Here is a 112,737-nt window from a genome sequence, read left to right on the forward strand (position 1 = left end):
GGGGAGGGGACCGGGGCGGTCGAGGCGAGGCGGTCGTAGATCGCCTGCGCCTGCGCCATCCGCTCGTCGTAGCGGTCCGGAAACGCGGATCGCTGGACCTGCTGGGCGTACCAGCCGGGCGTGTGGGTGGGCGAGTCGTAGGGCAGGGACTTCAGGGCGGTGTAGAACAGGCGCGAACTCAGCACCGGGTCCATGCGCTCGCGGGCGCTGGAGCCCCACCACGGCGCCCGTTGCTGGAGCGGACCGACGCTGTTGGCGTCCGAACCGACGGCGTCGTGCGGCTCCTTCAGCGAGTCGCGGTCGGCGGCGTTGGCGTAGACGGTGAGGTTCGATTCGACGAGGCCGGTCGCCAGGCAGATCACGATCCCGCGCTCGGAGACGCCGGACCGGCGACCCTCGGCGATGAACGCTGCCGCGACCCCGTCGCGGGTGTACGCGCTCATACCGGCACCACCGACTTCTTCCAGCTGCACACGCGGGCCAGCAGGTCGATCCCCGAGACCGGCCGGTTGGCGCTGTCGCGCCACATGGGCAGCCCGTAGGCGGTGGTGTGCTGCCCGCTCGCGAAGCCCGCGAGGTCGGCCGGCCAGGACCACCATCCCGGGTCGAACCAGTGCCCGACGTTGGCGAGGTCGGAGACCACGTCCTCGATCCCATCGGCGACCAACTGCGCGATGAGCGCGTTCGGGTCCGTGAGGGTGAAGGCCATCACGGGCCCGGCGAAGGCGTGCAGCGGCGAGACGGCGGGACAGGAGGTCATCACGTCGCCGGGGCTGGCGATCTCGAACAGCGGCACCGGCGATCGCTGGTCGTTCGGCACGGTCCCGGTGCCGGCCGTCGCGTAGATGCCGAAGCGGTTCGGCGTGATCGGCAGCCCGTAGGAGACGCCGGAGCGCCGGCTGGGATCCGCGACGGTGCCCACCATGAGGCAGCCGGCGGTGTCGGGACTGGTTCTGAGCCAGCGGATCACGCCGACGGCGCCGAGCGAGTAGCCCAGCACGATGTAGTGGTCGCCGGGGTGCAGTGCGGCGACCCGGGTGCGGAGCCAGTCCACCACCTGGGTCGCGCTGTTGTCGCCCGACGGTGCCAGGGGGTCGCGGGCGGCGTTGTCGAGGCTGATCGAGGCGCTGTACACCACCTGCTCGACGCTGACGTCGCGCAATCGCCGGGTGACGTTGTCCAGCATGTTGCCCGAGACGGGTTCGCCGGTGCCCCGGGCGCAGAAGACGAAAACGGACATTCGCTCGCTCCTTCGATGCGGAGATCGCCGGGGTGGGGGAGGAGTTCCGCTGGTGGGGACGGCGATCTAAGAAAAGTCTGCGCAGCGTCGCCCCCCGAGCACACGAGTAGCGCGCTACTCGATTCCGCGGGAGGGGCGGCCATGATGCTGCGCACCGAACGGCGGCAGATCGCGAAGACCGGATTTTCGACCGTTAGTACCCGAATGAACCTGTCGGGCAGCGAAATCCGGGCCACCGGACCGGCGCCGAGGGGCCGCGTCGGTACTAGAATAGCTGTTCATGCGACAGCAGTTGCGGATCGTCGAGCGGGGACGCGAGTACGACGACGTCCGCGCCGCGCTCGACACGGCATCCACCGGCTGCGGCGTGATCGTGACGGGGGACGCGGGGGTCGGCAAGACCACGCTCGCTCGCTCCGTCGCGGCGGACTCGAACCTCCACGTGCAGTGGGTCGCGGGAACCGAATCCGCGCGCGGCATACCGCTCGGCGTGTTCGCGCACCTCGTCGGCCCGGCCACATCGACCGACCCGGTCACCTATTTGTCGGCGGCCCGGGAGTCGCTGCTGGCGGACGGGCACCTGGTCGTCGGCGTGGACGATGCGCACCTGCTCGACGAGTTGTCCGCGACGCTGCTGCACCAACTCGCCATCGACCGTGCCGTGCACCTCATCGCCACGGTGCGCAGCGGCGAGGCGGTGCCCGACGCCATCACCAGCCTGTGGAAGGACGGGCACGTCGTCCGGATCGCGCTGGAGCCCTTCACTCTGGAGCAGAGCGTCGAGCTGGTCGAGGCGGCGGTCGGGGGACGCCTCGAGGGGCTGTCGGCCCGCCTGATGTGGGAGGCGTCCGGGGGGAACGCGCTCTACCTCAAGCACCTCGTGCAGGGCGCGCTCGAATCGGGGGCGCTGCGTGAGGTCGGCGGCGTGTGGCAGATGCGCGGGCGCGCGGCCGTGACCTCGGAGCTGGCGTCCCTCCTCGACGGGCGCGTCGATCATCTCGACGACGCCGTCCTGCACGTGTTGAAACTGCTGACGCTCTGCGAGCCGATCGATCTCGACGTGTTGGCCGACCTCGGCGGCGACGACGCGGTGGAGAAGGCCGAGGCCGAGGGGCTGATCCGGATAGCCCGCGAGGGCCGCGCCCTCTCCGTCCGTTACGCGCATCCGCTCTTCGGCGAGGTGATCCGGGGCCGGCTGGGGTTCGCCTCCTCCCGGCGGCTGCGCGGGCACCTCGTCGAGGCGCTGGGCCGGCGGGAGGTCACCTCGGCGTCGGACCGGATCCGGCTCGCGGGACTCGCCCTCGACAGCGACGCCGACCTCGAGCCGGGCCTCCTGCGCGACGCCGCCCGGGACGCCCTCATGCTCGCGAACGTGCCCATGGGGGAGCGCTTCGCCCGTGCCGCACTGGACGGCGGGGCGGGCCTGCCGGCAGCGTGCCTCCTGGCGCGGGCTCTCATGTGGCAGGGCGAGGCGGCCGAGTCCGATCGCGTGCTGCGCGCCTTCGACCCCGCGGATCTCGACGAGGTGGAGCTCGTGCTGTGGGGCGCGCAGCGGATCGGCAACCTGTTCTGGGCGGTCGGGGACGTCGCCGCCGCGAACGAGGTGCTCGCGCTGCTCACCGAGCGCGTCGAGACGCCGGTCCTCGCACTGATCGTGCAGGGCATCGGGTCGGCGTGCGCCGCGTTCACCGATGACCTGGCCCGCGCGCTGGAACTCGCGGACGGGGTCATCGGGTCGCCGGCGGCGACGCCCTGGGCCGTCGAATGGGCCGTGTTCGCGGGCGGTTTCGCACGGGCGCTCTCCGGCCGGGGAGACGAGGTAGCGGCTCTCGCGGCCCGCGGGCGCGAGGCGGAGCAGCACACCGACGGCGTGCTGCGCTTTCCCGCGGGCTACGGGGAGATCCTCGCTCTGACGCTGACAGGCGCGTTCGGGAGCGCCCGCGCCGCAGCGCAGCGCTACGTCGAATTCCGCTCAGCGGGGCAGTTCCTCGCGTGGGCGCTCTCCGGGATCCACGTGAGCGCCGTCGATCTCGCGGAGGCCGCTATGCGCGGGTCATCCAGCAGGCCGAACAGACGCTGGCGACGGTGCGGGACCGCCCCGACGTCTCGTGGGTCTTTCCCGCGCGCTTCCAGCTGGCACAGGCGTACGCCGCGCTCGGCGACACGGCCGCGGCGGCCGCGGCGATGGCGGACGCGCGCCGCCACTTCGGCGACAACGTCGCGGTCTTCGGCCACCAGTTGATGCTCGCGCAGGCGTGGCAGGAGGCGTCCGCGGGCACGACGTCCGCGGCGATCGCGACTGCCCGGGCGGCGGCCGACGCCGCGGGGACGAGCGGACAGCACGCGCTCGAGGCGGAGGCGCTGCACACCGCCGCGCGGCTCGGTGACGCGGAGCCCGAGATCGCCGATCGCCTCGATGCGCTCGCGGGACGGCTGGACGGCGTACTGGTCCCGCTGTACGCGCGGCACGCCCGCGCGCTGGCCGGCCGGGACGGCGCGGGCCTCGACGCCTGCGCGGCGGAGTTCGAGCGGATCGGCGCGCTGCCCTCGGCGGCGGACGCCGCCGCGGCGGCGGCGAGCGTGCACGCCGCGGCGGACCGTCGGAGCGCGATGCACAATTCCGCGGCCACCGCGGACCGTCTGGCCGCGGCGTGCGGCGGGCTGCGGACGCCGGCGCTCGCGGAGTCCGCCCACCCGCTCCCGCTCACGACCCGGGAACGCGAGATCGCGAACCTCATCGCCGCCGGGCTCACGAACAAGGAGATCGCCGACCGGCTCTTCCTCTCGGTGCGGACCGTCGAGGGGCACATCTACCGCGCCTGCGCCAAGGTGGACGCGACCGATCGCGCGGGCCTCGCGTCCGCGCTCGTGCGGGGGCGCCGCGATGCGGCCCGAATCGAGTAGCCCGCTACTCGTGACCGGTGTCCGCCCGCTTCGTACGGTCGGGCCATGAACGCCATCCGGAAGCCGAAGACCCTGGTGATCTGCTGCGACGGCACGTGGCAGAAGCCCGACAACAAGCACGTCTCGAACGTGGAGAAGATCGCCCGCGGCGTGGCCCCCGTCGGGCACGACGGCGAGCCCCAGATCGTCTACTACCAGCGCGGCGTGGGCTCCGCCGGCAGCCGGATCGAGCGCGTCCTCGCCGGTGCCTTCGGGTTCGGGCTCGACGCGAACATCCTGGACTGCTACTGCTTCCTGGCGCTCAACTACGAACCCGGCGACCGGATCTCGGTGTTCGGCTTCAGCCGCGGCGCCTACACGGCCCGAAGCCTCATCGGGATGATCTCCCACGTCGGGCTGCTGACGCCCGACGGCGTCGCGCAGGACAAGCTGCCCGAGGCGATGTCGGTGTACCGGTCGCGGCCGCCGGGCGAGAAGAAGGACCCGAAGCACGACGCGGACCTCGCGAAACTCGCTCCGTACTGCTACGACGAGGGCGTCGTCACCATCGACAACCTGGGCGTCTTCGACACCGTCGGCGCCCTGGGCCTCCCCGGCATCGCCCGCGAGAAGTACCGGTTCCACGACGTCGAGCTCAGCCCGAAGGTGAATCGCGCCCGCCAGGCCCTCGCGCTCGCCGAACGTCGTCGGCCCTTCGCGCCCTGCCTGTGGGGCGGCGCGCACCGGGACATCCGGCAGGTGTGGTTCGACGGCGTCCACCTCGACGTGGGCGGCGGCTACGAGAACTCCTACTACTCGGACCGGTCCCTGCTCTGGATGGTCGGCGAGGTGTCGCAGCGGGGGCGGCTGCGGGAGTCGGTGCGGCCCGAGCTCGACGTGCGGCCGGAGGACTACGACGACTACCCGGGACTGCGCTTCGACTGGTCCATGCTCGGGCCGGGCCTGTGCCCCACGGGTCCCGTCGAGAACGATTCGCTGGGCTTCGGATACCGGATCGCCAACGCCCTCGCGGAGATCCGCGACCTGTGGCGCCGGCCCGGGCCCGGCGTCGTGCCGGTCTTCGCCGGCGGGTGGCGCACCATGGCGCCGACCGCGCCGAGCGTCAACGATCCGCACGGCCGCGCCTACGACGTCCACCTCGAACGCAGCGCGGCCCAGCGCGGGATCAACCCGAACACGGCCACGTGGGTGGCCGAGGTGCGCGGCGCGCTCAGCCTGAAGCCCGACGGCTCGACCGGGCCGGCCGACGTGCACGCGCTGGACAACCTCTACACCGAGGTCCCCACCTTCGCGGCCCTCAGCGCGCCGCCCGCGAGCGGGACACTCAGAGCTGGCTGATCACGTCGAAGTCGCAGCCCTCCGCGCGCGCCAGGTACATCCGCTGATGCGCGTGGCCGTCGCGGAGCGCCATGTTGCCGCGGGCCCCTTCGTAGTGCACGCCGCCGACCCCCGCCATGATGTCCCGGACGTCCGTGCTGCGCACCGTCGACAACAGGGACTCGAGCAGGAGCATGCCCTCGAAGCACGACTCGCCCATCGAGGTGGGCGTGCAGGCGTCGGGGCCGAAGCGGCCGAAGTAGCGGGCGCCGAACTCCATCGACTCCGACGTCACGACGGAGTCGAAGTAGCCCGCCGAGGCGAACAGGTCGCGCGTGGCGTCCGGGCCCGAGGCCATGAGCATGTGTTCGTCCATGAGCGGCGAGTAGCGGACGAAGGCGCCGTCGAGGCCGGCCGCCGCGAAGGCCCGGTTGAACTCGACCGCGTCCTGCCCGAGGAGCAGCATCAGGACGCCGTCCGCGTCGGAGCGCGCGATGTCGGTGACGACGGACGAGAAGTCCTCCGTGCCGACGGGGACGAAGCGTGCGCCCACGAGATCGTCGCCGAGGCGGCGCGCGAACCGCACGCATGCCTTCGCGCTGTCGCGGGCCCACAGGTAGTCGCTGCCGACGATCCACCACCGGCGCAGTCCGCGTTCCCTGCGTAGCCATTCGAGGGCGGGGAGGATCTGCTCCTCGGGCGTCTCGCCCGTGAGGAAGACGCCGGCCGTCGACTCGCCGCCCTCGTAGAGCGCGGTGTAGACGTAGGGCACCCGCAGGTCGAGCCGCGCGGAGAGCGCGCGCCGCACGTCGGAGGTGTGCCAGCCGACGATGGCGTCGATCTCGCCCGCCGCCAGCAGGGACTCGACCTCGCGCGTCACGTTCGCCACGCCGGTGGCGGAGTCGATGGGGCGCACACCCAGTTCGCGCCCGAGGATCCCGCCCCGGGCGTTGATGTCGTCGGCGGCCAGCGTCGTGCAACTGAGGCACGACGGACCGAACAGCCCCGCGGGGCCACGTCGGGGGTACAACAGCCCAACGGTGTACTCGCTCATGGACGTCCGCTCGTCTGAAGTCCTGCACTACGGACCGGTGTCCTGTCGAGCGTACGCGGAGGACGCCCACGTCGGGGTTCGAACGCGATACAGTGGTCGCGGATTGCGATGACACAGTCGAGGATCGGGGCGGTTATGGACGCGAGCGCGGACCTGCGGGAGGCGCCGTCGCGCACCGTTTTCGCGGCCGTGTGCGAGGCCGACGACCTCGTCATGAACGTCCTCACGCCGGCCCTCGCGGAGCACGACCTCACCGTCGAGCACTTCCGGGCGCTGCGGCTGTTGGCCGCGGTCGAGGGCGCCACCGTCGGCGAGCTCGCCGCCCGGACGGGCACCACGCCGTCGTCGACCACCCGCCTGGTCGACCGGCTCGTCGAGCGCAACCTCGCGTACCGCCGGCCCGCCCCGGGCGACCGGCGCAGCGTTCTGCTGGCGCTCTCCGACACCGGCCGCGAGGTGTGGAAGTCGCTCGTCCTGCGACTCTCGTAGCCGCTCTCACCTGCATTTTCACCGATTCCGCTGCGCGCACCGGGCTGTCCGCGAATACTACCGATCAGAGATAGTGCCGAATCGGTAATAAATCGGGAGTCGCGATGACCACACTCGGATTGCTCTTCGTCGGAGCCGTTCTGTTCGTCAACGGGGCCTGGTTCCTCGGGGCGATCTCCGCCCGCGAGGCGGGCGTCTTCAACCTCTTCGTCGGGGTGATGCAGGTCGTCCTGCCGACGCTCGCCGTCGTCGCCGCCGACGGTGACCTCGGCGGGGTCTTCGGGGCGGGGTCGAGCTACCTGTTCGGCCTCACCTACCTCTACGTCGGCGTCAACAACCTCATGGGCAACGACGGCCGCGGCCTCGGCTGGTACTCGCTCTTCGTGTCCGCCATGGCGATCGTCTTCGGTGCCTTCTCCCTCTCGAGCGACCCGGTCTTCGGCGTCATCTGGTTCGTCTGGGCCGTCATGTGGCTGCTGTTCTTCCTCATCCTGGCCGTCGGGAAGACCTCGCTCATGCCCTTCACCGGCTGGCTGATCCTCGTCGGCGCGCACCTGACCGCGACGATCCCCGCGCTGCTGATCTGGCGGGGGAACTGGCCCACCAGTACATCGGCGGCCCTGTGGGCGGTCGTGATCGCCGTCGCGCTCCTGGTGCTCAGCGCCGTGGCGGCGCGGGTGCTGCCGTCGCTGCCGGCTCCGGCGTCCGCGCTCCAGTCCGTGCCGGCGGCCGCCGCGCCCGAGGCCGCCTGATCCTGCAATCCCTGCCCTGCAACGACATCAACGAAATCAACGAAAGGTCCCACCATGCGTCACGGAGACATCTCCTCCAGCCCGGACACCGTCGGCGTCGCCGTCGTCAACTACAAGATGCCGCGCCTGCACGACCGTGCCGGGGTGATCGAGAACTGCCACAAGATCGCCGAGATGATCGTCGGCATGAAGGCCGGCCTGCCGGGCATGGACCTCGTCGTCTTCCCCGAGTACTCCACGCAGGGCATCATGTACGACCCCGACGAGATGTACGCCACCGCCGCCGCGATCCCCGGCGAGGAGACGAAGATCTTCTCCGACGCCTGCCGCAAGGCCGGCACCTGGGGCGTCTTCTCCATCACCGGCGAGCAGCACGAGGACCACCCGAACAAGCCGCCCTACAACACCCTGATCCTCATCAACGACCAGGGCGAGATCGTCCAGAAGTACCGCAAGATCATCCCGTGGGCCCCGATCGAGGGCTGGTACCCCGGCAGCTCGACCTACGTCGTCGACGGCCCCAAGGGGCTCAAGGTCTCGCTCATCGTCTGCGACGACGGCAACTACCCGGAGATCTGGCGCGACTGCGCCATGAAGGGCGCGGAGCTCGTGGTGCGGTGCCAGGGCTACATGTACCCGTCGAAGGATCAGCAGGTGCTCATGGCGAAGGCCATGGCATGGGCGAACAACGTCTACGTCGCGGTCGCGAACGCCGCCGGGTTCGACGGCGTCTACTCCTACTTCGGCCACTCGGCGATCATCGGCTTCGACGGCCGCACGCTCGGCGAGACCGGCGAGGAGGAGTACGGCATCCAGTACGCGCAGCTCTCCGTCTCGACGATCCGCGACGCCCGCAAGCACGACCAGTCACAGAACCACCTGTTCAAGATCCTCCACCGCGGCTACACGGGCATCCACGCCGCGGGCGAGGGCGACAAGGGCGTCGCCGAGTGCCCCTTCGACTTCTACAAGCTGTGGGTCACCGACGCCGAGGCCGCGCGGGAGCAGGTCGAATCCTTCACGCGCGACACGATCGGCGTCGCCGACTGCCCCGTCGGGACCCTGCCCACCGAGAAGACCCGCGAGGCGTAGACCGTGCCCTTCATCACCGATCGCCTGGCCGCCGAGGGCGTCGCCGTCGGCGGCCGGGCGTCCGGCCACTCCGAGTCCCGCCCCACCGACGCCGAGTTCGCCAAGGCGGCGGTCGGGCGGGTCGACGCGGCGCGGATCCTGGCGCAGCTGCGCGCCAACGTCTTCGGACAGGACCACGCGATCGAGTCGATCTTCAAGACCCTCTCGGTGGTGCAGGCGGGCCTCACGGACAAGACCCGTCCGCTCGCCAGTCACCTGCTGGTCGGCCCCACCGGGACCGGCAAGACCGAGATCGTCCGCCAGCTGGCCTCCGCGCTGCGGACGGGGCCGGACGACTTCTGCCAGGTGGACATGTCGGCCATGGCGCAGGAGCACTACGCCGCATCCTTCGCCGGCGCGCCGCCCGGATACTCGGGCTCCAAGGAGGGGCTCAGCGTCTTCGACCGCGATCGCGTCGAGGGCACCGTCTCCATGCCGGGAATCGTGCTTTTCGACGAGGTGGAGAAGGCGCACACCACGGTCCTGCGGGCACTGCTGCACGTGCTCGACCGCGGGCAGCTGACCCTCGCGAACGGCCAGCAGCGGTACGACTTCCGCAACTGCCTGGTGTTCATGACCTCCAACCTCGGCAGCCGCGAGCTGCGCGCCGAGCAGGAGCGCGTGTGGCACCGGGCCGGGCGCTCGGTCTCCCGGCTGCTGCCCGCGCCGGCGGGGGAGCGGGTGGACCGCGTCCTGGAGGGGCGCCTCGACCGGATCTCCGAGCAGTCGATCGCGCGGTTCTTCGATCCCGAGTTCCTCAACCGGATCGACGAGGTGACGCTCTTCGAGGAGCTCTCACAGGACACCGCGGTGGAGGTGGCCCGGCACGAGCTGGAGATGTTCGCGGACCGGGCCCGCAAGCGCGGCGTGGACCTGACGATCGACGACGCGGTTGCGGCCCACCTGGTGGAGACCGGCTTCGACCCGGTGTACGGGGCGCGCTCTGTGCGGCGCGCCATCCGGCACGACGTCTGGCCCATGGTGGCCGAGGCGGTGATCGCGCACCGCGCGGCACGCATGGCGGACACCGCGAGCCGCGTCTCCGCGGTCCTCGTGGTCGACGGTGCCGCGGTGCGCTGCCGGGTGGGCGGGCCGGCCGAGTAGCGGCTCAGATCCGGCGCTGCAGTGCCTCCGCGGCCTGGAGCAGGTCCGCCGCCCAGCGGGCGCCGGGTCGCCGGCCCATACGGTCGATGGGGCCCGACACCGAGATCGCCGCGATCACCTCGCCACGGGGATTGCGGACCGGCGCCGAGACGCTGGCGACGCCGGATTCGCGTTCGCCGGCGCTCTGCGCCCAGCCGCGCTTGCGCACATCGGCGAGTGCGCGGTCGCTGAAGAAGGAGTCGGCGCGCGGGTCCGCCCACGCGGCGAGCACCTTCGCGCCGGAGCCCGCGGTCATCGGGAGGCGGGATCCCACCGGAACGGTGTCGCGCAGGCCCGAGGGCGGCTCGGCGGCGGCCACGCACACCCGGTGATCGCCCTCGCGGCGGTAGAGCTGGACCGATTCCCCGGTGATCTCGCGGAGCCGGGGGAGCACCATCGCCGCGGTGTCGACGAGCGCGTCGGCGGTGCTGGCCGCGAGCTCGCGCAGCGCGGAGCCGGGCCGCCACAGCCCGTCACCGTCGCGGGTGAGCAGCCCGTGCAGCTCCAGTCCCACGGCCAGACGGTGCGCCGTGGCCCGCGGCAGGCCGGTCCGGCCGCACAGGTCGGCGAGGCTCGCCGGTTCCTCCGCGGCCGCGCGCAGCACGGCCACCGACTTGTCGAGCACACCGATGCCGCTCACCGGGACGAGGCTTTCGGGGGTGTCCGGCAGTGCGGTATCATTTCCCATAGTTCGATACTAGGCTCTCGCATGGTGGGATTCAACGCGCAGCCCGCGTCCACCGGCGGAGCGAAGATCATGGAGCAGGTGGGAAGCATGCAGCCGCGCACAATGGCCGAGAAGGTCTGGGATCAGCACGTCGTCGTCAAGGGGGAGGGTGAGGGCGCCTCGCGCGAGCCCGATCTCATCTACATCGACCTGCACCTCGTGCACGAGGTGACGAGCCCGCAGGCCTTCGACGGCCTGCGCCTGGCCGGCCGGCCGGTGCGGCGCCCCGACCTCACCATCGCCACCGAGGACCACAACGTACCCACGGACACGCTGGTGCAGCCCATCGCCGACGAGGTCTCCCGCACGCAGGTGGAGACGCTGCGCCGCAACTGTGCCGAGTTCGGCGTCCGCCTGCACTCCATGGGCGACGGCGAGCAGGGCATCGTGCACGTGATGGGGCCGCAGCTCGGGCTCACCCAGCCGGGCATGACCGTGGTCTGCGGCGACAGCCACACCTCCACGCACGGCGCGTTCGGCGCCATCGCCATGGGGATCGGCACCTCGGAGGTCGAGCACGTGCTGGCCACCCAGACCCTGCCGCTCAAGCCGTTCAAGACCATGGCCATCAACGTCTCCGGAGAGCTGCAGCCGGGCGTCACGTCGAAGGACCTGATCCTGGCGATCATCGCCAAGATCGGCACCGGCGGCGGCCAGGGCTACGTCCTCGAGTACCGGGGCAGCGCCATCGAGAAGCTCTCGATGGAGGCCCGGATGACCATCTGCAACATGTCGATCGAGGCCGGCGCGCGCGCAGGCCTGATCGCGCCCGACCAGATCACCTACGACTACATCGAGGGCCGCGACCACGCGCCGAAGGGCGCGGACTGGGACGCTGCGATCGAGGCCTGGGACGCCCTCCGCACCGATGAGGGCGCGGTCTTCGACGCCGAGGTCGACATCGACGGCAGCGCGCTCACCCCCTTCGTCACCTGGGGCACCAACCCGGGCCAGGGTGCGCCGCTGAGCGCGTCGGTGCCCGACCCGGAGTCCTTCGGATCGGACGGCGAGAAGGAGACCGCCGCGAAGGCCCTGCAGTACATGGGACTCGAGGCCGGCACGCCGCTGCGCGACATCTCGGTCGACGCCGTCTTCGTCGGCTCCTGCACCAACGGCCGGATCGAGGACCTGCGTGCCGTCGCCGAGATCCTCCGTGGCCGCAAGGTGGCCGACGGTGTCCGGATGCTCGTCGTCCCCGGGTCGATGCGCGTGCGCGCCCAGGCGGAGGAGGAGGGATTGGGACAGGTCTTCCTCGACGCCGGAGCCGAATGGCGCCAGGCGGGGTGCTCGATGTGCCTGGGCATGAACCCCGATCAGCTCGCCGCCGGCGAGCGCTCCGCGTCCACGTCGAACCGCAACTTCGAGGGGCGCCAGGGCAAGGGGAGTCGCACGCACCTGGTCTCGCCCGCGGTCGCCGCGGCGACCGCCGTGCGTGGCACCCTCTCCGCCCCGGCCGATCTGGCCCCCGTCGCCGGCGCCTAGCGCCACCCGCAGTCGAAGGAGAACGACCATGGAAGCCATCGTCACCCACACCGGCATCGGCGTGCCCCTGCGCCGCACCAACGTCGACACCGACCAGATCATCCCCGCCGTCTACCTCAAGCGCGTGACCCGCACCGGGTTCGAGGACGGATTGTTCTCGGCCTGGCGCGCCGATCCGGACTTCATCCTCAACACCCCGCCGTACGACCGCGGCTCGGTGCTCGTCGCCGGACCGGACTTCGGCACGGGCAGCTCCCGCGAGCACGCCGTCTGGGCCCTCATGGACTACGGCTTCCGGGTGGTCATCTCGTCGCGGTTCGCGGACATCTTCCGCGGCAATTCGGGCAAGGCGGGCCTCGTTGCCGCTCTGGTCGAGCAGGAGAACGTCGAACTGCTGTGGAAGGCCCTGGAGAACGACCCGGGGTTGGAGATCACCGTCGACCTCGAGGACAAGACGGTCACCGCGGGGGACCTGGTAGTCCCCTTCACGATCGATGACCCGGTCCGACACCGCCTGATGGCCGGTCTGGACGACATCGGCATCACCCTGCAGCAGGACCAGGCCATTGCCGAGTACGAAAGCCGCAGGCCCGCATACAAACCCGTCACCCTGTAGCGCGACGAACCATCAGTGGCGGCACCGAATCGAACCGGTGCCGCCACTTGTCATTCCGACACACCTTCGATCAAATCTGGCGTGGCTCTTGGATTGAATGCAATTCTGCGTTTACGGTGTCCCTAGTTGGCTCAGCGGTGAGCCTCCGACCACAGAGGGAAGATCGTCCATGAACAAGGCAGAACTGATCGAGGCGCTCACCGAGAAGCTGGGCACCGACCGCCGCACCGCCGGCGCCGCCGTCGAGGCGATCGTGGACACGATCGTCCGTGCCGTCCACTCCGGTGAGTCCGTCACCATCACGGGCTTCGGCGTCTTCGAGCAGCGCAAGCGCGCCGCCCGCGTCGCCCGCAACCCCCGCACCGGCGAGACCGTGAAGGTCAAGCCCACCTCCGTTCCCGCGTTCCGCCCCGGTGCGCAGTTCAAGGCCGTGATCTCCGGCTCGGCCAAGCTCCCGGCCTCGGGCCCGGCCGTCCGCCGCAGCTCGGCCACCGCGGCCGCGCCCGCCAAGAAGGCGGCGGCGAAGAAGGCTCCGGCGAAGGCCGCCAAGGCGACCGCCACCAAGGCGGCCGCGAAGAAGGCCCCGGCGAAGGCGACGAAGGCCGCCCCCGCGAAGAAGGCCGCGACCAAGGCACCCGCCAAGAAGGCGGCGACCAAGGCGCCCGCGAAGAAGGCCGCGACCAAGGCCCCCGCCAAGAAGGCCCCGGCGAAGACCACGCCGGCCAAGAAGGCGGCGACCAAGGCGCCCGCCAAGAAGGCCGCGACCAAGGCCCCCGCCAAGAAGGCCCCGGCCAAGGCCACGCCGGCCAAGAAGGCGGCCACCAAGGCCCCCGCCAAGAAGGCGCCGGCCAAGAAGGCTCCCGCCAAGAAGGCCGCCAAGAAGTAGAACGACGCCCGTCGAGCCCGCTGCCCCTGGACGCCTCAGTGCTCCAGGGGCAGCGGGCTGTCGATGTGGTCCATGGTCAGCAGGCGCCCGCCCTCGGTGGTGAGCACCCACACGCTGGCCTTGCGGTTACGGGCCGCGGGCAGGCGCACGTCGTCCGCCCCCGCCCACCACGCCGTGAGATCCGGGATCACGCCGCCCTGGCTGCAGACCACGGGGACGGTGCCCGATTCCTCGCCCGTTCGCGCGATCTCGCGGATCCGGCGGTGCGCGGCCGCCGGATCGCGGGCGTACGCGGTCTCCGACACCGTCGGCTCCTCGACCAGCGGCAGGCCCGTCTCGGCCGCCAGCGGCTCCAGGGTCTGCGTGCACCGGACGGGCGGCGCCGAGAGCAGGCGGCCGGGCCCGAAGGCGCTCAGGAGGTCCACCAGGGCCTCCGCCTGGGCCCGCCCGTTGCGGTCCAGGGGCCGCGCGAGGTCGTCGCCCTGATAGCCCTGCTTCCGGCCGGCCTTGGCGTGCCGGACGATCAGCATCGTCGCCGTCGACCGCGGTTGCCTGCCGAAGGTGCGCAGGATCCGGCGGTCGATCGGGTAGCTCAGCAGCGCCGTCGCCGCCTTCACCGACATCCAGCGCAGCTCGTCGGTCTCCTCGTTCGGCACGAAGACGCCGGAACCCGCCAGCGCCGACCAGTATCCGACGCGCTTGCGCACCGTCGCCCCACCCGGGCCGTGCCGCTTGCGCCGCGGCACGTCGTACGCCACCTGCCCGACCGCGCGCACGAACCGGGCCGAGTAGCCCGTCTCCTCGACCACCTCGCGCAGGCCCGCCACGACGGGATTCTCGTCGGGCTCCACGTGCCCCTTGGGCAGCGACCAGTCGTCGTAGCGGGGGCGGTGCACCACAGCCACTTCCGGGCCGTCCGGGGCGGGGCGCCAGAGCACGCCGCCGGAGGCGCGGACGACCGCGCCCTCGCCTCCGCCGCTCACCGCTGGCTCGCGCGGTGCGCGCGCATCAGTTCCCGCTGGTGATCCCGCACGGTCTCACCCGGCACGGGGGAGGCGTTCCAGTTGCCGTCACCGTCGAGCACCCAGCAGCGGGTCGCGGGATCGAGGGCCGAGTCGAACATCTCACCCAGCTGCCGCGCGAGGCGTGGGTCCTTGACCTGCGCCATCACCTCGACGCGGCGGTCGAGGTTGCGGTGCATCATGTCGGCACTGCCGATCCAGAACTCGTCCGCGCCGCGGAAGTGCAGGATCCGGGAGTGCTCGAGGAACTGCCCGAGAATCGATCGGACGGTGATGTTCTCGCTCACCCCCGGGACGCCCGGCCGCAGGGCGCAGATGCCGCGGACGACGACCTCGACGGGCACGCCCGCCTGACTCGCGCGGTACAGCGCGTCGATGATCTGCTCGTCCACCACGGCGTTCGCCTTGAGCTGCACCCCGGCGGGCTTGCCCGCGCGCTGCAACTCGATCTCGCGATCGATCCGCTCCACGATGCCCGACCGGATGCCGTGCGGTGCCACCATCAGGTTGCGGTACTCCTCCTTGCGGGAGTAGCCCGTGAGCCGGTTGAACAGATCCGTCAGGTCCGCGCCCAGATCGGGATCGGCGGTGAACAGGCCGACGTCCTCGTACAGGCGCGCGGTCTTGGGGTTGTAGTTGCCCGTGCCGATGTGGCAGTACCGGCGGATCGTCGAGCCCTCGCGGCGGACCACCAGGCAGGTCTTGCAGTGCGTCTTCAGGCCCACCAGGCCGTAGACCACGTGCACCCCGGCCTGCTCCAGCTTCCTGGCCCACTTGATGTTCGCCTGCTCGTCGAAGCGGGCCTTGATCTCGACCAGGGCGACGACCTGCTTGCCGGCCTCCGCGGCATCGATCAGCGCGTCGACGATCGGCGAATCGCCGGACGTGCGGTACAGGGTCTGCTTGATCGCCAGCACATGGGGATCCGCGGCCGCCTGCTCGATGAACCGCTGCACGCTGGTGGAGAACGAGTCGTACGGGTGGTGCACGAGCACGTCGCCCTCGCGGAGCGTGGAGAAGACGCTCTTCGGGGTCTCCCGCTCGCCGAACGCCGGATGGGTCACCGGGACGAAGGGCTTCTCCTTGAGATCCGGCCGGTCCACGCCGTACAGCTCGAACATGCAGTTCAGGTCCAGCAGGCCGGGGACCGTGATGACATCGGCCGGGTCGACGTCCATCTCGCGCAGCAGCAGCTCGAGCATGTGCTCGGACATGTCCTCCGCCACTTCGAGTCGCACCGGTGAGCCGAACCGGCGCCGCGCGAGCTCCCGCTCGAGGGCCTGCAGCAGATCCTCGTCGCGGTCCTCCTCGACCTCGAAGTCCGCGTTGCGCGTGATGCGGAAGACGTGGTGCTCGGAGACCGTCATGCCCGGGAACAGGACGTCGAGGTGCGCCGAGATCAGGTCCTCGAGCGGGAGCACCGCGTGGTCCATCCGCTCGGTGCGCACCGAGACCATCCGCGCGACGTTGTCCGGCACCTTGACGCGAGCGAAATGCTCGCCGCCCGTGCTGGTGTCGACGACCGCCACGGCCAGGTTCAGGGAGAGCCCCGAGATGTACGGGAACGGATGCGCGGGGTCGACGGCGAGCGGCGTGAGCACCGGGAAGACCTGCGTGTGGAAGTACGCGGTCAGGTCCTGCTGCTCGGCCGGCGTCAGGTCCGCCCAGCTGACCACCGAGATGCCCTGCGCCGCCAACTCCGGGCGCACGGCGTCGCTGAACACGAGGGCGTGCTTGTGCGAGAGCTCCTGGGTCCGCTGGGAGATCAGGCGCAACTGCTCGCGGGGCGACAGGCCGTCCGCCGAGCGGACGGACAGCCCCATCTGGTCGCGCCGCTTGAGCCCGGCCACCCGGACCATGAAGAACTCGTCCAGGTTCGAGGCGAAGATCGCCAGGAACTTGGCCCGTTCGAGCAACGGCAGCGAGGCGTCCTCCGCCATCGCCAGCACCCGGGCGTTGAAGTCGAGCCAGCTCAGCTCCCGGTTCAGGTAGCGATCCGCGGGCAGATCGCTGGGCACCTCCGCCGGCGCGGCGGGCGGAGCCGTCGGGATGGCCGTCGGCCGGCCCGACGGCGGGAGTGCGGTCTCGGCGACCGCGGTGCTCGGGGCTGCGGGCGTCGGTTCGGCGGAGGGGGCGGGAGGCTCGGTCGTCACCGTTCCATTCTGGCGTATCGGGCGCGTGCATTCGACGCGAAGCCCCGATCGGTCGCCGCGAGCACCGCCGCGGTGTGCTCGCCCAGGGGCCCGGCGTCGGCGAGGTCCTGCGGAAGGTCGACGTCCGTGCGCAGCCCCGGCCACGGGCCCGCGTGCCGTTCGGCGCCGCCGGCCCCGTGCGCCGCCGCGGAATCCGGCCCGAACGCGGCGCGCAGCTCGGTTCCCGGGGGAGCGTAGAGCGCCGCGGTCCCCGTTCCGGCGTCGTCGGGGGCGAACCCCCGGCGGCCGGCGGTCGCCGCGAGGAAGGCCGCGAGCTCCGCGGGAGTGACCCCCGGCAGGTCCGCCTGCAGGGCCAGCACCGCGACCTCGGGCCCGTGCTCGGCGCGGGCGGCGCGGGCCCCGGCCTCGAGCGCGACGTTGAGGCCGCCGGGATCCGGTTCGTCGACGGTCCGCGCGCCGGCCGCCTCGGCCGCGGCGCGGACCGCGGGATCGGGGGAGACCACGTGCACGCCGAGGACGCCGGGCGTCGCCGCGGCCGCGGCAAGGGTGTCCAGCAGCATCGCCAGGACGAGGCCCGGGACGGCCTCGCGGCGGCCGTCGCCGGGCGCGGCGAAGCGGGACTTGGCGGCGTCGAGCGACTTCACGGCGGTGACCACCACGACGGCGGGGCGCGCGACGGCCCCGTGCGGTGAGCTCATGACCACCAATGTAGGCGCGCCGAACCGACCCTGCCGTCTCCGGGCGGGCGATAGGCTCATCCGGGCGCCCACGGATCCGGTGGGCGGGTGCGATGCGAGGAGGGGCCCGGATGGTCGACGTTGCGGTGATGGGGGCGGGTTCGTTCGGGACCGCGATGGCCAAGGTCTTCGCGGAAGCCACCCGCCCGGAGCCGCACCGGGTGCGGATGTGGTGCCGCCGCCAGGAGGTCGCCGACCAGATCAACGAGACCCGGATCAACGCGCAGTACCTGCCCGAGGGCGTACTTCCCGAGAACCTCTCCGCGACACACGATCCGGAGGAGGCGATGCGCGGTGCAGGGCTCGTGGTGCTCGCGGTCCCCTCGCAGTCGCTGCGCGCCAACCTGCGCGACTGGGGCCACCTGATCCCGCCCGACGTCACCGTCGTGAACCTCGCCAAGGGCATCGAGATCGGCACGCTCGACCGGATGAGCGAGGTCGTCGTCGACGCCGCCGGCATCGACCGCGACCGCCTCGCGGTGCTCACCGGGCCCAACTTCGCCAAGGAGATCGCCAAGGGGCAGCCCACCCTCGCCGTCGTCGCCTCCGACAACGCCGACCGCGCCTCCCGCGCCCAGTACCTGGTGCGCACCGACTACTTCCGGCCCTACACCAGCGACGACGTCGTGGGCTGCGAGATCGGCGGTGCCACCAAGAACGTCATCGCGCTCGTCTGCGGCATCGCCTCCGGCATCAACCTGGGCGAGAACTCGCGGGCCGCGATCATCACCCGCGGCCTCGCCGAGACGCTGCGCCTCGGCACGGCCCTCGGCGCGCAGCCGCTCACCCTGGCCGGGCTCGCCGGCGTCGGCGACCTCGTCGCGACCTGCAGCTCGCCCCAGTCCCGCAACTTCAGCTTCGGTGCGCGCCTCGGCCAGGGCATGACCGTCGAGCAGGCGCAGGCAGCCGCCCACGGCCAGGTCGCGGAGGGCGCCAAGTCGTGCATCTCCATCGCCGATCTGGCGCGACGCGTGGGCGTCGAGATGCCGCTCACCGAGGCCGTGCGCGCGGTCTGCTACGACGGGGTGCCCGTCTCCCGCGCCATGGACGACCTGCTCAATCGCGACGTCGGTGGCGAGTGGCGGCCCAAGGACGCCGACTAGCCCCACGGGTCGGGCGCGCGGGTAACCGCGTGGCCCTCCGTTCGGGCGACACGTAAGGTGGGCGACCGTGACGGAGCGAATCAGGGTGGCAGTGGTCTTCGGCGGGCGCAGCAGCGAGCACGCGGTCTCGTGCGTGTCGGCGGGCAGCATCCTCGCCCACCTCGATCCCGAGCGCTACCAGGTGGTCCCCGTCGGAATCACCCAGGCGGGCGCGTGGGTGCTGTCCGACGGTGACTCCAAGGCACTGAAGTTCGCCGATCGGGCTCTCCCGAGTGTGGCCGATGGCCCGACGGATCTGGCGCTGCTGCCCGGCGCGGAACTCGTCTCGGTGCACGCCGACAGCGCGGGGGAGCTCCTCGGCGCCGTCGACGTCGTGTTCCCCGTCCTGCACGGCCCGTACGGCGAGGACGGCACCCTGCAGGGTCTGTTGGAGATGGTCGGTGTGCCGTACGTGGGCGCCGGCGTGCTCGCCTCCGCCGCGGGCATGGACAAGGAGTTCGCGAAGAAGCTGCTCGCCGCCGACGGCCTACCCGTGGGCGACTTCCACGTTCTCCGCCAGCGCGACGCCGAGGTCCCGTCGGACGTGCTGCACCGCCTGGGGCTGCCGCTGTTCGTCAAGCCCGCCCGCGGCGGCTCGTCGATCGGCATCACCCGGGTCACCGACCTGACCGAGCTGCCCGCGGCGATCGCCGAGGCCCGGAAGTGGGACCCGAAGGTCATCATCGAAGCGGCCGTGATCGGCCGCGAGGTGGAGATCGGTGTCCTCGAGCGGCCCGACGGCACCGTCGCCGCGTCCGCGATCGCCGAGATCGAGATGGCGGCCGACGCCGAGCACTCCTTCTACGACTTCGAGACCAAGTACCTCGACGACCGCGCGCAGTACACCGTGCCCGCGAACCTCACCGAGGAGCAGTCGGCCGCGATCCGCGACCTCGCGGTGCGCGCCTTCCACGCGTTCGACTGCCAGGGCCTCTCGCGCGTCGACTTCTTCCAGACCCCCGACGGCCCGGTCATCAACGAGGTCAACACGATGCCCGGGTTCACGTCGACGTCGATGTACCCGCGGATGTGGGCCGAGTCCGGCGTCGACTACGCCGAGCTGCTCACGATCCTCATCGAGACCGCGCTCGCGCGGGGCACCGGCCTCCGGTAGCCCCGCCTACCGACCCAGGTCGAGGGAGGCCGCCTGCAGGTGCTCCCGGATCGCGTCCGAGGTGGCCTGCACGGCCGAGGTGCCGGCACCGTCGGGCACCCAGAGGGTGACGTAGGGGCGGTGGTCGACGGCCGTCCAGTAACTGCCGCCGTCGGGGGCGGGTGCGCCGGCCGGGACCGCCTGCAACCACTGCACCCCGTTGATGATCTGCAGCTTGGCCGTGGCGGTCAGGTCGGCGGGGCGGTCGGTGCCGCAGCGCACCTCCACGGCGCCGGCCTTCTCGCTGGTCCACCGGGCGAAGCCGCCGGGCTCGGTGTCGCCCGTGCGCCGATAGCCGTCCAGGTCCGCGGGGATCGCGCCGAGGAGCTTCGTGCACGCCGCGTCGCCGGACGACGGTGCCGCGACCGACTTCAGGTGCCCGGCCTCCGCGGCGTCGCGCGCGTCGCCCTGCTTCTGCTGCGCGAGCACGAGGAAGGCGATGAAACAGGCGACCACCGCGACCGGCAGGGCCACCGCCGTCGCGAGGAAGGCGGGGCTGCGGCGCTTCCCGGTGTCCGGGGCCGCGGTGGTCTGGTCGTCTGCATCGCTCACGTCCGATACGGTAGCCGCGATGACATCTGAGGAGCCGGAGAGCCCTGCGCAGTCGCCCGTGCGCACCGCGGCGGAGCTGGGGGAGGACGGCGTGATCGCGCTGGCCACAGGCGGTGTGCAGCCGGATCCGCGGATCCCGGTCGGCCCGGGCGACGACGCGGCCGTCGTCGCGGCACCCGACGGCCGCACGGTCGTCTCGTCCGACGCGATCGTCGAGGGACGGCACTTCCGGTTCGCGCTGACCACCCCGGAGCACGTGGGCCGGCGCGCGATCGCGCAGAACGCGGCGGACATCGCGGCCATGGGCGCGGTGTGCACGGCGTTCACCGTCACCCTGGGCTGCCCGCCCGAGACCCGCGAGGACGTCATCGCGGGCATCGCCCGGGGCACCACCCGCGGCGCCGCGGACGCGGGCGGCGCGATCGCCGGGGGAGACGTGGTGCGCACGGAGCAGGTGCTGCTCGCGGTGACCGTGCTGGGAGACCTGCAGGGCCGGGAGCCGGTGCTGCTCTCCGGCGCGCGACCGGGCGACGTGGTCGCGGTGTGCGGCACGCTCGGTCACTCCGCGGCGGGCCTGGACGTCCTGCTGGCGGGGCACGACGGCTTCGACGGCCTCGTCGAGACCTACCGCTGCCCGGCACCGCCGCTCGCCGCCGGGCCGCAGGCGGCCGCCGCCGGCGCGACGGCTCTCACGGACGTCTCCGACGGCCTCCTGCGCGACGCCCGCTCCCTCGCCCGGGCCTCCGGCGTGGCCATCGCGCTCGACGGTGCCCTGCTCGCCCCCGACGACGAGTTGATCGCCTGCGCCGCGGCGCTCGGCACCGACGCCGAGCACTGGGTGCGGACGGGCGGCGAGGACCACGCCCTCCTGGCGACCTTCCCCGCAGGAGTTGCGCTCCCCGCGGGCTGGCGGGCGATCGGGACCGCCGCCGCGCCCGGCGGGGCGCCGGCGGGCACCGTCACCGTCGACGGGGACACCGGTCCGGCGGCGGGCGGCTGGAACACCTTCACCGAGACCGAGGAGGACGGCCGATGACGGCGAAACCCTTGACCGACAGCGTCGAGGCGGGGTGGGCCGAGGCGCTCGCGCCGGTGGCCGGCGACATCGCCGCGATGGGCGACTTCCTCCGCGCCGAGATCGCGGAGGACCGCGGGTACCTGCCCGCCGGCAGCAACGTGCTCCGCGCGTTCCGGCAGCCCTTCGCCGACGTGCGGGTGCTCATCGTCGGTCAGGACCCGTACCCGACGCCGGGGCACGCAGTGGGCCTGTCCTTCTCCGTCGACCCGGCCGTGCGGCCGATCCCGCGGAGCCTGCAGAACATCTACAAGGAGTACTGCGACGACCTCGACCTGCCGATGCCCGCGAACGGTGACCTCTCGCCGTGGTCCACGCAGGGCGTACTCCTGCTGAACCGCGTCCTGACGGTGCGCCCGGGCACGCCCGCCTCGCACCGCGGGAAGGGCTGGGAGAAGGTCACCGAATGCGCCATCGACGCACTCGTCGCACGGGACGCGCCGCTGGTCGCGATCCTCTGGGGCCGCGACGCCGCCTCGCTCGGCCCGCGGCTCGGCGACGTCCCCCGGATCGAGTCGGTGCATCCGTCGCCGCTGTCCGCGTCGCGGGGCTTCTTCGGCTCCAAGCCCTTCTCCAAAGCCAACGAGGCGCTCGCCGGGCTGGGAGCCGAGCCCGTCGACTGGCGCCTGCCGCACCTCGCCCAGGTGCGCTGACGAGCGTCCCAGCGCGACCGCGCGGCGGCGGGAACGCCGAAGGCCCGCGACCTCGGAGAGGTCACGGGCCTTCGGAAAGCTCGTGCGTACTAGCCGCGAACGACCTTGCCGGCCTTGATGCACGAGGTGCACACGTTCAGGCGGCGGGTCTGACCGGGCGCGACCTGGGCGCGGACGGTCTGGATGTTCGGGTTCCACCGGCGGTTGGTACGCCGGTGCGAGTGCGAGACCGACTTACCGAAGCCGGGGCCCTTGTCGCAGACGTCGCAGACGGCAGCCATAGTCGTGTACTCCTCGTATCGTTGAAAATCTGTGCTTCGCCCCGCAGGTCACACGCGTGAAGGATCACGCTCGGACGCGAGGCAACCCTGCAAGCATAGCCGAGCCCGGCGACGGAGCCAAACCGCTCCGGCGCCCGTACCGCGCGAGCGCGACCACTAGGCTGACAGCTGTGACGGGACCGAATGCGGAGGACGGCCGCGTGGTGGTGGCGTGGCTGCGGCGCGCAGTCCTCGGACTCGAGCGCTCCGTGGATGAGATCAACACCCTCAACGTCTTCCCGGTGGCCGACGCCGATACGGGTACGAACATGCTGGTCACGCTCCGGGCCGCGGCGCGATCCGCCGAGGTCGCGGACCGCACCGAGGGGCCGCACGCCGTCGCGCGCGCGACCGTCGCGGGTGCCGTCGCCGGCGCGCGCGGCAACTCGGGCGTCATCGTCTCCCAGATCATGCGGGGCGTCGCCGGGCAGCTCGGCCCTGACGCGGACCTCACGGCCGAGGGGCTCGCGACCGGCCTGCGGAACGCCACGGGCCTGGTCACCAGCGCCGTCGCCGACCCGATCGAGGGCACCATCCTCTCCGTCCTGCGCGCCGCCGCCGACGGCGCCGGGGCCGCGCTGGCCGGCGGCGGAACCCTCCCGGCCTGCGCCCGCGGCGCAGCCGACGCGGCGTTCGACGCCCTCCTGCGCACCCGGGACCAGCTCGCCGACAACGCCGCCGCCGGCGTGGTCGACGCGGGCGGCCGCGGCCTCCTCGTCCTGCTCGACGCGCTTGTCGAGGTCACCTCCGGCACGCTGCCGGAGCGCCCGCGGTTCGGGCGGCAGATCGCGCCGCACGTGCAGGTGCACGTCGACGAGGCGCACGGCCACCCCCACGACCACGGCGCACACGGCGATCCGCCCCGAGGCCCGCACGCCGAGTACGAGGTGATGTACCTGCTGCCCGCCGCCACCGAGGCCACGGCGAACCGGTTGCGGGCGGAGCTGCAGGCCTTCGGCGATTCGGTGGTGGTGGTCGCCGCCGCCGATCCCGATCCGGTGGCGACGTGGTCGGTCCACACGCATACGACCGAGCCCGGCGCGGCGATCCAGGCCGGTCTGCGGCACGGCAAGCTGCGCAGCATCGCCGTCAACGTGCTGCAGGAGGCGGGGCACGCCGAGACGCCGCTGCAGGCCCTGCTCGACGCGCCGCGCGCCATCGTCGCGTTGGTCTCCGGCGACGGCGCCGCGGAGCTGTTCACGGAAGCGGGCGCGGAGGTGATCCGCTGCGACACGGGGATGACCCACGCCGAACTGCTCGCCGCGCTGCACCGGTTCGAGGGCCGCGAGGTGCTGCTCATGCCCAACGGCGCGTTGCCCACCCCGGAGCTGCTGGCCGTGGCGGCGCGGTCCCGCGAATCCGGCGTGCTGGTGACGCTGCTGCCGACGTCGTCGATGGTCCAGGCGATCGCCGCGCTCGCGGTGCACGAGCCGGGCGGTCACGCCGCGGACGACACCTACTCGATGGCGGAGGCCGCCGCCGGCGCGCGCTGCGGATCCGTCGTCGCCGTCACGGAGGACGCGCTGACGATCCTCGGCCCCTGCGGCCCCGGCGATTACCTGGGCATGGTCGGCGGTGAGGTGGTGGTCCTCGAGGAGGACCAGTACTCCGCGGGCGAGGCCCTCGCCGAGCTGCTGCTCGCGACGGGCGGCGACATGGTCACGGTGCTCCTCGGCGAGGCGGGCGACGGCGACTTCCCCGACCGGGTCAGCGCCGCCCTGCGCCCGGACCGCCCCGAGGTCGAGGTGGTCGGCTACGTCGGCGGGCAGACCGCGAGTGTCATGGAGATCGGCGTCGAATGACCGCTGCGCGCACCCTCACGCTGCAGACGCCGCTCGCCGAGGCCGTCGATCCCGAGATCGCCGAGGCCGCGACCGCCGAGCTCGGGCTCGTCACCGTCGGCGACCTGCTGCGGCACTTCCCGTTCCGGTACGAGGGCGGGGCCGTCGAGGACGACGGGACCCGGCGCTCCGAGCCCCGCATCGGCGACGACATCGTCGTGATCGGCACCGTCACGGCGATCACGCCGCCGAAGCCGCATCACCGCGGCAAGAAGATGTTCCGGGTCCAGGTGGTCAACAAGGTCCGCGCCTACGAGGTGACCTTCTTCAACTACCTGCCCAAGCCGATCCAGCCCGACCGGCAGCTGCTGCTCATCGGCCGGCTCGGCGAGTTCAACGGGAAGCTGCAGCTCACCCACCCCGAGTGGCTGGTCCTGCCGGACACCACGATCACCTCGGCGGAGGCGCTCGCCGCCAACGAGGCCGGGTCGACCAAGGCCGGGTCGAAGCGGCTCAAGTTCGCCGACCTGAGCCTGCTGATGCAGCCCACCGTGCCGATCTACCACGGCACCAAGAACATGCCCACGTGGCTGATCCTCTCGCTGGTGGACAGCGTGCTGAAAAGGCTCGCGCCGGTGCCCGAATCGCTGCCGCCCGCGTTCCTCGCGCAGCACGCGCTCATGAGCCTCGACGACGCGGTGCGCGCCGCGCACAAGCCGGACGGTCGCGCCCAGGCCGACCGGGCGCGTCGTCGCCTCGCCTTCGACGAGGCCGTCGCCATCGAGACGGCCCTGGCCCGCCGCGCGCATGACGTCGGCATCGTCGGCGCCCCGCCGTTGCACGCGCCCGACGGTCCGCTGCAGGCCGGCCTCCGGGAGCGGCTCCCGTTCTCGCTCACCGCGGGTCAGGAGGGCGTGCTGGCCGAGATCCTCGGCGACATGGCGCGCGACCACCCGATGACCCGCCTGCTGCAGGGTGAGGTCGGCTCGGGCAAGACCCTCGTCGCGCTGCTGGCCATGCTCGCCGCGGTGGACGCGGGGCACCAGGCGGTGCTGCTGGCGCCGACGGAAGTCCTGGCGACGCAGCACCTGCTGTCGATCACCGCGATGCTCGGCGACCTGGCCGAGGCGGGGCAGCTGGGTGCTGCCGAGGCGGCCACGACGGTGACCCTGCTGACGGGCTCGATGACCGTCAAGCAGCGCCGGGCGGCGCTGCTGCGCATCGTGACCGGCGAGGCCGGCATCGTGATCGGAACACACGCGCTGCTCGAGGACACCGTCGAGTTCTTCCGGCTGGGCCTGGTGGTGGTCGACGAGCAGCACCGGTTCGGCGTGGAGCAGCGCGACCGGCTGCGGCGCAAGGGCACCGGCGAGAGCGCCGACGACGATTCCATGCCGCACCTGCTCGTGATGACGGCGACGCCGATACCGCGCACCGTCGCGCTGGCGCAGTTCGGCGACATGGCGACGTCCGTGCTGCGGGAGCTGCCGCGCGGGCGGCAGCCGATCCAGACCTCGGTCGTCCCCGAGGAACGCGAGGCGTGGGTCGCGCGGGCCTGGGCGCGCGTCGACGAGGAGGTCCGCGCGGGGCGGCAGGTGTACGTCGTGTGCCCGCGGATCGGCGACGACGCGACGGGCGAGCAGGCCAAGGCCGGGTTCACGGACGAGGACTACGACTTCGACAAGCCGGCGGCGGCGCCGAAGACGCAGGCGCGGAGTTCGTCCCGCGACGAGCCCGACGAGGAGGTGAAGCCGAAGACCGTCTCGGCGATCGAGATGTACGACCAGTTGTCGGCGGGACCGCTGGGCGAGCACCGGATCGCGCTGCTGCACGGCCGCCTGCCCGCCGAGGAGAAGTCCGAGATCATGGCGTCCTTCGCGGCCGGCGAGATCGACGTGCTGGTGGCGACCACCGTGATCGAGGTCGGCGTCGACGTCGCGAACGCCACCACCATGGTCGTGCGGGACGCGGATCGGTTCGGCATCAGCCAGCTGCACCAGCTGCGCGGCCGCGTCGGCCGAGGCGGGCTGCCCGGGCTGTGCCTGCTCATCACCGGCACCGGCTCCGAGCGCACGCTGGAGCGGCTGCACAAGGTCGCGGAGACCGTCGACGGCTTCGCGCTGGCCCAGCTCGACCTCGAGTACCGCGGCTTCGGCGACATCCTCGGCGTCGACCAGTCGGGCCTCGCGCGGCGCCTGAGCTTCTTGGACCTCGCGCAGGACGGCGACGTGCTCGCCGCGGCCCGGGACCTCGCCTACGAGATCGTCGGCGAGGACCCGGATCTCGAGCGTCACGCGGCCCTGCGAGCCATGAACGAGGTCATCCTCGGCGGCGATCGCGGCGACTACCTCGACAAGGCGTAGCCGCCCGCTGCGGGCTCACAGCTCGACATGGCCCGCCGCGCCCGTGCCGGTGAGGGACTCCGGGATCGGCGAGGTGGCACCGTCGACGACGGTGACCGCCACGGTCCGGCCGGAGAAGCAGAGGGTGTCGCCGCGGGTTCCGTTCCACGCGAACGCGACTGACGTGGTGCCGGTCGATTCCACGGTGACCCGGACGTCGATCTCGTCGTCGAAGAACGTCGGCGCGAGGTACTCGACCTCGACGCGCCGCCGCGGGAAGACGGGCCGCAGACCCAACGAGCGGAGCAGGCCGTGTTCGGCCCGCTCCGCCCAGAGGAGCGCGCAGGCCGCGTGCGCGGCCCCGCCCATATCGGTCTCCGCGTACTGCACGCGGATCCGCTCCGCGTGCGCCGGTGGGGTGCCACCGCGAGCTTCCGGAGAGTCGGTGTCGGCGGGACGGGTCACGCCGCGAGCGCGGATTCGGTCCGCCCGGTCGAGGAGGACGAGGCGGCGAGGCCCATCACGACCGCGGCTCCGAGCAGGGCGGGGATCGCGAACGCAGTGATCTGCCAGGCGTAGCCGGCGCCGAGTCCGATGATCCAGGCGCCGTAGGTCGGACCGGCGATGGCGCCGAGCCGGCCGACGCCGAGCGCGAGCCCGACTCCCGCCGAACGACACGCCGCGGGGTAGTAGGCCGCGACGTACGCGTTGAGCAGGATCTGCGTGCCCGTCGTACCCGCCCCGGCGATCAGGACGAGCACGTAGGCGACCGCGGTCGGTGGCCGGGCGGTCAGCACGAGGAGGGCGACGCCGGCGGCGAGGAAGAACGCCGCCGTGACCACCCGGATACCGAACCGATCTGCGAGCGCGCCGCCGGCGAGGGTGCCGGCGAGGGCGCCGACGTTGAGAATCAGCAGGAAGGATAGTGCTGCAGCCAGGCCGTATCCGGCGTTCTGCATCAGCTTCGGCAGCCAGGCGGCGACGCCGAAGACGAGAAGCAGGCACAGCGCCATCGCGATCCAGAAGCCGATCGTCGTGCGTACTCCGGCCGCGCGGAAGACCGCTGAAACCCGCGCTGCGGGGCCGGTCTCCCGGGCCTCCGCGGGGGCGTCCGTGTCGCGCGGGAAGTACCGCCAGAGAAGCGGGAGCAGCAGGACCGCGGGGACCGCTCCGGCCCAGAACATCGCGCGGAATCCGAACGACGGCACGAGCAGCAGGGAGAGCACTCCGGCCAGGATCCCGCCGACGCACGTCCCGGCGAAGCCGACGGTGACCATGCGGTTGCGCAGGGTAGGCGGGGAGGCCTCGACGATCGCCGCTGCGGCGGTGGGCATGAGCATCCCGGCGCCCAGACCGATCCCGAACCGACCGGTGGCGAACAGTTCGTATGCGGGGGCCACCGCGCACAGCAGCATGGCGGCGGAGAACACCGCGACGGAGCCGATCAGAGTAGTGCGCCGCCCGAACCGGTCGCCCAGAGCGGCGGCGGCGAACGCACCGATCAACATGCCCAGGGGCGCGATGGACCCGAGCCAACCGACCTGTGCCGTGTCGAGTCCCCACGGCGCGTACTTCAGGAGCGAGGGCACGACGAGGCCGTACATCAGGATGTCGTAGCCCTCGAGGACCAGCGCGAACAGGCACAGCGCGGTGACGGTGCGGGTCATCCGAACCGCTCCGCCAGCCAGCCGCCGATCTCCGCCGCTGCGAGGCTCACGCCGGTGGGTGCGCCTTCCCGGATCGGGCCGCCGAAGTGGGTGCCCGCCACGCGGCGGTGCTCCTTGTCCGTCGAGCCGAGCGCCGCGACCATCGCGGTCGCGTCGGCCGGGAAGCATGCGGCGTCGCCGGTCAGCTCGACGAACAGCGTCGGGGCGTGGACCCCCGGCGCGCAGCGCAGGAAGTCGGCGTTGGTGGTGTTCGCCGACCACGTGGACATCCACGCCTCGGGGGTGACCAGGCGAGCGAAGCCGACGAGTCCGTAGTTGGTCAGGTCAGGCCGGCGGCCGAACAGGGAGCCGTACGGCCGCTCGTTCGGGTCGAGGGCGAGGTCGACGAATCGGAGGTCGGCGTCGGTGCGGTACACGGTGAGTACGCGGGGGACGACTGAGGCACGGCGGTCCGCGGGGTCCTGCGAGGCCTTGAATCGGGTACGGGCCTCGTCGGCCGAGGCCACGCGGGACGCGGCTTCGGCGTCGATCCGGGCGATCCTCTCCGCCTGTGCGGCGCGATAGCGGGCCACGAAGTCAGGGGAGTAGCTCGACGAGGTGCCCGGCGCCGCGAAGCCGTTGGTGGGGGAGTACGGATCGAGTTCCGGTACCGCCGACAGGGGGTCGGATTCGTCGGCGACGGACGGGTCGATGAGTCGCTGCAGCAGTGCGCCTTGGCCCGGGTGCGGCGCCATGAAGATCGCCGCGTCGGGCACCGGCATGTCCGCGGCGGACAGGTCCACGGGACGGCCCGACGGTGCCCTCCGCAACCGCTCCTCGGGCGCCAGTCCCGCCTGCTGGTGGTAGAACGCGTACAGCGTGCCGCCGCCCGAGTGACCGAGTGTCACCAGGTTCTCGAAACCGTTCTCCCGGAGGCGGACCTGACCCGCCGCGGCGTCGAGGAGCGCCTGCTCGTGGACGAGGTTCAGGTCGTTGTTGGTCGAACGGGTGCCCTGCGTCCAGACCGCGAAGCCGCGGGCCAGCAGCTCGGGGACCAGGACGTGGTGGCTCAGGTCCTGGCGCGGGTGCATCAACGAGACGACGGTGCGCGCGCCCGGCAGCGTGCGCAGGATCCCGTACACCTTCGCGCCGTCGGCGGTGGCGAGCTCGTGCGCCGTGGTGATCGTGCCGGCGGGGATCTCCGCGGATTCGATGTACCGGCCGGCGCCGAGGCGAGCATCCGCGGCGGCGGTGCTCACCTGGCCTCCAGACGCATCGCGTCCTTGTCCCACTGGGTGATCTTCGCGTCGAGCAGCCCCGCGACACTGCTGTACCAGACGGCGTGCCGGCACCCGGTGGCCCTGCGGTCGATGACGATCGCGCCGGGGGCGCTGACCTTGAAGTACGGGCCGATCCGTTCGACGGTGACGGTCTCCGCCGTGGCGGCGACGTCGACGACGGGGCGGTTCTCGGGGACGTCGAGGACGAGGACGGAGATCATCGCGCCGTCACCTCCGCGGCGTCGTTCGCGTCCGCGGCGCCCACGGAGCCCTGCTCGGACTGCCAGGTCTCCGCGCGCTCGACGATGAGCTCGGCCTTGCGGACGAGCAGTGCGTCCATGGACGGGTTCGGGCCCGACACCACGTCGACGAGCGCGTCGATCGTGATGTTCGCGTCCAGGTCCTCCTGCGGCGTGACCGGGCGCATCGCGCGGGTGATCTCGATCATGTAGCCGTTCGGGTCGTGGGTGTAGATCGACTCGATCGTCTCGTGCTGGATCTGCATCTCGACGGGCCACTCGCTCGCGTCGAGGCGGCGGCGGTACTCCATCAGGTGCTCCTCGCTCTCCACATGGATGGCGAGGTGACGCGAACGGATGAAGAAGATGGGCACGTCGGCGGCGAACTTCGAGTACGCGTCGCCCTGCGGCCCACCGTCGAACTCCTCGAGTCCGAAGTAGTAGAAGAAGGCGAGGCGGTCCTCGTTGCCGATGTCGAAGAAGAAGTGGATGAAGTCCGGATGCTGGTCCGGGCCCCAGCCTGCGGCGCAGATGGAGTGCACCACAGGGAAACCCAGGGTGTCGCGGTAGAACCGCACGGTCCCCGCGGGGTCGAAGGTCGGGTAGGCGACGTGGTCGACGCCCTGGACCAGGTGCTGATCGGTCATGGTGGTCTCCTTTGAGGTGAGCGGTCAGACGGTGGCGACGGGCAGGTCGGCGCGCAACAGGCTGCCGGCGCCCTCGATCGCGACGGGCAGGTCGAGGCCGCGCAGGATGCTGTACGCACCGGCGGTCGCCGCGGAGAGTACGGGGACGCCGAGCTCGTCCTCGGCGGCCTGCACCAGACTCAGCGACGGCATCTGGACGCAGCAGCTGATCACGAGCGCGTCGAGGCCCGTGACGTCGATCGAGCGGGCGGCCTCCATCACCCGGTCGCCCGGGATGCAGCCGACCTCGTTGTTGTCGGCGACCTCGAGGGCCCGCCAGTCGGCGATCTCGAAGCCCTCGGCCTCGAGGTACTCGACGACCTGCTGCGCGAGCGGCTTCATGTACGGCATGACGAGCGCGATGCGCTGGGCACCCAGCGCCTGGAGCCCCTCGACGAGCGCGCCGGCACTCGAGCGGATCCGGGCCTCGGAACCCCCGGTGGCGAGTTGCTCGGCGACGGCGCCCTCGACGCGCCGGTGCTCGTCGGGCCCGCCGACCATGATCGCGACCAGGCACGCGTACAGGATCACCTCGGGTGAGGCGTCGCCGATCTCGAGGATGCACCGCTCGCGCTGCGCGTTCATCGCCTTCAGCCCCTCGGGTGAGACGGTGTGCATCCGCATCCGGGTGGAGTGGAAGGAGAACTCCGCGTCGGGGTGGCGCCGCAGGATCGCCGGCATCTCGGTCTCGACGGTGACGTTGCTGCTCGGTACGACGAGGCCGATCCGGTGGCTGGTCATGGGGGTCCTTTCGGGTCGAGGAATTAACTTGCGACTACGACGAGTATTCGACGGTCGTGTCTGTTCGTCAAGGGGCCGCGGCGTTTCGTGGTGATTCCCGACACCCTCTTGACTTTCTTTGCGCACTCGTCGAATAATCGTCGCAACAGTCAGAGAAGTGATCCCGGTCACCCCGGGGCGCCATCCGAAGGAGAGTTGGATTCCATGGCATACGTAATCGGTGTGGACGTCGGTGGAACGTTCACGGACGCGGTCCTCGATGACGGCAAGGGCATGGTGGTCGCTGGCAAGGCCCCATCGACCCCTCCGGACTACTCCGGCGGTGTGATGGACGTCCTCGAGGTGCTCGCGGATCAACTCGGCGTCCCGCTCGACGAGATGTTGGCGAACACCCACCACATCGCACACGGGACTACCTCGTCGCTGAACGCCCTGGTGATGAACAAGGTTCCGGACATCGGCTTCATCACCACGAAGGGTCACCGCGACTCGATCTACATCATGAACGTGGAGGGTCGCTACCTCGGGCGCGCGCCCGAGGAACTCCAGAATCCGATCGCGCAGACCAAGTCGCACGGACTTGTCCGCAAGCGTCATGCGCTCGAGGTCACCGAGCGGGTCGATCGCGACGGTCGTGTCATCGTGCCCCTGGATGAGGACGAGGTCCGCGCAGCGGTCAGGGCGCTGATCGACGACGGCATCACCGCTATCGCAGTTTCCCTGCTCTGGTCCTTCCGCAACGACGCGCACGAGAAGCGCATCCGGGAGATCGCCCACGAGATCGACCCGACCCTGTTCGTCGCGATCTCCAGTGAGGTCTCGCCCCGCATCCGTGAGTTCGCGCGCAACGCGACGACCATCATGAGCACCCAGATCGGCCCTGGTCTGCGCGATTACCTCGGCGAGCTCGAGAGCAAATTGCGAGAGCGCAGCCTCACCGGTCCGCTGCTGGTCATGCAGAGCAACGGCGGCGCCGTCGCTGCCGCGGAGGCGCCCGGCAACGCGATCTCCACGGTGGGATCGGTTCTCACCGGCGGCGTCGTCGGGGCCGTCTCGCTCGGCGAGCAGCTCGGCCACAAGAACATCATCGCGACGGACGCCGGCGGGACGACCTTCCTCGCGGGCCTGATCGTCGACGGGGAGCCGGTTCGGTCGTCGACCACCATCATCAATCACCATCCGATCAACGTGCCCACCCTCGAGGTGCACGCGATCGGCTCGGGCGGCGGCGCGATCGCCTGGCTCGACGCCGGCGGGAACCTCCAGATCGGCCCGCACAGCGCACAGGCCGTCCCCGGCCCCGCCTGCTACGGCGCCGGCGGCACGGAGCCGACCAACACGGATGCCAATCTCGTACTCGGCATCATCCCCGAGCGCGGCCTGCTCGGAGGGCGCCGAGCGCTGGACGTGAGCCTCGCCCGCGAGGCCATCCGCACCCGCATCGCCGAGCCTCTGGGGCTGTCGATCGAGGACGCGGCCGCGGCCATCTACGAGGTGCAGAACGCGCAGACCGGCGACCTGCTGCGCAAGACCGTCGTCGAGGCCGGCCACGACCCGCGTGACTTCATCGTCTACGCCTTCGGCGGCTCCGGGCCCGCGCACTGCGGCCTCTACGCACAGGAGATCGGTGCCACCGACGTGGTGGTCCCGCTCGGCCAGGTGGCGTCGGCGTTCTCGGCGTACGGACTCGCCTCGTCGGACATCGTGCTCGCGAAGGAGATGTCGGACCCGGCGGCGCTGCCGCTCGACCCGCACCGCGTGCAGCGCAACTTCGAGCAGCTCGAGTCGCACGTGCGGGAGATGCTCGCCCGCCAGGGCCTGAGCTTCGCCTCGGTCGAGATCGAGCGCGAGATCGACATGCGCTACTCGATGCAGCTCGCGGAGGTCGCCACGCCGATCCTCGCCGGCGACCTCACCGCGCAGGACCTCGCGGCGGCGTCGGACAGGTTCGAGGCCAAGTACGCCGACCTGTACGGGGCCGGCTCGGGCTTCCGCGAGGCCGGCATTCAGGCCATCACGTACCGAGTCCGTGGTACCGGAGTGCTGCCCTTCTACCCGACGCTCCCGCCGATGCCGACAGCCTCGTCCGCCGACGCCTCCGAGGCGCTCACCGGCACCCGCAAGGTCTGTCTCGGCGCGAGTCGCGGCTACGTGGACACCGACATCTATGACTACACCAAGCTCCGCGCGGGCCACGTGCTTCGCGGGCCAGCGGTGATCGAGGTACCCACGACCACCGTCGTCGTCCCGCACGACACCACCGGAACCATCGACGAGCTCGGGAATCTGCACATCGCGGTCGACCAGGTCGCCGCCACGAATCCGACCGCCGCCCTCGCCTCCGCGCAGGCTTGAACCAAGGAGACCCTCCATGACCGCACCGATCCCCGGCTCGGAGATCTTCTCCAGCCGCCCCCTCGATCCCGAGGCACTCGGCCGCGCCGTCGGCGCGACGGTCGAGCTGCACACCGTCACCCAAGAGCAGATCGACGCCGTCGACCCGCTCACCTACGAGGTGATCCGCCACCGTCTGTGGTCCGTCACCGACGAGATGGGCGAGGCGCTCAAGCGCATGTCTGGCTCGCCGATCGTCACGGATGCCAACGACTTCGATTTCGCGGTGAGCGACGAGGTCGGGCAGGAAGTCCAGGTGGGCCTCTACAACACCATGCTGGTGGGCGCTGTCGACCTGGCGATCTACTGGACCCTGCAGAATCGCTCCGACAATCCCGGCATCGCCGACGGTGACATGTTCCTGTGCAACGACCCCTGGGTGGGCGGCGGACTGCATCAGAGCGACGTGATCGTCTATCAACCGGTCTTCCACGAGGGCAAGCTGTTCGCGTGGACGAGCGCGATCTGCCACGAGCCCGACCTGGGCGGCTCCGGCCTCGGCTCGTTCGACCCGTCGGCCAAGGACGTCTTCTCCGAGTCGCTGCCGACCCCACCGATCAAGGTCGTGCGCGATCACGTGCTTCAGCGGGACGTGGCAGACGCGTGGACGCGGCGTTCGCGCGTCCCGATGCTCGTGGGCCTGGACCTGCGCGCCAAGATCGGCGCGAACACCGTCGGTCGCAATCGGTTGCTGGCGGTCATCGAGCAGTACGGCGCCGACACGGTCAAGGCCGTGATGAAGCGGATGATGAACGACGCCGAGTCGCGCCTGCGCACGAAGCTGCAATCCCTGCCGGACGGCACGTGGAAGGCGACCGGCTACCAGGATCAGGACTCGGTGGGGGATCGGAGCCTGCACAAGATCACCGTCGCCATGACCAAGGACGACGACAAGCTGGTCTTCGATTTCACCGGCACGGACAAACAGAGCGGCGTCATCAACTGCACGTATGCCGGGATGCGCGGCGGCGTGATGTTGGCGCTGCTGCCCATCTTGGCGGGCGACATCCCCTGGTCCGCCGGCGGGCTCATGCGCTGCTTCGACCTGATCTCGGAGGAGGGCACGATCAACAACGCGACCTTCCCCGCCGCCGTGAGCCGTGGCCCGATCGGCCCCGCATGGCTCACGGGCAACCTGATCGCCGAGTGCCTCGCCCAGATGCTCGACCAGAACATCGAACTCGGTGAGAACGTGCAGGCGAGTTGCTGCGGGACCTGGGACACCACGGTGGTGGCGGGCCTCGATGAGCGCGGTGAGCAGCCGGTGCCCTTCCTCAACATCCTGATGGAGCCGATGGCCGGCGGCTACGGCGCGCGCCCGGTCGCAGACGGGATGGACACCGGAGGGCTGTTCTGCATCCCGATGGGCCGCATCCCCGACACCGAGATGACCGAGTTCCTGTATCCGTTGCTCACCCTGTGGCGACGCGAGGAGCCCGACTCGGGCGGCCCCGGGCGCATGCGCGGCGGCGTGAGTGCTTCGCTGGCCGTGACTCCCTACGGCTCGAGCGTGCCGATGGGCCTCGTCTTCGCCTCCGCGGGCAAGGCGGTCGCCCAGAACGGCGGCCTCGCAGGAGGTATGCCGGGCAACACGGGCTTGGAGATCCTGGCCCGCGACTCCGGCGTCCAGGATCTGCTCGCGGCCGGGAAGCTCCCGGCGGACATGGCGGAGCTGGGCGGGCGGCATGAGATCGGAGCCTGCTACGCGGAGAGCTATCTCGCCCCGGGGGAGGTGCTGTTCATGCACTGGCAGGGCGGCGGCGGCTACGGTGACCCGTTGCGGCGAGAGCCCGCCTCGGTGGCGCAGGACGTGATCAACGGCAAGGTCACCGTGGACGGTGCCCGGGTCAACTACGGCGTCGTCATCGACGGTGAGCAGGTCGATGAGGCCGGCACCGCTGATCTCCGGGACCGCTTGCGCGCCGAGCGTCGCGAGCGCTCGGAGGTGCCCGAATCGCAAGATGCCACGGTCGATCTGAGCCGCGCCCGCCGCATCGACGACAACCTTGCCGAGGTGACCATCGGCGAGGCCCGCGTCATCGCCTGCGCGCATTGCGGCCGCCTGCTCGGCGATACCAAGTCCGGCAAGCTCGCGCTCGCCCGGTACGAGGGACCGTCGAAGGACGCGGGCCCGCAGGTCACCTCCGACCCGGCGGACTACGTCGACGAAAAGATCGTCTTCCGGCAGCAGTGCTGCCCCGGCTGCTGGTCGGCTCTGTACTCCGGCATCGTGCCCGCCGATCACCCCGACCATGTCGGCGAGCTGACGGCGCTGTTGCCCGCCGCGCCCACCCGGTGAGCCGGACACGATGGCACTGAGAAAGGTAACGACGTGACTGCATTCGATTGGGACGGCCGGCTGGTCGGGTATCCCACTGATCGCGCCGCCGCGTACCGCGCGAGTGGTGAATGGAGCGATCAGCCCACCACGGCAAGGCTGCACGAATCCGCCGAGCGCTTCGCCGACCGTACGGCACTGATCACCGCGGAGGCCACCTACACCTTCGGTGAACTGGACGAGCGGACTGATCGCATCGCCGCCGGCCTGGTCGGGCTGGGGCTGCGGCGCTTCGACCCGGTGATCTTCCAGGTGACCAACCGGGCGTCGACCGTGCTCGCCTGGTACGGCGCCCTCAAGGCGGGACTGATCCCCGTCGCGACGTTGGCGCAGCACCGGATGCACGAGATCGGTCACATCAGCGACAGGGTGGGCGCGGTCGCTCATCTTGTGGAATCGGGCCTGACCTTCGATCTCGTCGAGTTCGCCCGCGATGTCGCCGAAGGGCACCGTACGCTTCGCCACATTCTCACCACCGAGTCGTCCGCGGCCGAGCCGGGAACGGTGCGTATCGAGGATCTGGGCGCCGACATCGACCCCGCCGAGGCTCGCGCTCTGTTGGAGGCGATCGAGGCCGAGGCGGATCCGGAGGACGTCGCCGTGTTCCAGCTCTCGGGCGGCACGACCGGCGTTCCCAAGGTGATCCCCCGGATCCACGCCGAGTATTGGAACAATGCGCTGTTCTACGCTCGCACGCTCGGCTGGACCGAGGAATCCCGAGTGGCACACCTGATTCCGGTGATCCACAACGCCGGCATCACCTGTGCGCTGCACGGGGCGCATTCGGTGGGGGCGGCGCTGGTGCTCTGCACGCCCGACGCGACGGCCGCCTTCGAGCTGTGCGGCCGGAGCGGCGTCACCGACGCGTTGATCGGGCATGGACACTTCCAGGCCGCGGGTTCGCCCGCGTTCGACCAAGTGGCGCCCACGATCCGGCACGTGATCCTGTCCGGAACCAAGGTCCCTCCGGAACTGTTCGCCGCGCTGGACGACGGGGCGGATCACTGGGCCGGGCAGCTGTTCGGCATGGCCGAGGGGATGTTCCTCGTCACGCCCTTGGACGCGCCGGCCGCCGCTCGCGCGGCCACCGTCGGCGTGCCCGTCGCCCCGTCGGATGAGATCCGCATCCTGGATCCCGGCTCCGAGGAGCAGGTCCCGGTGGGTGAGATCGGCGAGCTCTGCTGCCGCGGGCCATACACGATCCCGGGGTATTTCGGTGCGGCGGAGCACAACGCGACCGCGTTCACCTCCGACGGCTTCTACCGCACCGGCGACCTGGCCGCGCTGCACGAGTTCGAGGACGGGAAGCGGTACATCGCGATCGAGGGGCGGATTAAGGACCTCATCAACCGCGGCGGCGAGAAGGTCAACGCGGAGGAGGTCGAACTGCTCCTGCTGCAGCACGACGCCATCGAGGCGGCCGCCGTAGTGGCGATGCCCGACGAGCGACTGGGTGAGCGGGCATGTGCCTTCGTGGTGTCGACGTCCGGTGTGGAGCTGTCGATGACCGATGTTCAGGCGCACATGGAGTCACTCGGGGTGGCCAAGTTCAAGTGGCCCGAGCGCCTGGTGTGGGTGGCCGAGCTGCCGCGGACCAACGTGGGCAAGGTCAACAAGAAGCGACTGCGCGCCGACATCGCCGAGCGTATGCAGAACGAGGCCTTCGAAGGAGCACCGTCATGAGACTGAAGACGATCGCGGTCCTCGGTGGGGGGCCTGGCGGTCTCTATGCGGCGAGGTTGCTCAAGCTGAGCCACCCGGACGCCGAAGTGACCGTCTACGAGCAGGGTGTACCGGACCAGACCTTCGGCTTCGGCGTGGGCTTGGCGTCGAGGACACAACGGAACCTGCGAGACGCCGATGCGCCGTCACTCGACGCCATCGTGGCGGCCGCGCATCCGCACGAGATGTCCATGCGCGTCGGTGACGACCAGGTGCGACTGGCGCACGGCGAGCTCCTCGCCATCGGCCGCGCCACGCTCCTGTCAGTGCTGCAGGAGTACGCCCGACAAGCCGGCGTCCTCCTCAAGTTCGGCGAGCGCCGCAGCGTGGACGATCTCGACGCCGACCTGATTGTGGCTGCGGACGGCGTATCCAGCGCCACGCGCACGGCGCGGGCGGCCGAATTCGGGCCGTCGACCGTCGAGGGGGAGGGGCTCTACCTGTGGTGCGGCACCGACTACTGCCTGCCGAGCGCGGTGTTCACGCCGGCGACTACCGAGCACGGCACCTTCGTGGCGCACGCCTATCCCTACGCGGACGATCGCAGCACGTTCCTCATCGAGACCGATGAGGCGACATGGAAGCGAGCGGGATTCGATGTCACGACCCGGGAGACGCCGCAGGGGGAGACCGATCAGGCCTCGCTCGACTACCTGCAGGAAGCGTTCCGGGTGCCCCTGGACGGACACGCGCTGATCGGTAACCGTACACAGTGGCTCCGATTCCGCACTGTGCGCTGCCGGACGTGGCATTCGGGCAACGTCGTGCTGCTGGGTGACGCCGCACACACCGCGCACTACTCGATCGGCTCCGGCACTAAGCTGGCCATGGAGGACGCGATCGCGCTCGACCGGGCCCTGAGTGCGGCGGACGATCTGGAGTCCGCCTTCGCCGCCTACGAGGCTGCGCGGATGCCGGCGGTGGATCACCTGCAGACGATCTCCGAACGATCCATGGCCTGGTGGGACGACTTCCCCCTCCGCACATCGATTCCGGTGGCGCAGTTGTTGATCGCCTACATGACTCGCGCGGGAAAGGTGGGCTTGGAACGGTTCGCCGAGACCGCCCCGCACGTGGTGCCCGCCGGATTGGCGACGTACGCGGGCGTCTCCGCCGATGAGGTCCCGGAACCCGCGAAGGTGGTCGACTGGGTCTACGGACGCCCCCTCCCGTCCCGCTCGCTCGGCGACCGGTACGCCCCGGTGGAGCTGCGGACGGCCGAGGGAACCGCCGTGGTCGGAATCGATGCGCGCCCCTGGAGCGCCGAAGCACGCCGCGCGGTCGCACACCTGCCGGAAGCGGACACGTACTGGCTCATTGGACCGAATGGGCGCGAAGCCGTTCTCGACAGGCTCGACCTGGGCGAGCAGATTCGCCGGGCGACCGGCGCGGTCGTGGTCGCAGAAGTTCCGGCCGAGCTGCGCGACCTCGGTGCATCGGCGCTGGCGAGCGAGCGTGTCGACCTCGTTGCGATCACGGCCTGAGGTCTAGGGTTGGGTGCCATGGCCACGGAGAAGACCGAGGCGTCCGCGCCTGAGCTGGACTCGGCGCCCGCGCCGGCGAAGCGCCGCGGGCGCCCCAGCGTGCGGCGGGAACTCGTCGAGCGGGAGATCAAGGAGAACGCCGCCCGCCTCTTCGCCGAGCGCGGCGTGGCCGGCACCACCCTGCAGGACATCGCCGACGCGACCGGCCTCACCCGCCAGGCCGTGTACCACTACGTCGCCAACAAGGACGAGCTCTTCAGTCAGCTGGTCAGCGAGGTCGCGGCCGAGCCCGCGCAGTTGCTTCACGAGATCAACGCGATCGAAGGCCTCGACCCGGCAACGAAGCTGTACCGGATGGCGGAGTCCATCGCACTGAACCAAATGGCCTCACCGGACCGGTTTCGGCTACTCATCCGGTCCGAAGCGGACCTCCCCGAGAGCCTGGCCGCCGGCTATCGCGCTAGTCGGCGCCAGGTGCTCGGCGAGCTCACAGCTGTGATCGAGACCGGTATGAGAGAGGGGCAGTTCCGCGATGTGGATCCTCGCACGGCGGCGCTCGGTGTCATCGGCATGCTGAACTGGATCGCCTGGTGGTACCGCGACGGCGACGATCGCGCCGCGATCGCGGAGCAGCTCTCAGACATGGCAGTGCAGGCGCTGCGGGCCGAGGGCGCCGCCCCTCAAGCGGAACCGGGGCCGCTCGGGGCGATCTCGGATCTTCGGCGCGACCTCGATCGGCTGGAGCGATTGGTCCGGTCCGACCGGACCTGACGACGTCCGCCGGGGTCAGCGTGCGGCGAACACGGACGCGAGCTGTCGGCCCCAGAAGTCGACGACCTGCTCGCGGCGCGCCTCGTCGTCGGACAGCAGGTCCGCGAGGCCGAGACCGCGGGCGAGGTCCAACGTCGCCTGCACGGCCCGACGGGCCTCCTCGTCGTCCCGGTCCACGCCGAGCAGGCGCATCGCGAGGGCGAAGACCTCGCGCGAGTGCTTGTTCTCGAAGGGCAGCATGCGCTCGCGGAGCGCGTCGTCGCTCGCGGCGGCGGTCCACACGTGCAGCGCGGCCTTGAACAGGTCGTCCGTGTAGTACTCGACGATGAGCCGCGCCACCGCGTACGGGCGGTCGGGGCCCTCGGGCACCGCCGCGCCCGCCTGCGCCACCTGCGCGAGCCGTTGCTCGCCCATGTACTCGAGCGCGGCGCTGATCAGGTCCTCCCGCGTGGGGAAGTGGTGCTGCGCGGCGCCGCGCGAGACCCCCGCCTGCCGCGCCACGCTGCCCACCGTGGTGGCCGTCCACCCGCGGGCGGCGAGCGACGCGATGGTGGTCTCCAGCAGGCGCTGCCGGGTCTCCCGGCTGCGGGACTGCTGGGGTGCGCGAATGGGCGGGCGGAGGGGAGTCATCGCGAACAGCCTATTCCGCCGGTACCGGTTCGGCCCAGCTCGGCGCGCGCTTCTGCAGGAACGCCGTGATCCCCTCGACGGATTCGGCGGAGCCGAACAGTCGCGCCGACTGCTCGCCCAGGGCGTCGGCCCGCTCGTCGAAGGAACGCAGCACGTCGTGCCACAGGATCTGCTTGGTCTCGCGCAGGCCCTGCGGGCTGCACAGCTGCAGCTCGGCGAGCTGCTCCGCGACCGCGGCCGCCGGATCCCCGACCGCTGCCGTGATCAGGCCGTAGCCGGCGGCCTCGGCACCGTCGAACTTCCGGCCCGTGAGCAACAGCGTGGAGGCGACCCGCGAGGGCAGGTGCGGCAGCAGGACCAGCGAGACCATCGCCGGTGCGACGCCGATCCGCGTCTCCGTCACGGCGAACGACGCCGCGGGACCGGCGAAGACGAAGTCGCACGAGCCGATGAGCCCGAAGCCCCCGGCCCGGACGTGCCCGTCGACCTGCGCGATCACCGGCTTCGGGCACTCGATGATCCCGCGCATGGCGCCGATCATCGCCAGGGTGCGCGACTTCGGATCGCTCCCTGCCCCGTTGGCCGCGGCCTCCTTGAGATCCGCACCCGCGCAGAACGTCGTGCCGGTGTGGGTGAGCACCACGGCGCGGGCGGCGTCGTCCGCGGCGGCGCGCTCCAGGCCGGCGCTCAGGTCGGCGAGCAGCCGCTGCGAGATGGCGTTGCGGTTGTGCGGGCTGTCGATCGTGAGATACGCGGCGCCGCCGCGCGTCTCGTACCGGACCAGGGACTCGGTCATCCGGACTCCTAGTAGCTCTTGGGCAGGCCGAGGCTGTGCTCGGAGATGAAGTTGAGCACCATCTCGCGGCTGACCGGGGCGATGCGGAACAGGCGCGAGGCCACCAGCATCTGCGCCAGGCCGTACTCGGTGGTGAGGCCGTTGCCGCCGAGCGAGTGGATCGCGCGGTCCACGGCCTTCGCGCCCGCCTCGCCGCCGGCGAACTTCGCCATGTTCGCGGCCTCGGCGGCGGCGAACTCCTCGCCGGCGTCGTACAGCGTGGCGGCCTTCTGCAGCATCAGCTTCGCCAGCTCGGTCTCCACCTTGAGCTCGGCGAGCGGGTGGGCGATGGCCTGGTGCGCGCCGATCGGAACCTTGAAGACGGTGCGCTGCTTGGCGTAGTCCACCGCACGGTCGATCGCGTAGCGGGCCGAGCCCACGGAACCGGCCGCGGCCATGATGCGCTCGGGGTTGAGACCCGCGAAGAGCTGCGCGATGGCGGCGTCGGGCTCGCCGACGAGCGCCTCGGCGGGCAGCCGGACGTCGTCGAAGAACAGCGTCCACTGCGACTCCGGCAGGCCGACCTCCATGGGGATCTTGGTCTTCTGCAGGCCGGGGGAGTCGGTGGGCATGAGGAACAGCGCGGGCCGCAGCTTGCCGGTCTTGGCGTCCTCGGAGCGGGAGACCACGAGGATCACGTCGGCGAGCTCGATGCCGGAGATGAACGTCTTCTGGCCGGAGATGATCCAGTCGGAACCGTCGCGGCGGGCGGTGGTGGTGATCCGGTGGCTGTTGCTGCCTGCGTCGGGCTCGGTGATCGCGAACGCGGCGATGGTCTCGCCGGACGCGATCCCGGGCAGCCAGCGCTGCTTCTGCTCCTCCGTGCCGAACTTGGAGATGATGGTGCCGTTGATGGCGGGGGAGACCACCAGCATGAGCAGCGACGAGCCGACCGCGGCGAGCTCCTCGCCGACGATGCCCAGCTCGTACATGCCTGCGCCGCCGCCGCCGTACTGCTCGGCGATGTTCACGCCGATCAGGCCGAGATCGCCTGCGGCCTTCCACAGCTCGGTGGGGCCCTCGCCCGCGGCGATCTTCTCGCGCATGTACTCGGGGCCGAACTTCCGGCCCAGCTCGGAAACGGTCGCGCGGAGCGCCTGGCGCTCCTCGGACTCGATGACGTCCATGGAAATGCTCATGTGGGTTCCTACTCCGTATCTTCCAGCACGGCGACGACGGCGCCGGCATCGATGTTCTGGCCCACCTCGACGGCGATGGTCGTGATGACGCCGTCGGCGGGGGCGGAGATGGCGTGCTCCATCTTCATCGCCTCCATCCACAGCACGGGCTGCCCGACGGTGACCGCATCGCCCTCCTGGGCGCCGATCCGGGTGATCACGCCGGGCATCGGCGCGAGCAGCGAGCCCGCCGCCGCGGCGGCGTCCGCCGACGGGAGGGGGTCGACGAGGATCAGCGTCGCCGCGCCGCGCGCGGTCTCCACCTCCACGACGGTGCGATCCCCGGGGTACGCCGTCACGGCGACGGTGCGCCGGATCCCGTCGCGCTCGACCGCGACCGTCGCGCGGTCACCGTCGTCGGTGACGGTCGCGACCTGTCCGCCGTCGGCGCGGAACTCCCGCTCGTCGGTGGTGCGGAACTCCGGCACCAGGGTGCGGGAGCCGAGGTTGCGCCAGCCCGGCGCGACGTGCGGCAGCGGGCTCGCCGCGGCGCCCCGTCGGTCCAGCACGGCGCCGGCCGCGGACGCGGCCTCCGCGATCTCGGCCTCGTCCAGCAGGGGCGCGGCGAGGCGCTCGAGCCGCTCGCCGGTGAGGAAGTCGGTCGCGAAGTCGCCGGCCTTGAAGTCGGCGTCGGCGAGGATCCGCACCAGCAGGTCGCGGTTGGTGGTGATGCCGTGGATGACGGCCTTGCGCAGCGCGGCCTCGGTGATCGCGAGGGCCTGGGCGCGGGTCGGCGCGAAGCCGATCACCTTGGCGAGCATCGGATCGTAGAAGACCTCGACCACGCTGTCGCGCGGAGCGAGCGCGCTGTCGAGCCGGATGCCGGGGCGGTCCGGCCCGGAGAACTCGCTGACCACGCCGGGCACCTCGAAGCGGTGCACGGTGCCGGCGGCGGGCCGCCAGTCGTTCGCGGGGTCCTCGGCGTAGAGGCGGGCCTCGATGGCCCAGCCGCGGGTGGCGGGCGGCTCGGCCGACGGGAGGGGGAGCCCCGCGGCCACGTCGAACTGCAGGCCGACCAGGTCGAGCCCGGTGGTGGCCTCGGTGACCGGGTGCTCCACCTGGAGGCGCGTGTTCACCTCGAGGAAGAAGAACTCGCCGGCGTCGGTCGCGAGGAACTCCACGGTGCCCGCGCCGGTGTAGCCGATGGCCTTGGCGGCGTTGGCGGCCGCCTCGTACAGGGCGGTGCGCATCGCCGGGTGTCGCTCGACGAGGGGCGACGGGGCCTCCTCGAGGACCTTCTGGTGGCGGCGCTGGATCGAGCACTCGCGCTCGCCCACGGCCCAGACGGTGCCCTGGGAGTCGGCCATCACCTGGACCTCGATGTGGCGGCCGCGCTCGAGGTAGCGCTCGCAGAAGACGGTGCCGTCGCCGAAGGCCGACTTGGCCTCGCGCTCGGCGGTCTCCAGGTTCTCCTGCAGTTCGGCGCGGGTGCGGACGACGCGCATGCCGCGGCCGCCGCCGCCGGCGGAGGCTTTCACCAGGACGGGGAAGTCGCTGTCGGAGACCTGGTCCGGGGTGAGGTTGGTGAGCATCGGGACACCGGCCTCGGCGAGGCGGGCCTTGGCCGCGACCTTGGAGCCCATCGCGGTGATGGCCTCGGGCGAGGGACCGATCCAGACGATGCCCGCGGCCTGGACCGCGGCGGCGAAGTCGGCGTTCTCGGAGAGGAAGCCGTAGCCGGGGTGGATCGCCTGTGCGCCGGTGGCCTTCGCCGCGGCGATGATCTTCTCGCCCTGCAGGTACGTGTCCGCCGGGGATTCGCCGGGCAGGCGCACGGCCTCGTCGGCCTCGGCGACGTGCGGCGCGCTCGCATCGGGGTCGGAGTAGACGGCCACGGCGCGCAGGCCGCGGGCGTGGGCCGCGGCGATGACGCGGCGGGCGATCTCGCCGCGGTTGGCGACGAGGACGGAGTCGAAAGTCGTCATGGAGTTCCTCACATCCGGAAGACGCCGAAGGCGTCGGTGCCGTGGACGGGGCCGTTGTGGATGGCGGAGAGGGCCATGCCGAGCGCCGTGCGGGTGTCGCGGGGGTCGATGATGCCGTCGTCGTAGAGCATCCCGGACATGAAGGCCGGCAGGGACTCCTTGTCGATCTGGGTCTCGATGGCGGTGCGCATGCCGTCGACGAAGGCGGGGTCCATGGCCTGGCCCCGGGAGGCGGCAGAGGCCGCGGCCACCTCGGTGACGACGTCGGCGAGCTGCTTGGCGCCCATGACGGCCGAGCGTGCGCTGGGCCAGGAGAACAGGAACCGCGGGTTGAAGGCGCGGCCCGCCATGCCGTAGTGGCCGGCGCCGTAGGAGGCACCCGCGATGAGCGAGAGGTGCGGCACCTCCGAGTTGGAGACGGCGTTGATCATCATCGAGCCGTGCTTGATCATGCCGCCGCGCTCGTACTCCGCGCCCACCATGTAGCCGGTGGTGTTGTGGATGAACAGCAGGGGCGTGTCGTAGCGGTTCGCCAGCTGGATGAACTGCGTGGCCTTCTGCGCCTCCTCAGAGAACAGGACGCCGCGGGCGTTGGCGAGGATGCCGATGGGGTAGCCGTGCAGGTTCGCCCAGCCGGTGGTGAGCGAGCCGCCGTAGAGCGGCTTGAACTCGTCGTAGTCGGAGTCGTCGACGATGTGGGCGATGATCTCCCGCGGGTCGAAGGGGATCTTGAGATCGTCCGGGACGATGTCGAGCAGGCCCTCGGCGTCGTAGCGCGGGGGCTTGACCACGGCCGACGGGGCCGTGCCCTGCTTGCGCCAGTTGAGGCGCTTGACGATCGATCGGGCGATGCGCGCCGCGTCCAGCTCGTCGCTGGCCATGTAGTCGCCGAGGCCCGAGGTGCGCGAGTGCATCTCGGCGCCGCCGAGGGTCTCGTCGTCGGAGATCTCGCCGGTCGCGGCCTTCACCAGCGGCGGCCCGGCGAGGAAGACCTTGGACCGCTCCTTGATCATGACGACGTGGTCGCTCATGCCGGGGATGTACGCGCCGCCGGCGGTGGAGTTGCCGTAGACCACCGAGATGGTCGGGATGCCCGCCTTCGACAGCTGTGTGAGGTTGCGGAACATCGCGCCGCCGGGGACGAAGACCTCCTTCTGCGTGGGGAGGTCGGCGCCGCCGGACTCGACGAGCGAGAGCACGGGGAGGCGGTTCTCGCGGGCGATGTCGTTGAGGCGCAGCGACTTGCGCAGGGTCCACGGGTTGGAGGTGCCGCCCTTGACGGTCGGGTCGTTGGCGACCACCATCACCTCGACGCCCTCGACCACGCCGATGCCGCCCACGAGGGAGGCGCCGACCTGGAAGTCGCTGCCCCACGCGGCCAATGGCATCAGCTCGAGGAACGGCGAGGCGGGATCGAGAACGCTGTCGATGCGCTCGCGGGCGGTGAGCTTGCCGCGCCCCCGGTGCCGCTCGACGTACTTCTCACCGCCGCCCGCGAGGGCCTTGTCGAACTCGGCGGAGAGGTCGGCCAGCTTGTCGAGCATCGTCTTGCGGTACGCGGCCGCGTCGGGGGCCGGGGTGCTGCGGAGCACCGTCATGAGTGGAGTCCTTTGCCCTTGTAGGTGTCGGAGTGGGTGCCTGGGTGGGGGATCACTTGTAGCCGAGGCGGTTGGCCGCGAGCGTGGTGAGGATCTGGGTGGTGCCGCCGCCGATCCCGAGGATGCGGACGTCGCGGTAGTGCCGCGACACCTCGTACTCGGACATGTAGCCGTGGCCGCCGAAGAGCTGCACCGCCTCGTTCGCGACCCACTCGCCGCACTCGACGGCGGTGTTCTTCGCGAAGCAGGCCTGGGGCACCAGTTCGGCGGCCGCTGCGGCACCGCCGGACTCCATCGCCTCCGCGTACTGGTCGGCGACGTGACGGCTGTACACGCGGGCCACCTCGATGCGGCGCCGCATCTCGGTCACGGTGTTCTGCACGGCCTGGCGCTTGATCAGCGGCTGGCCGAAGGTCTCCCGGGTGCGGACCCAGTCGAGTGTGAGGTCGAGGCAGCGCTGCGCGTGCGAGTAGGCCTGCACCGCGAGGGCGAGGCGCTCGGTGACGAAGGCGGCGCCGATCAGCAGGAAGCCGCTGCCCTCGGGGCCGATGAGGTTCTCGGCGGGGACGCGGACGTCGGTGAAGGACAGCTCGGCCGTGTCGGACGCGTGCCAGCCCATCTTCTTCAGCGGGGCGCTCACCTCGAAGCCGTCCAGACCCTTGGGGATCACCAGCAGGCTGATGCCGCTCGCGCCCTCGCCACCGGTGCGGACGGCGGTCACCACCCAGTCGGCGCGGATGCCCGACGTGATGAAGGTCTTGGCGCCGTTGACGATGTAGTGATCGCCGTCCTTGCGGGCCGTCGTCGTGAGGTGGCTGAGATCCGAGCCGCCGCCGGGCTCGGTGAGTCCGAGGGAGCTGATCTTCTCGCCGGCGAGGACGGGCGCGACCCATCGCGCCTTCTGCTCGTCGGTGCCCGCGAGGATGATGTGCGGCACCGAGATCCCGCAGGTGAACAGCGAGGCGAACAGGCCGCCGGAGCCGCCGGCCTCGTGCATGGCCTCGCACACGATGAGGGCGTCGCGGGGGTCGCCGTCGCCGCCGCCGACCGACCCGGGGAAGGAGACGCCGAGCAGGCCGAGGTCGCCCGCCTTCTTGTGCAGCTCGCGGGGGAGCAGGCCGCCCGCCTCCCAGTCGTCGAGGTTCGGCAGGATCTCGCGCTCGGTGAACGCGGTCACCGTCTTGCGCAGCGCGATCCGCTCCTCGGACTCCCACAGGCTGGTCATGCGATCTCCTTCGTGGTGTGGCCCGCGGGGAGCAGGCCTGCGGGCAGGTCGATGTAGCGGCCGCGGAGCCATTCGCCGACGCCCTTGGCCTGCGGGTCGAACCGGTAGCCGTGCGCGACGCCCTTGCCCAGCAGGTCCTCGACGACGAAGTTGAGGGCCTTGAGGTTGGGCAGCTCGTACCGGCGGACCGGAAGGTCCGCGGCCTCCGGAAGGAGTTCGCGCAGAGCCTGTTCGGTCAGGTTACTGCGCAGCCATTCGAAGGCCGCGTCGGACTCCGCCCAGACGCCGACGTTGGCGCTGCCGCCCTTGTCGCCGCTGCGCGCGCCGAAGACGGTGCCGAGCGGGACGCGGACCGTCGGGCCCGCCGGGAGCGTGGCGTCGCTGCCGGGCTGCGAGGGGTCGGCGACGAGTTCCTGGACGACCTCGGGCGGGGCGATGTCGACGACGGTGCCGTCGGGCCGGTGGGCGCGGTGCGGGACGTCGCCGTTGGGCACGTACACCGCCTCGTACACGCCGTAGGGCCCGCCGCTCGACGGCGGGGCCATCGGGGAGGCGCCGGGGTAGGTGGCGAGCGCGAGTTCGACGGCGGCGGAGCTGAAGGCGCGGCCGACGCGGTTCGGGTCGGCGTCCCACGCCACCGCGGTGAGGGTGGCCGAGGCGGCGGCCTCGGTGGGGGCGTCGGGATGGTCGGTGCGGGCGAGCCGGAACTGCAGGTCCGACGGTGCGCCGCCGCTCCGCTCGAGCGAATCCCGCAGCTGCGCCTCCAGCAGCGCGGCCTTGCGCTCGACGTCGATGCCCGTGAGCAGGAAGGAGATCTCGTTGCGGAAGCCGCCGAGCGTCGTGGTCGCGACCTTGGTGGTGGTCGGCGGGGCCTCGCCGCGCACGCCGCTGACGGCGACGCGGTCCGGGCCGTCCTGAGTGAGCGTCATGGAGTCGAGTCGCAGCGTGACGTCGGGGTTCGCGTAGCGCTGTCCGGTGACCTCGTAGAGCAGCTGCGCGGTGACAGTGCCCACCTCGACGACGCCGCCGGTGCCGGGCTGCTTGGTGATGGCGAAGGAGCCGTCGGCGGCGATCTCGGCGATGGGGAATCCGGGGTGGAGGAGCTGCTCGATCGGGTGGCGGTCGAAGAAGGCGTAGTTGCCGCCCGTGGCCTGGGTGCCACACTCGATGATGTGGCCCGCGGCGACCGCGCCGGCGAGGGCGTCGAAGTCGGTGCGCTGCCAGCCGAACTCGGCGATGGCGGGCCCGAGGATCACGGAGGCGTCGGTGACCCGGCCGGTGATGACGATGTCGGCGCCGGCGGCCAGGCAATCGGCGATGCCGAAGGCGCCGAGGTAGGCGTTGGCGGTCACGGCGTTCGGCACTCCGAGGTCGGCGGACCGGGCGAGGAGGTCGTCACCGTCGACCCAGCCGACCTTGAGATCGGTGCCGGACTCGGCGACCGCTTTCTCGACGGCGGCGGCGAGGGCGCCCGGGTTGAGGCCGCCGGCATTGACGACGACCTTGGTGCCGCGCTCGGCGAGGAGGCCGAGGTGCGGGGTGAGGTGCCGCAGAAAGGTCTTGGCGTAGCCGAGATCCGCGTCCTTGAGCCGGTCGCGGCCGAGGATGAGCATGGTGAGCTCGGCGAGGTAATCGCCCGTGATGTAGTCGACGCGGGGGCCGGCGAGCATCTCGCCGATGGCCGCGGCGCGGTCGCCGTAGAAGCCGGAGACGTTGGCGATGCTGACGGTGCGGGTCATGGACGTTCCTCCTGCGGGGCGCGGCCCGTGCCGGGAGCCCCGGCGAAGCACTGCGCGATGGTGAGCCAGTGGGCGGCGTCCTCGCCCGTGGCGACGAGATCGGTGTCGACGAGGTTGACGCGCTGGGTCGCGAGGCGGCAGAAGTCCTCGAGCGAGCCGGTCACGCGCTGTGCGGCGTCGCCGGGGCCGAACGTGATCTCGGCGCCGTCGGCGGCGACGAGGAAGATGTCGAAGGGCTCGGCGGGCGGGGTCTCGCCGTTGACGGTGTAGGCGAAGTCGCGGGTCTTGTAGGCGATCTTGGCGACGTGGGGGAGTGCCTCGGGGGCGTCCAGCTCGCTGCCCGCCGCGTCGGCGATGTCGAGGCCGTGTGCCCAGGTCTCCATGAGGCGGGCGTTGGCCATGGTGGCGGGCCGCATGGGCGGGCCGAACCAGGGGAGCGGCGTGCCGGGATCCGCCTCGCGGAGCGCGACGGCGAGGGCGGCGCGGGCGCGGTCCCAGCGGGCCCGCAGGTCCGGGTCCACGGCGAGCTCGGCGGCTCCGGCGTCGACGAAGCCCATCGGGTCCTGCATCGCGTCCTGGAGGATCGCGGCGAAGCCGTCGGGGTCGGTGGCGGCGACGAGGGAGACCTCGTCGGTCCAGGCCAGGTGGGCGACCTGGTGGGCGACGGTCCAGCCCTCGGCGGGCGTGGAGATCGACCAGTCGGGGAGCGAATCCGCGATGGCGGCGACGGCGGCCGAGGTGGATTCGAGCGCGTCGAACACGGGGGCTGAAGTGGGCACGCCCACACTCTGTCAGTCGGTGGCGAAAAAAACAAGCAGCAATGCTTGTTTGCGGCGTCGGTTGCCCGATGGGAATACCACCGCGCATCGGGCGTCCCGATCGCCGTCCGGTCAGCCGAGTCGGGGGAAGACCTGGCGCGCGTTTCCGGTGTAGATCGCCGCCTTCTGCTCGGCCGTGAGGCCGGTGTCGGAGTCGAGGATCCGGTTGAAGCGTCGGGCGACGGGCTCGGGGGCGTACGGGAAATCGCTACCGAACAGGATCCGGCTCGGGTCGGCGAACTCCTGGAAGCTCGCGAAGGCGAACCTCCCGGAGGAGAGCGCCGTGTCCCAGTAGAACTTCCGGAACGTTCCGAGGAGCTCCTCGGTCGCGGGGCCGCTCGGGTCGAGCGCCGGCTGCAGCTCGCAGAAGCGCAGGACCGAGTACGGGACGAAGCCTCCGGCGTGCGACAGGATGATCGTGACGTCCGGATAGCGGTCGAGTACGCCGTTGAATACCATGTGGACCGCGTTGCGCGTCGTGTCGAACGGGTAGTCCACCAGCGGGCCGGGCACCCCGCGCAGGAGCGGGAGGTTCGGGTGAGCCGGGTGGATGAAGACGACCGCACGATGGGCGTTCAGGGCTTCCCACACCGGGGCGAAGCGGGCGTCGCCCAGGTAGGCGCCGTCGTAGTTGGAGAGCAGTACCACTCCGTCGGCTCCGAGCTCGCCGAGCGCGTACTCGATCTCGGCGACGGCGCCGTCGACGTCCGGGAGGGGAACGGTGGCGAAGTTGCCGAATCGGGTGTCGTTCCTCGATACGAGGTCGGCGACGTAGCCGTTCACCCGTCGCGCGATCTCCCGCCGCGCGGCGCCCTCCCAGCCGACGACGCTCGGCGCGGTCAGGGACAGCACGCTCGTCGCGATGCCGTTCTCGTCCATGTAGCGCAGGTGATCGCCCGCGCTCCAGGCGGGCAGTGCCCAGCCGGACGGATCGCCGCCGTGCGTTGCGAGCTGCTCGCCCCAGAACGGAGGAACGACGTGGGTATGGACATCAATCTTGTTGGTATCGATCATGTATTCAAGCTATTTCGGGCGGCGAAAGTTCGGCAGGGGAGAGATCTCTACCCCCTCTCCGAAGTGAATGCTGCATGAATCGCGATCCCCGGCTACGAGAGCTGGGCGCCTTCCTGCGTGCACGGCGAGGAGAGGTGGCGCCCGCGGCCGAACCCGGTGGACCGGGCGAAGGTCGCAGGCAGGTCGCGGGCCTCCGGCGCGAGGAGGTCGCGGCCCTCGTCCACGTCACGCCGGAGTACTACACCCGGATCGAGCAGGGGCGGATGGCGCCCGCCCGGGACCTCGTGCGACGGCTGGCCGTGGCGTTCGGTCTCGACGACGGGCAGCTCCGATATGCGCTCGCGCTGCTCGACGAGGCGGACGGCGTCTCGCCACCGGAGAGTCCTGCGGTGGAGGGCGCGCTGTGGCGGCTTCTGTCCCGGCTCATCGATGTTCCCGCGATCGTGATCGGACCGGGCACGTCGATGGTGTGGTGGAACTCCGCCGCCGCCGAGTGGTTCCTCGACTTCGCGCGGATCCCCGAGGCGGAGCGGACCTTCGTCCGAATGATGTTCGCCGAGCCTGAGTTCGAAGACAGGTTCTGCGACCCCGCGAGCATGCGGGAGACGGTCGTGGGGATCCTCCGTTCGGGTGCCCCGTCTGTTCTCAGCGCCGGCGGGGAGATGGCGCTGCCGCCGGACCTCCTCGGAATCCCGGACTTCCGCGCCATCTGGGAGCGACACGATGTGACTCAACCACGCGGGTCGATCGAGGTGGGCATCCGGCATCCCGCTCGCGGCGACCTGTGCGTGGACCTGATCGCGCTGAGTGTCGCTGACGATCCGACCCATCGGGTGCTCTTCTTCTGCGACCGATGATCGACTTTCGGTGGCGCAGTCTCCGCGACGACTGACGATAGTGGCGATAATTCAACGTTGATGTTGACAGTGGTCTGAATCACTGTGATGCTCTGACGTGCATGTCGAAGGTTCGACGTGTGTGCCAGATGCATCCTGTCTCGAGGAGACCCATGTCCAGTCCGCTTCCCGCCAATGGTCGACGCCGATACGCGGTCGTCGCTGTCTGTTTCGCCGCGATCGTGTTCGACGGCTACGACCTGATCGTGTACGGATCGACCATCCCCGCGCTGTTGGCGTACGAGCCCTGGGGCCTCAGCCGCGCGGAGGCGGGCGCCATCGGGAGTTACGCGCTGATGGGCATGTTCTTCGGCGCGATCCTCGCCGGCACCCTGACCGATCGGTTCGGGAGGCGGAAGCTCTTCATCGGATGCCTGGTCTGGTACTCGGCGGCGATGATCGCGGTGGCGCTGGCTCCGACGCCGCTGCTCCTGGGGGTGTTCCGGTTCGTCGCGGGGCTCGGCTTCGGCGGCGTGGCACCGGTCGCGATCGCGCTCGTCGTCGAGGTGGCGCGGCCGCGGGAGAAGAACCTGCTCAACGCGTTGATGCTCGCGGGCCTGCCGGTGGGCGGGATCATCGCCGCCCTGTGCGCGCTGTGGTTCGGGGACGCGCTCGGGTTCCGCGGACTGTGGGCGATCGGTGCCTCGGCACTGGTGCTCGTCGTGCCGGTGGCCTGGAAGGTGATCCCGGAGACCACTCCTGCGACTGCCCACTCGGGGGCCTCGGGCGATGGATCGGCGGGAGAATCCGGCGTGCTGCGGCGGCTCACGGCCGGGCCTGCGGTCGTTGCCCTGATCCTGTTCGCGGCCGCCAACTTCGCGGGTTTCCTGCTGGTGTTCGGGCTCAACACGTGGTTGCCCGAGATGATGCGCAAGGCGGGTTACAGCCTCGGCTCCGCCCTGACCTTCCAGGTGCTGCTCAACGTCGGGGCGGTCGTCGGCGGCGTCATCGGGGCCGTGCTGGCGGACCGGTACGGGAACCGGATCGTGGGCGCCGGGTACTTCGTCGTGGCCGCGTGTGCGATCGGCGGGATGGCGATGATGCCGAGCACCGCCGTGATGTACCTCGTCGTGCTGTTCGCGGGTGCCGGCTCGATCGGCACGCAGATCGTGCTCTTCGGCTATGTCGCCACTTACTACCCCGCGGAGGTGCGCGCTTCCGCGCTCGGGATCAGCACGGGGATCGGCCGGCTCGGCGCGGTGACGGGGCCGCTGGTGGGCGGTGTGCTGCTCACCGCCGGCGTCTCGTTCGCGGGGATCGCGGTCATGTTCGGAGCGGTCGCCGCCGCGGGCGGCGCCGCGTGCCTCCTGGTTCCCCGTCGCGCCGAGGAGGTCGGTGCGCAGGTCGTCCCCGCGCGCGCCGTCGGTGCGTAGGCAGGCGATCTGCCGTACGCGTCAGGAGCAGGTCTTCACGGACTGGTCGACGACGGCGGCGGAGGAGCGGTCGACGGACAGGCCGTATTCGCGGGCGACGAACGAGAACTGGCGGGCGTACTGGCAGTGGAAGCGTTCGTTCGACGGCATCCACCGACCCGGGGGAGAGTCGCTCTTGTTCTCGTTCGCCGGCCCGTCGACGGCCACGAGGTTGCGCGGATCGTTCGCGAAGGCGGCGCGCTTCGCGTCGTCCCACGACCACGCGCCCATGTCCCAGGCGTAGGCCAGCGCGACCACGTGGTCGATCTGCACCTTGGCGGAGGTCTTCGCGCCGCGCTCGAAGCGGATGGTCGCGCCGCCGTACGGATCGGTCAACACGCCCGTCGCGACGGCACGGGGGCAGGCGGAGGTGCGGACGTAGGTCTTGTCCTTCAGGTCGCGGTCCAGCACGTCGTTGCGGGTGTCGCAGCCGTTGTGGCCGAGCGGCGCCGACTGGTCATCGGTCCACGCCTTGCCGAAGGCGGCGCGGCGGTAGGGCTGCGGGGCGCGTTCGCGCGCGGCGACGATCCGGACCCCGGCGAGCGGCGCACCGTCGGGCGCAGTGGCGGAGGGGGCGGACGAACCGGTGGTGGGCTCCGCCCCGGACCGGTCCCGGTAGGCCCCGATCGCGACGAAGACGGCGGTCGCCGTGACCAGGACGAGCGCGAGCCACGACCGCCGGGACAGGCTACGGGCGGTTCTCCGGCGGGACACGTCGGCAACCTAACACCGCGGACCGACAAGTCCGGCTCGCCACGTATTCTCGGACCATGAGCACGCCCACCGCCCAGGACGCCGAACTGCAGGCCGCCACCGCCGCGGTCGAGGAGGCGGCCCGCGCCGCCCGCGCCGCCTCGAAGCAGCTGATCACGCTGACCACCGAGCAGAAGAACGCCGCGCTGCACGCCGCCGCCGACGCGCTGCTGGCGAACAAGGACCGGATCCTCGCGGCCAACGCCGAGGACGTCGAGCGGGCCCGCGCCGCTGGCACCGAGGAGTCGCTCATCGACCGGCTCGCGCTCAACGAGGCCCGGGTCGACGGCATCGCCTCCGGCCTGCGGCAGGTCGCCGGCCTGCCGGACCCCGTCGGGAACGTCCTGCGCGGATCGACCCTGCCCAACGGCCTCGAGCTGCGCCAGGTCGCCGTGCCGCTCGGCGTGGTCGGGATCGTCTACGAGGCCCGGCCGAACGTCACCGTCGACGCCTTCGGGCTCACCCTCAAGTCGGGCAACGCCGTGCTGCTGCGCGGCTCCAGCTCGGCCGCCTCGTCGAACGCCGCCCTCGTGACCGTGCTGCGCGAGTCCCTGGAGGCGAGCGGCATCACGGCCGACGCGGTCTCGCTCCTCTCCGCGGACTCGCGCGCCAGCGTGACCGCGCTGATCCGCGCCCGCGGCCTCGTCGACGTGGTCATCCCGCGCGGTGGCGCCGGGCTCATCGCGGCCGTCGTGCGCGATGCGACCGTGCCCACGATCGAGACCGGTACGGGCAACTGCCACATCTACGTCCACCCCGCGGCCGACCTCGACATGGCCGAGGAGATCGTGCTCAACGCGAAGACGCGACGGCCCAGCGTGTGCAACACCGTCGAGACCGTGCTCGTGGACCGCGCGCTGGCCGACACCTTCCTGCCCCGCCTGCTCGGCACCTTCCAGGCCGAGGGCGTGATCGTGCACGGCGACGAGACCGGCATGGTGCCCGCCACCGAGACGGACTGGGCCGACGAGTACCTCAGCCTCGACGTCGCGGTGAAGATCGTCGACGGGCTGGATCAGGCGATCGAGCACATCGACCGCTACGGCACGGGCCACACCGAGGCGATCGTCACCGGCGACCTCGCCGCCGCCCGCGCCTTCACCACGCGCGTCGACGCGGCCGCGGTGATGGTCAACGCGTCCACCGCCTTCACCGACGGCGAGCAGTTCGGCTTCGGCGCCGAGATCGGCATCTCCACCCAGAAACTGCACGCCCGCGGCCCGATGGGACTGCCCGAGCTCACGTCCACCAAGTGGATCGCGTGGGGCGACGGACATGTCCGCCCCCGGTAATCCCGACCCCGCTCACGCGCGGCGCTCTGCCCGGTAGGTTGTCGCCATGGCAATCAACGAGTCCCTCGAATTCGACATCGACGCCCCGGTCACGCTGGTCCTCGACACGCTCGCCGACGTCGAGGCCCTGCCGGACTGGTCGTCCGCGCACAGCAACGTCAAGGTCGTCGAGCGCGACGCAAACGGCCGCCCCAGCGTGGTCGACGCCTCCGTCGGCCTCATGATGTTCAGCGACAACCTCACCTTCGACTACGTCTTCACCGACGTGAGCTGCAAGTGGGACACCCGCAACGAGGGCACCGCCGTGCGCAGCCAGGGCGGCATCTACGAGCTCTCGCCCAAGGGCGACGACCAGACCCACGTCAAGGTCACGATGTACCTCGACCCCAAGGTCAAGGCGCCCGGCTTCGTGGTCAAGAAGGGCATCAAGCTCGCCATGGACATCATCAAGAACGGCCTCACCAAAGAGGTCATGAAGCGCAAGGCCGCGGCCTGACGGTCCGCCGCCGGGCTCCGTTCGGCCAGGCCCGGCGGCACCGCTAGATTGTTGCGATGGCAATCAACGAGAAGGTCGAGTTCGAGATCGACGCCCCCGCGGCGCTCGCCTACGCGACGCTGCTGGACGTCGAATCGCTCCCCGCGTGGTCGTCCTCGCACAAGAGCGTGACCGTCGCCGAGCGCGATGCGGCGGGCAACCCCCGCGTCGTCGAGGTCGAGGCAGGGCTGGTCGGCATCAGCGACACCATGCGCTTCCGCTACGAGTTCACCCCCGAGACCAGGGTCGCCTGGCAGTCCGAGGGCGAGGGCATGGCCGTGCGCTCCCAGGGCGGGTACTACCAGCTCACGCCCGTCGGCGACGACAAGGTGCACGTGCTCTGCGACATGAACATCGACCTCAAGATCACGCTGCCCGGCTTCGTCGTGCGCAAGGGTGTGAAGATGAGTGCAGAGATCGCGTCGAAGGGCTTCTCGAAGGAGGTCCTCAAACGGAAGGCTGCACGCTGAGCACCGACATCACGACCCCCGCGCCCACCGCGTTGTTCACGAGCGTCGACGACGTCGCCGCTGCACTGCGCGAGACCGGCTACATTCCGTCGGTCGCCACCGCCACGGCCGTCTTCCTCGCCGACAAACTGGGCAAGCCGCTCCTCGTGGAGGGCCCCGCCGGCGTCGGCAAGACCGAGCTGGCCCGCGCCTGCTCGCAGGCCCGCGCCGCCCGCTTCGTCCGCCTGCAGTGTTACGAGGGCATCGACGAGGCCCGCGCCCTGTACGAGTGGAACCACGCCAAGCAGATCCTGCGGATCCAGTCCTCCGGCACCGACGGCGACTGGGACGACACCAAGCAGGACGTCTTCTCCGAGGAGTTCCTCCTCCCGCGGCCCCTCCTGCAGGCCGTGCGGGAGGGCGGACCGTCGGTCCTGCTGATCGACGAGGCCGACAAGGCCGACCTCGAGTTCGAGGGGCTGCTGCTCGAGGTCCTCTCCGACTACGCGGTGACGGTGCCGGAGCTGGGCACGATCACGGCCGTCCGCAAGCCGCTGGTCTTCCTCACCTCGAACGCCACCCGCGAGCTGTCGGAGGCGCTCAAGCGTCGCTGCCTCTACCTGCACATCGACTTCCCCGACGCCGAGCTGGAACTGTCGATCATCCGCAGCCGCGTCCCCGACCTGCCCACCGAGGTCGCGCAGCAGCTGCTCCGCGTTATCTCCACTCTGCGCGGCCTTGACCTGAAGAAGAAGCCCTCGGTCTCGGAGACGCTGGATTGGTGCCGCACCCTGCTCGCGCTCGGCATCACCGGCAGCGCCAGCGGCTCCATCGACAAGTCGGCGCTCCGCTCGACGCTCGGCGTGGTGCTCAAGCACCAGGTCGACATCGAGACCGCCGCCGCGGCGTTGGGCCTGTAATGACGTCCGCGCCGGCCGGGACCCCGCTCGATCAGCACCTGCACGCCTTCGTGCGGACGCTCCGCGAGCGCGGCATGGCGATCGGCCCCGGCGAGGCGATCACGGCCGCCGAGGTGCTGACGGTGCTCGACCTCACCGACCGCGGCCAGCTCCGCGAGGGCCTCGCCGCCGTGCTGCTGCGCGAGCAGATGCACCGCAAGACCTTCGACGTCATCTTCGACCTGTACTTCCCGGTCCGCGGGGGCTTCGGCGCCGTGTCCGACGGTGCCGCGGGCGCGTCCGGCACGGGCGGGCAGGGCTGTTCGGGCGTGCGGGGGGAGCCCGACCCGCTGAAGATGCCCGCCTCCGACACCCCGCCCGATCCCGACGCGGTGCGCGAGGCGCTGCGTCAGGAGGCGATCGCCGCGCTCGTCGCCGGCGGCGACCACGACGGCATCGCCAGCCAGATCGTCGAGCAGCTGGGCGAGTACAACTCCGCCACCGGCACCGCCTTCTCCTCCTACCAGGCGCTCAAGGCGCTCAACCCGCAGACGCTCATCGCCGCCATCGCCAACGGACTCCTCGCCGCGGCCGGCGAGGACGGCGCCGCGCCCGGCAGCTTCGAGTACGAGTCCGCCCGCCGGGTCGCGCGCTCACGGGTCGCCGGGTTGACCGAGCGGGTGCAGGAGCTCACGTCCGTCGCCATGGCCGCCCGACGGGGCCCCGAGGCCGTTGCGCAGTACGCCGCGCCGCAGCTGCCGGAGAACGTCGCCTTCTTCGCCGCCACCCGGACCGAGCTGCACCGCATGGAGCAGACCGTCCGGCCCCTGGCCCGGCAGTTGTCCACGCGTCTGCTGGTGCGGCGGCGCCGCGCCCGCCGCGGCCCCATCGACCTGCGGCGCACGCTCCGCAGGTCCATGTCGACCGGCGGCGTGCCGATCGATCTGGCGCACCGTCGGCCCCGCCCCACCAAGCCCGAGCTCGTGCTGCTGTGCGACCTCTCCGGCTCGGTCGCGGGCTTCTCCAACTTCACGCTGCTGCTCACGCACGCGCTCAGCGCCGAGTTCTCCAAGATCCGGGTGTTCGGATTCGTCGACTCCGTGGACGAGATCACCGACTACATCGACCCGTCGCGCACGCTCACCGTCGACACCGTGGTGGACATGTTCGACCGCGTGATCCGGGAGACCAACGTCGCGCGGTTCGGCGGCTCCGACTACGGCAACGTGCTGCGCACCTTCGTCCGCGACTTCCCCGACGCCGTGACCCACCGGGGCACGCTGCTCATCCTCGGCGACGCCCGGTCCAACCACACCGATCCCGCGCTCGCGGAACTCGACGAGCTCGTCGAGAAGGCGCGCCACGCGTTCTGGCTCAACCCCGAGCGGAAGGCCGCGTGGGGGAGCGGCGACTCGGTCGCCGACAAGTACGGGCGGCTGATCGACATGTACGAGTGCCGCACCGCGGGGCAGCTGGCCGAGGTCATCGGGCGCCTGCTGCCCGTCTGACGCGGCGGCGGCATGCATAGGATGGTCCGTTATGCGTGAGTCCAGCACCGCCGGGCGCCGTCGCGTCGGCGTCATGGGTGGGACCTTCGACCCGATCCACCACGGCCACCTCGTGGCCGCGAGCGAGGTGGCGGACCGGTTCGATCTCGACGAGGTGATCTTCGTCCCCACCGGCCGGCCGTGGCAGAAGAGCGAGGTCACGCCCGCCGAGGACCGGTACCTGATGACGGTGATCGCGACCGCCTCGAATCCGCGTTTTTCCGTCAGCCGCGTCGACATCGACCGCGGCGGCGACACCTACACCGTGGACACCCTGCGCGATCTGCACCGGCAGAATCCCGACACCGACCTGTTCTTCATCACGGGCGCCGACGCCCTCGCGTCGATCCTCAGCTGGCAGGACTGGGAGGAACTGTTCGGCCTCGCGACCTTCGTGGGTGTTTCGCGTCCCGGCTACCAGCTGGCCGCGGATCACCTGTCGGACGTGCCGAAGGATAGATTGTTCCTCGTGGAGGTGCCCGCGCTGGCCATCTCGTCGACCGAATGTCGCGCGCGCGCCGACGCCGGACGGCCCGTCTGGTACCTCGTGCCCGACGGCGTGGTGCAGTACATCGCCAAGCGCGCTCTCTATCAGAGCCGCCCGGCACCGGACAAGACCGTGAACCCAGGAGGATCATGACCGCATCCGATCAGGCCCGTACCCTCGCCGCCATCGCGGCGCGTGCGGCCGACGACAAGCTCGCCACGAACGTCGTGGTGCTCGACGTCTCGGAGCAGCTCGTGCTGACCGAGGCCTTCGTCATCGCGTCGGCGGGCAACGAGCGCCAGGTGAACGCCATCGTCGAGGAGGTCGAGGACCAGCTCCGCGAGGCCGGCGTCAAGCCCACCCGCCGCGAGGGCGCCCGCGAGGGCCGCTGGGCGCTGCTGGACTTCCTCGACATCGTCGTGCACGTGTTCCACGAGGAGGAGCGGGAGTACTACGCGCTCGAGAAGCTGTGGAAGGACTGCCCGCGCATCGAGGTGGAGGGCCTGGGCGAGCACGGCACCGAGGGCGCGGAGAGCGCCGACGGGGACCGCGAGGGCGCCTGATGCACGTGGAGGACGGGCTCGACTCGTCGGTCGAGCGCCTGACCCCGACGGTGCGCCGACTCATCCTGCTCCGGCACGGCCAGACCGCGTCGAACGCCGAGGGCCGCATGCAGGGCCAGCTCGACACCGACCTCACCGACCTGGGGCGGCGGCAGGCCGCCGCGGCCGCCGACGCGCTCGGCGATCGTGATCCCATCGCCATTCTCAGCTCCGATCTGCGCCGCGCCCGCGACACCGCTGACGCGCTCGCGGCCGTGACGGGCGGCACCGTCGAGACCGACGTGCGGCTCCGGGAGACCATGCTGGGCGACTGGCAGGGGATGACCCACCACGAGGTCGACGCGTACATGCCCGGCGCACGCCGACGGTGGCGCGACGCCCCCGAGTGGGCTCCACCCGGCGGCGAGGCCCGGGTGGATGTGGCCGCGCGGTCGTATCCGCTGGTGACGGAGCTCACCGAGCGGCTCACCGAGTGGGGCTCGAGCGAGCGGCCCGTGATCCTGGTCGCGCACGGCGGCCTGATCGCCGCCCTGACCGCCCGGCTGCTGGACCTGCCCGTCGACCACTGGCCGGTCCTCGGCGGCCTCGGCAACTGCAGCTGGGTGCAGCTCTCCGCGCACGGAGACGCGACGCGCTGGCGGCTCGACGTGTGGAACGCCTCGTCGGACGTGGCGCCCGAGGTCCAGTGAGCGATTCTCCGACCGGCACGCTGCTCGTCCTGAGTGACTCCCTGGGCTTCTACGGGCCCGAGGGCGCGCTGCCGACCTCCGACCCGCGGATCTGGCCCAACCTCGTGGCCGCCGAGCTGGGGCTGCGCTGCGAGCTCTTCGCCCGCGTCGGGTGGACCACCCGCGACGGCTGGTGGTGCGTGACGCAGGACCCCCGCGTCTGGGCGGCCGTCCCCAGCGTCGAGGCCGCCGTGCTGGCCCTCGGCGGTATGGACTCGCTGCCCTCGCCGCTGCCGACCGCGGTGCGCGAGCAGATCCGCTACCTGCGGCCCGCCTCGCTGCGCGCCCGTGCCCGCGACGGCTACGCGATGATCCAGAAGGTCTTCTCGCCGGTCGGCTGGCCGATGGCGCTCCCGCCGAAGGTCACCGTCGACTACCTCGGCAAGACCTACGACTCGATCCACTCCCTGCGCCCCGACGCCCCCGTCGCGGTGCTCGAGCCGCCGACGCACCGGGCGCTCGCCTACTCCTTCGCCCACCCGGGGTGGGCGCGGACGCGACGGGCGATCCGCGCCTGGTCCGACGATGCCGGCGTGCCCGCCGTCCCCCTGCGTGACCTGTGCGAGTGGTCGTTCGACCTGGGGATCAATAACATCGACGGGATCCACTGGTCGTTCGAGATGCACGAGCAGGTGGCGCAGCGGGTGCTGCGCGCCCTGCGCGGTGAAGGAGGTGCGCGATGACCGTCGTCGTGGTGACCGACGCATCGGCCGCGATCGCGCCCGAGCGGGCCGCCGAGATGGGCATCCGCATCCTGCCGCTGCACGTGCTGGCGGGCGAGAGCGAGTACATCGACTACGGCACCGGCTACCAGGCGGAGCGTTTCGTCAAGGAGGGCGTGACGACGTCCGGCCCGTCCGTCGGCGAGGTCCGCGAGGTACTCGCCGCCGCGGTCGCTGAAGCCGAGGGCGACGGGGTCGTCGTCATCACGATGAGCTCGCACCTGAGCTCCACCTACTCCACGTCGGTGGCGCAGGCGGGGCTCATCGACGCCGGGATCACGGTGATCGACTCGCGCAGCATCGACATGGCAATGGGCTTCGGCGTGCTGGAGGCGGCCCGTCTGGCCCAAGCCGGGGCGTCCGCCGACGAGGTCGCCGAGGCCGCGCGCCAGGTGCTCGACGGTGCCGAGGGCTTCTTCTGCGTCGCGACGCTCGACCACCTGCGGGCCGGCGGGCGGGTGAGCGCACTCGCGAAGCTACTCGGGGGCGCGCTGCAGATCGTGCCCGTGCTGCGGCTGCAGGACGGCCGGATCGTCTCCGAGCGCAAGACCCGCACCGTGTCCCGGGCGCGCGACCAGCTCGCGGCGCTCGCCTCCCAGCACCTCGGGAACCGGCCCGCGCGGGTCGCCGTGCACCACGTCGAGGCGCCCGACGCCGCGGAGCACGTGGCCGCGCTGGTCAAGGAGGAGTTCCCGCAGCTCCAGGAGCTGGTGATCGGCCGGTTCGGCGGCACCATCGCGGCTCACCTCGGGCCCGGCGCGGTGGGCGTCGCGGTCGCCCCGGCGCTGGTCGACGAGGCGGATTCGGCCTAGCACACTCCTCCGACCGATTCGGTGCGGCAGGACCCTTCCTCCACAGGTTCGGGGTTATCCACAGGCGCTCTGTTTCTCGGTTCTCTGCGAACTTTCCGACGATGCCCGCGACCTAGGTTCGTCGCATGAACGGCGAACGAGAAGCGGTGGCCGGGACCGGCGTCGCGGACGAGCAGATCTTCGCGCGGCCGGCGTGGCTGGAGGAGTTCGCGACGGATCGGCGTGATCGTCCGGATCCGCGCGGCGAAGAGTGGGACGACCTCGGGCCCGAAGGCGGGGTCGCTCCGTCGCGCAGGGTGCGCATGGAGGACGACGACTTCTGGGACGAGCAGGAACCCACCGGGTGGCGCTCCACCGTCGAGAGGGTGCGGACGACGCCCCGGGCCGCGGTGGCCCTCGTCGTGGTGGGGGTGATCGCTGCCGTCGTAGCGGCAGTAGCGGTGCTCGGACCGTCGCGCGAGAGCGGCGGAGGCCAGTACCCGGTGGTCGACTTCGCGGGCGCGTCGACGTCGGTCGAACCGTCCGCGTCGGCGGGCGCGCCGTCGGCTGCGGCTGGGCCCGGTGCGGCGTCGAGTTCTGCGCCGGGCGCGGCGCCGTCGGAGCTGGTGGTCGCAGTCGTCGGCCTGGTCCGCGCGCCGGGGCTGCATCGCCTGCGGCCCGGCGCGCGGGTGGCGGACGCGCTGACCGCCGCCCGCGGAGCGCTCGGCGGCGCTGACACCGCGAGCCTGAACCTTGCCCAGCCGCTGCGCGACGGCGATCAGGTGGTCGTCGGGGTCGTCGATCCCAAGGCCGGCGTGACGCTGCGCAGCTCCGTGCGCTCGGGATCCGCTGTGGCCGCGGTGCCGTCGGGGACGCCGGGAGGGGCGGCGAGCGGCACCGGGACCGCCGCGGCAGGTGCGGTGAACATCAACACCGCGAATGCCACCGAACTCGACCGGCTGCCCGGAGTGGGCGCGGCGACCGCCGCCGCGATCATCGCCTACCGCGACAAGAACGGGCCCTTCCGCACTGTCGACGACCTCGGGAAGGTCAGCGGAATCGGCGACGCGAAGCTCGCCAAGATCAAGCCGATGGCCACGGTGTGACGTGCGTGAGCGGCTGGACCTGCGCCTGCTCCCGGCGGCGATCGTCTGCTGGGCGGCGGCCGCGGTCGCCCTGATCTCGGCCGCGGCGGCGTGGTGGACGACTGCGGGCCTGGCGGTGGCGGCGGCGGGAGCGGTGGGGCTCCGACGGCGGGATCCGCGGCCCGTGGCGCAGATGATCTGCCTCGTGGTGGCCGCGGCGGCCGGCCTGGGCGCGGGCGTCGCTGCCTCGGTCGCCGTGCGCGTGCACGACCGGGAGCGCGCGGCGATCGCGGGGTTCGACGGCGCCGGGGCGGTCGAGGTCGTGCTCGAGATCGACGAGTGGCCGCGGCAGCGGTCCGGCGATCCCGGCGGGCACCTCGACGCGTCACGGGTCCTGGTGCCGGCGACGGCCTTGGCGGTCCGTACCGATACCGTCGTGCCCGCGCGCGGGGGAGTGCTCCTGCTGGGTGCGACGCACGACCTCGGCGCGCTGGTCCCCGGTGAGCGCGTCGCGATCCGCGTGACAGTGCTGCGAAGCACGCGGCCGGGCCTGGTGGCCGCGGTCCTCGTCGGTTCAGGGGATCCGACGGTGCTCGGGCGCGCGCCGCCGTACTTCCGTGCCGCCGCGGCGGTTCGCCGTGCGCTGGCGGCGGTGGCCGCCGAAGCACTACCCGTGGACGCCGCCGGGCTGCTGCCGGCACTCGTACTGGGCGACGAGTCCGCCACGCTGCCGACGGTGCGCGGCGACTTCCAGGACTCCGGCCTCACCCACCTGACGGCCGTCAGCGGCGCCAACTTCGCGATCATCGCGCTGTGCGTCCTCGGACTGTGCGCGGCGGCGGGCCTGCCGCTCGCTGCGCGGGCCGCGGTCACGACGGTGGCGATCGTCGCCTTCGTCGGGCTGGTGGGGCCCACCGGCTCCGTGGTGCGGGCCGCGGTGATGGGCCTGGTCGGGGTGGCGGCGCTGGCGCTGCGCCGCGGACGACAGCCGCTCGTCGCGCTGTTCGCGGCGGTCATCGTGCTCATGCTGGTGCGGCCGGCGCTGGCCCGCGACATCGGCTTCGCGCTCTCGGTGGCGGCGACCGCCGGGCTGGTGCTGTGGTCGCCCGTCGTGCGCGACCGACTCGTGACCGCGCGGGTGCCGGATACCCTCGCCGGGCTGCTCGCCGTGACGCTCGTGGCGCAGGTCGTCACGCTGCCGCTCGTCGTGGCCTTCTCGGGGCGCGTGCCACTGGGCGGGGTGGTCGCGAATCTGCTGGCGGGTCCGGTGATCTCGGTCATCACCGTGGTCGGAACCCTCGCGGCCGTCGCGGCACCGATCGCGGCACCCGTCGCCGCGCTGGCGGTGCGCGCGACGGGGCCGGAGCTCTGGTGGGTGATCGCGGTGGCGCGGTGGTGCGCGCGGATCGGCGTCGTCGACGTGCCGGGAGGGGCGGGCACGGGCGTCGCGCTCGTCGTGGCGTGCGTCGTCGTCGGTGGGGTCTGGAAGTATGGGAGTCGTGGTGGACAGCGCGCGCGTACACGTGGTGGTGGGGACCGAGGGCCTCCTGGTGGAGCGGGCGGTCTCGGCGATCGTCGAGTCGGCGCGCGCGGCGGCGGGCGACGGCGGGATGGGCCTCCCGGGCGGGGCGGGTGACGCCGTGCCGGTCACCCGGATCCGCGCCGGTGACGTGGACCAGTCCGAGCTGGTGGAGCTGCTGAGCCCGTCGCTGTTCGCCGAGGAGCGCATCGTGGTCCTCGAGTCCGCGGGTGAGGCCGGCAAGGCCCCGGTCGACCTCATCGTCGAGGCGGCGAAGAACCCGCCGGACGGCATCACCCTGGTGATCGAGCACAGCGGCGGCGGCCGGGCGAAGTCGATGGTGGCCGCGCTGAAGAAGGCGGGCGCGGAGCTGGTCGAGGTGCCTACGATCACCTCCGCCCGCGACCGGGCGGACTTCGCCAAGTCGGAGTTCCGGGCGCAGAAGGTGCGCGTCTCCGACGAGCTGGTGGACCTGCTGGTGGATTCCGTCGGCAAGGACCTGCGGGAGCTCGCGGCCGCGATCGCGCAGCTCGTCGCCGACACGGCCGGCCGGGTGGACCTGGCCGCGGTGCACCGCTACTACGCGGGCCGCGCCGAGGTCACCGGCTTCGAGATCGCCGACAAGGCCGTCGCCGGGCAGGTCGCGGCCGCGCTGGAGGCCCTGCGCTGGGCGCAGCACCGCGGCACGCCGCACGTGCTCATCGCCGATGCGCTCGCGGACGCGGTGCACTCCGTCGCGCGCATCCGGGGCCTGGGCCGCACCCCGGACCAGTACCGGGACGCGGGGGAGCTGGGCATGGCGCCGTGGAAGGTGAAGAAGATGACGCAGGTCGCGCGACGGTGGCGGGCCGAGAACGTGGCGGGCGCGCTGCAGGCCGTCGCCGCCGCGAACGCGGATGTGAAGGGCCAGGCCGCGGATCCGGATTACGCGCTGGAGATCGCGGTGCGCAAGGTCGCCACCCTCGCGGGCTGAGCCCCGGCGGCCGAGCAGCGGGGCCGGAGGGCGGCACCGTCGAACGCCGCCGCCTGCACCCGGATACGCGAAAACCGCGCCGTACCAGGCCGGCCCGCGTGGTGCCGGTGGGTGGTGCGGCGCGGTGATACGCGCGTCTAGCGGAAGATCAGAGCTTGTTGAGAGCCAGCGAGAGCGCCGACTTCTTGTTGGCGGCCTGGTTGGCGTGGATGACGCCGGCGCTGGCGGCCTTGTCGAGCTGGCGGCTGGTGCTCACGAGGAGCTCGCCGGCCTTGGCCTTGTCCCCGGCCTCGACGGCCTCGCGGAAGTGGCGGATGGCGGTACGCAGCGACGACTTCGCCGACTGGTTGCGCAGACGGTTGCGCTCGTTGGTCTTGATCCGCTTGATCTGGGACTTGATGTTGGCCACGCGTTCAAACTCTCTTGTCTCGAAAGGGGCAGCCGGTACTGACTGCCGACGTACCAGGTTACCAGCGGCCCGGACACAACCCAAATCGTGGCACCGCCTGCGGGAACGGCGCCCGACACCCACATTGCCACGCCGTGAACGAGAGCGCTGCCGAAACCGCGCCGGTGCGGCACGATGGCCGGGTGACCCCGCAGAAACAGGCCAAGTCCGCGAACCGGAAGCAGGCCGCCCCCCGATTGTCCGACGAGGCGCCCCTCTTCGGGGGCTACGACGACGCACCGTCGTTCGGGCGGGCGTTCGACGAGATGTTCGCCGACGACGGCACCGTCCGCACCCCGTACAAGCGGATCTTCGGCGCCCTCTCCTCGGCCGACGAGTCGGACCTGGCGGCGCGCGTCGATGCGCTCGGCGCGGCCTTCATCGACCAGGGCATCACCTTCTCGCTGGAGGGGCGCGAGCGCCCCTTCCCGCTGGACCTGGTGCCCCGGGTCATCGCCGCCGCGGAGTGGAACCGCCTCGAGAAGGGCATCAAGCAGCGCGTGCAGGCGCTGGAGATGTTCCTCGACGACATCTACTCCGAGCAGGAGATCCTGCGCGACGGCGTCGTGCCCAAGCGGCTGGTCACCTCCTGCGCCCACTTCCACCGGCAGGCCGCCGGCATCCGCCCGCCCAACGGTGTGCGCATCCACGTCGCCGGCATCGACCTCATCCGCGACGCCGAGGGCACCTTCCGCGTGCTCGAGGACAACCTGCGCTCGCCGTCGGGCGTGAGCTACGTGATGGAGAACCGCCGGACGATGGCGCAGGTCTTCCCCGACCTGTTCCAGCGGCACCGCGTGCGCGCCGTCGCCGACTACAGCTCCCACCTTCTGCGTGCCCTGCGCCGCTCGGCAGCCTCCAACGAGGCCGACCCGACGGTGGTCGTGCTCACCCCGGGCATGGCGAACTCGGCCTACTTCGAGCACTCGCTCCTCGCCCGGCAGATGGGCGTCGAGCTGGTCGAGGGGCGCGACCTCTTCTGCCGCGACAACGTGGTCTACATGCGCACCACGAGCGGCGAGCAGCAGGTCGACGTGATCTACCGCCGCATCGACGACGAGTTCCTCGACCCGATGCAGTTCCTCCCGAACTCGGTGCTCGGCGTCGCGGGCCTGCTCAACGCCGCCCGCGCGGGCAACGTGGTGATCAGCTCCGCGGTCGGCAACGGTGTCGCCGACGACAAGCTGACCTACACCTACGTGCCCGACATCATCGACTACTACCTCGGCGAGAAGCCGCTGCTGCAGAACGTCGACACCCTGCGCTGCTGGCTCGACGACGAGCGCGAGGAGGTCCTGGACCGCATCGACGAGCTGGTGATCAAGCCCGTCGAGGGCTCCGGCGGCTACGGCATCGTCTTCGGCCCCGACGCGAGCGAGAAGGAGCTCGCGACGATGCGCCGCAAGGTCACCACCGATCCGCGCGGCTGGATCGCGCAGCCGGTCATGCAACTGTCGACGGTGCCCACCAAGATCGGCGAGCAGGCCCGCCCGCGGCACGTCGATCTGCGGCCCTTCGCGGTCAACGACGGCGACGACGTCTGGGTGCTGCCCGGCGGACTCACCCGTGTCGCGCTGCCCGAGGGGTCCCTCGTCGTGAACTCCAGCCAGGGCGGCGGCTCCAAGGACACCTGGGTCCTCGCGGCCCGGTCCTCCGCCGCCGAGGCGGAACTCGAAGGCGTGGAGGTGGTCCCGAGCCGGGACCTCGCCGAACAGCAGCAGGTGGAACTCGGCCCCGAGCTCAGCTCGCAGGACCAACAACAGCAGCAGGCGCGAGAGGAGGTCCGTGATGCTCGCCCGTAACGCGGAGGCGCTGTACTGGATCGGCCGGTACGCCGAGCGCGCCGACGACACCGCCCGCATGCTCGACGTGACCGTGCACCAGTTCCTCGAGGACGCCACCGTCGACGAGGACCGGGTCTCCCGCCAACTCGTCCGCGTCCTCGGCATCCCCGAGCCGCCGGCCGACCAGCCGCTCGACCTTCGCTCCGTCACCGAGGTCGTCGCCTACAACCGCGACCCGGGCAGCGGTTCGATCGCCGCCACCGTCGCCTCCGCCCGCGAGAACGCCCGCGGCGCACGGGAGGTCACCAGCTCCGAGATGTGGGAGTGCCTCAACGCGACCTACAACGGCCTCGCCGAGCGCGAGCGTGCCGCCCGTCGGCTCGGCCCGCACGAGTTCCTCAACTACATCAAGAACCGCGCGGCGATGTTCTCCGGCCTCACCGACTCGACCCTCTCGCGCGACGAGGGCTACCGCTTCCTGCTCCTGGGCCGCTCCATCGAGCGGATGGACATGGCGGTGCGCCTGCTCCTCTCGCGCGCCGGTGACCGGGCGAACGCCCCCACCTGGGTCACCGTGCTCCGCGCGACGGGCGCGCACGACACGTACCTGCGCACTCACCGCGGCGTGCTCGACGCGACCCGCGTCGTCGAGTTCATCCTCGTAGACCGGCTCTTCCCGCGGTCGGTGATCCACGCGCTCACCACGGCGGAGGACTGCCTGAACGCCATCGAGGGCGGGCGCGAGGGGCGCCTCGGCACCCGCACCGAGGCGCAGCGGCTCCTCGGCCGCGCCCGCGGCGAGCTCGAGTTCCTCGCCCCCGGCGAACTGCTCGAGGACCTGCAGCGCCGGCTCCTCGCGCTGCAGGAGCTCGGGCAGGCCGCCGGCGAGGCGGTCACCGCCCGCTACTTCCACGTGACGCCCTACGTCGCCTGGACCGACGCCCGCGCCCGGGGCGACATCGACACCATCCTGGAGGGGGAGCTGTGAGCTGGCGTCTTCGAGTCGTGCACTCCACCGGTTTCGGCTACAACGCGCCGGTCACCTCGTCGTACAACGAGGCCCGCCTGACGCCGCGCAGCGACCAGCGGCAGAACGTCATCCTCAACCGCGTGGAGACGGTGCCCGCCACCCGCGCCTACCGGTACACGGACTACTGGGGCACCGCGGTCACCGCCTTCGACCTGCACGCCCCGCACACCGCGCTCGAGGTCACCGGCGCCTCCGTCGTCGAGACCGAGGCCGCCGACGACACGGGCGAGGTGGTCGGCTGGGACGAGCTGGAGACCGATCGCGTGCGCGACCGGTTCGACGAGCTGCTCAGCTACACCGACTACGTGCCGAAGCACCGCAAGCTCACGGCGCAGGCCAAGAAGCTGGTCAAGGACCGCGAGCTCGACGAGGCCGTGCTCGCGGTGTGCCGCTGGGTGCACGAGGAGCTGGACTACGTGCCCGGCACCACGGGCGTGCACTCGTCGGCGATCGACGCGTGGGACGAGCGCAAGGGCGTCTGCCAGGACTACGCGCACCTCACGCTGCTCCTGCTGCGCAGCGTCGGCATCCCCGCCCGGTACGTCTCCGGGTACCTGCACCCGCAGCGCGACGCGGAGGTCGGGTCGACGGTGGCGGGTGAGTCGCACGCGTGGATCGAGGCGTGGACGGGGCAGTGGCGAGGCTACGACCCCACCAACGACGTCCCGATCGGCGAGCGGCATGTCTCGGTGGGCGTGGGCCGCGACTACGCCGACGTCCCGCCCCTGCGCGGAGTGATCGCGGGCGGTGGCGCGTCGGACCTCGACGTGGTCGTGGAGATCACCCGCCTCGCATGATGATTCACTGCGCATGACCGACGACTCCCCGCTGTGGATCGCGGTCCGCGGGGCGCGGGTGCACAACCTGCGCTCCCTCGACGTCGACGTGCCGCTGCGCCGCCTCGTCGCCATCGCCGGCGTCTCCGGCAGCGGCAAGTCCTCGCTGGCCATGGGCGTGCTCTACGCGGAGGGCTCGCGCCGCTACCTGGAGGCGCTGTCGACGTACACGCGCCGCCGCATGGCGCAGGCGCCCCGCGCCGCCGTCGACTCCGTGGAGCACGTCCCCGCGGCGCTCGCGCTGCGGCAGCGGCCCGGCGTCCCCGGCGTGCGCAGCACCTTCGGCACCAGCACCGAGCTGCTGAACGTGCTGCGGCTCATGTTCTCCCGCCTCGCCTCCCACCGCTGCCCGAACGGCCACTACCTCGACCCGACCATCGACGTCGCCGCCGGGCTCGACCTCACGTGCCCGGTGTGCGGCGCCGCTTTCTCCCCGCCCGGCGCGGAGGCGCTGGCCTTCAACTCCGACGGCGCCTGCCCAACGTGCTCGGGCACGGGCGTCGTCCGCGCGATCGACGGGGCCGCGCTGGTGCCGGACCCGTCGAAGGCGATCGCCGACGGTGCCGTCGCGCCCTGGTCGACGTTCGGCTTCTCGTTCATGCCGCAGGTCGTCGCCGACCTCGGCGTCCGCATCGACGTGCCGTACACCGAGCTGAGCGACGCCGAGCGCGAGATCGTGCTGCACGGCCCCGCCGAGAAGCGCAAGGTCGCGGTGTCCAGCAAGAACGGCAAGCTCTTCGAGGTCAACTTCACCTACCGCAGCGCGAACGCCGCGGTGCAGGAGGCGCTCGACAAGGCGACCACCGAGGCGGGCCTGGGGCGGGTCGGCCGGTTCGTGCACGCCGGTCCGTGCGGCGACTGCGACGGCACCCGGCTGAGCCCCGAGGCGCGGGCGCCGCGGATCGGCGATGTCGGACTCGCCGACGTCACCGCCCTGACGCTCGACGAGGTGCTCGCCTGGGCGCCGCGCACCGTCGGGCCGCTGCCGGCGGACATGCGATCGATGGCGACGATCCTCGTCGACACCCTGGAGTCGATCGCGCAGCGGCTCGTGGAGCTCGGTCTCGGCTACCTCGGCCTGGACCGCGCCGCGGCGACGCTGTCCACGGGCGAGCGGCAGCGGGTGCAGCTCGCGCGGGCGGTCCGCAACCGCACGACCGGTGTGCTCTACGTGCTCGACGAGCCGTCGGTCGGGCTGCACCCCGCCAACGTGGAGGGCCTGCTCGGCGTGGTCCGGGACCTGTTGCGGGACGGGAACTCCGTGGTCGTCGTCGACCACGACCTCGACGTGCTGCGCGAGGCCGAGCACCTCATCGAGATCGGCCCCGGCTCGGGCGCCGAGGGCGGACGCCTCCTCGCGCAGGGCACCGTCGCCGAGATCGAGGCCGACGGCGCGTCCGTCCTCGGCCCGTTCCTCGCCCGCCGCGAAGCCGTCCGCACGAGGCCGCGCACGCCCGACGACGAGGTCTTCGCGCGCGGCCGGATCCGTCTCGAGACCGCGCCGATCCACACCGTGCACGCCCTCGCCGTCGACGTCCCCGTCGGCCGGGTCACCGCCGTCACCGGGGTCTCCGGCTCCGGCAAATCGACGCTGGTGCTGGAGGGCCTGGTCCCGGCACTCACCGCGGCCGCCGCGGGGGAGCCCCTCCCCGCACACGTCACGGTGCTCGACGCACCGGGGCTCGGGCGCGTCAACCTGGTCGACGCGACGCCGATCGGCGTCAACGTGCGCTCGACCGTCGCGACCTACAGCGGGGTGCTCGACGACCTCCGCCGCGAGTACGCGAAGACCGCGGCAGCGAAGGCGGCGGACCTGAGGGCGGGCGCGTTCTCCTACAACACGGGCGCGCTGCGTTGCCCGCGGTGCGACGGCACCGGGCAGGTCTCGCTGGACGTGCAGTTCCTGCCGGACGTCGACATCGAATGCCCGGCCTGCCTCGGCCGACGGTACGCCCCCGAGGCCTCCGCGGTGCGGTGGCCGGAGCCCGACGGGCTGTCGCTGCCGGACCTGCTCGCGCTCAGCGTCCGGGAGGCCGCCGAGGTCGTCCCGGTGCCGCGGATCGCGAAGAAGCTGCGCACTTTGGCCGACCTCGGCCTCGGCTACCTCACGCTCGGCGAGGCGACCCCCGCCCTCTCCGGCGGCGAGGCGCAGCGCCTCAAGCTTGCGGGGGAGTTGGGCCGGGACCAGTCGGACGCGGTCTTCGTGCTCGACGAGCCCTCGGTGGGCCTGCACCCGAAGGACGTGCGCGTGCTGCTCGACGTGCTGCAGCGCCTCGTGGACCGGGGAGCGACGGTGATCGTCGTCGAGCACGATCTCGACATGATCGCCAACGCCGACCACGTGATCGACCTCGGCCCGGGCGGCGGGGCGGCGGGCGGCACCGTGGTCGCGGAGGGCACGCCGGAGCTCGTCGCCGCGACGCCGGAGAGCGTGACCGGGCGGTTCCTGCGGGAACACCTGACCACGTGATTGATGTATGCGTTGCTTACATGGCCCGGTCGCGCTAATGTAAGCAGTGTCAACTGCAGCCGTTCGCCGGGAGTCCCACCATGCCGAAGCGCATTCTGAACGTCGTCACCAACGTCGGCCACTACGACGACCCGTCGCACAAGACGGGTCTGTGGCTCTCCGAGCTCACGCACGCGTGGCACGTCTTCGAGGAGGCGGGGTTCGAGCAGGCGCTGGTGAGCCCGCGGGGCGGTGCGGTGCCGCTCGAGCCGCGGTCCCTGAAGTTCCCGAACTACGACAGGACGGCCAAGGAATGGCGCGCCGATCCCGCGCGGATGGCGCTGCTGGAGAACACGCTCAGTCCCGACGAGATCGACTCCGCCGATTTCGATGCGATCTTCTTCACCGGCGGCCACGCCGTGATGTACGACTTCCCGGACAGCGAGGGGCTGCAGCGGATCAGCCGCGAGATCTTCGAGCGCGGCGGCGTCGTCTCCTCGGTGTGCCACGGCTACTGCGGGCTGCTCAACACCAGGCTCTCGAACGGCGAGTACCTCGTCGCCGGCCGGAAGGTGACTGGCTTCGCGTGGCAGGAGGAGGTGCTCGCCCGCGTCGACAAGCTGGTCCCGTACAACGCCGAGGACGAGATGAAGAAGCGGGGCGCGCTCTACGAGAAGGCGAGGCTCCCGTTCGTCTCCTACGCGATCTCCGACGGCAACCTCGTCACCGGCCAGAACCCCGGCTCCGCGAAGGCGACCGCGCGCAAGGTCGTCGAGGTGCTGGGCTGACTCAGGTCCAGCCGTAGTCGTCGCGCAGGCGCTGCGCGACGGACTCGAAGCGACGGCGGTCCAGAACGGCGCCCTCGCGACGGATGCCGTCCTCCGGCACGTCGAGGACGCGATCGAGCCGCACCCAGGAGGGGCGCTGGTCACTGTCCCAGGGGCCGGAGCCGATGCCGACCCAATCCGGATCGCCCATGTGCCGCTCCTGGCTGGAGAGCATCAGCCCGAGCAGGCTGTTCACCGACCGCCCGACCACGAGCACGGGCCGGTCCTTGCCCTGGCCCGCGTTCGGCCCCGTCGTCTCCTCGAACTCCACCCACGTCCACACGATCTCGCCCGGGTCGGCCTGCCCGTCGAGCTGCGGCGCGTAGAAGACGCCCCGCGCCAGCAGCGCGGTCGGGGTGGACGTGCGGGTCACGGGCCGGCCCGGCGTGAACTCCTTGGGCTCCGCGGGTGCCTCCAGGCCGAGCGCCTGGTTCACCGTCTGGGTGACCGCCTGCGTGATCGCCTCGCGGCCCGCGCGGACGGGCGGGCTGTTGACGACCTGCGCGGCGAGGCGGGGGCCGTGCTCGCGTGCGAGCTTGGCCGCCACGGCCGCGAAGCGGGTGAAGTCGTTCGCCATGCCCCCAGGATAGGCCCGCACCCTCGACGGCCGCGCGCGACGAATTCCGGCGACCCCGCTCGTATGTACCTGTGTCGACCGATCCCGAGCACAGGAGACCGCCATGACCACTCTCACCGACACCGATCTGTACGACGCCACCGTCGCCGAGCGCACCCGCATGGCCGCGCTGCTCGAGGGCCTCACCCCGGCGCAGTGGTCCGCCGACTCGCTCTGCGCGGGCTGGCGCGTCCGCGAGGTGGTGGCGCACCTGAACATGACCGACACCCAGACCCAGGAGGAGTTCGGGGCCGCCCTCGCCGAGGCGGGCGGTGACATCAACGCCGCGGTCGACCGCACCGCCCGGGCGGACGTCGCCCGCTTCTCCGACACCGAGCTCCTGGCGATCCAGCAGGCGCGCGTCGCGAGCCGGTGGACGCCGGGGCCCGGCGCGACGCAGGGCGCGCTCGCCCACGAGGTGATCCACGGCCTCGACATCACCGTCCCGCTGGGCCTGCCCGGCCCGGCGCCCGAGGTGCTCGCGGCGACGGTCGCCGGCTCGACCGCGGAGGGCCTCGCCTTCTTCGGCGTCGACCTCGCGGGCCTGCGTCTGACCGCGGTCGACTCGGATCTCATGCTCGGCGACGGCCCCCAGGACGTCCCGCTGCCGACGGCCACGATCGTCCTGATCGCGACGGGCCGACGCCCGGTCCCGGACCCCGCAGCCGTGGGATGATCGCGACTGTGGCAGTGGTCGACGGGGCGGTGATCGACGAGGGACTCCTCGGCGACCTGCGCCCCGAGCTGGTCCGCTACTGCTATCGGATGATCGGCGACGGTGCGGGCGCCGAGGACGCCGCGCAGGAGGTGCTCCTGCGGCTGTGGCGTACGCGGGAGACCTACGATCCGGCGCGTGCGAGCGTGCGGACCTGGGCGTACGCCATCGCGTCCCGGTACTGCATCGACCTCCTCCGCGCCGCCCCGCGCAAGGCGCTCCCGACCGACCTGTCGGAGCGGAACGGCGCGGGGGACCAGGTCTTCGCAGAGCTGCGGCCCGGCAGCTGGGTGACGCCCCTGCCCGACGCCGGCGGCGATCCGGCCGCCGCCGCCGAGCGGCACGAGACCATCCGGATGGCCTTCGTCGCGGCGCTGCAGCACCTCACGCCGTCGCAGCGCGCGGTCCTCGTCCTGCGCGACGTCTACCGGCACAGCGCCGCCGAGACCGCGTCGATGCTGGGGATCAGCGCGGCGGCCGCGCACTCCTCGCTGCAACGCGCCCGGAAGGTGCTCGCGGGGGCGGCGCCGGCATCGTCGGACGTCCCGGCTCCCGATGTCGATCAGCGGCTGCTCGACGGCTTCGTCCGCGCCTTCGAGCGGCACGACGTGGCCGGACTCGCCGCTCTGCTCGCCGAGGACGTCGTGTTCTCCATGCCGCCCGTCGCCTTCTGGCTCCGCGGCGCCGCCGACTACGCGGTGCTGTTCGGCTCGGGGGACGCCTGCGTCGGGCATCGCCTCGTCGCGACGACCGCGAACGGCTGCCCGGCGTTCGGGCAGTACGCGCCGGGCGACGAGGACGGGGTGCGCCCGTTCGCCCTCGTCGTCGTCGAGTCCGACGGTGCCCGCATCACCCGGGTGACCACGTGCCTGGACCAGGCGGACCGGTTCGAGGCCTTCGGCCTCCCGGCCCGCCTGTAGCGGCCGAAGGTCAGCTGCCCGAGACGAGCTCCGCACACCGCTCGCCCACCAGCATCACGGTGATGTTGGGGTTGACGGTGGTGTGCTCGGGGAACACCGACGCGTCCGCCACCCGCAGGCCCGCGACGCCCTTGACCCGCAGTTCGGGGTCCAGGGGCGACATCGGGTCGTCGGCGGCACCCATCCGCACCGAGCCGGCGGGGTGGTAGACGGTGTTGTGCGTGCGCCGGATGTAGTCGGCGAGCTCGGCGTCGGTCTGCGCGCCCGGGCCGGGGTAGAGCTCCCGCTCGATCCAGTCCTTGAGCGGTCCCGCCTCGGCGATCTCCCGCGCCTTCCGGATGCCCGCGATCATCACCTTCATGTCGTGCCCCTCGGGGTCGGTGAAGTACCGCGGGTCCACCTTGGGCTTGTCCCGGAAGTCCCGCGACCGCAGCCGGACGGTGCCGCGCGAGCGCGCGTGCGTGACGTTCGGCGTGAGGCAGAAGGTGTTCTCGGCCGTGGGGTAGCCCTGGCGCAGCGTGTGCATGTCGAAGGGCACGCTGCCGTAGTGCATCATCAGGTCGGGCCGGTCGAGGCCGTACTCCGTGGGAGTGAAGATCCCGATCTCCCACCACTGCGTCGACTCGCGCACCATGGGCCGCGTGGTCTCGAAGCCGATCACGCCCTCCGGGTGGTCCTGCAGGTGCGCGCCGACGCCGGGGGAGTCGACGAACACGTCGACGCCCGTCTCGCGCAGGTGATCCGCGGGGCCGATCCCCGAGAGCATGAGCAGCTTCGGCGAATCGATCGCGCCCGCGCTGACGATCACCTCGCGGCGCGCTCCCACCCGGGTGGTCCGGCCGAAGGCGTTGTCGGTGATGTCCACCGCCACGGCGCGCGGCACCTCACCGCTCGTGTCGAAGACCACCTTCTTCGCCCACGCGCCGGTGCGGATCGTGAGGTTCTCCCGGTCCAGGATCGGATGCAGGTAGCTCACCGACGAGGACGACCGCGTCCCGTCGGCCCGGCGGTTGATCTGGAAGAAGCCGGCGCCGTTGGTCACCGTCGTCCCGGTGTTGAACTCGGCCCGCGGGATGCCCACCTCCGCACAGGAATCCAGCAGGGCGACGCCACACGGATCCTTCGGCGGCACGGACATGATGTGCACGGGCCCGGACCGGCCGTGGTGCTCGCCGGGGGCGTCGTTGGTCTCGATCTTCGGGTACAGCCGGTACACCGCGTCCGCGCTCCAGCCGGTGGCGCCGTGGTCGCGCTCCCAGGAGTCCAGGTCCTCGCGCGGCGCCCAGAAGGCGATGCAGCTGTTGTGGGAACTGCAGCCGCCCAGCACCTTCGCGCGCGCGTGCCGCATGAAGGAGTTCCCGTTCTCCTGCGGCTCGATGGGGTAGTCCCAGTCGTAGCCGGACTCCAGCAGCTCCATCCACCGGTCCAGTTGCAGGATCGCCTCGTCGCCCACGTCCGACGGTCCCGCCTCCAGCAGGCAGACCGTCACCGTCGGGTCCTCGGACAGGCGTGCGGCAACGGCGGCCCCGGCCGATCCCGCGCCCACCACTACGTAGTCGAAGACGTCCTCGTCCCGTGCGTCCTCAGAGCTCACTTACGCGTCCTTCCGCTCGGCGAACCATCCGGTCACGGACGGCCGCAGGTTCTCGTACACGTGCTTGGCCTCGAGGTACTCGCCGAGGCCGGTGGGGCCGAGCTCGCGCCCGATGCCCGAGGCGCCGAAGCCGCCCCACTCGGCTTGAGGGAGGTAGGGGCCGAAATCGTTGATCCAGACGGTGCCGTGCCGCAGCCGGCGCGCCACCCGCTTGGCCCGGCCGCCGTCCGCCGACCACACGGCGCCCGCGAGGCCGTACTCGGTGTCGTTGGCGATCGCCACGGCCTCGTCCTCGGTCGTGAAGGTCTCGACGGTGACGGTGGGCCCGAAGGCCTCGTCGTGCACGCAGGCCATCGACGGATCGCACTGATCCAGCACGGTCGGGAGGTAGAAGAAGCCCCCGTCCAGGGAACCCGAGCCCTGGTCGCCCGCGGCGAAGGCGCCGCCCGTGCGGACCACCGCCCCGTCCTCGCGGGCCTTCTCGACGTAGGCGTGCACCTTGTCACGGTGCGCGGCGGAGATCAGCGGCCCGGTCTCCGTGCCCTCGGCGTAGGGCAGGCCCTGCCGGATGCCCTCGGCGCGGCGGACGAGCTCGTCGACGAAGGCGTCGTGCACGGACTCCTCGACCACGAGGCGCGCGCCCGCGGAGCACACCTGGCCCGAGTGCAGGAAGGCGGCGTTGAGGGCGTTGTCGACCGCGGCCGCAAGGCCTTCCGGCGTGGCGCAGGCGTCGGCGAAGATCACGTTGGGGTTCTTGCCGCCCAGCTCGAGCGCCACCTTCTTCACGGTCCCGGCGGCGTTCGCCGCGATGAGCCGGCCCGTCACGAGGCCGCCCGTGAAGGAGACGAGGTCGACGTCGGGATGGGTGGACAGTGGCGCGCCGGCTTGCGCCCCGGCGCCGAGGACGAGGTTGGCGACGCCGTCGGGCAGGCCCACCTCCTGCAGCACCTTCATCAGCAGGATGGAGGTGTGCGGGGTGAGCTCGGAGGGCTTGAGCACGAACGTGTCCCCGGCCGCCAGCGCCGGCGCGACCTTCCACGCCGCCTGCAGCAGCGGGTAGTTCCAGGGCGTGATCATCGCGCAGACGCCGACGGGCTCGTAGACGATCTGCGAGGCCACGTCGGCGGAGCCTGCGTCCACGATGCGCCCGCTGTCCTGCCCCGCGAGCTTGCCGAAATAGCGGAAGCAGGCGGCGATGTCGGCCATGTCCAACTCGGATTCGTACAGCCGCTTGCCGGTGTCGGCGGTCTCGGCGCGCGCGAACTCGTCGCGGCGGCGGTCGAGTGCGTCGGCGACGCGCAGCAGCAGATCACCCCGCTCCGCGGCGGAGGTGTGCGGCCAGGGACCGGTGTCGAACGCCCGACGGGCCGCCGCGATCGCGGCCTCGGTGTCGGCGGCGGTCGCCTCGTCGACGACGCCGGCCTCGGTGCCGTCGGCGGGGCAGACGATGGTGCGGGTGCCGCCGCTCTCGCTGTGGCGCCAGGCGCCGTCGATGAACAGGGTGGGCTCGGTCATGCGGGTGTCCCTTCGGGTTCCGTGGACGCCTCGGCGTCGGGATCGGTGCGGGTGTCGGCGGATTCGTCGTGGCCGTCGTGGTGGTCGGTCGCGGCGCGGCGCAGATGCAGGTAGCCCAGGTGCCGCTCGTACTGGTCGAGGATGTCGCCGATGATCTGTTCGCGGGTGTAGCCGCCCAGCGTGTACCCCTGCGACCCCTCGGCGAGGTAGACCTCGCAGCGGAAGTAGCGGTCGTCGGAGCGCTGCGCGAGGATCGCGTAGCTCGGCGCAGGCGCCGAGACGGGCCACACGCAGTACTCGAAGTGCGGCTCGCCGGCCAGGTCCACCTTGAGGGTCGGGGACGGTAGCGATTCGCTGCGGCCCGATTCGTCGACGGTGGCGACGATGCCCTCGGCGGCGAATTCCGCTGCCACGTCCCGCATCGCGGGCGCCACCGAGTTCTCCAGGAAGCGCAGCGTCGCGGCCCGCCCGGGGTACTGGACCGTCGCGAGGAGCCGGCGTCGCCAGCTTCCGGGCTCGCCGCCGCCGCGCCCGGCCGCGAGCGATTTCGGCAGGGCGGTGCGGTAGCTGTCGTGCTTGTAGGACTCGGTGTGCAGCGCCCGCAGCAGCGCGATGCCCACCAGGGCGAGCACGAAGGAGAAGGGCAGGCCCATGATGATGGTCGCCTTCTGCAGGGTGACGATCGAGCCGTCGTTGCCCGCGAACAGCATCGCGAGCGTGAGCAGGCCGATCGCGAAGGACCAGAAGATCCGGGTGCTCCGCGCGCAGTCCGCCATCGGGTCGTCGAGCTTCGACGTGAAGTTGCCCATCACGAGCGATCCGGAGTCGGCGCTCGTGACGTAGAACAGCAGGCCGGTGATGGTGGCGATCGCCAGGAGCAGCGGAGCGCCGGGATACTGCTCGAGCAGCGAGTAGAAGCCCACCTCGGGCATCGAGGCGGTGGCCTCCGCGAAATCCTTGTCGCCGCGGGCCACCTCGAGCGCGCTGTTCCCGAACACCGAGATCCACACCAGGATGAAGCTGAACGGCACCACCAGCACGCCGAAGACGAACTGGCGCAGCGTCCGCCCGCGCGAGATCCGCGCGAGGAACAGGCCGACGAAGGGAGCCCACGCCACCCACCAGGCCCAGAAGAACAGCGTCCACGCGTCGAGCCAGCCCGACGGGTCGTTGCCGGCGGTCTCCGGGTTGATCTGGCCCCACGCGAACGTGTCCATGGTGCGATCGAGGAACGTCGAGAGGTAGTCACCGGTGTTCTGCACCAGGCCGTTGAGCAGGAAGTCGGAGCGGCCGGCGACCAGGATGTAGACGAGCAGCAGGATCGCCAGGATCACGTTGAGCTCGCTCAGGCGCCGGATGCCCTTGTCGACGCCGGAGGTCGCGGAGATCGTCGCAACGATCACGGACAGCACGATGAGGCCGATCTGTGCCGCCTTGCCCTGCGGGATGCCGAACAGCTCGTGCAGGCCGTAGTTGAGCTGGACGATGCCGATGCCCAGCGAGGTGGCGATGCCGAAGATCGTGCCGAGCACGGCGGCCACGTCGACCGCGTCGCCGAGCCGGCCGTGCACGCGCTTGCCGAGGATGGGGTAGAGCGCCGCACGAATGGTGAGCGGGAGGTTGTGCCGGAACGCGAAGTAGGCCAGTGCCCCGCCCATGAGGGCGTACATCGCCCAGCCGGTGACGCCGTAGTGGAAGACGGTCCAGGTCACCGCCTCGCGCGCGGCGTGGTTGGTCTCGCCGGCGCCGACCGGCGGGTTGATGTAGTGGCTCACGGGTTCGGCGACGGAGAAGAACATCAGGTCGATGCCGATGCCTGCCGCGAAGAGCATCGAGGTCCAGGTGAACAGGCTGTACTCGGGCCGCGACTCCTCGGGGCCGAGGCGGTACGTGCCGTAGCGGCTGAGGCCGATGAAGACGACCACGCCGACGATGCCCGTCGCCAGGAGGAAGTACCACCACCCGAACCAGGTGGTGATGAAGTCGACCACGCCGCTGATCACGCTCTCCGCGGTCTCGGGAGAGGCGAGTGCCCAGAGGGCGAGTGCGAGGACCGAGCCTGCGGCGGCGATGAAGACTCGGCGGTTCAAGGAGCTCGTCGGTGTCGGTGTGGTCTCTACTGGTTTCGATGTTCGTGAGGATTCAGAATCACTCATGTCGTTCGACGTTACCGTGGTGGTCGTGAAACCGGACCAGGTCGGTCATTACCCGGGGGTTGCGCGATGCCGGTGATCCGCCGCTATCGCGGCGGGGACGCGGGCGCCCTGCGCGCCCTGTTCGTGCGGGCGGGGGAGGGCTCGCCGTCGGGCGACCTGTGGCGGCACCCGCCGTCGGAACGGGCCGTCTACCTGGACCCCTACATCGAGCACTGCCCGGAAACACTGTTCGTGGCGGAGGCCGACGGTGCGCTCGTCGGCTACCTCACGGGGTGCCCTCCGGGGGCGTCGCTGCCGTCGGAGGACGACCGGCTGGTCGCCGCGCTGCGGAGCCCGGCCGTGCTGCTGCGCCCGGCGACGGCCCGGTTCCTCGGGCGCGCCGCGCTGGACCTCGCGACGGTGTGCCGCCGGGAACCGTCGGCCTCCGGAGAGCTGCACGACGAACGCTGGCCGGCCCACCTGCACATCGACGTCGCGCCGGAGGCGCGCGGGACCGGCGCGGCGTACGGATTGATGGACGCCTGGACGACGGCGCTGGGCGAAGCCGGGTGCCACCTGCAGACGCTGGTCGAGAACGTGCGCGCGGTGCGGTTCTTCGAGCGCTGCGGGTTCGTCCCGTACGGCCCGAGCCCGACTGTGCCGGGCGTCCGGTACCGCGGCGCGCGGGTCCACCAGCTCACCATGGTGCGACCTTGTCCGGCGGCATGAGAAACTGGAGGGTGACGTGTGCCGGGAACCCGGCCAGCCGCCCGAGGAGTGAGACCGATTCCCAGCTTCGCCGATACCACCTTCACGGATCCCGCCCGGATCCGTAACTTCTGCATCATCGCGCACATCGACCACGGCAAGTCGACCCTGGCCGACCGGATGCTGCAGCTCACGGGTGTGGTCGAGGAGCGCGCCATGCGGGCCCAGTACCTCGACCGCATGGACATCGAGCGCGAGCGCGGCATCACGATCAAGGCGCAGAACGTGCGCCTGCCGTGGACGATCAAGGGCGCGGACGGCTCCGACGAGGAGTACGTCCTGCACATGATCGACACGCCGGGCCACGTGGACTTCACGTACGAGGTCTCCCGCGCCCTGGAGGCCTGCGAGGGCGCGATCCTCCTGGTCGACGCCGCGCAGGGCATCGAGGCGCAGACACTCGCGAACCTGTACCTCGCGATGGACAAGGATCTGGAGATCATCCCGGTCCTCAACAAGATCGACCTGCCCGCCGCCGATCCCGATCGCTACGCCGAGGAGATCGCGCACATCACCGGCTGCGAGCCGGAGGACGTGCTGCGGGTCTCGGGCAAGACCGGCGTGGGCGTGGACGCGCTGCTCGACCGCGTGATCGAGAAGGTCCCGCCGCCCGTCGGCGAGGCCGACGCTCCCGCCCGCGCGATGATCTTCGACTCCGTCTACGACACCTACCGCGGCGTCGTCACGTACATCCGCGTGGTCGACGGGAAGATCGTCCCGCGCGAGAAGATCCAGATGATGTCGACCGGCGCCACCCACGAGTTGCTCGAGGTCGGCATCGTCTCGCCCGAGCCGAAGGCCTCGAAGGGCCTGGGCGTGGGCGAGGTGGGTTACCTCATCACCGGTGTGAAGGACGTGCGCCAGTCGAAGGTCGGCGACACCGTGACGACCGCGCGCAAGGGGGCCGAGGAGCCGCTCACGGGCTACGAGGAGCCCCGGCCGATGGTCTACTCGGGCCTGTATCCCGTGGACGGGTCGGACTATCCCGCGCTCCGCGAGGCGCTGGACAAGCTGCAGCTCAACGACGCGGCGCTGACCTACGAGCCGGAGACGTCGGTGGCGCTCGGCTTCGGCTTCCGCTGCGGCTTCCTCGGGCTGCTGCACATGGAGATCACCCGCGAGCGGCTGCAGCGCGAGTTCGGCCTCGACCTGATCTCCACCGCGCCCAACGTGGTCTACCGCGTGGTCGGCGAGGACGGCAAGGAGCTGATCGTCACCAACCCGTCGGACTGGCCGGACGGCAAGTTGCGCGAGACCTACGAACCGATCACCAAGACCACGATCATCGCGCCGAGCGAGTTCGTCGGCACGATCATGGAGCTGTGCCAGTCGCGGCGCGGCGAGCTCGGCGGCATGGACTACCTGTCGGAGAGCCGCGTCGAGCTGCGCTACACGCTGCCGATGGCCGAGATCATCTTCGACTTCTTCGACTCGCTGAAGTCGCGCACCCGCGGCTACGCCTCGCTGGACTACGAGGAGGCCGGCGAGCAGCAGTCCGATCTGGTGAAGGTCGACATCCTGCTGCAGGGCGAGGCCGTCGACGCGTTCAGCGCGATCGTGCACCGCGACGGTGCGCAGGCGTACGGCAACAAGATGACGGTCAAGCTCAAGGAGCTCATCCCGCGCCAGCAGTTCGAGGTGCCGGTGCAGGCCGCGATCGGCTCGAAGATCATCGCCCGCGAGAACATCCGCGCGATCCGCAAGGACGTGCTCGCCAAGTGCTACGGCGGCGACATCAGCCGTAAGCGCAAGCTGCTCGAGAAGCAGAAGGAGGGCAAGAAGCGCATGAAGACGATCGGTCGGGTCGACGTGCCGCAGGAGGCCTTCGTGGCGGCGCTGTCGTCGGAGTCCTCGGCCGACAAGCCGAAGGGCAAGTAGTGTTCCGACGGTGACCGCACCGTCGGAATCGGCATCCTCGGGGTCCGCTTCGCGGAACCGGGAGGACCTCTCCCGCTTCGCGCTGCTGTCGATCGCCACCTCGTTGGTGGTGATCGGGCTCAAGATCCTGGCCTGGCGACTCACCGGCTCCGTCGGCCTGTTGTCCGACGCCGCCGAATCGTCGGTGAACGTCGTGGCGGCGGTTGCGGCCTACGTCGCCCTCAAGGTGGTGGCCAAGCCCGCCGATCATGACCACAACTTCGGCCATACGAAGGCCGAGTACTTCTCGGCCGTGCTCGAGGGCGTGATGATCGTCGTCGCCGCCGTGGTCATCCTCGTCTCGGCGGTGGATCGGCTGCTCAACCCGCAGGCGTTGGAGCAGGTGGGGCTGGGCCTGGCGATTTCGGTGGCGGCGACGGTGCTCAACGGACTCGTCGGGTACTACCTCATCCGGGTCGGCCGCCGGCATCGCTCGTTGGCACTGCAGGCCGACGGTAAGCACCTGCTCACGGACGTGTGGACCACGGTCGGCGTGATCGTGGGCGTGCTCCTGGTCGCCCTCACCGGCTGGCTGCCGCTGGACCCGCTCATCGCGATCGCGGTGGCGGTGAACATCCTGGTCGTCGGGGCGCGCCTCGTGTGGCAGTCGGGCGCCGGGCTCATGGATGCGGCGCTGCCGGCGGACGAGCGGGCGCAGATCGATGAGGTGCTCGATCGCCACCGGACCGACGGGATCGACTTCCACGACGTCCGGACCCGCGAGTCCGGGCACGAGCGATTCCTTCAGCTGCACATGCTCGTGCCCGGCGACTGGACCGTCCAACACGCCCACGACGTGACCGAGGAGGTCGAGGCCGACCTCGCCGCCCTGTTCGACGACATGCGGATCACGATCCACATCGAGCCGATCGACGACCCCCGGGCCTACGAGGACTGGCGCCTCGACTGACCGGTCAGCGCCCGTCGACGGTGCCGCTCAACGCTGCCAGCCCGTCGCGGTAGATGTCCGCGAACAGGGTCTCGAGCTCGGCCTCGGTCCCCGTGCCGGGGAAGAACCTGCCCGACCATTGGACTTCGGCCTCGTCGGGACGGCCCGGGATCGGATGCACCCGAATCGTCGACTCGTACGCGCTCACCGGGAAGGGGGATTCGACGGTCGTGTAGCTGTAGGACCGCCGGGCCCTTCGAGGGATCAGTGTCCGCCGGGGAGCGGCGCCGCGGCGTCCACGAGTCCCGAGGCCCGCAGGTCCGCCCAGAAGCCGTCGGGAATCGTCGTGGCGAGCGCGGCGACATCCTCGGTGATCCGTGAGGGGCGGCTCGCCCCGGGGATGACGGCGGCCGAGACCGGATGTGCGAGGGAGAACTGGAGTGCGGCGGCCTTGATCGGGATGCCGTGGCGGTCGGTCAGCGCGCGGAGGCGGGTGACGCGCTCGAGGACGTGGTCGGGTGCCTGCTGGTACTCGAAGGTGGTGCCGCCCGCGAGGACCCCGGAGCTGTAGGGGCCACCGACCACCATGCTCACGCCCAGTTCCTCCGCCAGTGGCAGCAGGCGAGAGAGCGCGGCGCGGTGGTCGAGCAGCGTGTACCGACCCGCGAGGAGGAAGGCGTCCGGGCGCGGCTCGTCCAGAGCCAGGGTGAGCTCGATCGGCTCGACCTTGTTGACGCCCAAGCCCCACGTGGTGATGACGCCCTGCTCCCGCAGGTCCTGCAGGACGCGGAACGCCCCGGTGCGCGCGATCTCGAAGTGGTGCAGCCAGTCGTCGCCGTGGAAGTCCTGCGCGATGTCGTGCACCCAGACGGCGTCGATCCGGTCCACGCCCATGCGGGTGAGGCTGTCCTCGATCGATCGCTTGGTGGCGTCGGCGCTGTAGTCGTCGACCATCCGGTTCGGGAGGCCGTACTCGAAGAGGCCGCCCTTCTCGCCCAGGTCGCGCGCGGAGGTGTCCTCGACGTCGTCGAGGATCACGCGCCCCACCTTGGTGGAGAGGACGTACTCGTCCCGGTCGTGCTGCGAGAGCATCTCGCCGAGCCGGATCTCGGCGAGCCCCGCCCCGTAGAAGGGCGCGGTGTCGTAGTAGCGGACGCCCTGGTCCCAGGCCGAATCGAGAGTGGCGCGCGCCTCCTCGTCGGGGATGGCGCGGAACATGTTGCCCATCGGGGCGGTGCCGAAGCCGAGCGGGCTCCGGAGTAGATCGTGGAAGCGCATGGTGCCTTTCGGGGTGTTCGGGTGGTGAGGGGGCCGTGTAGGGGGAATCAGCCGTTGAAGGCGGCCGGGTGCGGGCCGGTGCGGCCGTCGGCCTCCAGCGCGTCGATGGCGGCGACCTCGCTGTCGTCGAGCGAGAAGCCGAACAGGTCGAGGTTCGCCGCGATGCGGCTGGGCGTCACCGACTTCGGGATGACGACGGTGCCGTGCTGCAGGTGCCAGCGCAGCACCACCTGCGCCGGCGTCACGCCGTGGCGCGCCGCGGCGGCGGTGACCGCGGGCGAGTCCAGGGCAGCGCCCTGGGCGAGCGGGCTCCAGGCCTCGGTCGCGATGCCGAGGCGGCGGTTCGCCGCCGTCGTCGCGCGGTTCTGCAGGGCCGGATGCAGCTCGATCTGGTTGACGGCGGGCAGGATCCCGCCGAGCCCGGCGATCCGGTCGAGGTGCTCGGGCAGGAAGTTGGAGACGCCGATGGACCGGGTGCCCGCGCCGCGGAGCTCCTGCAGCTCGCGCCAGGTGTCGAGGTACGCGTCGGTCGCCGGCGCCGGCCAGTGGATGAGGTACAGGTCGACCTGGTCGAGCCCGAGCCGCTCGAGGCTCGCCTCGAGTGCGGGGCGCGCCCGGTCCGCGCCGAGGTCCGCGACCCACAGCTTGGTCGTGACGAAGAGCTCTTCGCGGGGGATCGCAGCGGCGGCGAGGGCGCGACCGACGCCGGCCTCGTTGCCGTAGATCATGGCGGTGTCGATGCTGCGGTAGCCGGCCTCGAGAGCCGCCTCGACGGCGCGCTGCGCCTCGTCGTCCGGTACCTGGAAGACGCCGAAGCCGACCTGGGGCATGAGGGCGCCGTCGTTGAGCGTGACGGTCGGGATGGTGGTCATGGGTCTTCTCCTCAGTGTGCGAAGGGGGTGAACGCGAGTCACGCGGCGACGGGGACCGGTGCGGGTGCTGCGGCGGCGGCGTGCTCGCCGCCCGCGACACGGGTGGCGACGACGTAGGCGACGAGGCCCGCGAGGGTGATGCCGGCGCCCACCCAGAGCGGCGAGACGTAGCCGAGGCCGGCCGCGAGGGTGAGGCCGCCCGCCCAGGCGCCGAAGGCGTTGCCCAGGTTGAACGCGGCGATGTTGGCGCCGGAGGCGAGCGTGGGGGCGTCGGCGGCGTAGTTCATGATGCGCATCTGCAGGCCCGGCACCGTCGCGAAACCGAAGGCGCCCATCAGGACCAGGGCGACGACGGTCGCGACCTGAGACGTGGCGGTGAGGGCGAAGACGCCGAGCACGACGGTCAGGGCGCCGAGCAGGACGATCAGCGTGAGCGGCAGGTTCCGGTCGGCGGCGCGGCCGCCGAGCAGGTTGCCGACGAACAGGCCTACGCCGAACAGGACGAGGAGCCACGGCACGGAGGACGAAGCGAAGCCGCCGACCTCGGTCAGAGTGAAGGCGATGTAGGTGAAGGCGCCGAACATGCCGCCGTAGCCGAGCACGGTGACCAGCATCGACAGCCACACCTGGCGGCTGCGGAAGATGCGGAACTCGGCGAAGGGATGGGCGCCGGTCGTCTGAGCCGGGGTCGTGCGCACCAGGGCGGCGATGCCGGCGAGGGCGACGACGCCGATGGCGGTGATGGCCCAGAAGGTCGAGCGCCAGCCCGCGGCCTGGCCGAGGAACGTGCCGAGGGGGACGCCGAGGACGTTCGACACGGTCAGGCCCGCGAACATGATGGAAATAGCGGCGGCGCGCTTGTTCTCGGGCACGAGATCGGCGGCGACGACCGCGCCGATGCCGAAGAAGGCGCCGTGGCACAGGGCGGCGACGATGCGCCCGGCGAGCATCAGCTCGTAGTCGCCGGCGAGGGCCGACATCATGTTGCCGACGATGAACAGGACCAGGAGGCCGAGGAGGGCGTGCTTGCGGTTCACCCGCCCGAGCGCCGCGGTGAGGATGATGCCGCCGATGGCCACGGAGAGCGCGTATCCGGAGATGAGGTAGCCGGCGACGGTCTCGGTGACACCGAAGTCGGCGGCGACCTCGGGGAGGAGGCCCATGATGACGAACTCGGTCAGTCCGATGCCGAAGCCGCCGAGGGCGAGCGCGAGGAGCGCGAGAGGCATGAGTGTTCCTTCGATGAGATGAAGTCGATGTGCGCGTCTGCAATCACCGGCGTCTGCAGTAGTTGCACGCACAACGACTAGATAGTTGCACACGCGGGTAATCCTCGCAAGGTGGTATGCTCGTCGTCACGAAGGAAGGGGTGCCGACCATGGGGATCGCCGACGATGCGGTGGAGATCCGCGCGCAGGGCTGGCGCACTCTCGTGGCGCTGCATGCGCTCATCGAGAACGAGCTCGAGCGTTCGCTGCAGTCGGGTCACGACCTCTCCGTCGTCGAGTACACCGTGCTCGACGCCCTGAGTCGCCAGGACGGCTGGCACATGCGGATGCGTCAGCTCGCCCGTGCCGCCGCACTCTCCAGCAGTGCGACGACGCGCCTCGTCACGCGCCTCGAGGATCGGGGACTGCTCACCCGGATCCTGTGCGCCGACGATCGTCGCGGGATCTACACCGAACTCACTCCGGCCGGTTGGGAACTGCTCACCGCGGCGCGGCCGACGCACGAGCGGGTGCTGCGGGACGCCCTCGCCGAGGCCGCGGAGCAGCCCGAGCTGAGGCTCCTCGTCGACGCGGTTCATGTGAAGGCCCCTGAGGCGACGCCTGCTTCTTGACCGGCATCGCCCATGAGTCACGGGAAACGTCAGTCACTTCCGTCCGTCCCGTCGCCTCTCGGCGCAGTTGCGCGGAAGTGACGGAAAGATAACGGGATTCGCGAAGATCGAGCCCGGATCGTGATGTGATACCCGTAACGCCGCAGGCGACGTCCCCGACAAGACAGACAGCGCCACCAACGGCGCTCGCGGTCGGAAAATGCGCCGCGTCCGAAGAAGTTCGATCGGGGAACAGGGGAATCGAATCATGAGGAAGATTGCATTGGCGGCCGCATCGGTCGCGATCGCCGGGGCCGCCGCGCTGGTCACCGCACCGTCCGCGAGCGCCTTCGTGCCCATCGTGGATCTCCAGGTCACAGGCGGGATCTCGTGCGGAGGCCCCCTGCCGGGGCGGGCGGAGACGAACTCGCAGACCGACCACGGCTACGTCCGCAACAACGGCAACGTGCCCGCGGTCAACGTCTGGCTCGGCTTCGGCGGCGGCGGGGGACAGGGCCGCGCGTCGCTCGCACCCGGCCAGGGGTTCGCGGTCACGAGGACGGTGCCGACGTGGGGGTGTCCGTTCCGGTCGACCTGGGTGCACACCGCGACCAGCAGCTTCGACATCAACTACAGCAACAACTACTTCGTCGCGCGCAACTGAGCGGCGCGCCGCTGCACGCTCAGGCGAGCGTCGCCTCGAGGCCGAGGAACTGCCCGTAGTCACGGACGGCGCCCGCGAGGCGGCGCTTCGCCGCCGTGGTGATCTTCGTGAAGGGCTCGACGGTGACGGTCACCGCCTTCGCGGTGGCCTTCTTCGCCCAGACCCCCACGATCTCGCCGTCGACGACCACCATGGGCTTGAACACGCCGTTGCGCCCGGGCACGATCCGGCTCAGGTACGCCTCATCGAGCTGAGCTGCGCGGGAACCGTATCCGATGATGTACTCGTCGAACCCGGGGAGGAGTAGGGGCCGCGCGAGGGCCTCGTCGACCTGCTCGTCCGTCAGGTCGACGGTGCCGGGCGCCACCAGATACCGCCCGCCGGCGATGCCCACCCGTTCGACGGTGCCGCCCGCGGCCTCGATGCCCTCGTCGACGGCGCCCATGGGAAGGTACGCCCACTTCCCGATGTCCTGCCGGGTCACGGGGCCGCGGCCGGCGACGAACCGAGACACCGCCTCGCCGAGAGCGTGTTCCGGATCCCGGCGCTCCGTTACCCAGTCGTCGGCCAGGGCGAAGACGTCCGTCTTCGGCGCGGGGTCGGCGAAGACGATCGCCATGAGCTCGGTGAGGTCCCGCAGGATGTGGCCGGTCTGCGAGTTGTCCAGCGGCAGGCCCGCATCCGCGCACGCGGCGACCAGCTCGGGCCGGGTGCGGGAGGCGCCGCCGGCGAGTTCCGCGCGGATGATCCGTTCGGCGTCCGCCATCATCGTCTCCGTGATCCCCAATTGGGGTCGGCGCTTCGCGGCCTCCGCGCGCGAGCGGACCGTGAGCGCCGCGCTGAGCCAGTGCAGGTCCTCCGGCGCAGTGATCTGCAGGGTGCCGCGCGCGGGACGGTTCCGGGTGATCCGCCCCGCGGCGAGGTCGCCCAGCACCGTCGCGTCGTCGGGGTGCTCGGACGCGCGCAGCGAGAGCGCGAACCGCGCCGCGGCACCGTCCTGCGCCTGGATCGCGAGCATGCCGCGCGCAGCGTCCGGGGCGGTGCGCCAGTCCCGCACGCCGGGCACGAGTCCCTGGGCACGAAGGCGGAGCGCACGGATGCGACGGATCTCGGGATCGACGGCGGCCATGGGCGGAATCCTGCCACGGGCGTAGCCTCGTCGGTGTGTGGAACACCTGGCTGACGCGCACTCTGGACATCGACCTGCCGATCCTCGGCGCCCCGATGGGTGGCCGCGCCGGGGGTGAGCTCGCGGGACAGGTGACGGCCGCCGGCGCGCTGGGCATGATCGGCGCCGCGCGCTACGCCACGCCGGAGTGGATCGACGAGCAGGTGCGGGTCATCCGGGCCGCCGCGGGCGCAAACGCGCCGCTCGCCTTCGGCCTGCAGACCTGGTCGCTCGCCGAGAGCCCGGAACTGCTCGATACGGTGCTCGCCGCGCGGCCGAAGCTGGTGTCGCTGTCGTTCGGCGACCCTGCGCCGTTCGTGCAGCGGGTCAAGGACGCCGGGGCAGTGGTGATCTCGCAGATCAACTCCGTGGAGGACCTGCGCGAGGTCGAGGCCGCGGGGGTCGACGCCGTGGTCGCGCAGGGCGGTGAGGCGGGCGGCCATACCGGTCGCATCGCGACCCTGCCGCTCCTGCAGGAGGTTCTGCGCGCGACGGAACTTCCCGTGCTCGCGGCGGGCGGCATCGGGACGGGCGCCGGTCTCGCGGCCGTCCTCGCCGCCGGAGCGCAGGGGGCGCTCATCGGCACCGCCCTGCTCGCGTCGCCGGAGACCGTCGGGCCCGACTACGCGATCCCCGCGCTGCTCAAGGCCCGGAGCGCCGACACCGTCTACACCGATGTTTTCGATAAGGCGCGGCACCAGCCCTGGCCCACGCGGTGGTTCGGGCGCGCGCTCACCAACGCTTTCACCGACCGGTGGCATGACGGCGACGGTGCCGAGGCGTCCTCCGGCACGGAGGAGGCGGTGAGCGCCGCCTACGACGGCGAGATCCCCGAGGTCGGCGTCGTCTACGCGGGGCAGGCCGCGGGGCTCGTCGATGAGGTGCGCCCGGCCCGCGACGTAGTCACGTCCATCGCCGCCGAGGCCGAGGCCCGGCTGCGGGCGGCCGCCGGCCTGCTCGGCTGACTTCGGCCCTCGGCCGGTCAGAAGGCCGTCCCGAGCACCAGTGCGAGACCGGCGACGATCGCCATCGAGACGGCCGCCCGTTTCGCCCATGCCAGGAATCCCGGGCCCGCGCCTCGGTGCGCGCAGACCGAGGCGCCGATGAGGCAGATCAGGCAGGCCGCCGGCACGCCGATCCCGAGCAGGACCGCTGCGCCTTCGATGAAGAGCGGGTCGCCCGACGGGTTCCCGTACAGACTGGAGAGGATCAGCACGTAGCCGGCCGCCCACAGGACGGGCATCTCGATCAGGATCACGGCCAGCCAGGCGGCGGTGATCGCCGCCGTGCTGTGCGAGCCGTCCGGTGCGGAGACACCCTGCTCGGCGCGCGGCCTGTCGTCGTGACGAGATGCGGGGTGCGCCATGACTCCAGTGTCGCCCGCGCGCCACGCCGATGGCATCGGTGGAACTACTCAGATCCGACGGCGTCCGCCGGCGCGCACGTCGCGTGGTCCCGTTCCGGACGCGGGATCCGGGCCCGGTGTCGGTGGTGGCGGGTAGTTTCGTCTGCGTGAACGTCGACGCCGCCATCGCAGCCAGGTCCGCTCCGCCCGCCGGACGGGTGATCGGCTGATGGCGGGCCTCGTCGCTCCGAAGATCTCGCCCCTGCGGCTCGGCGACCTCGAGGAGGGGAACAGTGACGAGCTGATGCCGGGCGATACCGAGGACCGCCGCCGTTTCGCCGGCCCCACCGTGAAGGGGCGCGACCTCAGCGGAATCACGTTCAGCGAGTGCGAGCTGGCGGGCTGGGAGGTCCGCGATGCGATCTTCACCGAGTCGGCATTCCTCGAGACGCGGATCAGCGCGCTGTTCGCCACGGGCTTCCGGGCCACGCGCTCGACCTTCCGGCAGGTCGAGGTCGACGATGCCCGGATCGGCGCCGTGGAGCTCATGGACGCCAAGCTGCGGTCCGTGGTGTTCACCGACGTCCGCCTCGGTTTCGTGAACCTGCGCGGCGCCGGGCTCACCGACGTGATCTTCCGGGGATGCATGCTCGACGGCATCGACGCCGGCGACGCGACGCTCAACCGGGTCTCGTTCGAGGACTGCACCGCGGGCGAGATCGACGTGACACGGGCGAAGCTGCAGCACGTCGACCTGCGCGGCCTGCGGGTCGAGCGGATCCGCGGGCTCGAGGGCATCGCGGGCGCCACCATGTCGCACCTCCAGGTACTCGGCCTCGCCGACGTCTTCGCCGCCCACCTGGGCATCCACGTCACGGACTGACGGGCGCGCGCGAGCTACATTGCCATTGCCGCGTTCGCCATTCCGCCGGTGACGACGGTGCAGAGCACGACCAGGCCGATGCCCACCAGGGGCCAGTAGCACCAGTACCGCTGTCGGCGCGCCTGGACTACGCTGCCGATGAAGGCTCCGACCACGATGGCGGCGATACCCGCCCACTGCAGGAGGATGGCGGCGCCGGCAGCGTCCGAGGCGGCGCAGGGGCCGGGCGGGCACCCGTCCGCCGCCATCGCGTAGAACCCGGCGAACATCGCCGCGATGTACGCGATGCCGAGCAACAGGACCCACAGCACGGCGCCCGCGGCGTTGTCGGCCTTCGCGGACCGCCGCGTGCGTGGCGCGGGTTCGGTGGTGAACAGGGTGGGGAGTGCTATCGGATCGCTCATGGGAATCAGCATCGCCGGGCCACCGCTGCGTGGAATCCGTGGAACTACTCATCTCTCGCCCGCAGTCTCCCCGCTTCCGCCCTGAGACCGAGGCGGAGGGACGGTAGGTTCGAGACGTGACCGTCGACGCCGTGCTCGCCCCCAGTACCTTGCCCTTCGCCCTGCCGGACTTCGCCGCGTTCGCGGACGTGGACTACGAGGCGGCATTCGCCGAGGGCTTCGCCCGGCACCGTCGGGACATCGCGGCGATCGCGGAGAATCCCGAGCCCGCCACGTTCGGCAACACCGTGGAGGCGATGGAGCGCGCGGGGCAGGACCTCGGGCGCGTCGCGGCGGTCTTCTTCTCGCTGACCTCCACCGATCGCACCGACGCGCTGGAGGCGGCGCAGGCCGCGATCTCGCCGCGGTGGTCGGCCCACTTCGACGCGATCCTCATGGACGCCGCGCTGTTCGCGCGCATCGATGATCTCCACGCCCGGCGCGGCGATCTCGGGCTCGACGCCGAGCAGCTACGGCTCCTCGAGCGGTACCACCTGCGTTTCACCCGCGCCGGCGCCGCGCTGGACGCCGCCGCGCAGGATCGGCTCCGGGCGATCAACACCGAGCTGGCCGAGCTCACCACGGAGTTCTCCCGCCGTACGCTCGCCGAGACCAACGCCTCCGCGGTGCATTTCGCGACGGAGGCCGAGCTCGACGGCCTGGACGCGGACACCGTGGACGCCGCCCGCGCCGCAGCTGAAGCCGCCGGCCGTGCGGGATTCCTGCTCGCACTGGGGTACCCGCTGAACCAGCCGAACGTCGCGCGACTGACCGACCGGGAGTCCAGGCGGAAGGTCTTCGAGGCATCGTCGGAGCGGAACACGCGCGGCGGCCCGAACGACACCCGCGAGCTGATCGCCCGCGTCGCGGCCCTGCGCGCCGAGCGGGCCGCGCTCTTCGGGTACCCGCACCACGCGGCGTACCAGATCGCGGATCAGACCGCGGGTACCGCCGAGGCGGCCCTCGGGATGTTGCGCGACCTCGCCGTCCCGGCGGCCCGGAACGCCGCCGCAGAGCGCGCCGAGCTGGAAGAGCTCGCAGGGCACCCGATCGAGGCGTGGGACTGGCCCTTCTACGCCCGCCTCGCGGAGCAGCGCGCACAGGCGGGGGAGGGCGCCGCCGAAGGGCCGCAGCTGAGCGACTTCTTCGCGTTGGACGCGGTCATCGAGAAGGGCGTCTTCGAGGCGGCGTCGCGCATGTACGGGCTCGGCTTCACCGAGCGCACCGACCTCGCCCTGCACCACCCGGACGCCCGGGCGTGGCAGGTCACGGGGCCCGACGGTGCGCCCCTCGGCCTGTTCATCGGGGACTACTTCGCGCGGCCGAGCAAGCGCGGCGGGGCGTGGATGACGAGCTTCGTCGACCAGTCCGGTCTGCTCGACGCGCAGCCCGTGATCATTAACGTGTGCAACTTTGTCCGGCCGCCCGCGGGTCGTCCCGCGTTGCTCTCGCGCGACGAGGTGACCACCGTCTTCCACGAGTTCGGGCACGCACTGCACGGCCTGCTCTCGGACGTCACCTACCCGTACTTCTCCGGCACCAGCGTTCCGCGTGACTTCGTCGAGTTCCCCTCGCAGTTCAACGAGATGTTCGCCGCCTGGCCGACGATCCTCGACGGCTACGCCCGCCATCACGAGACGGGCGAGGCCCTGCCGGAGGGGCTGCGCCGCTCCGTGCTCGAGCCCGGCACGCGCGGTGAGGGTTTCGGCACCGTCGAGTATCTCGCGGCCGCGGTTATCGACCTAGCCTGGCACACGATAGCGCCGCGCGCCGTCGTCGCCGACGCACGGGCCTTCGAGGCGGCGGCCCTCGCCGACGCGGGCCTGGCCGTGCCCGGCGTGCCGCCCCGCTACCGCGGGCCGTTCTTCAACCACATCTTCTCGGGCGGGTACAGCGCCGGGTACTACAGCTACATCTGGTCGGAGGTGCTCGACGCCGACGCCTCGGCCTGGTTCGCCGAGCACGACGGCCCCACGCGCGAGAACGGTGAGAAACTGCGTGCGGCCGTGCTGTCTCGCGGCGGAAGCGTCGATGCGTCGCAGGCCTACCGCGACTTCCGGGGTGCCGACCCCGACATCGCTCCGCTCCTGGAGCGCCGCGGCCTGAGTGCCTGACTGCTGTCGAAACGCGGCTCGGCGCGGTCGTCTCCCGGCACCCGGCCAAGCGCTGACGCCGATCGTCGGCGGAGCGCCGCGTGGAAGTAATGTTCGAATCATCTAGTGCTATAGCAAGCATGAGCGTATGATGGCATCATGACGCTTCCGTCGGCATTGCGAGATCTCCCTGGTAAAGTCGTTCCCCAGGGGCTCGGTCGTGCTGCCGATGAGCGCGGAGTCGCGCAGGTTCTGTTCGAACAACGGCGGTCCGAGAACATCGCCTTCTGCCGCACCATGACGAGTGTGTACGCGTTGCATCGGGTGATGTACGCGGACGGCGAGGCGGAGTATCTGGCGCGACCGGGCGACTACGCGGAGGCGGTGCACGCCCGGCGTCGGCTCTCCGCTGCGGCAGAGGCTCTGGAGGCGCAGGTCTCCACGTTGCTGCGCATCGGATCGGCTGCGGCGTCACGCGCGATCGAGACCGCCGTGGGCTTCGTCGAGCGCATCCCGAAGGTGTTCGCGCTCATCAGTGAGGGCGTCATCGCGCCGAAGGCCGGCGAGGTCGCGCTGACCCGCTCGCGGGTGCTCACCGGCGACCAGGTGGTCGTCTTCGACCGCCTCCTCGCGGACCGCCTCACCGAGCAATACGAAGTGCTCTCGCTCCCCGCGCTGCGTGAAGCGGCGGATCTTCTGGTGGAGCAGATCGATCCGGACGGCGTGGAGCGGCGTCGCCGGGCGGCCGAACAGGACCGCCGGGTGACGTTCCGTCCGGAGGAGGACGGGATGGCCGCGGCGTTCGCGTTGCTGCCGGCGCACGACGTGCAGGAGCTGTCGACGCGGGTCGACCACATCGCCGGGACCGTGTGTGCCGAGGACCCGCGCACGCAGCCCCAGCGGTACGCCGACGGGCTGATGCAATTGACGCGGGGCTATTCCACTCTCGGGTGTCAGTGTGAGGCAACGGAATGCCGGTACCGCGAGGCGCGGTTCCAGGGCGAGCCCGATGCCGATGGCGTGATCACCCGATTCATCACGATGATCAACGTGGTGATGAACGAGCGGGACCTCGCCGAGCCGGCGGGGGAGGCGAAGCGGTTGGCGGAGCCCGAACCAGTCGGCGAAGCGCCACCGGCACCCGCGGGGCTCGGCTATCTGGTGGGCCACGGGCCCATCACGGGCGCGCACGCACGCGATCTCGCCGTTCGCGACGACGCGAAGCTCCGACCGTTCGGGCAGCGGATCTCCGATGCCGAGGCTGACGACGCCACGCCGGAGGTGGCCGGAGCGGCGCGGTGTTCGCCGGGGGCGCAGGAAAAGATGTCGCGCGGATCGAGGGACTTCGTGTTCGCGTGCGCGTTCGCCGAGATCATCGCCCATCTGGAGGGGCACTCCGGTCCGGGCGAAGGGTTCGGCGGCACAAGTCCCGACGACCCGGGCCCTGACGATTCCGGCCCTGATGATTCCGGTCCCGGCCATGGTGATTCGCCGCCCGCTGGCGGAGCTCCGCCCGGTGCGCTGGTCACAGCGCGCGGTAGCGTCGGATACCGGCCCTCCGCGGATCTGAAGCGGTATCTGCGGTTGGTGTTCCCGCGCTGCGTGTTCCCGTTCTGCAACCGCCCGGCGTCGAGGGCGCAGATCGATCATCGCCGCGAGTACGACCATCGCGCGCCCGAGCTGGGTGGTGGGACGACGGCGGAGCAGATTCAGCCGCTATGCGTTGCCCACCATCAGGTGAAGACCGCCGGCGACTGGATCGACGCGCGCCTGCCGGACGGGCGGATCCTGTGGACGTCTCCGGACGGCCGGCGCTACATCGTCGACCCCAACGGGATCGTGCTGCAGCTCTTTCCGGACCTCGCGCGGGTCCGCTGGCTCGTGCCCGAGCCTTCCGCGGCGTCGGAATCCGGAGCATCGGCACCGGGTGGGCGCACCCGGCTGCAACGCGAGCACGCGCGGCGGGAGCGACTGCGGCGCCGCAATGTCGCGGCGCTGGAGGCGGAACGGGCCCTGGAGGATCGCCCACGCAGCGACGTGGAAGATGCGATCGCCGTCGCGCTCGGCGCGCCGCGTCCGCGATTCCAGGCACCGTCGTTCGACGGTCCGCCGCCCTACTGACGTTGCGGGAAGATCGCGCGTAGAGGTGAGGCGTCACCCTGGAGTCGTAGCCGTGCTCGATGAGCCACCGCGCGACGAGCAGGCAGCGCATCGACCACCATCCCCGCACGATGTCGCGGTCGACGTCACCGCCGTAGCCGGCGAGGACGTCCTCCAGGCGATCGGGATGGCCGAGAGTCAGTGTGGCGAGGTCGTACAGAGGATCGCCCCGGCCGGCCTCGGACCAGTCGATGATGCCGGTCACCGCGCCGTCGGCGACGAAGACGTGCTCCACCTGGAGGTCACCGTGGATGAACGCCGGCTTCCAGGGGCGGAGCACCGAACCCGCGTTCTCGCGGTTCTGTGCGATGACCCGGTGGGGGAGCCCGGTGTGACGGAGGAACCATGCGTACTCCGCGTCGAGCTCCTGTCGCAGCAGGTCCACCGAACGTCCTTGCCACGGTGGAAGCGGCGCGTCGTGGAGGGTTCGGATCGCGGCTCCAGCAGCGACCCACGCCGAGCGGGGAGCGGAATCCGGGCTGTCGAGCGCGCCGAGCGCGGTCCCGCGGACGGCTTTCACCGCCAGAACCGATGGCTCGTGCCAGAGCACGTCCGGGGTGGGGACGGGCGCGAGCCGCATGGCTGCGATCTCCCGGCGCGCCTGCGCCGGGTCTCCATCGATCTTCAGGAAGGTGTCACCGACGCGCAGAGTCGCGCGCGAGCGGTGAGCGACGATCACGTCGACGGTGTCCACCCGACGATCGTCGCGCACATCCAGGGGCCCGCGCCACGAGTTTCCGGAGCGTCAGGAGACGATCACGCCGCGCGGGTCGGTGCGGCTCTCCCGGTCGGCGACGGCGCGATGAACGTCGCGAGCACGGAAGTCCAGGCCGTTCCGGTCGCTCGTCAGCCAGACGAGGAAGACGACGAATGCGATCAATGCCAGCACGCTGAGCATCTCGACCTCCTTGGTTCGAAGGGTCACGGTTGATAGTGGCGAACCTTCAAACTATCACCGTCTTCGAGGCGGATCGAGGTGATGCTGAGCACGTCAGCGGTGGAAGCGCAGCGTGACGAGCTGGAAGGGGCGCAGCGTGATTCGCGTCTCATCGGCGGGCTCCGGCTCGGCGACGGGGCGTTCCAGCAGGTCGGTGCGGACCACCGACCGGTGCTCGAACTCCGCGCGCACGCTCGCGCTCGCGCGGGTGCCGCGCGACTCGTAGAGGCGCACGACCACGTCGCCGCTGCCGTCCTCCGCGAGCTTGACCGCCTCGACGATCACGCCCGGGTGGTCGACTGCGATCAGCGGAGTGACCGCCGCCGAGCCGGGGACGCTGCGCGGAGCGAGGTTCCGGCGGTAGCCCTCCTCGACGGCGTCGCCGATCGTCGCTCCCGGCCGCACGGAGACCGCGAGGCGGTGCCGGCCCTGATCGGTCTCGGGGTCGGGGTAGCGGGGCGCGCGGAGCAGCGAGAGCCGCACGACGGTGCCGGGCGTCGCGCCCTCGGCATCGGAGGGGCGCCGGGTGATGTCGTGGCCGTAGGTGGAGTCGTTCGCGACGGCGACGCCGTAGTCCGGCTCGCCCACGTGCACCCAGCGGTGTGCGCAGATCTCGAACTTCGCGGCGTCCCAGGAGGTGTTGGCGTGCGTCGGCCGGAAGACGTGGCCGAACTGGGTCTCCGCGGCGCTGCGATCGGCGTGGACGTCGAACGGGAAGGCCAGCTTGAGCAGTTTCTGCCGCTCGTGCCAGTCGATGTCGTTCTCGATGTCCAGGGCCGGGGAGCCCGCGCGGAGGGAGATCCGCTGCATGATCGTCGAGTCCCCGAAGGCGCGGCGTACCACGACGGCCTCGCCGTCGATCGTCACCGCCACCGCGTCGACAAGGTCGGTGACGTCGCGGCGGTAGAAGGAGTCGATGTCCCACGCCTCCCAGTGGTTCGGGACGTCGCGGTGCAGCTGGAGCAGGTTCCCGGGCGCCGCCATCGCCTCCCGTCCGGTTGCGGCGTCGACCAGCGAGACGAGCAGACCGCGGGCGTCGATCAGGGCGGAGACCACGCCGTTGTCCAGCCGGAAGCCCGAGCCCTCGGGGGTCGGTTGGGCGGACTCGGGCGCTTCGATCACCGCCGCGCCCAAGGCGGGTACCCCGTCGCGGGCGTGCGGCGCGGCGTTGAACACCAGTCGGCGCTCGCCGGCATCCGCGACCCGCTGCGTCCGGTAGTCGCTGCCCGCCAGCGCCTCCAGGGCCGCCGCGATGATCCGTTCGAGCCGCCGCGCGACCGCGGCGTAGTTCCGTTCCGCGTCCTTGTGCACCCAGGCGATGGAGCTGCCGGGCAGGATGTCGTGGAACTGCTGGAGCAGCACCAGGTGCCAGACCTCCTCGAACTCCTCCAGCGGGTAGGCGAATCCGGTCCGGACGGCAGCGGTTGCCGCCCACAGCTCGGCCTCGCGCAGGAGGTGCTCGCTGCGGCGATTGCCCTGCTTGGTGTTCGCCTGCGAGGTGTAGGTGCCGCGGTGGAACTCGAGGTACAGCTCGCCCACCCAGCGCGGCGGGTGCGGCAGCTCCGCGGCGGCGGCGTCGAAGAATTCCGCGGGCGAGGCGATCTCGACCGTCGGGGAGCCCTCCAACGATGCCGTGCGGGACGCCGCGGCGAGCATCTCCCGGGTGGGGCCGCCGCCGCCGTCGCCCCAGCCGAACGGGACGAGCGAGCGGGTACCCGCACCCTGCTCGCGGTAGTTCTTCTGCGCCCGCGCGAGATCCGCCCCGGACAGGTCCGAATTGTACTTGTCGACGGGCGGGAAGTGCGTGAACAGAGCGGTGCCGTCGATGCCCTCCCACAGGAACGTCGAGTGCGGCATCCGGTTGGTCTGGTTCCACGAGAGCTTCTGCGTGAGGAAGTACTGCGAGCCCGCGGCGGCGACGATCTGCGGCATCGCCGCGGAGTAGCCGAAGGAGTCGGGCAGCCACGCCTCCGGGGTGTCGATCCCGAACTCGTGCAGGAAGAACCGCTTGCCCATCACGAACTGCCGGGCCATCGCCTCGCCGCCGGGCATGTTGGTGTCGGCCTCGACCCACATGCCGCCCACCGGGATGAACTGCCCGGCCGCCACCTTGTCCTTGATCCGCCCGAAGAGCTCGGGGTAGCGGTCGCGCACCCACGCGAACTGCTGCGCGGAGGAGCAGGCGAAGCGGAACGAGGGGTCGCGGTCCATGAGGTCCACGACGTTCGCGAACGTCCGCGCGCACTTGCGGGCCGTCTCGCGGACCGGCCACAGCCAGGCGGAGTCGATGTGCGCGTGGCCCACCGCCGTGATCCGGTGCGCCGACCCGTAGGCGGGCGAGGCGAGCGCGGGCGCCAGCACCGCCCGGCCCGCGGCCGCGGTGCCGGCCACGTCGTGCGGGTCCACCACGTCCAGCATCCGCTCCAGGGCGCGCAGCACCTCGTGCCGCCGGGGCAGGTCGAAGGGCAGCTCGTGCATGAGGCCGTTCAGCGTCCACACGTCCTGCTGCAGTTCCCACACCGTCCGATCCCGCACAGCGAGGTCGATCGTGCCGAGCCGGTACAGCGGACCGTCGCCCGCGGTCTCCCGGTCGCCCAGGTGCGTGGGGGAGACGAAATCGCCGCCCAGGTCGGGATTGGCGGCCGCCTCGATGTAGAGGTCCACGGGCTCGCCGGGCGCCAGCGGGACGTAGGCGTTGAAGGGCGAGATACCCTTCACGACGGTGCCGTCCGCGCGGTACACGAGGCCCTCGGCGTTGAAGCCGGGGCCGCCGGTGAAGCCGAGCTCGACGCGGAGCTCGAGCGCGCCGTCGACGTCCGACCACTCCGACGGCGGCGCCCCGGTCACGTGCAGCCAGAGCGTGGACCAGGGGGCGCCCCACGGGGTGCCGGGCGTGATCGCCGCGTACTCCTGGGCCACCGCCTCCGCGAAGGGCACCGGCTCGCCCGGCGCCGCCCACGCGGTCACCGTGACCTGAGCCGAGTGCGAGTACACCGCCCCGTTCAGGAACTCCCGCGTGAACCTGTCGAGCCGCTCTTCGGTCAGCCGCCGGTCGTCGTGCATGACTGCACGCTACTTCCGTCAGGGCGTGTGATGTGCGGGAAGGAACGCGGACGCGTCGTGCCCCGACTCCTCGGCCCGGATCACGTGCACCACCGCGTTGATCAGCGCCAGGTGGGTGAACGCCTGCGGGAAGTTCCCGAGGTGCTTGCCCGACTTCGGGTCGATCTCCTCCGCGTACAGCTTCAGCGGCGACGAGTACGCCAGCAGCCGCTCGCACAGCGCCCGCGCGCGGGCGACCTCGCCGATCTCCACCAGCGCCGAGACCAGCCAGAACGAGCAGATCGTGAACGTGCCCTCCTCGCCGTGCAGGCCGTCGTCGGTCTCCTCCACGCGGTAGCGCAGCACGAGGCCGTCCTCGGTGAGCTCGTCGGCGATGGCGAGCACCGTCGCCCGGACCCGCGGGTCGTCGGACGGCAGGAACCGCAGCAGCGGCACCAGCAGCAGGGAGGCGTCGAGCGCGGGCGAGCCGTAGCGCTGCGTGAAGACGCCGCGGTCGTCGACGCCGTGCTCGAGGATGTCGGCCTTGATGACCTCGGCCTTCTCCGCCCACTCGCGGGCGTAGTCGTCCTCGCCGTGCATCGCCGCGAGCTTCGCCCCGCGGTCCAGTGCGACCCAGCACATGACCTTCGAGCTGGTGAAGTGCTGGGGCTCGCCCCGCACCTCCCAGATGCCGCGGTCGGGCTCGCGCCAGTGCTTGAGCGCCTCCTCGACCTGCTCTTTGAGGACCGGCCACAGCGTCTCCGGGATGCGCTCGGAGGACTTGGTGTTCAGATACACCGAGTCCAGCATCGTGCCCCAGATGTCGTGCTGGCGCTGGTCGAACGCCCCGTTGCCGATCCGGACGGGCCGCGCACCGTCGTACCCCGAGAGGTGACCGAGCTCCTCCTCGAGGAGGGTGCGCTCGCCGCCGACCCCGTACATGACCTGCAGCGGATGACGCTCCCCGTTGTTGGCTCCGGAGACGTCGGCGATGAAGGAGAAGAAGTCCTCGGCCTCCCGGTCGAGGCCCAGTGTGTACAGGCCCCACAGCGCGAACGTGGAGTCGCGCACCCAGGCGTAGCGGTAGTCCCAGTTGCGGACGCCGCCCGGCGTCTCCGGGAGCGAGGTGGTCGACGCCGCCAGCAGCGCGCCCGTGGGGGAGTAGGTCAGGCCCTTGAGGGTGAGCGCCGAGCGCTGCAGGTAGGTGCGCCACGGGTGATCGGGGAACTGGCCGCGATTGATCCACTGGCGCCAGGACTCCGCGGTCGCCCACATCTTCTGCGTGGCCTCCGGATACGTCTGGGGCACGGGATGCTTGCTCCAGGACAGGGCGACGAAGACCTCGTCGCCCTCCTTGAGCCGGGTGTGCGCCCGGGCCTCCCGGCCCTCCAGCCCCAGCCGCATGTTCGTGGTGAGCTTGAGCTCCGGGTTCTTGCCGAAGTCCGTGCGGGCCCGCGCGACGGCCTCGCCGTAGCCGTCGGCCGAGTAGGTCCACTCCGCGCCGGCCCGGTGGTAGTCGAAGGCCGGCTCGCAGTTGAGCTGCAGTTCGACGGTGCCGGAGACGCACCGCGCGGTGCGGAGCAGGATGTGCTCGGCGTCCCAGTCCGTCGGGGTCCGACGGTGCGTGCGGGACCGGGTGCTCGTGTCGTGCCAGGGACCCATGACGAGGGCGTCGCGCACGATCAACCAGCCCGTGGACGTCTGCCACGTGGTCTCCAGCATGAGGCTGCCCGGCAGGTACCGCCGGTCGACGGGGACCTTCACGCCGTACGGGCCGAGCCGGAAGGAGCCGGCGCCGCGGTCGAGGATCGCGCCGAAGACGCTGGGGGAGTCGGGGCGGGGGATGCACATCCACTCGACGCTGCCGTCGCGCGCGATCAGGCACGTGTTCTCGCAGTCCGAGAGGAAGGCGTAGTCGTGGATGGGCGGGAAGACCGCGTCGCCGATCGACGGGGCGTCGGTGACGAGCGCGTCGAGCCCGAGCACGTCGGGGCCGGATGCGTCGGTGGTGGGGCCGTCGTTCTTCACTGCCATGCACACCATGATGAGGCACGGTGGCGGGTTCGCGCACGGCGGTCGCTAGGCTGGTCGGGTGCATGCGATCGCGCAGTGGTGGGACTCGGTGGAGCTGTGGCTCACCGGACTGCCCTACGTACTGCAGGTCAGCCTCGTGATGGTTGTACTCGCAGTGATCGCAATGCTGGTGGTGCGCGTCCTCAGCGCCCTCATCGATCGCGTCGCCGACGCGCTCGACGCTCGCATCGAGCGGTCAGGTCGCGCAGACATCGCAGGTCAGCGCGCCGGAGAAGGGAATGACGAGAGTGTCTGAGACAGGCGGCGGATGGCGGGCGCTGGTGCCCAAGTCGAAGGTGACACTCGCGCTGATCGCGCTGCTGGTGCTCCTCGTCGTCGCGTGGGCCCTGCTGCGCTGACGGCTCTCCGTAGGATTCTCGCCTGACCTTGTCCCGAGGAGAACGGCGAGACGTGATCCGACCCAGCCTCCGCGGCCGTGCTGTGAGCATCGTCGCGGTCGCCCTGACCGTGCTGCTCACAGCGTGCGGGGGCGGCTCCACCGACGACCCGCACGGCGTCGACATCTCCAGTGGCGACAAGCGGGTGAACCTGGTCGCCTTCGCGGCGCCCAAGCCCGCCTTCGACGTGGCCATCCCGCTGTTCCGCGAGACCAACCCCGACGTGGGGTTCTCGCAGTCTTACGGCGCCTCCGGCGACCAGTCCCGCAAGGTGGCGCGACACGTGCCGGCCGACGTCGTGAACATGTCCGTCGCGCCCGACGTGACCCGCATCGTCAAGGCGGGGCTCATCGACAAGGACTGGGAGAAGGCGTACCCCCGGCGCTCGGTGCCCTTCACGTCGCTCGTCGCCGTCGTGGTCCGGCCCGGCAACCCGAAGGGCATCCACGACTGGGCGGACCTGCTCAAGCCCGGCGTCGAGGTGGTCACTCCGAACCCGGCGAGTTCCGGCTCGGCCAAGTGGAACCTGCTCGCGCCCTACGCGGCGCTCTCCAACGGCGGCCAGGAGCCCGAGAAGGGGCTGGCCTTCGTCAAGGAACTCATCCGCGATCACACGACGGTGAGCCCCGGCTCCGGCCGCGACGCCACGTCCGCCTTCGAGTCCGGGCAGGGCGACGTCCTGCTCAGCTACGAGAGCGAGGCCGTGCTCCTGCAGCGGCAGAGCGAGAAGGACGGCAAGCCCAAGCCCGAGTACTTCATCCCGCCGCAGTCCTTCCGCATCGACCTGCCGGTGGCCGTCGTGAACACCGCGCAGTCCCTCGACGCGGCGAACCGCTTCGTCGGCTTCCTGTTCTCGCCCGAGGCACAGCGCGCCATCCCGCGGTCGGGCTTCCGGGCGGGCGACCCCGCGATCGCCGCCGAGACCGCGCACCTGTTCCCGGCGCAGCCGCAGCGGCTGTGGACCGTCGACGAGCTCGGCGCGGTGCTCGGCAAGGGGACGGCCGCGAAGAACAACGGCAAGGACCTGACCGGCTGGCCGGCCGTCGACGCGGCGCTGTTCGGCGACAAGGGCGCCATCGCCGCGGCCTACAAGAACGGCGGCAAGTGATGCGGAGCCTGATCAACCCGCTGCGCATCGGCGTCGCCTGGCTGTGGATCTCGCTGATCGTGCTGCTGCCGATCGCGGCCATCACGACCAAGGCCTTCGACCACGGCTGGTCCGGGTTCTGGGAGGCGCTCACCGCGAAGAACGCCGTATCCACCCTGGTCATCACCGTGTGGGTCTCGCTGCTGGTGACGCTGATCAACGTGGTGATGGGCACCGTCATCGCCTGGGTGCTGGTGCGCGACGACTTCCCCGGCAAGGGCGTCGTCAACGCCCTCATCGACCTGCCCTTCGCCCTGCCGACGATCGTCGCGTCGATCGTGCTGCTCTCGCTGTACGGGCCGGACAGCCCCGTCGGGCTGACGCTGAACGCGACCCAGCCGGCGATCGTCATCGCGCTGGCCTTCGTGACGCTGCCCTTCGTGGTGCGGCAGGTGCAGCCCGTGCTCATCGAGCTCGACCGCGAGGTCGAGGAGGCCGCGGCCTCCCTCGGCGCGCCCAACCGGGTGATCGCGGCGAAGATCGTCATCCCCACGCTGCTGCCCGCGATCCTCTCCGGCGCCGGCCTCGCCTTCACCCGCGCGATCGGCGAGTTCGGGTCGGTCGTGCTGGTGGGCGGCAACATCCCCGGCCAGACGCAGGTGGCCTCGCAGTACATCCAGCAGCAGCTGGAGGTCGACAACCAGGTGGCCGCCTCCGCCGTCTCGGTCGCGTTGCTCGCCATCGCCTTCGTGCTGCTGGCGGTGATGCGGTTCGTCGGTAGTAGGACGGCCAAGCGGGAGGAGAACAGCGAATGACCGGCGACATGACGGTCTCCCGCCGTGGCCCCGGCGAGCACAGGGAGGAGCAGGAGTGAATCTCTCCAGGAAGACGGTGCTGAGCCTCCGGTCGTTCGCGCTGCTGTACCTGCTGGTGCTGCTTGTGCTGCCCATCGGCGTGATCCTGTACCGCTCGTTCGAGCGCGGCTTCGGCGAGTTCTGGGCGTGGATCACCACCCCGGCGGCGATCTCGGCGCTGCAGCTGTCACTGCTCATCGTCGCGATCGTGGTGCCGCTCAACGTGATCTTCGGCGTCCTCGTCGCGCTGGCCCTGGCCCGCGGGAAGTTCCGCGGCAAGGGCGCGCTGCAGGCGGCCGTCGACCTGCCGTTCGCGGTCTCGCCGGTGGTCGTGGGCGTCGCGCTCATCATGCTGTGGGGCGTGGGCGGCTGGTTCGGCGGCATCGAATCGCTCGGCTTCCGGATCATCTTCGGTCTGCCCGGCATGGTGCTGGCGACGACCTTCGTGACGCTGCCCTTCGTGGTGCGCGAGGTGGAGCCGGTGCTGCACGAGATCGGGCAGGACCAGGAGCAGGCCGCCGCGACCCTCGGCGCGAGCGCCTGGCAGACCTTCTGGCGGATCACGCTGCCGGCGATCCGCTGGGGCCTGACCTACGGCGTGGTGCTCACGATCGCCCGCGCCCTGGGCGAGTACGGCGCCGTACTCATGGTCTCGTCGAACTTCCCCGGCATCTCGCAGACGCTCACCCTGCTGGTGAGCTCGCGCAACCACGACGACTACAACACCTTCGGGGCGTACGCCGCCGCGACACTGCTCATGCTGCTGGCGCTCATCGCGCTGGTGGCGATGTCCCTGCTCGAAGCGACCCGAAGGAGGAACCGCGATGACGATTAACGTGGTGGGAGCCAACAAGCGCTACGGCGACTTCGCCGCCCTCGACGACGTCTCCCTGGAGATCCCCGACGGCTCGCTGACCGCGCTGCTCGGGCCCTCCGGGTCCGGCAAGTCGACGCTGCTGCGGTCGATCGCCGGCCTCGACCGGCTCGACTCGGGCCTCGTCGAGATCAACGGCGTCGACGTCACGCACGCGACGCCGCAGCAGCGCGACATCGGCTTCGTGTTCCAGCACTACGCCGCGTTCAAGCACATGACGGTGCGCGAGAACGTCGCCTTCGGGCTCAAGATCCGCAAGCTGCCCGCGGCCAAGGTGAAAGCCAAGGTCGACGACCTGCTCGACGTCGTGGGGCTCGCCGGCTTCCAGGGCCGCTACCCCGCGCAGTTGTCGGGCGGGCAGCGCCAGCGCATGGCGCTCGCCCGCGCGCTCGCCGTCGACCCGCAGGTGCTGCTGCTCGACGAGCCCTTCGGCGCGCTCGACGCGAAGGTCCGCGATGAGCTGCGGTCCTGGCTGCGCCGGCTGCACGACGAGGTGCACGTGACCACCGTGATCGTGACCCACGACCAGCAGGAGGCGCTCGACATCGCCGACCGCATCGCGGTGCTCAACAAGGGCCGCATCGAGCAGGTCGGCACACCCGCGGACGTGTACGACCGGCCCGAGACCGAGTTCGTCATGTCCTTCCTGGGCTCCGTGGCGAAGCTCAACGGCGTGCTCGTGCGCCCGCACGACATCCGCGTCGGTCGCACGCCGGAGCTCGCCCGCGCGGGTGGGCTGAGCTCCGAGGAGGCGGGCGTCCTCCGCGCCGAGGTCGAGCGCGTGGTCTACCTCGGCTTCGAGGTCCGCGTCGAGTTGAAGAACGCCGCGACGGGGGAGCGCTTCCAGGCGCAGATCACCCGCGGCGACGCGGCCGCGCTGGACCTCTCCGAGGGCGACGACGTGTACGTGCGCGCCACCCACGTGCCGGAGATCGCCGCGCCGAAATAGGGTTGTGCGCGTCGGTAATGTTGGCGGTATGACCGATTCGAGCGGTATCGACTTCCAGCGCGTGACCACCCGTGAGCAACTCCTCGGCTTCCAGGAGTGCGCGTCCATCGGCTTCCAGAGCAGGTTGCCCGACGCCGAGCAGTGGCTCGAAGCGGTGTCGGCGCAGCTGGATTCGCTCGACCACCGCGTCGCGGTCGACGGGGCGCGGACCGTCGGGACCTTCCTCTCCTTCGACCAGGAGCTGACCGCCGTCGGCGGCGCACGGGTGCCCGTGCGCGCGATCTCGGCGGTGACGGTGCTGCCCACGCACCGCCGCCGCGGCATCCTCGGCAGGCACATGCGCGAGTGCCTCGCCGCCGCCCTCGCCGCAGGCCTGCCCGCGGCCACACTGATCGCCGCCGAGCAGGCGATTTACGGCCGCTACGGTTTCGGGCAGAGCACCGAATCCACGGACGTCCGGATCGCCGTGGACCGCGGCCGGCTGCCTCGGCCTCCCGTCGACGAGGTGCGGTACGCCGGGGGCGAGGAGTACCTGGAGGCGTCGACCCGGATCCGCGAGCTGCTCGACTTCCCGGGGCGGGTGTCCAAGCTCGACATCAACCTGCGCCGCACGGCGGGCGTGCTGCCCGGCGGCGGGCCCGACGAGACCCTGCGGGTGGTGCTGCGCCGCGGTGGCGAGGTCGCGGGCGTGCTCGCGTACACCGTCGCGCCCAAGTGGTCCGACAGCCGCCCCGACTCCACGCTCAAGGTCACCGAGCTGCTCGGCGTCGACGCCGCCGCCGAACGCGACCTGTGGTCCTTCGCCATGAGCATCGACTGGGTGCGCTGGGTGGAGGCCACGCAGCGGCCCCTCGACGACGTCGTCACGGCCGTCCCCGCCGACCCGCGCACCGTGCAGCCCTCGAACCGCACCGACTTCCTGTGGATCCGGCCCCTCGACGTGTCCGCCCTGTTCTCGTCCCGCACCTACGCCGCGAAGGGCCGGCTCGTGCTCGACGTGACCGATCCGGGTTTCGACGGTGCCGGTCCCGGCCCGGCGCACGGGCGGTTCCTGATCTCCACCGACGGGGGAGCGGGCACCTGCGTGCCCACCGACGAGCCCGCCGACCTCGCGCTCGACGTGACCGACCTCGGCAGGCTGTGGCTCTCCGACGAGCCGGTGTCGCGCCGCGTCGCCGTCGGGTCGGTCCGCGAGCTGGTCGACGGTGCCGCCGCCCGCGCCGATCTCCTCCTGTTCAGCCCACGTCGCGCGTGGGCCGTCGAGATGTTCTGACGCGCATACCGGCCGTCCGAGCGCGGCGGGCTCAGGTCGTCGGCTGCGCCGCGGCGGGGTCCGCGGAGAAGTCGGTCCGCGCGCCGAGCCGGTTCCACGCGAGCAGGACCGTTCCCGCAGCGATCGCGGCGCAGATGACGAAGGCGGCGGCCACCGGCCAGGGGTCGCCGCCCGTGGAGGCGACGAGCGCGGCCGCGACGGCCGGCGCGGGGCCCGCGATGAGTGCCGCCGTCGGCTCGCGCACCAGGATCACGCCGCTGAGGCGGTGCTGCGGCTCGAACAGGGTGGTGAGGATCGCACCCTGCGTCGCGTACAACGTGGCCAGGCCGATCGAGATCCCGAGGACCATCACCGCGACGATCAGGAACTCGTTGCCGGTGCCGAGCGCGGGGAAGACGAGGACGCCGAAGGCGGCGAACACCGCGCACCCTGCGAGCCACACCTGCCGGCGCCCGTACGTGTCGCCGAGGTGCCCCGCCAGCGGGGTCATGCCGATCGCACCGGTCGACGCGACCAGATTGGCGAGGAGGCCGAAGCTCGCCGGCAGGTGCAGGGTCTTGGTGATGTAGGAGAGCAGGAAGACCTGCGTCAGCGAGGAGAAGGCCAGGTACGGGCCGTTGATGCCGAATCCGACGAGGATCTCCCGCCACTGGGTGCGGAGGGCGTCGAGCACGGGGAAGCGCGCGATCCCGCCCTCGCTCTTCAGCTCGCGGAACTCCTCGGTCTCCAGGACGCCCGTGCGGATCCACAGGCCGACGCCCAGGGTGACGATGCTCATCAGGAAGGGCAGGCGCCAGCCCCAGCTCATCAGCTGCTCGTCGGGGAGCAGGGAGATGAGGGCGAACACGGCCGTGGCGATCACGATGCCGGCGAAGACGCCCATGCCGGGGAGCGAGACGCGGAGCCCGAGTCGCTTCTTCTCGCCGCTCTCCGCCATCATCACCAGAGATCCGACGTATTCGGCTCCGGCACCCATGCCCTGCAGAACGCGGCACGCGGCGAGGAGGATCGGCGCGGCGATGCCGATCGACTCGTACGTGGGCAGGAGGCCGATCGCGAGGGTGGCGACGCCCATCACCAGAAGCGTGATCACCAGCATGGGCTTGCGCCCGACGCGATCGCCGAAGTGGCTGAACAGGAGGCCGCCGATCGGCCGCCCGAAGTAGCCGATCGCGAAGGTCAGAAGGGAGCTGATGACCTGCGTCGTCGGGTCTGCCGAGGGGAAGAAGAGCGGGCCGAAGACGAGCGCCGCGGCGAGCCCGAACAGGGTGAAGTCGTAGTACTCGACGACACTGCCGATGATGCCCGCCCAGGCGGTGCGGTTGATGTTCCGTTGGCGTGACTGGCCGGATTCGGGCATGGCTGAACTCCTGCGAACGACGGGATCCGGCGTACGGCCGGGGTGGCGCGAGGAGCTGGGACAAGGGGGGAGGCGTCCACTCCTCGCGCCAGACCGATTAAACATCCGATGTCTACGAGTTCGCAGCAAAACCGACAAGAAAGCGCCCGCCGCCTCCGGAGGAGGCGGCGGGCGCTGTTGCGGCGTTCTGTCAGACCAGGTGGGCCAGGGCGTCCCCGACCAGGCCCGCGGCGAGCGTGTTGCCGCCCGCGGGGTCGATGAGCAGGAACGAGCCCATCTCCCGGTTCTTGTCGTAGTCGTCCGCGACGATCGGCTCCGCGGTCTGGATGGTGATCCGGCCGATCTGGTTCAGCTCCAGCGTCGTGCCCTCGCCGACCGTCAGGTTCTGCTCGTCGAACACCGCGTCCAGCCCGCCGACGATGGCCTGCGTGGTCTTGGTGCCGTGCTTGAGCAGCAGCCGGGCGCCGATGCGCAGCGGCTTCTCGGCGAGCCAGCACACCGTCGCCTCGAACTGCTGCCGCGGCTCGGGGGCGTCCGCGGCGGAGACGATCACATCGCCGCGCGAGACGTCCACGTCGTCGGCGAGAATCACCGTCACGGATCGGCCCGTGTGCGCCGAGGCGAGCTCGCCGTCGGCGGTGTCGATCCGCTCGACGCGGCTGCGGGTGCCGGCGGGCAGGACGAGCACCTCGTCGCCCACGTCGACCGTGCCGGCGGCCACCTGCCCGGCGTACCCGCGGTAGTCGGGGTACTCGGGCGTGCGGGGCCGGATCACGTACTGCACCGGGAAGCGGAAGCCGATGGGCTTCGTGTCCGGGTCGGTCGGGATCGACTCGAGGTGCTCGATGAGCGACGGGCCGTCGTAGTACGGCGTCTGGTCCGACCGCGAGGCGACGTTGTCGCCGTGCAGCGCCGACACCGGGATGGCGTGGACGGCGTCGTCGGACCACCCCAGCGAGCCGGTGAGCGCGCGGAACTCCGCGGAGATCTCCTGGAAGACCGATGCCGGATCCTCGACCAGGTCGATCTTGTTCACCGCGAGGACCAGGCGCGGGACGCCCAGCAGCGACAGCACGGCGGCGTGCCGGCGGGTCTGCTCGATGACGCCCTTGCGCGCGTCGGTCAGCAGGATCACGACCTGCGCCGTCGACGCCCCGGACACCGTGTTGCGCGTGTACTGCACGTGGCCGGGGGTGTCGGCGAGGATGAAGGAGCGGTTGGGCGTCGCGAAGTAGCGGTAGGCCACGTCGATGGTGATGCCCTGCTCGCGCTCGGCGCGCAGGCCGTCCACCAGCAGCGACAGGTCCGGGGTGTCGAGGCCCTTGTCGACCGACGCGCGGGTCACGGCGTCGATCTGGTCGGCGAGCACCGACTTCGTGTCGTAGAGCAGGCGCCCGACGAGGGTGGACTTGCCGTCGTCGACGGAGCCCGCGGTGGCGAGGCGCAGGAGCGCGGGGGCGCTGCTCATCAGAAGTAGCCTTCCTTCTTGCGGTCTTCCATCGCGGCCTCGGAGACGCGGTCGTCGCCGCGGGTGGCGCCGCGCTCGGTGAGGCGCGACGCGGCGACCTCGGCCATGATCTGCTCGTTGTTCGACGCGGTGGATTCGATCGCGCCCGTGGTCGAGCCGTCGCCCACGGTGCGGTAGCGCACCGACAGGGTCCGCACCTCCTCGCCCTCGCGCGGGCCGCCCCACACGCCGGACGTCATCAGCATCCCGTCGCGCGAGTAGACCTCGCGCTCGTGCGCGTAGTAGATCGAGGCCAGCTCGATGTCCTCACGCGCGATGTAGCGCCAGATGTCGAGCTCGGTGAAGTTGCTGATCGGGAACACCCGCACGTGCTCGCCCGGCGCGTGCCGGCCGTTGTACAGGTTCCACAGCTCGGGGCGCTGGCGCTTCGGGTCCCACTGGCCGAAGGCGTTGCGCAGCGAGAAGATCCGCTCCTTGGCGCGGGCCCGCTCCTCGTCGCGCCGGCCGCCGCCGAAGACCGCGTCGAACCGGTTCTCCGAGATGGCGTCGAGCAGCGGCACCGTCTGCAGCGGGTTGCGGATACCGTCGGCGCGCTCCTCGAGGCGACCGTCGGCGAGGTAGTCCTCGACCTTGGCCACGTGCAGCCGCAGGTTGTACTTCTCCACCATCCGGTCGCGGAAGTCCAGCACCTCGGGCAGGTTGTGGCCGGTGTCCACGTGCAGCAGCGCGAAGGGCAGCGGCGCGGGCCAGAAGGCCTTGACCGCGAGGTGCAGCAGCACCGTCGAGTCCTTGCCGCCCGAGAACAGGATGACGGGCCGCTCGAACTCGCCCGCGACCTCCCGGAAGATGTGGATGGCCTCGGACTCCAGCGCGTCGAGCGTGCTGAACTCGGTGGGGTCGCCAGTGGACACGATCGGCTCCGTGGGCTCTGTGATGGTCATGAGGCGTGCAGTCCGCATTCTGTCTTGGTCGAACCGGCCCAGCGGCCGCTTCGAGGATCGGAACCCGGGGCGGGCTTGTTGGTGCAGGGCTGGCAGCCGATCGACGGGTAGCCCTCGTCGACCAGCGGGTTCACGAGGATGCCGTTCTCCTCGATGAACCGCTGCATCTGCTCATCGGACCAGTCGACGATGGGGTTCACCTTCAGCAGGCCGAAGCCCTCGTCGAACGAGATGAACGGCGCGTTGGCGCGCGTGGGCGACTCGACGCGGCGGATGCCGGTGACCCAGGCGCGGTAGCCCGACAGCGTCGTGCGCAGCGGCACGACCTTGCGCAGGTTGCAGCACTGCGCCGGATCGGTCGCGAACAGGTCCTTGCCGACGGTGGCGTCCTGCTCGCCGACGCTCTGCGCGGGCGTCACGTTGAGCAGCTCCACCTCGTAGATCGCCTCGACCGCATCGCGCATGCCGATGGTCTCGGGGAAGTGGTAGCCGGTGTCGAGGAACAGCACCTTGGGCCGGTCCTGCACCTGCTTGGCGAGGTGCACCAGCACCCCGTCCTGCATGTTCGACGCGACGACGAAGTCCTCGCCGAAGGTGTCCAGCGTCCACCGCAGCAGGGTGAGCGCATCCGCGCCCTCCAGCTCCTTCGACGCGCGCTCCGCGAGCGCGCGGAGCTCGTCCGCGTCGCGTCCGGTCAGGGGGTTCGACGGTGACTGTGTCGCCGCGTC

General features: G+C 71.3%; 99 protein-coding genes and 3 pseudogenes (1 of these 102 only partly in view). 57 read left to right on the forward strand and 45 right to left on the reverse strand.

Features of this window, described 5'->3' with window-relative positions; all coding sequences use genetic code 11:
• Positions 1-443, reverse strand: a pseudogene (locus ACM9LD_RS02555) (hypothetical protein); the annotation flags it as partial.
• Positions 440-1,240 carry a hypothetical protein gene (locus ACM9LD_RS02560; protein ID WP_415675240.1) on the reverse strand — a complete coding sequence of 267 codons (801 nt, stop codon included), beginning with the start codon at positions 1,238-1,240 and terminating at the stop codon, positions 440-442. The pseudogene ACM9LD_RS02555 and the gene ACM9LD_RS02560, both read right to left, overlap by 4 nt.
• Before the next feature lie 280 nt (positions 1,241-1,520).
• Here ACM9LD_RS02560 and ACM9LD_RS02565 point away from each other — a divergent pair.
• Together ACM9LD_RS02565 and ACM9LD_RS02570 are read left to right on the forward strand one after the other, a co-directional pair.
• A pseudogene (locus tag ACM9LD_RS02565) lies at positions 1,521-4,144 on the forward strand (helix-turn-helix transcriptional regulator).
• A gap of 45 nt (positions 4,145-4,189) precedes the next feature.
• On the forward strand, positions 4,190-5,482 hold the full coding sequence (locus ACM9LD_RS02570; protein WP_415675241.1) for a DUF2235 domain-containing protein: 1,293 nt from the start codon (positions 4,190-4,192) through the stop codon (positions 5,480-5,482).
• On the opposite strand, the gene ACM9LD_RS02575 is transcribed toward ACM9LD_RS02570, so the two are convergent.
• On the reverse strand, positions 5,469-6,515 hold the full coding sequence (locus ACM9LD_RS02575; protein WP_415675242.1) for a substrate-binding domain-containing protein: 1,047 nt from the start codon (positions 6,513-6,515) through the stop codon (positions 5,469-5,471). The genes ACM9LD_RS02570 and ACM9LD_RS02575 overlap by 14 nt on opposite strands.
• A 135-nt stretch (positions 6,516-6,650) precedes the next feature.
• Between ACM9LD_RS02575 and ACM9LD_RS02580 the strand changes: the two genes are divergently transcribed.
• The 4 genes from ACM9LD_RS02580 to ACM9LD_RS02595 all read left to right on the forward strand — a co-directional run bounded on the left by ACM9LD_RS02580 (position 6,651) and on the right by ACM9LD_RS02595 (position 9,991).
• On the forward strand, positions 6,651-7,004 hold the full coding sequence (locus ACM9LD_RS02580) for a MarR family transcriptional regulator (RefSeq protein ID WP_415675243.1): 354 nt from the start codon (positions 6,651-6,653) through the stop codon (positions 7,002-7,004).
• 104 nt (positions 7,005-7,108) lie between these two features.
• Positions 7,109-7,756 carry an AmiS/UreI family transporter gene (locus ACM9LD_RS02585; RefSeq protein WP_415675244.1) on the forward strand — a complete coding sequence of 216 codons (648 nt, stop codon included), beginning with the start codon at positions 7,109-7,111 and terminating at the stop codon, positions 7,754-7,756.
• A gap of 54 nt (positions 7,757-7,810) precedes the next feature.
• Complete coding sequence (locus ACM9LD_RS02590) at positions 7,811-8,848, forward strand: aliphatic amidase (RefSeq protein ID WP_068521441.1); 1,038 nt, start codon at positions 7,811-7,813, stop codon at positions 8,846-8,848.
• A 3-nt stretch (positions 8,849-8,851) separates the two neighbouring features.
• A complete protein-coding gene (locus ACM9LD_RS02595) occupies positions 8,852-9,991 on the forward strand; it encodes an AAA family ATPase (protein ID WP_415675245.1) in 1,140 nt (379 codons plus the stop codon).
• A gap of 4 nt (positions 9,992-9,995) precedes the next feature.
• Here ACM9LD_RS02595 and ACM9LD_RS02600 read toward each other — a convergent pair whose 3' ends face one another.
• Entirely contained in the window at positions 9,996-10,718 is a 723-nt protein-coding gene (locus ACM9LD_RS02600; protein WP_415675246.1) for an IclR family transcriptional regulator, read from the reverse strand.
• 87 nt (positions 10,719-10,805) lie between these two features.
• Here ACM9LD_RS02600 and leuC point away from each other — a divergent pair, with 87 nt between their 5' ends.
• From leuC to ACM9LD_RS02615, 3 genes are all read left to right on the forward strand, one after another.
• A complete protein-coding gene (gene leuC / locus ACM9LD_RS02605; RefSeq protein ID WP_415675585.1) occupies positions 10,806-12,239 on the forward strand; it encodes a 3-isopropylmalate dehydratase large subunit in 1,434 nt (477 codons plus the stop codon).
• Between the two features lie 28 nt (positions 12,240-12,267).
• Entirely contained in the window at positions 12,268-12,855 is a 588-nt protein-coding gene (gene leuD / locus ACM9LD_RS02610) for a 3-isopropylmalate dehydratase small subunit (protein WP_415675247.1), read from the forward strand.
• 169 nt (positions 12,856-13,024) lie between these two features.
• The gene (locus tag ACM9LD_RS02615; protein WP_068521432.1) at positions 13,025-13,741 is read left to right on the forward strand and encodes an HU family DNA-binding protein; all 717 of its coding nucleotides are present in this window, start codon (positions 13,025-13,027) and stop codon (positions 13,739-13,741) included.
• Between the two features lie 35 nt (positions 13,742-13,776).
• Here ACM9LD_RS02615 and ACM9LD_RS02620 read toward each other — a convergent pair whose 3' ends face one another.
• From ACM9LD_RS02620 to cofC, 3 genes are read right to left on the reverse strand one after another with little or no spacing between them, the layout of a single operon-like run.
• Positions 13,777-14,724, reverse strand: coding sequence for an NUDIX hydrolase (locus tag ACM9LD_RS02620; protein WP_415675248.1), 948 nt, complete (start codon positions 14,722-14,724; stop codon positions 13,777-13,779).
• On the reverse strand, positions 14,721-16,916 hold the full coding sequence (locus ACM9LD_RS02625; protein ID WP_415675249.1) for an RNA degradosome polyphosphate kinase: 2,196 nt from the start codon (positions 16,914-16,916) through the stop codon (positions 14,721-14,723). The genes ACM9LD_RS02620 and ACM9LD_RS02625 overlap by 4 nt, the downstream gene beginning before the upstream one ends.
• Positions 16,913-17,614: a 2-phospho-L-lactate guanylyltransferase gene (gene cofC, locus ACM9LD_RS02630; RefSeq protein WP_415675250.1), complete on the reverse strand. Its 702-nt coding sequence runs from the start codon at positions 17,612-17,614 to the stop codon at positions 16,913-16,915. The genes ACM9LD_RS02625 and cofC overlap by 4 nt, the downstream gene beginning before the upstream one ends.
• Before the next feature lie 110 nt (positions 17,615-17,724).
• Here cofC and ACM9LD_RS02635 point away from each other — a divergent pair, with 110 nt between their 5' ends.
• The gene (locus tag ACM9LD_RS02635) at positions 17,725-18,756 is read left to right on the forward strand and encodes an NAD(P)H-dependent glycerol-3-phosphate dehydrogenase (protein ID WP_415675251.1); all 1,032 of its coding nucleotides are present in this window, start codon (positions 17,725-17,727) and stop codon (positions 18,754-18,756) included.
• A gap of 67 nt (positions 18,757-18,823) precedes the next feature.
• The gene (locus tag ACM9LD_RS02640) at positions 18,824-19,909 is read left to right on the forward strand and encodes a D-alanine--D-alanine ligase family protein (protein WP_415675252.1); all 1,086 of its coding nucleotides are present in this window, start codon (positions 18,824-18,826) and stop codon (positions 19,907-19,909) included.
• A gap of 6 nt (positions 19,910-19,915) precedes the next feature.
• On the opposite strand, the gene ACM9LD_RS02645 is transcribed toward ACM9LD_RS02640, so the two are convergent.
• Entirely contained in the window at positions 19,916-20,500 is a 585-nt protein-coding gene (locus ACM9LD_RS02645) for a DUF3515 domain-containing protein (protein ID WP_415675253.1), read from the reverse strand.
• A 19-nt stretch (positions 20,501-20,519) separates the two neighbouring features.
• On the opposite strand from ACM9LD_RS02645, the gene ACM9LD_RS02650 reads away from it, so the two are divergent.
• Positions 20,520-21,536, forward strand: coding sequence for a thiamine-phosphate kinase (locus ACM9LD_RS02650; RefSeq protein WP_415675254.1), 1,017 nt, complete (start codon positions 20,520-20,522; stop codon positions 21,534-21,536).
• The gene (locus ACM9LD_RS02655) at positions 21,533-22,228 is read left to right on the forward strand and encodes a uracil-DNA glycosylase (RefSeq protein WP_415675255.1); all 696 of its coding nucleotides are present in this window, start codon (positions 21,533-21,535) and stop codon (positions 22,226-22,228) included. Before ACM9LD_RS02650 ends, ACM9LD_RS02655 begins: the two co-directional genes overlap by 4 nt.
• Positions 22,229-22,317: 89 nt before the next feature.
• Here the strand turns inward: ACM9LD_RS02655 and rpmB are convergent, their stop codons facing one another.
• A complete protein-coding gene (gene rpmB, locus ACM9LD_RS02660; protein WP_068521417.1) occupies positions 22,318-22,509 on the reverse strand; it encodes a 50S ribosomal protein L28 in 192 nt (63 codons plus the stop codon).
• Positions 22,510-22,679: 170 nt separating this feature from the next.
• Between rpmB and ACM9LD_RS02665 the strand changes: the two genes are divergently transcribed.
• Together ACM9LD_RS02665 and ACM9LD_RS02670 are read left to right on the forward strand one after the other, a co-directional pair.
• Entirely contained in the window at positions 22,680-24,350 is a 1,671-nt protein-coding gene (locus tag ACM9LD_RS02665; RefSeq protein WP_415675256.1) for a DAK2 domain-containing protein, read from the forward strand.
• A complete protein-coding gene (locus ACM9LD_RS02670; RefSeq protein WP_415675257.1) occupies positions 24,347-26,692 on the forward strand; it encodes an ATP-dependent DNA helicase RecG in 2,346 nt (781 codons plus the stop codon). The genes ACM9LD_RS02665 and ACM9LD_RS02670 overlap by 4 nt, the downstream gene beginning before the upstream one ends.
• 15 nt (positions 26,693-26,707) lie before the next feature.
• On the opposite strand, the gene ACM9LD_RS02675 is transcribed toward ACM9LD_RS02670, so the two are convergent.
• The 6 genes from ACM9LD_RS02675 to ACM9LD_RS02700 are packed head-to-tail and all read right to left on the reverse strand — an operon-like array spanning position 26,708 to position 31,263.
• On the reverse strand, positions 26,708-27,136 hold the full coding sequence (locus ACM9LD_RS02675; RefSeq protein ID WP_415675258.1) for an acyl-CoA thioesterase: 429 nt from the start codon (positions 27,134-27,136) through the stop codon (positions 26,708-26,710).
• Positions 27,133-28,338: an MFS transporter gene (locus ACM9LD_RS02680; RefSeq protein WP_415675259.1), complete on the reverse strand. Its 1,206-nt coding sequence runs from the start codon at positions 28,336-28,338 to the stop codon at positions 27,133-27,135. The genes ACM9LD_RS02675 and ACM9LD_RS02680 overlap by 4 nt, the downstream gene beginning before the upstream one ends.
• The gene (locus ACM9LD_RS02685) at positions 28,335-29,576 is read right to left on the reverse strand and encodes an alpha/beta hydrolase (protein ID WP_415675260.1); all 1,242 of its coding nucleotides are present in this window, start codon (positions 29,574-29,576) and stop codon (positions 28,335-28,337) included. Before ACM9LD_RS02685 ends, ACM9LD_RS02680 begins: the two co-directional genes overlap by 4 nt.
• Positions 29,573-29,818: a hypothetical protein gene (locus tag ACM9LD_RS02690; RefSeq protein ID WP_415675261.1), complete on the reverse strand. Its 246-nt coding sequence runs from the start codon at positions 29,816-29,818 to the stop codon at positions 29,573-29,575. Before ACM9LD_RS02690 ends, ACM9LD_RS02685 begins: the two co-directional genes overlap by 4 nt.
• A complete protein-coding gene (locus ACM9LD_RS02695) occupies positions 29,815-30,483 on the reverse strand; it encodes a VOC family protein (protein WP_415675262.1) in 669 nt (222 codons plus the stop codon). The genes ACM9LD_RS02690 and ACM9LD_RS02695 overlap by 4 nt, the downstream gene beginning before the upstream one ends.
• A 24-nt stretch (positions 30,484-30,507) precedes the next feature.
• Entirely contained in the window at positions 30,508-31,263 is a 756-nt protein-coding gene (locus ACM9LD_RS02700) for a maleate cis-trans isomerase family protein (protein WP_415675263.1), read from the reverse strand.
• Positions 31,264-31,467: 204 nt separating this feature from the next.
• Between ACM9LD_RS02700 and ACM9LD_RS02705 the strand changes: the two genes are divergently transcribed.
• The 5 genes from ACM9LD_RS02705 to ACM9LD_RS02725 are packed head-to-tail and all read left to right on the forward strand — an operon-like array spanning position 31,468 to position 39,972.
• The gene (locus ACM9LD_RS02705; protein ID WP_415675264.1) at positions 31,468-33,618 is read left to right on the forward strand and encodes a hydantoinase/oxoprolinase family protein; all 2,151 of its coding nucleotides are present in this window, start codon (positions 31,468-31,470) and stop codon (positions 33,616-33,618) included.
• Positions 33,619-33,634: 16 nt separating this feature from the next.
• Positions 33,635-35,956, forward strand: a complete 2,322-nt coding sequence (locus ACM9LD_RS02710; protein WP_415675265.1) for a hydantoinase B/oxoprolinase family protein — start codon at positions 33,635-33,637, stop codon at positions 35,954-35,956.
• Positions 35,957-35,989: 33 nt separating this feature from the next.
• On the forward strand, positions 35,990-37,678 hold the full coding sequence (locus ACM9LD_RS02715; RefSeq protein ID WP_415675266.1) for a (2,3-dihydroxybenzoyl)adenylate synthase: 1,689 nt from the start codon (positions 35,990-35,992) through the stop codon (positions 37,676-37,678).
• Positions 37,675-39,201, forward strand: coding sequence for an FAD-dependent monooxygenase (locus ACM9LD_RS02720; protein WP_415675267.1), 1,527 nt, complete (start codon positions 37,675-37,677; stop codon positions 39,199-39,201). Before ACM9LD_RS02715 ends, ACM9LD_RS02720 begins: the two co-directional genes overlap by 4 nt.
• Before the next feature lie 18 nt (positions 39,202-39,219).
• Complete coding sequence (locus ACM9LD_RS02725) at positions 39,220-39,972, forward strand: TetR family transcriptional regulator (protein ID WP_415675268.1); 753 nt, start codon at positions 39,220-39,222, stop codon at positions 39,970-39,972.
• 15 nt (positions 39,973-39,987) lie between these two features.
• Here the strand turns inward: ACM9LD_RS02725 and ACM9LD_RS02730 are convergent, their stop codons facing one another.
• The 9 genes from ACM9LD_RS02730 to ACM9LD_RS02770 form a co-directional block, all read right to left on the reverse strand.
• A complete protein-coding gene (locus ACM9LD_RS02730; RefSeq protein ID WP_415675269.1) occupies positions 39,988-40,602 on the reverse strand; it encodes a TetR/AcrR family transcriptional regulator in 615 nt (204 codons plus the stop codon).
• A 10-nt stretch (positions 40,603-40,612) separates the two neighbouring features.
• Positions 40,613-41,398 carry an enoyl-CoA hydratase family protein gene (locus tag ACM9LD_RS02735; RefSeq protein ID WP_415675270.1) on the reverse strand — a complete coding sequence of 262 codons (786 nt, stop codon included), beginning with the start codon at positions 41,396-41,398 and terminating at the stop codon, positions 40,613-40,615.
• An 8-nt stretch (positions 41,399-41,406) separates the two neighbouring features.
• Positions 41,407-42,576: an acyl-CoA dehydrogenase family protein gene (locus ACM9LD_RS02740; protein WP_415675271.1), complete on the reverse strand. Its 1,170-nt coding sequence runs from the start codon at positions 42,574-42,576 to the stop codon at positions 41,407-41,409.
• 8 nt (positions 42,577-42,584) lie between these two features.
• Positions 42,585-44,540, reverse strand: coding sequence for an acetyl/propionyl/methylcrotonyl-CoA carboxylase subunit alpha (locus tag ACM9LD_RS02745; protein WP_415675272.1), 1,956 nt, complete (start codon positions 44,538-44,540; stop codon positions 42,585-42,587).
• 8 nt (positions 44,541-44,548) lie between these two features.
• Positions 44,549-46,138 carry an acyl-CoA carboxylase subunit beta gene (locus ACM9LD_RS02750; protein WP_415675273.1) on the reverse strand — a complete coding sequence of 530 codons (1,590 nt, stop codon included), beginning with the start codon at positions 46,136-46,138 and terminating at the stop codon, positions 44,549-44,551.
• Positions 46,139-46,190: 52 nt separating this feature from the next.
• Complete coding sequence (locus ACM9LD_RS02755; protein WP_224650996.1) at positions 46,191-47,363, reverse strand: acyl-CoA dehydrogenase family protein; 1,173 nt, start codon at positions 47,361-47,363, stop codon at positions 46,191-46,193.
• The gene (locus ACM9LD_RS02760) at positions 47,360-49,102 is read right to left on the reverse strand and encodes an acyclic terpene utilization AtuA family protein (RefSeq protein ID WP_415675274.1); all 1,743 of its coding nucleotides are present in this window, start codon (positions 49,100-49,102) and stop codon (positions 47,360-47,362) included. The genes ACM9LD_RS02755 and ACM9LD_RS02760 overlap by 4 nt, the downstream gene beginning before the upstream one ends.
• Positions 49,099-49,881, reverse strand: coding sequence for a TIGR03084 family metal-binding protein (locus ACM9LD_RS02765; protein ID WP_415675275.1), 783 nt, complete (start codon positions 49,879-49,881; stop codon positions 49,099-49,101). Before ACM9LD_RS02765 ends, ACM9LD_RS02760 begins: the two co-directional genes overlap by 4 nt.
• 111 nt (positions 49,882-49,992) lie before the next feature.
• A complete protein-coding gene (locus ACM9LD_RS02770) occupies positions 49,993-50,934 on the reverse strand; it encodes an amidohydrolase family protein (protein ID WP_415675276.1) in 942 nt (313 codons plus the stop codon).
• A gap of 74 nt (positions 50,935-51,008) precedes the next feature.
• On the opposite strand from ACM9LD_RS02770, the gene ACM9LD_RS02775 reads away from it, so the two are divergent.
• Both ACM9LD_RS02775 and ACM9LD_RS02780 read left to right on the forward strand, forming a co-directional pair.
• Complete coding sequence (locus tag ACM9LD_RS02775; protein WP_415675277.1) at positions 51,009-51,791, forward strand: helix-turn-helix domain-containing protein; 783 nt, start codon at positions 51,009-51,011, stop codon at positions 51,789-51,791.
• A 152-nt stretch (positions 51,792-51,943) separates the two neighbouring features.
• Complete coding sequence (locus ACM9LD_RS02780; RefSeq protein WP_415675278.1) at positions 51,944-53,203, forward strand: MFS transporter; 1,260 nt, start codon at positions 51,944-51,946, stop codon at positions 53,201-53,203.
• Between the two features lie 21 nt (positions 53,204-53,224).
• Here the strand turns inward: ACM9LD_RS02780 and ACM9LD_RS02785 are convergent, their stop codons facing one another.
• Positions 53,225-53,929, reverse strand: coding sequence for an HNH endonuclease family protein (locus ACM9LD_RS02785; RefSeq protein ID WP_415675586.1), 705 nt, complete (start codon positions 53,927-53,929; stop codon positions 53,225-53,227).
• A gap of 83 nt (positions 53,930-54,012) precedes the next feature.
• Here ACM9LD_RS02785 and ACM9LD_RS02790 point away from each other — a divergent pair, with 83 nt between their 5' ends.
• The 13 genes from ACM9LD_RS02790 (at position 54,013) to holA (ending at position 65,585) form a co-directional block, all read left to right on the forward strand.
• Entirely contained in the window at positions 54,013-55,287 is a 1,275-nt protein-coding gene (locus tag ACM9LD_RS02790; RefSeq protein WP_415675279.1) for a glutamate-5-semialdehyde dehydrogenase, read from the forward strand.
• 46 nt (positions 55,288-55,333) lie between these two features.
• Entirely contained in the window at positions 55,334-55,783 is a 450-nt protein-coding gene (locus ACM9LD_RS02795) for an SRPBCC family protein (RefSeq protein WP_068521394.1), read from the forward strand.
• Positions 55,784-55,839: 56 nt separating this feature from the next.
• The gene (locus tag ACM9LD_RS02800) at positions 55,840-56,292 is read left to right on the forward strand and encodes an SRPBCC family protein (RefSeq protein ID WP_415675280.1); all 453 of its coding nucleotides are present in this window, start codon (positions 55,840-55,842) and stop codon (positions 56,290-56,292) included.
• Positions 56,293-56,300: 8 nt separating this feature from the next.
• Complete coding sequence (locus tag ACM9LD_RS02805) at positions 56,301-57,191, forward strand: AAA family ATPase (RefSeq protein WP_415675587.1); 891 nt, start codon at positions 56,301-56,303, stop codon at positions 57,189-57,191.
• Positions 57,191-58,678 carry a vWA domain-containing protein gene (locus ACM9LD_RS02810; RefSeq protein WP_415675281.1) on the forward strand — a complete coding sequence of 496 codons (1,488 nt, stop codon included), beginning with the start codon at positions 57,191-57,193 and terminating at the stop codon, positions 58,676-58,678. Before ACM9LD_RS02805 ends, ACM9LD_RS02810 begins: the two co-directional genes overlap by 1 nt.
• A gap of 31 nt (positions 58,679-58,709) precedes the next feature.
• Complete coding sequence (gene nadD / locus ACM9LD_RS02815) at positions 58,710-59,357, forward strand: nicotinate-nucleotide adenylyltransferase (protein ID WP_224651024.1); 648 nt, start codon at positions 58,710-58,712, stop codon at positions 59,355-59,357.
• Positions 59,354-59,767: a ribosome silencing factor gene (gene rsfS, locus ACM9LD_RS02820; protein WP_415675282.1), complete on the forward strand. Its 414-nt coding sequence runs from the start codon at positions 59,354-59,356 to the stop codon at positions 59,765-59,767. Before nadD ends, rsfS begins: the two co-directional genes overlap by 4 nt.
• Positions 59,767-60,456 (forward strand): histidine phosphatase family protein, encoded by a 690-nt coding sequence (locus ACM9LD_RS02825; protein WP_415675283.1) that lies wholly within the window; start codon positions 59,767-59,769, stop codon positions 60,454-60,456. Before rsfS ends, ACM9LD_RS02825 begins: the two co-directional genes overlap by 1 nt.
• Complete coding sequence (octT, locus tag ACM9LD_RS02830; RefSeq protein WP_415675284.1) at positions 60,453-61,178, forward strand: diglucosylglycerate octanoyltransferase; 726 nt, start codon at positions 60,453-60,455, stop codon at positions 61,176-61,178. Before ACM9LD_RS02825 ends, octT begins: the two co-directional genes overlap by 4 nt.
• Entirely contained in the window at positions 61,175-62,029 is an 855-nt protein-coding gene (locus ACM9LD_RS02835) for a DegV family protein (protein WP_415675285.1), read from the forward strand. The genes octT and ACM9LD_RS02835 overlap by 4 nt, the downstream gene beginning before the upstream one ends.
• Positions 62,030-62,154: 125 nt before the next feature.
• A complete protein-coding gene (locus ACM9LD_RS02840) occupies positions 62,155-63,114 on the forward strand; it encodes a helix-hairpin-helix domain-containing protein (protein ID WP_415675286.1) in 960 nt (319 codons plus the stop codon).
• A gap of 1 nt (position 63,115) precedes the next feature.
• Positions 63,116-64,729, forward strand: a complete 1,614-nt coding sequence (locus ACM9LD_RS02845; RefSeq protein WP_415675287.1) for a ComEC/Rec2 family competence protein — start codon at positions 63,116-63,118, stop codon at positions 64,727-64,729.
• A complete protein-coding gene (holA, locus tag ACM9LD_RS02850) occupies positions 64,644-65,585 on the forward strand; it encodes a DNA polymerase III subunit delta (RefSeq protein ID WP_415675288.1) in 942 nt (313 codons plus the stop codon). The genes ACM9LD_RS02845 and holA overlap by 86 nt, the downstream gene beginning before the upstream one ends.
• Before the next feature lie 148 nt (positions 65,586-65,733).
• On the opposite strand, the gene rpsT is transcribed toward holA, so the two are convergent.
• Positions 65,734-65,994: a 30S ribosomal protein S20 gene (rpsT, locus tag ACM9LD_RS02855; RefSeq protein WP_068572410.1), complete on the reverse strand. Its 261-nt coding sequence runs from the start codon at positions 65,992-65,994 to the stop codon at positions 65,734-65,736.
• A gap of 305 nt (positions 65,995-66,299) precedes the next feature.
• Between rpsT and ACM9LD_RS02860 the strand changes: the two genes are divergently transcribed.
• The 5 genes from ACM9LD_RS02860 (at position 66,300) to ACM9LD_RS02880 (ending at position 72,920) form a co-directional block, all read left to right on the forward strand.
• Positions 66,300-67,835 (forward strand): circularly permuted type 2 ATP-grasp protein, encoded by a 1,536-nt coding sequence (locus tag ACM9LD_RS02860; protein WP_415675588.1) that lies wholly within the window; start codon positions 66,300-66,302, stop codon positions 67,833-67,835.
• Positions 67,822-68,805, forward strand: a complete 984-nt coding sequence (locus tag ACM9LD_RS02865; RefSeq protein ID WP_068521368.1) for an alpha-E domain-containing protein — start codon at positions 67,822-67,824, stop codon at positions 68,803-68,805. Before ACM9LD_RS02860 ends, ACM9LD_RS02865 begins: the two co-directional genes overlap by 14 nt.
• The gene (locus ACM9LD_RS02870) at positions 68,802-69,644 is read left to right on the forward strand and encodes a transglutaminase family protein (RefSeq protein ID WP_068521366.1); all 843 of its coding nucleotides are present in this window, start codon (positions 68,802-68,804) and stop codon (positions 69,642-69,644) included. The genes ACM9LD_RS02865 and ACM9LD_RS02870 overlap by 4 nt, the downstream gene beginning before the upstream one ends.
• A gap of 13 nt (positions 69,645-69,657) precedes the next feature.
• Positions 69,658-72,153, forward strand: a complete 2,496-nt coding sequence (locus ACM9LD_RS02875; protein WP_415675289.1) for an excinuclease ABC subunit UvrA — start codon at positions 69,658-69,660, stop codon at positions 72,151-72,153.
• 80 nt (positions 72,154-72,233) lie between these two features.
• The gene (locus tag ACM9LD_RS02880) at positions 72,234-72,920 is read left to right on the forward strand and encodes a type 1 glutamine amidotransferase domain-containing protein (protein WP_415675290.1); all 687 of its coding nucleotides are present in this window, start codon (positions 72,234-72,236) and stop codon (positions 72,918-72,920) included.
• A 1-nt stretch (position 72,921) separates the two neighbouring features.
• Here ACM9LD_RS02880 and ACM9LD_RS02885 read toward each other — a convergent pair whose 3' ends face one another.
• The gene (locus tag ACM9LD_RS02885) at positions 72,922-73,536 is read right to left on the reverse strand and encodes a type II toxin-antitoxin system PemK/MazF family toxin (protein ID WP_415675291.1); all 615 of its coding nucleotides are present in this window, start codon (positions 73,534-73,536) and stop codon (positions 72,922-72,924) included.
• Between the two features lie 103 nt (positions 73,537-73,639).
• On the opposite strand from ACM9LD_RS02885, the gene ACM9LD_RS02890 reads away from it, so the two are divergent.
• On the forward strand, positions 73,640-74,251 hold the full coding sequence (locus ACM9LD_RS02890; RefSeq protein WP_415675292.1) for a maleylpyruvate isomerase family mycothiol-dependent enzyme: 612 nt from the start codon (positions 73,640-73,642) through the stop codon (positions 74,249-74,251).
• Positions 74,252-74,259: 8 nt separating this feature from the next.
• The gene (locus tag ACM9LD_RS02895) at positions 74,260-75,210 is read left to right on the forward strand and encodes an RNA polymerase subunit sigma-70 (protein WP_415675293.1); all 951 of its coding nucleotides are present in this window, start codon (positions 74,260-74,262) and stop codon (positions 75,208-75,210) included.
• A 10-nt stretch (positions 75,211-75,220) separates the two neighbouring features.
• Here the strand turns inward: ACM9LD_RS02895 and ACM9LD_RS02900 are convergent, their stop codons facing one another.
• From ACM9LD_RS02900 to betT, 3 genes are read right to left on the reverse strand one after another with little or no spacing between them, the layout of a single operon-like run.
• Positions 75,221-76,804 carry a GMC family oxidoreductase gene (locus ACM9LD_RS02900; protein WP_415675294.1) on the reverse strand — a complete coding sequence of 528 codons (1,584 nt, stop codon included), beginning with the start codon at positions 76,802-76,804 and terminating at the stop codon, positions 75,221-75,223.
• Positions 76,805-78,319 carry an aldehyde dehydrogenase family protein gene (locus ACM9LD_RS02905; RefSeq protein WP_415675295.1) on the reverse strand — a complete coding sequence of 505 codons (1,515 nt, stop codon included), beginning with the start codon at positions 78,317-78,319 and terminating at the stop codon, positions 76,805-76,807.
• Complete coding sequence (betT, locus tag ACM9LD_RS02910; RefSeq protein ID WP_415675296.1) at positions 78,316-80,475, reverse strand: choline BCCT transporter BetT; 2,160 nt, start codon at positions 80,473-80,475, stop codon at positions 78,316-78,318. Before betT ends, ACM9LD_RS02905 begins: the two co-directional genes overlap by 4 nt.
• Positions 80,476-80,541: 66 nt before the next feature.
• On the opposite strand from betT, the gene ACM9LD_RS02915 reads away from it, so the two are divergent.
• Genes ACM9LD_RS02915 through ACM9LD_RS02925 form a run of 3 tightly spaced genes read left to right on the forward strand, consistent with a single transcriptional unit; the run spans position 80,542 to position 84,049 of the window.
• A complete protein-coding gene (locus ACM9LD_RS02915) occupies positions 80,542-81,183 on the forward strand; it encodes a GNAT family N-acetyltransferase (protein ID WP_415675297.1) in 642 nt (213 codons plus the stop codon).
• A gap of 48 nt (positions 81,184-81,231) precedes the next feature.
• Entirely contained in the window at positions 81,232-83,100 is a 1,869-nt protein-coding gene (lepA, locus tag ACM9LD_RS02920) for a translation elongation factor 4 (RefSeq protein ID WP_415675298.1), read from the forward strand.
• 10 nt (positions 83,101-83,110) lie between these two features.
• Positions 83,111-84,049, forward strand: coding sequence for a cation diffusion facilitator family transporter (locus ACM9LD_RS02925; protein ID WP_415675299.1), 939 nt, complete (start codon positions 83,111-83,113; stop codon positions 84,047-84,049).
• A gap of 4 nt (positions 84,050-84,053) precedes the next feature.
• Here the strand turns inward: ACM9LD_RS02925 and ACM9LD_RS02930 are convergent, their stop codons facing one another.
• Genes ACM9LD_RS02930 through ACM9LD_RS02945 form a run of 4 tightly spaced genes read right to left on the reverse strand, consistent with a single transcriptional unit; the run spans position 84,054 to position 87,407 of the window.
• A complete protein-coding gene (locus tag ACM9LD_RS02930) occupies positions 84,054-84,356 on the reverse strand; it encodes an SRPBCC family protein (RefSeq protein WP_415675589.1) in 303 nt (100 codons plus the stop codon).
• A complete protein-coding gene (locus ACM9LD_RS02935; RefSeq protein ID WP_415675300.1) occupies positions 84,293-85,306 on the reverse strand; it encodes an aldo/keto reductase in 1,014 nt (337 codons plus the stop codon). Before ACM9LD_RS02935 ends, ACM9LD_RS02930 begins: the two co-directional genes overlap by 64 nt.
• Before the next feature lie 47 nt (positions 85,307-85,353).
• Positions 85,354-86,178, reverse strand: a complete 825-nt coding sequence (locus ACM9LD_RS02940) for an aldo/keto reductase (protein ID WP_415675301.1) — start codon at positions 86,176-86,178, stop codon at positions 85,354-85,356.
• 38 nt (positions 86,179-86,216) lie between these two features.
• Positions 86,217-87,407, reverse strand: coding sequence for an MFS transporter (locus ACM9LD_RS02945; protein ID WP_415675302.1), 1,191 nt, complete (start codon positions 87,405-87,407; stop codon positions 86,217-86,219).
• Between the two features lie 149 nt (positions 87,408-87,556).
• Between ACM9LD_RS02945 and ACM9LD_RS02950 the strand changes: the two genes are divergently transcribed.
• Complete coding sequence (locus ACM9LD_RS02950) at positions 87,557-88,018, forward strand: MarR family winged helix-turn-helix transcriptional regulator (protein ID WP_415675590.1); 462 nt, start codon at positions 87,557-87,559, stop codon at positions 88,016-88,018.
• A gap of 247 nt (positions 88,019-88,265) precedes the next feature.
• Positions 88,266-88,661 carry a hypothetical protein gene (locus ACM9LD_RS02955; protein ID WP_415675303.1) on the forward strand — a complete coding sequence of 132 codons (396 nt, stop codon included), beginning with the start codon at positions 88,266-88,268 and terminating at the stop codon, positions 88,659-88,661.
• Between the two features lie 19 nt (positions 88,662-88,680).
• Here ACM9LD_RS02955 and ACM9LD_RS02960 read toward each other — a convergent pair whose 3' ends face one another.
• A complete protein-coding gene (locus ACM9LD_RS02960) occupies positions 88,681-89,790 on the reverse strand; it encodes a winged helix DNA-binding domain-containing protein (protein ID WP_415675304.1) in 1,110 nt (369 codons plus the stop codon).
• 95 nt (positions 89,791-89,885) lie between these two features.
• On the opposite strand from ACM9LD_RS02960, the gene ACM9LD_RS02965 reads away from it, so the two are divergent.
• The gene (locus ACM9LD_RS02965; RefSeq protein ID WP_415675591.1) at positions 89,886-90,794 is read left to right on the forward strand and encodes an NAD(P)H-dependent flavin oxidoreductase; all 909 of its coding nucleotides are present in this window, start codon (positions 89,886-89,888) and stop codon (positions 90,792-90,794) included.
• Positions 90,795-90,811: 17 nt separating this feature from the next.
• Here the strand turns inward: ACM9LD_RS02965 and ACM9LD_RS02970 are convergent, their stop codons facing one another.
• A complete protein-coding gene (locus ACM9LD_RS02970; RefSeq protein WP_415675305.1) occupies positions 90,812-91,195 on the reverse strand; it encodes a hypothetical protein in 384 nt (127 codons plus the stop codon).
• Between the two features lie 208 nt (positions 91,196-91,403).
• Here ACM9LD_RS02970 and ACM9LD_RS02975 point away from each other — a divergent pair, with 208 nt between their 5' ends.
• The gene (locus ACM9LD_RS02975) at positions 91,404-92,057 is read left to right on the forward strand and encodes a pentapeptide repeat-containing protein (RefSeq protein WP_415675306.1); all 654 of its coding nucleotides are present in this window, start codon (positions 91,404-91,406) and stop codon (positions 92,055-92,057) included.
• Positions 92,058-92,071: 14 nt separating this feature from the next.
• Here ACM9LD_RS02975 and ACM9LD_RS02980 read toward each other — a convergent pair whose 3' ends face one another.
• Complete coding sequence (locus tag ACM9LD_RS02980) at positions 92,072-92,461, reverse strand: hypothetical protein (protein ID WP_415675307.1); 390 nt, start codon at positions 92,459-92,461, stop codon at positions 92,072-92,074.
• A 116-nt stretch (positions 92,462-92,577) separates the two neighbouring features.
• On the opposite strand from ACM9LD_RS02980, the gene ACM9LD_RS02985 reads away from it, so the two are divergent.
• Positions 92,578-94,614 (forward strand): M3 family metallopeptidase, encoded by a 2,037-nt coding sequence (locus tag ACM9LD_RS02985; protein ID WP_415675308.1) that lies wholly within the window; start codon positions 92,578-92,580, stop codon positions 94,612-94,614.
• 138 nt (positions 94,615-94,752) lie between these two features.
• Positions 94,753-96,714: an HNH endonuclease signature motif containing protein gene (locus tag ACM9LD_RS02990; protein ID WP_415675309.1), complete on the forward strand. Its 1,962-nt coding sequence runs from the start codon at positions 94,753-94,755 to the stop codon at positions 96,712-96,714.
• 127 nt (positions 96,715-96,841) lie between these two features.
• Here the strand turns inward: ACM9LD_RS02990 and ACM9LD_RS02995 are convergent.
• From ACM9LD_RS02995 to ACM9LD_RS03010, 4 genes and pseudogenes are all read right to left on the reverse strand, one after another.
• Positions 96,842-97,465, reverse strand: a pseudogene (locus tag ACM9LD_RS02995) (phosphotransferase family protein); the annotation flags it as partial.
• A gap of 33 nt (positions 97,466-97,498) precedes the next feature.
• Positions 97,499-97,678: a hypothetical protein gene (locus ACM9LD_RS03000; RefSeq protein ID WP_415675310.1), complete on the reverse strand. Its 180-nt coding sequence runs from the start codon at positions 97,676-97,678 to the stop codon at positions 97,499-97,501.
• 66 nt (positions 97,679-97,744) lie between these two features.
• Positions 97,745-100,753, reverse strand: coding sequence for an alpha-mannosidase (locus tag ACM9LD_RS03005; RefSeq protein ID WP_415675311.1), 3,009 nt, complete (start codon positions 100,751-100,753; stop codon positions 97,745-97,747).
• 18 nt (positions 100,754-100,771) lie between these two features.
• A complete protein-coding gene (locus ACM9LD_RS03010; protein WP_415675592.1) occupies positions 100,772-102,718 on the reverse strand; it encodes a glycoside hydrolase family 15 protein in 1,947 nt (648 codons plus the stop codon).
• 106 nt (positions 102,719-102,824) lie between these two features.
• On the opposite strand from ACM9LD_RS03010, the gene ACM9LD_RS03015 reads away from it, so the two are divergent.
• The 6 genes from ACM9LD_RS03015 (at position 102,825) to ACM9LD_RS03040 (ending at position 108,240) form a co-directional block, all read left to right on the forward strand.
• Positions 102,825-103,061: a hypothetical protein gene (locus ACM9LD_RS03015; RefSeq protein ID WP_415675312.1), complete on the forward strand. Its 237-nt coding sequence runs from the start codon at positions 102,825-102,827 to the stop codon at positions 103,059-103,061.
• Between the two features lie 155 nt (positions 103,062-103,216).
• Complete coding sequence (locus tag ACM9LD_RS03020; protein WP_415675313.1) at positions 103,217-104,311, forward strand: sulfate ABC transporter substrate-binding protein; 1,095 nt, start codon at positions 103,217-103,219, stop codon at positions 104,309-104,311.
• Positions 104,311-105,105, forward strand: coding sequence for a sulfate ABC transporter permease subunit CysT (gene cysT / locus ACM9LD_RS03025; RefSeq protein ID WP_415675314.1), 795 nt, complete (start codon positions 104,311-104,313; stop codon positions 105,103-105,105). The genes ACM9LD_RS03020 and cysT overlap by 1 nt, the downstream gene beginning before the upstream one ends.
• A 55-nt stretch (positions 105,106-105,160) precedes the next feature.
• Positions 105,161-105,979: a sulfate ABC transporter permease subunit CysW gene (cysW, locus tag ACM9LD_RS03030; RefSeq protein WP_415675315.1), complete on the forward strand. Its 819-nt coding sequence runs from the start codon at positions 105,161-105,163 to the stop codon at positions 105,977-105,979.
• Positions 105,969-106,967, forward strand: a complete 999-nt coding sequence (locus ACM9LD_RS03035; protein WP_415675316.1) for a sulfate/molybdate ABC transporter ATP-binding protein — start codon at positions 105,969-105,971, stop codon at positions 106,965-106,967. Before cysW ends, ACM9LD_RS03035 begins: the two co-directional genes overlap by 11 nt.
• 28 nt (positions 106,968-106,995) lie before the next feature.
• A complete protein-coding gene (locus ACM9LD_RS03040) occupies positions 106,996-108,240 on the forward strand; it encodes a GNAT family N-acetyltransferase (protein ID WP_415675317.1) in 1,245 nt (414 codons plus the stop codon).
• 31 nt (positions 108,241-108,271) lie between these two features.
• Here the strand turns inward: ACM9LD_RS03040 and ACM9LD_RS03045 are convergent, their stop codons facing one another.
• The 4 genes from ACM9LD_RS03045 to ACM9LD_RS03060 form a co-directional block, all read right to left on the reverse strand.
• Positions 108,272-109,600: an MFS transporter gene (locus tag ACM9LD_RS03045; protein ID WP_415675318.1), complete on the reverse strand. Its 1,329-nt coding sequence runs from the start codon at positions 109,598-109,600 to the stop codon at positions 108,272-108,274.
• Between the two features lie 190 nt (positions 109,601-109,790).
• On the reverse strand, positions 109,791-111,068 hold the full coding sequence (locus ACM9LD_RS03050) for a sulfate adenylyltransferase subunit 1 (protein WP_415675319.1): 1,278 nt from the start codon (positions 111,066-111,068) through the stop codon (positions 109,791-109,793).
• Positions 111,068-112,009 carry a sulfate adenylyltransferase subunit CysD gene (gene cysD / locus ACM9LD_RS03055; protein ID WP_068521305.1) on the reverse strand — a complete coding sequence of 314 codons (942 nt, stop codon included), beginning with the start codon at positions 112,007-112,009 and terminating at the stop codon, positions 111,068-111,070. Before cysD ends, ACM9LD_RS03050 begins: the two co-directional genes overlap by 1 nt.
• On the reverse strand, positions 112,006-112,737 hold the 3' portion of the coding sequence (locus ACM9LD_RS03060; protein WP_415675320.1) for a phosphoadenylyl-sulfate reductase. The gene runs 15 nt beyond the window's last position; the window shows 732 of its 747 coding nt (coding positions 16-747); its start codon lies off the right edge, out of view — the gene reads right to left on this strand; its stop codon occupies positions 112,006-112,008. Before ACM9LD_RS03060 ends, cysD begins: the two co-directional genes overlap by 4 nt.

Origin of the sequence: Tsukamurella hominis, assembly GCF_965137015.1 — a bacterium.
Taxonomy (GTDB): Bacteria; Actinomycetota; Actinomycetes; order Mycobacteriales; family Mycobacteriaceae; genus Tsukamurella; species Tsukamurella hominis.

What these genes read in the sequence shown, in the direction of transcription:
- ACM9LD_RS02680 (WP_415675259.1), bottom strand. Translation starts at nt 28,338, where the DNA reads ATGACCCGCACCGTCACCGCGCTGTGCCTGTTCGCGCTGGTCCTCGAG.
- ACM9LD_RS02795 (WP_068521394.1), top strand. Translation starts at nt 55,334, where the DNA reads ATGGCAATCAACGAGTCCCTCGAATTCGACATCGACGCCCCGGTCACG.
- ACM9LD_RS02705 (WP_415675264.1), top strand. Translation starts at nt 31,468, where the DNA reads ATGGCATACGTAATCGGTGTGGACGTCGGTGGAACGTTCACGGACGCG.
- ACM9LD_RS02700 (WP_415675263.1), bottom strand. Translation starts at nt 31,263, where the DNA reads ATGACCAGCCACCGGATCGGCCTCGTCGTACCGAGCAGCAACGTCACC.
- ACM9LD_RS02810 (WP_415675281.1), top strand. Translation starts at nt 57,191, where the DNA reads ATGACGTCCGCGCCGGCCGGGACCCCGCTCGATCAGCACCTGCACGCC.
- ACM9LD_RS02755 (WP_224650996.1), bottom strand. Translation starts at nt 47,363, where the DNA reads ATGACCAGCCTGTGGGAGTCCGAGGAGCGGATCGCGCTGCGCAAGACG.
- ACM9LD_RS02770 (WP_415675276.1), bottom strand. Translation starts at nt 50,934, where the DNA reads ATGATCGATACCAACAAGATTGATGTCCATACCCACGTCGTTCCTCCG.
- cysD (WP_068521305.1), bottom strand. Translation starts at nt 112,009, where the DNA reads ATGACCATCACAGAGCCCACGGAGCCGATCGTGTCCACTGGCGACCCC.
- ACM9LD_RS02750 (WP_415675273.1), bottom strand. Translation starts at nt 46,138, where the DNA reads ATGACGGTGCTCCGCAGCACCCCGGCCCCCGACGCGGCCGCGTACCGC.
- nadD (WP_224651024.1), top strand. Translation starts at nt 58,710, where the DNA reads ATGCGTGAGTCCAGCACCGCCGGGCGCCGTCGCGTCGGCGTCATGGGT.
- ACM9LD_RS02955 (WP_415675303.1), top strand. Translation starts at nt 88,266, where the DNA reads ATGAGGAAGATTGCATTGGCGGCCGCATCGGTCGCGATCGCCGGGGCC.
- ACM9LD_RS02890 (WP_415675292.1), top strand. Translation starts at nt 73,640, where the DNA reads ATGACCACTCTCACCGACACCGATCTGTACGACGCCACCGTCGCCGAG.
- ACM9LD_RS02615 (WP_068521432.1), top strand. Translation starts at nt 13,025, where the DNA reads ATGAACAAGGCAGAACTGATCGAGGCGCTCACCGAGAAGCTGGGCACC.
- ACM9LD_RS03035 (WP_415675316.1), top strand. Translation starts at nt 105,969, where the DNA reads ATGACGATTAACGTGGTGGGAGCCAACAAGCGCTACGGCGACTTCGCC.
- ACM9LD_RS03005 (WP_415675311.1), bottom strand. Translation starts at nt 100,753, where the DNA reads ATGCACGACGACCGGCGGCTGACCGAAGAGCGGCTCGACAGGTTCACG.
- ACM9LD_RS02730 (WP_415675269.1), bottom strand. Translation starts at nt 40,602, where the DNA reads ATGACTCCCCTCCGCCCGCCCATTCGCGCACCCCAGCAGTCCCGCAGC.
- ACM9LD_RS02585 (WP_415675244.1), top strand. Translation starts at nt 7,109, where the DNA reads ATGACCACACTCGGATTGCTCTTCGTCGGAGCCGTTCTGTTCGTCAAC.
- ACM9LD_RS02975 (WP_415675306.1), top strand. Translation starts at nt 91,404, where the DNA reads ATGGCGGGCCTCGTCGCTCCGAAGATCTCGCCCCTGCGGCTCGGCGAC.
- ACM9LD_RS02590 (WP_068521441.1), top strand. Translation starts at nt 7,811, where the DNA reads ATGCGTCACGGAGACATCTCCTCCAGCCCGGACACCGTCGGCGTCGCC.
- ACM9LD_RS02800 (WP_415675280.1), top strand. Translation starts at nt 55,840, where the DNA reads ATGGCAATCAACGAGAAGGTCGAGTTCGAGATCGACGCCCCCGCGGCG.
- cysT (WP_415675314.1), top strand. Translation starts at nt 104,311, where the DNA reads ATGCGGAGCCTGATCAACCCGCTGCGCATCGGCGTCGCCTGGCTGTGG.
- ACM9LD_RS02970 (WP_415675305.1), bottom strand. Translation starts at nt 91,195, where the DNA reads ATGGCGCACCCCGCATCTCGTCACGACGACAGGCCGCGCGCCGAGCAG.
- ACM9LD_RS02695 (WP_415675262.1), bottom strand. Translation starts at nt 30,483, where the DNA reads ATGACCGATCAGCACCTGGTCCAGGGCGTCGACCACGTCGCCTACCCG.
- leuC (WP_415675585.1), top strand. Translation starts at nt 10,806, where the DNA reads ATGCAGCCGCGCACAATGGCCGAGAAGGTCTGGGATCAGCACGTCGTC.
- ACM9LD_RS02940 (WP_415675301.1), bottom strand. Translation starts at nt 86,178, where the DNA reads ATGACCACCATCCCGACCGTCACGCTCAACGACGGCGCCCTCATGCCC.
- ACM9LD_RS02760 (WP_415675274.1), bottom strand. Translation starts at nt 49,102, where the DNA reads ATGACCCGCACCGTCAGCATCGCCAACGTCTCCGGCTTCTACGGCGAC.
- rsfS (WP_415675282.1), top strand. Translation starts at nt 59,354, where the DNA reads ATGACCGCATCCGATCAGGCCCGTACCCTCGCCGCCATCGCGGCGCGT.
- ACM9LD_RS02600 (WP_415675246.1), bottom strand. Translation starts at nt 10,718, where the DNA reads ATGGGAAATGATACCGCACTGCCGGACACCCCCGAAAGCCTCGTCCCG.
- cofC (WP_415675250.1), bottom strand. Translation starts at nt 17,614, where the DNA reads ATGAGCTCACCGCACGGGGCCGTCGCGCGCCCCGCCGTCGTGGTGGTC.
- ACM9LD_RS02935 (WP_415675300.1), bottom strand. Translation starts at nt 85,306, where the DNA reads ATGCGCTTCCACGATCTACTCCGGAGCCCGCTCGGCTTCGGCACCGCC.
- ACM9LD_RS02745 (WP_415675272.1), bottom strand. Translation starts at nt 44,540, where the DNA reads ATGACGACTTTCGACTCCGTCCTCGTCGCCAACCGCGGCGAGATCGCC.
- ACM9LD_RS02790 (WP_415675279.1), top strand. Translation starts at nt 54,013, where the DNA reads ATGAGCACGCCCACCGCCCAGGACGCCGAACTGCAGGCCGCCACCGCC.
- ACM9LD_RS02965 (WP_415675591.1), top strand. Translation starts at nt 89,886, where the DNA reads ATGGGTGGCCGCGCCGGGGGTGAGCTCGCGGGACAGGTGACGGCCGCC.
- ACM9LD_RS02825 (WP_415675283.1), top strand. Translation starts at nt 59,767, where the DNA reads ATGCACGTGGAGGACGGGCTCGACTCGTCGGTCGAGCGCCTGACCCCG.
- ACM9LD_RS02950 (WP_415675590.1), top strand. Translation starts at nt 87,557, where the DNA reads ATGGGGATCGCCGACGATGCGGTGGAGATCCGCGCGCAGGGCTGGCGC.
- ACM9LD_RS02915 (WP_415675297.1), top strand. Translation starts at nt 80,542, where the DNA reads ATGCCGGTGATCCGCCGCTATCGCGGCGGGGACGCGGGCGCCCTGCGC.
- ACM9LD_RS02835 (WP_415675285.1), top strand. Translation starts at nt 61,175, where the DNA reads ATGACCGTCGTCGTGGTGACCGACGCATCGGCCGCGATCGCGCCCGAG.
- ACM9LD_RS02570 (WP_415675241.1), top strand. Translation starts at nt 4,190, where the DNA reads ATGAACGCCATCCGGAAGCCGAAGACCCTGGTGATCTGCTGCGACGGC.
- ACM9LD_RS02885 (WP_415675291.1), bottom strand. Translation starts at nt 73,536, where the DNA reads ATGGCGAACGACTTCACCCGCTTCGCGGCCGTGGCGGCCAAGCTCGCA.
- ACM9LD_RS02725 (WP_415675268.1), top strand. Translation starts at nt 39,220, where the DNA reads ATGGCCACGGAGAAGACCGAGGCGTCCGCGCCTGAGCTGGACTCGGCG.
- ACM9LD_RS02990 (WP_415675309.1), top strand. Translation starts at nt 94,753, where the DNA reads ATGACGCTTCCGTCGGCATTGCGAGATCTCCCTGGTAAAGTCGTTCCC.
- ACM9LD_RS02650 (WP_415675254.1), top strand. Translation starts at nt 20,520, where the DNA reads ATGACATCTGAGGAGCCGGAGAGCCCTGCGCAGTCGCCCGTGCGCACC.
- ACM9LD_RS02860 (WP_415675588.1), top strand. Translation starts at nt 66,300, where the DNA reads ATGTTCGCCGACGACGGCACCGTCCGCACCCCGTACAAGCGGATCTTC.
- ACM9LD_RS02980 (WP_415675307.1), bottom strand. Translation starts at nt 92,461, where the DNA reads ATGAGCGATCCGATAGCACTCCCCACCCTGTTCACCACCGAACCCGCG.
- ACM9LD_RS03045 (WP_415675318.1), bottom strand. Translation starts at nt 109,600, where the DNA reads ATGCCCGAATCCGGCCAGTCACGCCAACGGAACATCAACCGCACCGCC.
- ACM9LD_RS02690 (WP_415675261.1), bottom strand. Translation starts at nt 29,818, where the DNA reads ATGATCTCCGTCCTCGTCCTCGACGTCCCCGAGAACCGCCCCGTCGTC.
- ACM9LD_RS02560 (WP_415675240.1), bottom strand. Translation starts at nt 1,240, where the DNA reads ATGTCCGTTTTCGTCTTCTGCGCCCGGGGCACCGGCGAACCCGTCTCG.
- ACM9LD_RS02735 (WP_415675270.1), bottom strand. Translation starts at nt 41,398, where the DNA reads ATGACCGAGTCCCTGGTCCGGTACGAGACGCGCGGCGGCGCCGCGTAT.
- ACM9LD_RS02575 (WP_415675242.1), bottom strand. Translation starts at nt 6,515, where the DNA reads ATGAGCGAGTACACCGTTGGGCTGTTGTACCCCCGACGTGGCCCCGCG.
- ACM9LD_RS02780 (WP_415675278.1), top strand. Translation starts at nt 51,944, where the DNA reads ATGTCCAGTCCGCTTCCCGCCAATGGTCGACGCCGATACGCGGTCGTC.
- ACM9LD_RS02775 (WP_415675277.1), top strand. Translation starts at nt 51,009, where the DNA reads ATGAATCGCGATCCCCGGCTACGAGAGCTGGGCGCCTTCCTGCGTGCA.
- ACM9LD_RS03050 (WP_415675319.1), bottom strand. Translation starts at nt 111,068, where the DNA reads ATGAGCAGCGCCCCCGCGCTCCTGCGCCTCGCCACCGCGGGCTCCGTC.
- ACM9LD_RS02655 (WP_415675255.1), top strand. Translation starts at nt 21,533, where the DNA reads ATGACGGCGAAACCCTTGACCGACAGCGTCGAGGCGGGGTGGGCCGAG.
- leuD (WP_415675247.1), top strand. Translation starts at nt 12,268, where the DNA reads ATGGAAGCCATCGTCACCCACACCGGCATCGGCGTGCCCCTGCGCCGC.
- ACM9LD_RS02840 (WP_415675286.1), top strand. Translation starts at nt 62,155, where the DNA reads ATGAACGGCGAACGAGAAGCGGTGGCCGGGACCGGCGTCGCGGACGAG.
- ACM9LD_RS02635 (WP_415675251.1), top strand. Translation starts at nt 17,725, where the DNA reads ATGGTCGACGTTGCGGTGATGGGGGCGGGTTCGTTCGGGACCGCGATG.
- ACM9LD_RS02710 (WP_415675265.1), top strand. Translation starts at nt 33,635, where the DNA reads ATGACCGCACCGATCCCCGGCTCGGAGATCTTCTCCAGCCGCCCCCTC.
- rpmB (WP_068521417.1), bottom strand. Translation starts at nt 22,509, where the DNA reads ATGGCTGCCGTCTGCGACGTCTGCGACAAGGGCCCCGGCTTCGGTAAG.
- ACM9LD_RS02720 (WP_415675267.1), top strand. Translation starts at nt 37,675, where the DNA reads ATGAGACTGAAGACGATCGCGGTCCTCGGTGGGGGGCCTGGCGGTCTC.
- ACM9LD_RS02875 (WP_415675289.1), top strand. Translation starts at nt 69,658, where the DNA reads ATGACCGACGACTCCCCGCTGTGGATCGCGGTCCGCGGGGCGCGGGTG.
- ACM9LD_RS03040 (WP_415675317.1), top strand. Translation starts at nt 106,996, where the DNA reads ATGACCGATTCGAGCGGTATCGACTTCCAGCGCGTGACCACCCGTGAG.
- ACM9LD_RS02945 (WP_415675302.1), bottom strand. Translation starts at nt 87,407, where the DNA reads ATGCCTCTCGCGCTCCTCGCGCTCGCCCTCGGCGGCTTCGGCATCGGA.
- ACM9LD_RS02905 (WP_415675295.1), bottom strand. Translation starts at nt 78,319, where the DNA reads ATGACCGAGCCCACCCTGTTCATCGACGGCGCCTGGCGCCACAGCGAG.
- ACM9LD_RS02865 (WP_068521368.1), top strand. Translation starts at nt 67,822, where the DNA reads ATGCTCGCCCGTAACGCGGAGGCGCTGTACTGGATCGGCCGGTACGCC.
- ACM9LD_RS02670 (WP_415675257.1), top strand. Translation starts at nt 24,347, where the DNA reads ATGACCGCTGCGCGCACCCTCACGCTGCAGACGCCGCTCGCCGAGGCC.
- betT (WP_415675296.1), bottom strand. Translation starts at nt 80,475, where the DNA reads ATGAGTGATTCTGAATCCTCACGAACATCGAAACCAGTAGAGACCACA.
- ACM9LD_RS02960 (WP_415675304.1), bottom strand. Translation starts at nt 89,790, where the DNA reads ATGGCCGCCGTCGATCCCGAGATCCGTCGCATCCGTGCGCTCCGCCTT.
- ACM9LD_RS02880 (WP_415675290.1), top strand. Translation starts at nt 72,234, where the DNA reads ATGCCGAAGCGCATTCTGAACGTCGTCACCAACGTCGGCCACTACGAC.
- ACM9LD_RS02580 (WP_415675243.1), top strand. Translation starts at nt 6,651, where the DNA reads ATGGACGCGAGCGCGGACCTGCGGGAGGCGCCGTCGCGCACCGTTTTC.
- ACM9LD_RS02740 (WP_415675271.1), bottom strand. Translation starts at nt 42,576, where the DNA reads ATGAGCATTTCCATGGACGTCATCGAGTCCGAGGAGCGCCAGGCGCTC.